The 115,343-nt window shown below is 54.5% G+C and carries 105 protein-coding genes, 2 pseudogenes and 1 riboswitch (2 of these 108 only partly in view); of the genes and pseudogenes, 55 read left to right on the top strand and 52 right to left on the bottom strand.

Annotated features, from left to right (window positions below):
- Positions 1-418 carry the end of a cytochrome P450 gene (locus JMJ16_RS47595; protein ID WP_201393071.1) on the top strand. Its footprint begins 803 nt before the window's first position, so the window shows 418 of its 1,221 coding nt (coding positions 804-1,221); its start codon lies beyond the left edge, outside the window; it ends in the stop codon at positions 416-418.
- 267 nt (positions 419-685) lie between these two features.
- Positions 686-2,251, top strand: coding sequence for a family 20 glycosylhydrolase (locus JMJ16_RS47590; protein ID WP_201393069.1), 1,566 nt, complete (start codon positions 686-688; stop codon positions 2,249-2,251).
- 49 nt (positions 2,252-2,300) lie between these two features.
- Here the strand turns inward: JMJ16_RS47590 and JMJ16_RS47585 are convergent, their stop codons facing one another.
- Positions 2,301-3,800, bottom strand: a complete 1,500-nt coding sequence (locus JMJ16_RS47585) for an alpha-N-arabinofuranosidase (RefSeq protein WP_201393067.1) — start codon at positions 3,798-3,800, stop codon at positions 2,301-2,303.
- Between the two features lie 238 nt (positions 3,801-4,038).
- On the opposite strand from JMJ16_RS47585, the gene JMJ16_RS47580 reads away from it, so the two are divergent.
- The 8 genes from JMJ16_RS47580 (at position 4,039) to JMJ16_RS47550 (ending at position 11,138) form a co-directional block, all read left to right on the top strand.
- Positions 4,039-4,548 carry a GtrA family protein gene (locus JMJ16_RS47580; RefSeq protein ID WP_201393065.1) on the top strand — a complete coding sequence of 170 codons (510 nt, stop codon included), beginning with the start codon at positions 4,039-4,041 and terminating at the stop codon, positions 4,546-4,548.
- Between the two features lie 166 nt (positions 4,549-4,714).
- Positions 4,715-5,203, top strand: coding sequence for a hypothetical protein (locus tag JMJ16_RS55300; RefSeq protein ID WP_236602041.1), 489 nt, complete (start codon positions 4,715-4,717; stop codon positions 5,201-5,203).
- Positions 5,095-6,879: a glycosyltransferase family 39 protein gene (locus tag JMJ16_RS47575; protein ID WP_236602084.1), complete on the top strand. Its 1,785-nt coding sequence runs from the start codon at positions 5,095-5,097 to the stop codon at positions 6,877-6,879. Before JMJ16_RS55300 ends, JMJ16_RS47575 begins: the two co-directional genes overlap by 109 nt.
- Positions 6,880-6,941: 62 nt before the next feature.
- Complete coding sequence (locus tag JMJ16_RS47570; protein WP_201393063.1) at positions 6,942-7,433, top strand: hypothetical protein; 492 nt, start codon at positions 6,942-6,944, stop codon at positions 7,431-7,433.
- Between the two features lie 124 nt (positions 7,434-7,557).
- Complete coding sequence (locus JMJ16_RS47565) at positions 7,558-8,139, top strand: ferric reductase-like transmembrane domain-containing protein (protein WP_201393061.1); 582 nt, start codon at positions 7,558-7,560, stop codon at positions 8,137-8,139.
- 90 nt (positions 8,140-8,229) lie between these two features.
- Complete coding sequence (locus JMJ16_RS47560) at positions 8,230-8,931, top strand: response regulator transcription factor (RefSeq protein WP_201375018.1); 702 nt, start codon at positions 8,230-8,232, stop codon at positions 8,929-8,931.
- On the top strand, positions 8,928-10,352 hold the full coding sequence (locus JMJ16_RS47555; RefSeq protein WP_201393059.1) for a cell wall metabolism sensor histidine kinase WalK: 1,425 nt from the start codon (positions 8,928-8,930) through the stop codon (positions 10,350-10,352). Before JMJ16_RS47560 ends, JMJ16_RS47555 begins: the two co-directional genes overlap by 4 nt.
- 216 nt (positions 10,353-10,568) lie before the next feature.
- Complete coding sequence (locus JMJ16_RS47550; RefSeq protein ID WP_201393057.1) at positions 10,569-11,138, top strand: alpha/beta hydrolase; 570 nt, start codon at positions 10,569-10,571, stop codon at positions 11,136-11,138.
- Positions 11,139-11,151: 13 nt separating this feature from the next.
- Here the strand turns inward: JMJ16_RS47550 and JMJ16_RS47545 are convergent, their stop codons facing one another.
- Complete coding sequence (locus JMJ16_RS47545; protein ID WP_201393055.1) at positions 11,152-11,439, bottom strand: DUF1330 domain-containing protein; 288 nt, start codon at positions 11,437-11,439, stop codon at positions 11,152-11,154.
- 338 nt (positions 11,440-11,777) lie between these two features.
- On the opposite strand from JMJ16_RS47545, the gene JMJ16_RS47540 reads away from it, so the two are divergent.
- From JMJ16_RS47540 to JMJ16_RS47525, 4 genes are all read left to right on the top strand, one after another.
- The gene (locus tag JMJ16_RS47540) at positions 11,778-12,047 is read left to right on the top strand and encodes a hypothetical protein (RefSeq protein ID WP_201393053.1); all 270 of its coding nucleotides are present in this window, start codon (positions 11,778-11,780) and stop codon (positions 12,045-12,047) included.
- Positions 12,044-12,490: a hypothetical protein gene (locus JMJ16_RS47535; protein WP_201393051.1), complete on the top strand. Its 447-nt coding sequence runs from the start codon at positions 12,044-12,046 to the stop codon at positions 12,488-12,490. Before JMJ16_RS47540 ends, JMJ16_RS47535 begins: the two co-directional genes overlap by 4 nt.
- A 95-nt stretch (positions 12,491-12,585) precedes the next feature.
- Positions 12,586-17,454, top strand: coding sequence for an HAD-IC family P-type ATPase (locus tag JMJ16_RS47530; protein ID WP_236602040.1), 4,869 nt, complete (start codon positions 12,586-12,588; stop codon positions 17,452-17,454).
- 192 nt (positions 17,455-17,646) lie between these two features.
- Positions 17,647-18,603, top strand: coding sequence for an alkaline phosphatase family protein (locus JMJ16_RS47525; RefSeq protein WP_201393047.1), 957 nt, complete (start codon positions 17,647-17,649; stop codon positions 18,601-18,603).
- 73 nt (positions 18,604-18,676) lie between these two features.
- On the opposite strand, the gene JMJ16_RS47520 is transcribed toward JMJ16_RS47525, so the two are convergent.
- From JMJ16_RS47520 to JMJ16_RS47510, 3 genes are all read right to left on the bottom strand, one after another.
- Complete coding sequence (locus tag JMJ16_RS47520; RefSeq protein ID WP_201393045.1) at positions 18,677-19,210, bottom strand: SRPBCC family protein; 534 nt, start codon at positions 19,208-19,210, stop codon at positions 18,677-18,679.
- Between the two features lie 236 nt (positions 19,211-19,446).
- A complete protein-coding gene (locus JMJ16_RS47515) occupies positions 19,447-21,198 on the bottom strand; it encodes an ABC transporter substrate-binding protein (RefSeq protein ID WP_201393044.1) in 1,752 nt (583 codons plus the stop codon).
- Positions 21,199-21,756: 558 nt separating this feature from the next.
- Positions 21,757-25,209 carry a hypothetical protein gene (locus JMJ16_RS47510; protein ID WP_201393043.1) on the bottom strand — a complete coding sequence of 1,151 codons (3,453 nt, stop codon included), beginning with the start codon at positions 25,207-25,209 and terminating at the stop codon, positions 21,757-21,759.
- Positions 25,210-25,563: 354 nt separating this feature from the next.
- Between JMJ16_RS47510 and JMJ16_RS47505 the strand changes: the two genes are divergently transcribed.
- Together JMJ16_RS47505 and JMJ16_RS47500 are read left to right on the top strand one after the other, a co-directional pair.
- On the top strand, positions 25,564-26,052 hold the full coding sequence (locus tag JMJ16_RS47505) for a nuclear transport factor 2 family protein (protein WP_201393042.1): 489 nt from the start codon (positions 25,564-25,566) through the stop codon (positions 26,050-26,052).
- Between the two features lie 136 nt (positions 26,053-26,188).
- Entirely contained in the window at positions 26,189-26,734 is a 546-nt protein-coding gene (locus tag JMJ16_RS47500; RefSeq protein WP_201393041.1) for a hypothetical protein, read from the top strand.
- 27 nt (positions 26,735-26,761) lie between these two features.
- On the opposite strand, the gene JMJ16_RS47495 is transcribed toward JMJ16_RS47500, so the two are convergent.
- The 9 genes from JMJ16_RS47495 to JMJ16_RS47455 form a co-directional block, all read right to left on the bottom strand.
- Positions 26,762-27,172, bottom strand: coding sequence for a response regulator (locus JMJ16_RS47495; protein ID WP_201392260.1), 411 nt, complete (start codon positions 27,170-27,172; stop codon positions 26,762-26,764).
- Positions 27,173-27,392: 220 nt separating this feature from the next.
- Positions 27,393-28,679: a hybrid sensor histidine kinase/response regulator gene (locus tag JMJ16_RS47490; RefSeq protein WP_201393040.1), complete on the bottom strand. Its 1,287-nt coding sequence runs from the start codon at positions 28,677-28,679 to the stop codon at positions 27,393-27,395.
- Between the two features lie 121 nt (positions 28,680-28,800).
- A complete protein-coding gene (locus tag JMJ16_RS47485; RefSeq protein WP_201393039.1) occupies positions 28,801-29,532 on the bottom strand; it encodes a 3-keto-5-aminohexanoate cleavage protein in 732 nt (243 codons plus the stop codon).
- Between the two features lie 217 nt (positions 29,533-29,749).
- Complete coding sequence (locus tag JMJ16_RS47480; protein ID WP_201393038.1) at positions 29,750-30,502, bottom strand: ABC transporter permease; 753 nt, start codon at positions 30,500-30,502, stop codon at positions 29,750-29,752.
- 37 nt (positions 30,503-30,539) lie between these two features.
- Positions 30,540-31,454: an ABC transporter permease subunit gene (locus JMJ16_RS47475; protein ID WP_201393037.1), complete on the bottom strand. Its 915-nt coding sequence runs from the start codon at positions 31,452-31,454 to the stop codon at positions 30,540-30,542.
- A gap of 4 nt (positions 31,455-31,458) precedes the next feature.
- Positions 31,459-32,352, bottom strand: a complete 894-nt coding sequence (locus JMJ16_RS47470) for an ABC transporter ATP-binding protein (RefSeq protein ID WP_201393036.1) — start codon at positions 32,350-32,352, stop codon at positions 31,459-31,461.
- A gap of 98 nt (positions 32,353-32,450) precedes the next feature.
- The gene (locus JMJ16_RS47465) at positions 32,451-32,840 is read right to left on the bottom strand and encodes a GntR family transcriptional regulator (RefSeq protein ID WP_201393035.1); all 390 of its coding nucleotides are present in this window, start codon (positions 32,838-32,840) and stop codon (positions 32,451-32,453) included.
- Between the two features lie 159 nt (positions 32,841-32,999).
- Positions 33,000-33,272: a hypothetical protein gene (locus JMJ16_RS47460; RefSeq protein WP_201375038.1), complete on the bottom strand. Its 273-nt coding sequence runs from the start codon at positions 33,270-33,272 to the stop codon at positions 33,000-33,002.
- 189 nt (positions 33,273-33,461) lie between these two features.
- Positions 33,462-35,426 (bottom strand): protein kinase, encoded by a 1,965-nt coding sequence (locus JMJ16_RS47455; RefSeq protein ID WP_201393034.1) that lies wholly within the window; start codon positions 35,424-35,426, stop codon positions 33,462-33,464.
- Positions 35,427-35,713: 287 nt separating this feature from the next.
- Between JMJ16_RS47455 and JMJ16_RS47450 the strand changes: the two genes are divergently transcribed.
- Entirely contained in the window at positions 35,714-36,853 is a 1,140-nt protein-coding gene (locus JMJ16_RS47450) for a phosphotransferase (protein WP_201393033.1), read from the top strand.
- 75 nt (positions 36,854-36,928) lie between these two features.
- On the opposite strand, the gene JMJ16_RS47445 is transcribed toward JMJ16_RS47450, so the two are convergent.
- From JMJ16_RS47445 to cobU, 6 genes are all read right to left on the bottom strand, one after another.
- The gene (locus tag JMJ16_RS47445) at positions 36,929-38,455 is read right to left on the bottom strand and encodes a cobyric acid synthase (protein ID WP_201393032.1); all 1,527 of its coding nucleotides are present in this window, start codon (positions 38,453-38,455) and stop codon (positions 36,929-36,931) included.
- Complete coding sequence (locus tag JMJ16_RS47440) at positions 38,443-39,588, bottom strand: histidinol-phosphate transaminase (protein ID WP_201393031.1); 1,146 nt, start codon at positions 39,586-39,588, stop codon at positions 38,443-38,445. Before JMJ16_RS47440 ends, JMJ16_RS47445 begins: the two co-directional genes overlap by 13 nt.
- Positions 39,589-40,578 carry an adenosylcobinamide-phosphate synthase CbiB gene (gene cbiB / locus JMJ16_RS47435; protein WP_201393030.1) on the bottom strand — a complete coding sequence of 330 codons (990 nt, stop codon included), beginning with the start codon at positions 40,576-40,578 and terminating at the stop codon, positions 39,589-39,591. It lies immediately after the preceding gene.
- A 3-nt stretch (positions 40,579-40,581) separates the two neighbouring features.
- Positions 40,582-41,241, bottom strand: coding sequence for a cob(I)yrinic acid a,c-diamide adenosyltransferase (cobO, locus tag JMJ16_RS47430; protein WP_201393029.1), 660 nt, complete (start codon positions 41,239-41,241; stop codon positions 40,582-40,584).
- Positions 41,242-41,342: 101 nt separating this feature from the next.
- Complete coding sequence (locus JMJ16_RS47425) at positions 41,343-42,332, bottom strand: ABC transporter substrate-binding protein (RefSeq protein WP_201393028.1); 990 nt, start codon at positions 42,330-42,332, stop codon at positions 41,343-41,345.
- Between the two features lie 178 nt (positions 42,333-42,510).
- Positions 42,511-42,730, bottom strand: a riboswitch (cobalamin riboswitch).
- An 18-nt stretch (positions 42,731-42,748) separates the two neighbouring features.
- Positions 42,749-43,360: a bifunctional adenosylcobinamide kinase/adenosylcobinamide-phosphate guanylyltransferase gene (gene cobU / locus JMJ16_RS47420; RefSeq protein WP_201393027.1), complete on the bottom strand. Its 612-nt coding sequence runs from the start codon at positions 43,358-43,360 to the stop codon at positions 42,749-42,751.
- A 165-nt stretch (positions 43,361-43,525) separates the two neighbouring features.
- Between cobU and JMJ16_RS47415 the strand changes: the two genes are divergently transcribed.
- On the top strand, positions 43,526-44,167 hold the full coding sequence (locus tag JMJ16_RS47415) for a metal-dependent hydrolase (RefSeq protein WP_201393026.1): 642 nt from the start codon (positions 43,526-43,528) through the stop codon (positions 44,165-44,167).
- Between the two features lie 126 nt (positions 44,168-44,293).
- Positions 44,294-46,804: a glycoside hydrolase family 2 protein gene (locus tag JMJ16_RS47410; RefSeq protein ID WP_236602039.1), complete on the top strand. Its 2,511-nt coding sequence runs from the start codon at positions 44,294-44,296 to the stop codon at positions 46,802-46,804.
- A 193-nt stretch (positions 46,805-46,997) separates the two neighbouring features.
- Here the strand turns inward: JMJ16_RS47410 and JMJ16_RS47405 are convergent, their stop codons facing one another.
- Complete coding sequence (locus JMJ16_RS47405) at positions 46,998-47,468, bottom strand: SgcJ/EcaC family oxidoreductase (protein ID WP_201393025.1); 471 nt, start codon at positions 47,466-47,468, stop codon at positions 46,998-47,000.
- Positions 47,469-47,644: 176 nt separating this feature from the next.
- Here JMJ16_RS47405 and JMJ16_RS47400 point away from each other — a divergent pair, with 176 nt between their 5' ends.
- The 4 genes from JMJ16_RS47400 (at position 47,645) to JMJ16_RS47385 (ending at position 50,559) form a co-directional block, all read left to right on the top strand.
- On the top strand, positions 47,645-48,130 hold the full coding sequence (locus tag JMJ16_RS47400) for a MarR family winged helix-turn-helix transcriptional regulator (RefSeq protein WP_201393024.1): 486 nt from the start codon (positions 47,645-47,647) through the stop codon (positions 48,128-48,130).
- A gap of 245 nt (positions 48,131-48,375) precedes the next feature.
- Positions 48,376-48,963 (top strand): TetR/AcrR family transcriptional regulator, encoded by a 588-nt coding sequence (locus JMJ16_RS47395; RefSeq protein WP_201393023.1) that lies wholly within the window; start codon positions 48,376-48,378, stop codon positions 48,961-48,963.
- 116 nt (positions 48,964-49,079) lie between these two features.
- The gene (locus JMJ16_RS47390) at positions 49,080-49,799 is read left to right on the top strand and encodes an MBL fold metallo-hydrolase (RefSeq protein ID WP_201393022.1); all 720 of its coding nucleotides are present in this window, start codon (positions 49,080-49,082) and stop codon (positions 49,797-49,799) included.
- A gap of 142 nt (positions 49,800-49,941) precedes the next feature.
- Positions 49,942-50,559 (top strand): class I SAM-dependent methyltransferase, encoded by a 618-nt coding sequence (locus JMJ16_RS47385; protein WP_201393020.1) that lies wholly within the window; start codon positions 49,942-49,944, stop codon positions 50,557-50,559.
- 79 nt (positions 50,560-50,638) lie between these two features.
- Here JMJ16_RS47385 and cobS read toward each other — a convergent pair whose 3' ends face one another.
- From cobS to JMJ16_RS47370, 3 genes are all read right to left on the bottom strand, one after another.
- Positions 50,639-51,601, bottom strand: a complete 963-nt coding sequence (gene cobS, locus JMJ16_RS47380; protein ID WP_201393018.1) for an adenosylcobinamide-GDP ribazoletransferase — start codon at positions 51,599-51,601, stop codon at positions 50,639-50,641.
- Between the two features lie 54 nt (positions 51,602-51,655).
- Entirely contained in the window at positions 51,656-52,351 is a 696-nt protein-coding gene (locus JMJ16_RS47375) for a histidine phosphatase family protein (RefSeq protein WP_201393016.1), read from the bottom strand.
- A gap of 158 nt (positions 52,352-52,509) precedes the next feature.
- Positions 52,510-52,983, bottom strand: a complete 474-nt coding sequence (locus JMJ16_RS47370) for an MGMT family protein (protein ID WP_201393014.1) — start codon at positions 52,981-52,983, stop codon at positions 52,510-52,512.
- A gap of 518 nt (positions 52,984-53,501) precedes the next feature.
- Here JMJ16_RS47370 and JMJ16_RS47360 point away from each other — a divergent pair.
- The 8 genes from JMJ16_RS47360 to JMJ16_RS47330 all read left to right on the top strand — a co-directional run bounded on the left by JMJ16_RS47360 (position 53,502) and on the right by JMJ16_RS47330 (position 60,732).
- Positions 53,502-54,215 (top strand): urease accessory protein UreF, encoded by a 714-nt coding sequence (locus tag JMJ16_RS47360; RefSeq protein WP_201393010.1) that lies wholly within the window; start codon positions 53,502-53,504, stop codon positions 54,213-54,215.
- Positions 54,216-54,357: 142 nt separating this feature from the next.
- A complete protein-coding gene (locus JMJ16_RS47355) occupies positions 54,358-55,263 on the top strand; it encodes an urease accessory protein UreD (RefSeq protein ID WP_201393007.1) in 906 nt (301 codons plus the stop codon).
- A gap of 18 nt (positions 55,264-55,281) precedes the next feature.
- Positions 55,282-55,608 carry an urease subunit gamma gene (locus JMJ16_RS47350; protein ID WP_201392376.1) on the top strand — a complete coding sequence of 109 codons (327 nt, stop codon included), beginning with the start codon at positions 55,282-55,284 and terminating at the stop codon, positions 55,606-55,608.
- Complete coding sequence (locus JMJ16_RS47345) at positions 55,595-55,945, top strand: urease subunit beta (protein ID WP_201393005.1); 351 nt, start codon at positions 55,595-55,597, stop codon at positions 55,943-55,945. Before JMJ16_RS47350 ends, JMJ16_RS47345 begins: the two co-directional genes overlap by 14 nt.
- The gene (gene ureC / locus JMJ16_RS47340) at positions 55,942-57,666 is read left to right on the top strand and encodes an urease subunit alpha (protein WP_201393003.1); all 1,725 of its coding nucleotides are present in this window, start codon (positions 55,942-55,944) and stop codon (positions 57,664-57,666) included. The genes JMJ16_RS47345 and ureC overlap by 4 nt, the downstream gene beginning before the upstream one ends.
- Before the next feature lie 65 nt (positions 57,667-57,731).
- Positions 57,732-58,442 (top strand): urease accessory protein UreG, encoded by a 711-nt coding sequence (gene ureG, locus JMJ16_RS47335; RefSeq protein WP_201393001.1) that lies wholly within the window; start codon positions 57,732-57,734, stop codon positions 58,440-58,442.
- Positions 58,443-58,718: 276 nt separating this feature from the next.
- Complete coding sequence (locus tag JMJ16_RS56300; protein ID WP_255553319.1) at positions 58,719-58,850, top strand: hypothetical protein; 132 nt, start codon at positions 58,719-58,721, stop codon at positions 58,848-58,850.
- On the top strand, positions 58,840-60,732 hold the full coding sequence (locus JMJ16_RS47330) for an ABC transporter ATP-binding protein (protein ID WP_201392999.1): 1,893 nt from the start codon (positions 58,840-58,842) through the stop codon (positions 60,730-60,732). The genes JMJ16_RS56300 and JMJ16_RS47330 overlap by 11 nt, the downstream gene beginning before the upstream one ends.
- Before the next feature lie 167 nt (positions 60,733-60,899).
- Here JMJ16_RS47330 and mshB read toward each other — a convergent pair whose 3' ends face one another.
- From mshB to JMJ16_RS47315, 3 genes are all read right to left on the bottom strand, one after another.
- On the bottom strand, positions 60,900-61,775 hold the full coding sequence (gene mshB / locus JMJ16_RS47325) for an N-acetyl-1-D-myo-inositol-2-amino-2-deoxy-alpha-D-glucopyranoside deacetylase (protein WP_201392997.1): 876 nt from the start codon (positions 61,773-61,775) through the stop codon (positions 60,900-60,902).
- A gap of 61 nt (positions 61,776-61,836) precedes the next feature.
- On the bottom strand, positions 61,837-62,529 hold the full coding sequence (locus JMJ16_RS47320) for a dienelactone hydrolase family protein (protein ID WP_201392995.1): 693 nt from the start codon (positions 62,527-62,529) through the stop codon (positions 61,837-61,839).
- An 87-nt stretch (positions 62,530-62,616) separates the two neighbouring features.
- Positions 62,617-63,177: a DinB family protein gene (locus JMJ16_RS47315; protein ID WP_201392993.1), complete on the bottom strand. Its 561-nt coding sequence runs from the start codon at positions 63,175-63,177 to the stop codon at positions 62,617-62,619.
- Positions 63,178-63,890: 713 nt separating this feature from the next.
- On the opposite strand from JMJ16_RS47315, the gene JMJ16_RS47310 reads away from it, so the two are divergent.
- Positions 63,891-65,291, top strand: a complete 1,401-nt coding sequence (locus JMJ16_RS47310) for an amino acid permease (RefSeq protein WP_201392991.1) — start codon at positions 63,891-63,893, stop codon at positions 65,289-65,291.
- Between the two features lie 122 nt (positions 65,292-65,413).
- On the opposite strand, the gene JMJ16_RS47305 is transcribed toward JMJ16_RS47310, so the two are convergent.
- Positions 65,414-65,905 carry an HIT family protein gene (locus JMJ16_RS47305; RefSeq protein WP_201392989.1) on the bottom strand — a complete coding sequence of 164 codons (492 nt, stop codon included), beginning with the start codon at positions 65,903-65,905 and terminating at the stop codon, positions 65,414-65,416.
- Positions 65,906-66,335: 430 nt separating this feature from the next.
- Here JMJ16_RS47305 and JMJ16_RS55295 point away from each other — a divergent pair, with 430 nt between their 5' ends.
- On the top strand, positions 66,336-66,533 hold the full coding sequence (locus tag JMJ16_RS55295; protein ID WP_236602038.1) for a hypothetical protein: 198 nt from the start codon (positions 66,336-66,338) through the stop codon (positions 66,531-66,533).
- A 161-nt stretch (positions 66,534-66,694) separates the two neighbouring features.
- On the opposite strand, the gene JMJ16_RS47295 is transcribed toward JMJ16_RS55295, so the two are convergent.
- Complete coding sequence (locus JMJ16_RS47295; protein ID WP_201375075.1) at positions 66,695-67,015, bottom strand: zinc-ribbon domain containing protein; 321 nt, start codon at positions 67,013-67,015, stop codon at positions 66,695-66,697.
- Positions 67,016-67,427: 412 nt separating this feature from the next.
- Between JMJ16_RS47295 and JMJ16_RS47290 the strand changes: the two genes are divergently transcribed.
- From JMJ16_RS47290 to JMJ16_RS47265, 6 genes are all read left to right on the top strand, one after another.
- Positions 67,428-68,099: a TMEM175 family protein gene (locus tag JMJ16_RS47290; RefSeq protein ID WP_201392987.1), complete on the top strand. Its 672-nt coding sequence runs from the start codon at positions 67,428-67,430 to the stop codon at positions 68,097-68,099.
- A gap of 405 nt (positions 68,100-68,504) precedes the next feature.
- The gene (locus JMJ16_RS47285; RefSeq protein ID WP_201392985.1) at positions 68,505-69,269 is read left to right on the top strand and encodes a DUF4388 domain-containing protein; all 765 of its coding nucleotides are present in this window, start codon (positions 68,505-68,507) and stop codon (positions 69,267-69,269) included.
- 150 nt (positions 69,270-69,419) lie between these two features.
- On the top strand, positions 69,420-70,511 hold the full coding sequence (locus JMJ16_RS47280) for a Gfo/Idh/MocA family oxidoreductase (RefSeq protein ID WP_201392983.1): 1,092 nt from the start codon (positions 69,420-69,422) through the stop codon (positions 70,509-70,511).
- A gap of 13 nt (positions 70,512-70,524) precedes the next feature.
- Positions 70,525-71,007 (top strand): heme-degrading domain-containing protein, encoded by a 483-nt coding sequence (locus tag JMJ16_RS47275; RefSeq protein WP_201392981.1) that lies wholly within the window; start codon positions 70,525-70,527, stop codon positions 71,005-71,007.
- A 212-nt stretch (positions 71,008-71,219) separates the two neighbouring features.
- Positions 71,220-71,819, top strand: a complete 600-nt coding sequence (locus JMJ16_RS47270) for a PadR family transcriptional regulator (protein ID WP_201392979.1) — start codon at positions 71,220-71,222, stop codon at positions 71,817-71,819.
- A gap of 73 nt (positions 71,820-71,892) precedes the next feature.
- The gene (locus JMJ16_RS47265) at positions 71,893-73,644 is read left to right on the top strand and encodes an MFS transporter (RefSeq protein WP_201392977.1); all 1,752 of its coding nucleotides are present in this window, start codon (positions 71,893-71,895) and stop codon (positions 73,642-73,644) included.
- Positions 73,645-73,719: 75 nt separating this feature from the next.
- On the opposite strand, the gene JMJ16_RS47260 is transcribed toward JMJ16_RS47265, so the two are convergent.
- Positions 73,720-74,676 carry a YafY family protein gene (locus JMJ16_RS47260; RefSeq protein ID WP_201392975.1) on the bottom strand — a complete coding sequence of 319 codons (957 nt, stop codon included), beginning with the start codon at positions 74,674-74,676 and terminating at the stop codon, positions 73,720-73,722.
- 392 nt (positions 74,677-75,068) lie between these two features.
- Here JMJ16_RS47260 and uvrA point away from each other — a divergent pair, with 392 nt between their 5' ends.
- Positions 75,069-78,122 (top strand): excinuclease ABC subunit UvrA, encoded by a 3,054-nt coding sequence (uvrA, locus tag JMJ16_RS47255; RefSeq protein ID WP_201392973.1) that lies wholly within the window; start codon positions 75,069-75,071, stop codon positions 78,120-78,122.
- Positions 78,123-78,402: 280 nt separating this feature from the next.
- Positions 78,403-79,017 carry a superoxide dismutase gene (locus tag JMJ16_RS47250; protein ID WP_201392971.1) on the top strand — a complete coding sequence of 205 codons (615 nt, stop codon included), beginning with the start codon at positions 78,403-78,405 and terminating at the stop codon, positions 79,015-79,017.
- Positions 79,018-79,090: 73 nt separating this feature from the next.
- On the opposite strand, the gene JMJ16_RS47245 is transcribed toward JMJ16_RS47250, so the two are convergent.
- The 4 genes from JMJ16_RS47245 to JMJ16_RS47230 form a co-directional block, all read right to left on the bottom strand.
- Entirely contained in the window at positions 79,091-79,309 is a 219-nt protein-coding gene (locus JMJ16_RS47245; protein WP_201392488.1) for a hypothetical protein, read from the bottom strand.
- 25 nt (positions 79,310-79,334) lie between these two features.
- A complete protein-coding gene (locus tag JMJ16_RS47240; protein ID WP_201392969.1) occupies positions 79,335-80,681 on the bottom strand; it encodes a phenylacetate--CoA ligase family protein in 1,347 nt (448 codons plus the stop codon).
- Between the two features lie 61 nt (positions 80,682-80,742).
- Positions 80,743-81,894, bottom strand: coding sequence for an acyl-CoA dehydrogenase family protein (locus JMJ16_RS47235; RefSeq protein ID WP_201392967.1), 1,152 nt, complete (start codon positions 81,892-81,894; stop codon positions 80,743-80,745).
- 48 nt (positions 81,895-81,942) lie between these two features.
- A complete protein-coding gene (locus JMJ16_RS47230) occupies positions 81,943-82,347 on the bottom strand; it encodes a RidA family protein (protein ID WP_201375088.1) in 405 nt (134 codons plus the stop codon).
- A 277-nt stretch (positions 82,348-82,624) separates the two neighbouring features.
- Between JMJ16_RS47230 and JMJ16_RS47225 the strand changes: the two genes are divergently transcribed.
- Positions 82,625-83,476 (top strand): pentapeptide repeat-containing protein, encoded by an 852-nt coding sequence (locus JMJ16_RS47225; RefSeq protein ID WP_201392965.1) that lies wholly within the window; start codon positions 82,625-82,627, stop codon positions 83,474-83,476.
- Between the two features lie 97 nt (positions 83,477-83,573).
- Here the strand turns inward: JMJ16_RS47225 and JMJ16_RS47220 are convergent, their stop codons facing one another.
- Entirely contained in the window at positions 83,574-84,710 is a 1,137-nt protein-coding gene (locus JMJ16_RS47220) for an ISAs1 family transposase (RefSeq protein ID WP_201380589.1), read from the bottom strand.
- A gap of 413 nt (positions 84,711-85,123) precedes the next feature.
- Here JMJ16_RS47220 and JMJ16_RS47215 point away from each other — a divergent pair, with 413 nt between their 5' ends.
- From JMJ16_RS47215 to JMJ16_RS47200, 4 genes are all read left to right on the top strand, one after another.
- On the top strand, positions 85,124-86,110 hold the full coding sequence (locus tag JMJ16_RS47215) for a carbon-nitrogen hydrolase family protein (RefSeq protein WP_201392963.1): 987 nt from the start codon (positions 85,124-85,126) through the stop codon (positions 86,108-86,110).
- 311 nt (positions 86,111-86,421) lie between these two features.
- A complete protein-coding gene (locus JMJ16_RS47210; RefSeq protein WP_201392961.1) occupies positions 86,422-87,198 on the top strand; it encodes an SDR family oxidoreductase in 777 nt (258 codons plus the stop codon).
- Between the two features lie 30 nt (positions 87,199-87,228).
- Entirely contained in the window at positions 87,229-88,179 is a 951-nt protein-coding gene (locus JMJ16_RS47205) for a S9 family peptidase (RefSeq protein ID WP_201392959.1), read from the top strand.
- A gap of 23 nt (positions 88,180-88,202) precedes the next feature.
- Positions 88,203-88,346: a hypothetical protein gene (locus JMJ16_RS47200; RefSeq protein WP_201392957.1), complete on the top strand. Its 144-nt coding sequence runs from the start codon at positions 88,203-88,205 to the stop codon at positions 88,344-88,346.
- A 109-nt stretch (positions 88,347-88,455) separates the two neighbouring features.
- Here JMJ16_RS47200 and fes read toward each other — a convergent pair whose 3' ends face one another.
- Positions 88,456-89,730: an enterochelin esterase gene (gene fes / locus JMJ16_RS47195; protein WP_201392955.1), complete on the bottom strand. Its 1,275-nt coding sequence runs from the start codon at positions 89,728-89,730 to the stop codon at positions 88,456-88,458.
- Positions 89,731-90,021: 291 nt separating this feature from the next.
- On the opposite strand from fes, the gene JMJ16_RS47190 reads away from it, so the two are divergent.
- The 3 genes from JMJ16_RS47190 to JMJ16_RS47180 all read left to right on the top strand — a co-directional run bounded on the left by JMJ16_RS47190 (position 90,022) and on the right by JMJ16_RS47180 (position 94,241).
- Positions 90,022-90,474, top strand: a complete 453-nt coding sequence (locus JMJ16_RS47190; RefSeq protein WP_201392954.1) for a hypothetical protein — start codon at positions 90,022-90,024, stop codon at positions 90,472-90,474.
- 222 nt (positions 90,475-90,696) lie between these two features.
- Positions 90,697-92,445: an ABC transporter ATP-binding protein gene (locus tag JMJ16_RS47185; protein ID WP_236602036.1), complete on the top strand. Its 1,749-nt coding sequence runs from the start codon at positions 90,697-90,699 to the stop codon at positions 92,443-92,445.
- Entirely contained in the window at positions 92,442-94,241 is a 1,800-nt protein-coding gene (locus JMJ16_RS47180) for an ABC transporter ATP-binding protein (RefSeq protein WP_201392953.1), read from the top strand. Before JMJ16_RS47185 ends, JMJ16_RS47180 begins: the two co-directional genes overlap by 4 nt.
- Positions 94,242-94,313: 72 nt before the next feature.
- On the opposite strand, the gene JMJ16_RS47175 is transcribed toward JMJ16_RS47180, so the two are convergent.
- From JMJ16_RS47175 to JMJ16_RS47135, 9 genes and pseudogenes are all read right to left on the bottom strand, one after another.
- Positions 94,314-94,649 carry a hypothetical protein gene (locus JMJ16_RS47175; RefSeq protein ID WP_201392951.1) on the bottom strand — a complete coding sequence of 112 codons (336 nt, stop codon included), beginning with the start codon at positions 94,647-94,649 and terminating at the stop codon, positions 94,314-94,316.
- Between the two features lie 149 nt (positions 94,650-94,798).
- Positions 94,799-96,670: a glycoside hydrolase family 15 protein gene (locus JMJ16_RS47170; protein ID WP_201393636.1), complete on the bottom strand. Its 1,872-nt coding sequence runs from the start codon at positions 96,668-96,670 to the stop codon at positions 94,799-94,801.
- Positions 96,671-96,675: 5 nt separating this feature from the next.
- Positions 96,676-97,686, bottom strand: coding sequence for an SDR family oxidoreductase (locus JMJ16_RS47165; RefSeq protein WP_201392949.1), 1,011 nt, complete (start codon positions 97,684-97,686; stop codon positions 96,676-96,678).
- 12 nt (positions 97,687-97,698) lie between these two features.
- Positions 97,699-99,438 carry a GMC family oxidoreductase gene (locus JMJ16_RS47160; RefSeq protein ID WP_374229175.1) on the bottom strand — a complete coding sequence of 580 codons (1,740 nt, stop codon included), beginning with the start codon at positions 99,436-99,438 and terminating at the stop codon, positions 97,699-97,701.
- 18 nt (positions 99,439-99,456) lie between these two features.
- Positions 99,457-100,022, bottom strand: a pseudogene (locus tag JMJ16_RS47155) (gluconate 2-dehydrogenase subunit 3 family protein).
- Between the two features lie 260 nt (positions 100,023-100,282).
- On the bottom strand, positions 100,283-101,302 hold the full coding sequence (locus JMJ16_RS47150) for a hypothetical protein (protein ID WP_201392943.1): 1,020 nt from the start codon (positions 101,300-101,302) through the stop codon (positions 100,283-100,285).
- 276 nt (positions 101,303-101,578) lie between these two features.
- Positions 101,579-102,694 carry an enolase C-terminal domain-like protein gene (locus JMJ16_RS47145; RefSeq protein WP_201392941.1) on the bottom strand — a complete coding sequence of 372 codons (1,116 nt, stop codon included), beginning with the start codon at positions 102,692-102,694 and terminating at the stop codon, positions 101,579-101,581.
- A 2-nt stretch (positions 102,695-102,696) separates the two neighbouring features.
- The gene (locus tag JMJ16_RS47140) at positions 102,697-104,499 is read right to left on the bottom strand and encodes a thiamine pyrophosphate-requiring protein (RefSeq protein ID WP_201392939.1); all 1,803 of its coding nucleotides are present in this window, start codon (positions 104,497-104,499) and stop codon (positions 102,697-102,699) included.
- Between the two features lie 24 nt (positions 104,500-104,523).
- Positions 104,524-106,038, bottom strand: a complete 1,515-nt coding sequence (locus JMJ16_RS47135) for a molybdopterin-dependent oxidoreductase (RefSeq protein WP_201392937.1) — start codon at positions 106,036-106,038, stop codon at positions 104,524-104,526.
- A gap of 482 nt (positions 106,039-106,520) precedes the next feature.
- Between JMJ16_RS47135 and JMJ16_RS47130 the strand changes: the two genes are divergently transcribed.
- From JMJ16_RS47130 to JMJ16_RS47120, 3 genes are all read left to right on the top strand, one after another.
- A complete protein-coding gene (locus JMJ16_RS47130) occupies positions 106,521-107,570 on the top strand; it encodes a S66 peptidase family protein (RefSeq protein WP_201392935.1) in 1,050 nt (349 codons plus the stop codon).
- Between the two features lie 263 nt (positions 107,571-107,833).
- Positions 107,834-108,247, top strand: coding sequence for an ester cyclase (locus JMJ16_RS47125; protein WP_201392933.1), 414 nt, complete (start codon positions 107,834-107,836; stop codon positions 108,245-108,247).
- A gap of 173 nt (positions 108,248-108,420) precedes the next feature.
- On the top strand, positions 108,421-110,175 hold the full coding sequence (locus JMJ16_RS47120; protein WP_201392931.1) for a serine/threonine-protein kinase: 1,755 nt from the start codon (positions 108,421-108,423) through the stop codon (positions 110,173-110,175).
- 46 nt (positions 110,176-110,221) lie between these two features.
- Here the strand turns inward: JMJ16_RS47120 and JMJ16_RS47115 are convergent, their stop codons facing one another.
- The 7 genes and pseudogenes from JMJ16_RS47115 to JMJ16_RS47090 all read right to left on the bottom strand — a co-directional run bounded on the left by JMJ16_RS47115 (position 110,222) and on the right by JMJ16_RS47090 (position 113,265).
- The gene (locus JMJ16_RS47115; RefSeq protein ID WP_201392929.1) at positions 110,222-110,575 is read right to left on the bottom strand and encodes a hypothetical protein; all 354 of its coding nucleotides are present in this window, start codon (positions 110,573-110,575) and stop codon (positions 110,222-110,224) included.
- Between the two features lie 140 nt (positions 110,576-110,715).
- On the bottom strand, positions 110,716-110,967 hold the full coding sequence (locus JMJ16_RS47110; protein WP_201392927.1) for a hypothetical protein: 252 nt from the start codon (positions 110,965-110,967) through the stop codon (positions 110,716-110,718).
- Positions 110,968-111,068: 101 nt separating this feature from the next.
- Entirely contained in the window at positions 111,069-111,338 is a 270-nt protein-coding gene (locus JMJ16_RS47105; protein WP_201392926.1) for a gas vesicle protein, read from the bottom strand.
- A 96-nt stretch (positions 111,339-111,434) separates the two neighbouring features.
- Entirely contained in the window at positions 111,435-111,716 is a 282-nt protein-coding gene (locus JMJ16_RS57655) for a gas vesicle protein K (protein WP_374229182.1), read from the bottom strand.
- 291 nt (positions 111,717-112,007) lie between these two features.
- Positions 112,008-112,163: pseudogene (gene gvpJ, locus JMJ16_RS57650) on the bottom strand (gas vesicle protein GvpJ); the annotation flags it as partial.
- A gap of 9 nt (positions 112,164-112,172) precedes the next feature.
- Positions 112,173-112,982, bottom strand: coding sequence for a GvpL/GvpF family gas vesicle protein (locus JMJ16_RS47095; protein ID WP_201392924.1), 810 nt, complete (start codon positions 112,980-112,982; stop codon positions 112,173-112,175).
- 13 nt (positions 112,983-112,995) lie between these two features.
- The gene (locus JMJ16_RS47090; protein ID WP_201392922.1) at positions 112,996-113,265 is read right to left on the bottom strand and encodes a gas vesicle protein GvpO; all 270 of its coding nucleotides are present in this window, start codon (positions 113,263-113,265) and stop codon (positions 112,996-112,998) included.
- A gap of 378 nt (positions 113,266-113,643) precedes the next feature.
- Here JMJ16_RS47090 and gvpA point away from each other — a divergent pair, with 378 nt between their 5' ends.
- The 3 genes from gvpA to JMJ16_RS47075 all read left to right on the top strand — a co-directional run.
- Positions 113,644-113,859: a gas vesicle structural protein GvpA gene (gene gvpA, locus JMJ16_RS47085; RefSeq protein ID WP_201375104.1), complete on the top strand. Its 216-nt coding sequence runs from the start codon at positions 113,644-113,646 to the stop codon at positions 113,857-113,859.
- 183 nt (positions 113,860-114,042) lie between these two features.
- Positions 114,043-114,849, top strand: a complete 807-nt coding sequence (locus tag JMJ16_RS47080; protein WP_201392920.1) for an Hsp20/alpha crystallin family protein — start codon at positions 114,043-114,045, stop codon at positions 114,847-114,849.
- Between the two features lies 1 nt (position 114,850).
- Positions 114,851-115,343, top strand: partial view of a CDC48 family AAA ATPase gene (locus JMJ16_RS47075; protein ID WP_201392918.1) — the start only. The gene runs 1,625 nt beyond the window's last position; only the first 493 of its 2,118 coding nucleotides appear in the window; it begins with the start codon at positions 114,851-114,853; the stop codon falls past the right edge of the window.

Genomic DNA, 115,343 nt, shown 5'->3' with positions numbered 1-115,343 from the left:
GTTACTCCAGGAAAAGCCTGAGCTGATTAGAACAGCGGTCGAGGAATTTCTGCGCTATCGTGGTCCCTTGCTGCTCGCAACCCAGCGCTGGGTTCGTGAAGATCTCGAATTTGGTGGTAAACACATGAAACGCGGCGATCACATCCTTGTCGCGCTCTCTGCTAATAATCGCGATGAAGAAGAGTTTGCCAGTCCTGACAAGCTCGATATTACGCGCAAGGAGAATCGGCACCTTGCCTTTGGCAAGGGCATTCACTACTGCCTGGGTGCTCCCCTGGCACGCCTCGAAGGTCAAATTGCTATTGGCACGCTGGTGCGCCGCCTCCCTCACCTGCGCCTGAGCGTCGCGCCCGAAGAACTTACCTGGCGTCCAGGCTCACTCATCATGGGCCTGAACACTCTCCCCGTCACCTTCTAGAGCATTATATTCTTGCTCATGTGAAGAAGCATCCTGGCTGCCCGTGGCAGCCAGGATGCTTCTTCACATGAGCAAGAAGACGGCATTAGCAATAAACTCTCATTCATCCTTCATAGAAAATCTTTTTCTTGACAAGCAAGCATAAAAACGCTACTCTTGTGAGAACCCATCCATACAATAAAGCGCAGCTCCCTCTTTTGCTATCTTGACTTGATGTCAGGTAGACAAAAAGAGCATTCGTTAGGAATCTGAAACAGGAAGTGTCATATGGATCGCCTGACTGGTACAACGTCGCTACTACCATTAACACTCAATGATGAGCAGGTTGCTGGACGTCCTCTGACTATCCCGGCCCTCAAAGCATGGACTGCGGACACAACCCCCTATCACTTCAGCGCGCAAACGCGCATTATTCTTGATGGTCGTATGACTTCGCAGCTCTATGCTACCGCCAGTGTATTTGTAGATGACCTCCTGGCCCTCACCGAGTTACGTCCGGCGATTACCATTGGCGGGACTTTGCAGCCCGGCGATATCTTCCTGACCCTTGAGACAGGTGATACCACTTCCCAACCAGAGGGCTATGTACTTGAAATCACGCCTATCCTGACGATACGTGCTCAGACGGCGACTGGCATCTTCTATGGCACCCGCACAGTACTTCAACTCCTCAAGCACAACCTTGTCATCCCCGGTGGGACAGCTAGCGATTGGCCTGCATACCCCGAACGCAGCCTCATGGTTGATATGGGACGCAAGCACTTCTCCGTCGAGTGGCTAGAGCAGCATATTCGTGAACTGGCCTACCTGAAATATAACTATTTCCACTTCCACCTCTCCGATAACTATGGCTTTCGCCTGGAAAGCGAGCGCCATCCCGAAATTGTCTCTCCACAACACTATACAAAAGCTGAGATACGCTCCCTCATTGAGCTTGCGCACAAGTACCACATCACGGTAGTGCCCGAAATCGATATGCCAGGTCATATGGACACCATTCTCGCCGCTCATCCTGAGTTACAGCTTACCGGCCTGGGCGGCAAGAGACGCGGTGGCGATATTGACCTGGCTAAAGAAGAGTCCTATCAACTCATGCGTGATATTCTGGAAGAGTATATTCCGCTCTTTCCCAGCCCCTTCTGGCACATCGGGGCAGACGAGTATATCATGCAGGACGATTACGAGCGCTATCCCCAGTTACTCGCCTTCGCGCGTGAGCACTATGGCCCTGACGCCGTGATCAAAGACACCTACCTGGGCTTTGTCAACTGGGCAAATGAGATCGTGAAAGCCCATGGTAAGATCACCCGCGCCTGGAATGATGGACTACATGGCGGCTCCGCAGTCAAGCTGGCCGACGATATTATCTATGAGCACTGGTATCGCTCGGGGCTAGACCCTCAGGCAATCGTCGATCGCAACCTCTATATTATGAATAGCAACGCCGATTATCTGTATTATGTCCTGGGCAATGATAACTGGCGCGCCAGGCCCGATGGCATCTATGAGTCCTTTGAACTCCATGTCTTTCACGGTCCTCTCGCCATTGAGGCTTTCCATCCGCGCAATCTGGGCGCAAAACTGCACGTCTGGTGTGATAACCCGGTGCTGGAGACGGAAGAGGAGGTGGCTCGAGGCATCGCGGCCCCCCTACGCTCGCTAGCCCAGAAAAGCTGGGGGTCACTTCCACTCGCGACTAGCTATGCCGACTTTGCCGGGATCATAGCACGCATCGGCCATGCTCCCGGCGTTACCAGTCCACAGCCTGTCAGCGAGCAGACAAGTGTCCTCCACCAGGCTGAAAGCGCCCTCGCCGAAACCGAGCTTGTTTAGAAGCAGGCGCTACTGACGTACGCGTAGGCGCGTACGTCAGTACGCATCACTACCTCTTACTGACCCGGGCGCGCACAACTGCGAAGCCAGGGGCTGGCACGGTCACGATCAGCTCGCCTACCTCGTTGACATGCGCCTCTGCGCTACGCGGCGTTACCCGCTTCGGCTCCTCCCAGGTATTAGCAGCTTTGGCATCGCCACCACCCAAAACTTCGACGCTCAGTACCTCGCCAAAGCGCTGATCGCCCAAGCTCAGCACCACCCGCATCTCCTGCCGCTGCTCACGGTTGACCAGGAAGGCCGCGACCGTCCCTGAGGCTTCGTCGTAGCTCATGGCGGCATCCAGAGCTGCTACATCACCACGCTCGCCTGCTTTGTAGGTAGGACTCTCAAGCGCCGGAACGAGAGAGAGGCCACGCGCATGTTGGGCGAAAGAGACGATGGGATAGTAAATCGACTGAACGAGCAAGCCATCACGTTTTGTCAGGAGCGGTGCGATAACATTCACAATCTGCGCCAGGCAAGCCACCTTGACGACGTCGGCGTGACGCACAAAGCTGCTAAGATACTGCGCGCAGACCAGGGCGTCTTCCAGGTTATATACCTCTTCGAGCAAATGAGGCGCACTCTCTCCCTTGCCATCCATCTCCATGTTCTTATACCAGACGTTCCACTCATCAAAGGAGAGATGCACACGTTTCTCGCTGCGTTTGACGCCACGTACGTAATTCAGGAGCGCGGCATAATCATCAACGACGCGATCAATCTCTACGCCCTCGGCCAGGAACCAGGCTGAGTCACCTCGCCTGTTCTCGCTATAGCGATGGGCAGAAATATAGTCGATGTTCTCCCAACAATGCTCCAGCACGGTGCGATCCCAGTGCAAGTAGGTTGACATACCGCGACCAGAAGAGCCACACGCCACAGTCTCGATACTTGCGTCAAGACCCTTCATAATAATCGCCGCCGCCTTCGCCCGCTGGGCATACACCTCGGCGGGAACATGTCCTGCCTGCCAATCGCCATCCATTTCATTGCCCAGGCACCACAGGCGCACATCGTAGGGCTGCTCATGCCCATTCTGAATGCGACGATCTGCCCAATATGTTCCTCCTGGCAGATTGCAATACTCCAGCAGGGCGGATGCCTCTTTGGGCGTCCCCGTCCCCAGATTCACTGCCATCATGGGTGCGATCCCAGTCTCTTGACACCATGCCATAAACTCATCTGTGCCAAACTGATTCGTCTCGCGACTCTTCCAGGCATAATCGACTCTGACCGGGCGCTGCTCACGTGGACCAATTCCATCCGTCCAGTCGTAGCAGCTTACAAAATTCCCCCCGGGATAACGCACAAGGGGCATACGCATCGCCCGTAAGGCCTCAAGCACATCTCTCCTGAAACCCTGTTCATCGCTCAAAGGACTCTCTGGATCATATACACCCTCATATACTGCGCGTCCCAGATGCTCTAAGAAGCCACTGAAGATGCGCTGGTCAATCACCCCAACATGGTGATGAGTGTCAAAATAAGCCTTCGCTTGTAGCATTACTGCTTCCTCTCTTAACTCATTACGGATAGGTTGCCTTCCATGCAACGTTGCAATGCAGTGTATGAGCAAATCTAGAGGCATGTCAAGGATGAGAATCTCTTCATATTTCTCCAATCTTTCTCCCATCCTCGCTTGTTATGCTACCGCAAGAACTCATCTTGATATTGATAGTCCTATTGATCGTACTCGTAGGTCGTTCATCATGGATGACTGATCCTTTGGAGAGTAAACAATCGTGCCAGAAACATCAACCCTCTCCCCCAGGGAGACTTCCGACACGTACACTTTTTCTTCGGTAACGCGCCCTGAACCTGAACATGATATGCGAGCACATAGAGGTTGGGTACAGCTTCTCCGCTTTAGCGCGGTCGGTGGGCTTAATACTGTATTGGACCTGTTCGTCTTAAATGCCCTGCTCTTGCTGGGCCCAACTGGTAGCTCCTGGCTGATTGCCCTCTATACCGCCATTGCCTACTGTGTGGGGGCAACGAATAGCTTTCTGCTCAATAAAAACTGGACTTTTACCCATCGCCAGCCTACAACCTGGCGCGAGCTAAAGCGGTTTGGCCTGGCTACGCTCCTGGGCCTTAGCTGGAATAGCCTCTTCACCTGGCTCGCCAGCATGGTCACGCATCCCTTTGTGACCAATACGCTCGTCTGGACAGACCTCTCGAAGGGCCTCGCCATCGCAAGCGGAACCATTCTCTCCTTCCTGGCCATGCGCCTCTGGGTCTTTATTCACTAAACGCTGGTCATTTATGGGAAAATTCTCATGATATTCCAATAAATGACCAATAAATGAGGCGTACACTGATACAGTAGAGCATTAACTCGTACTGCTGCCGCGAGCGGCAAACTTTTCATTAAAAACAAAGCACTCCATCCATAAAAGATAAGTGAAGGGAACACCTATGGCTGATACAACAGAAATTGTAGCTCGACCACCAGCGGAGGACGATGCGGCACATAAAATACAGCCGCAATCCTTGACCTGGAGCCGCATTGCTCTAGGTATCATTATGCTCATCTCGATCTTTATGAACTTCTTCCAGTTAGGAGCAAATGGCTTCGGCAACCTCTACTATGCAGCCGGAGTCAAGAGCATGGGCGATAGTCTACATAACTTTTTCTTTGTCTCCTTCGATCCAGGCGGCTTCGTCATGATTGATAAACCCCCGCTTGGTTTCTGGTTGCAGGTCATCAGCACCAAGCTCTTTGGCTTTACGAGCTTTGCCCTGCTCTTCCCCAGGCCCTGGCGGGTGTCCTCTCGGTGGCTATCCTTTACTGGCTGGTGCGCCGCCACTTCGGCGTGGTCGCTGGCCTGCTCGCGGCCCTGGCCCTGGCTATCAGCCCCATCAGTGTCGTCACTAACCGCAATAATACGATTGATAGCACGCTGACGCTGGTGATGCTGCTTGGTGCCTGGGCGGTGCTTCGCGCGGCCGAGACCGGGCGCCTGCGCTGGCTCCTTCTGAGCGCTTTGGCCGTTGGCCTGGGCTTTAATATCAAGATGCTGGAGAGCTACCTGGTCGTGCCGGCCTTCGGCCTGCTCTACCTGCTTGCGGCACCTCACAGCATCGGCAAGCGTATCCTGCATCTGTTGCTCGCGGGCGTGGTAATGGCGGTTCTTACGCTCTCCTGGCTCGTGGCTGTCGATCTAACGCCTGCCTCTCAGCGTCCCTATGTCGGCTCCAGCCAGACCAATTCCGAAATCGAACTGGCCTTTGGCTATAACGGTGCCAGTCGCCTGCTGGGCCGCTTTGGCGGAGCTGGTGGTTTCGGTGGTAATGGGAACCGCACAAGGACGGGCACAGATGGCCAGGGCACAGGAAACCAAAATGGCTCCCAAAATGGCTTCCCAGGCAACGGCCAGGGTGGCTTCCCAGGTGGAACCAATGGTTCAGGCACGCCTGATCTTCCTCCAAACGTGGGACGGGACGGGCAATTTGGTGGCAATGGCGGTGGTATGTTTGGTACGGGTAACCCTGGTCCCCTCCGCCTCTTTGAATCGGCCCTGGGTAGCCAGATTGCCTGGCTTTTACCCGCCGCGATTCTGGGCACTCTCGCCCTCGCCTTCCAGCGTCGTCTGCGCTTCCAGGGTGATCGCCAGCAACAGGCACTAGTCCTGTGGGGCATGTGGTTGCTCACCGAGGGCATCTTCTTCAGTGTCGCAGGCTTCTTCCACCAGTACTATATGACAACGATGGCCCCGGCCATCTGTGCCCTCTTCGGCATTGGCCTGGTCGTTATGTGGAAAGATTTTCGCACCTCTGGCTGGCGTGGCTGGCTCCTGCCCCTGGCCCTGGCCCTTACGGCAGTCGAGCAGATCTATATCCTCCAGAGCTACCCATCCTGGAGCCAGTTCTTGACACCGCTGATTGCAGTCCTCTCTATCTTCACGCTGGGCGTCCTGCTGGCCTATCGCCTCGCGTCCAGAATTCGCGTTCAGGCTCCCAACGTCCGTGTCCTCTCGCTGGCGTTGGCACTTGGGGTCCTGGTTCTGCTGATCACTCCAACCATCTGGGCGGCGATACCCGTTATTCAGAATACCGCCTCTCAGCTTCCGGTGGCTGGACCCTCCCAGGGCAATGACTTCGCGCGCAATGCTGGCGGCCCAGCCGGCGGCGATGGCGCCAGTACAAGCGATCAGGCCTTGATCAGCTACCTGGTGGCCCATCAGGGAAACGCCAAATACCTGGTCGCGACACCCAGCTCCAATACCGCCGATAGCATTATTCTCTCGACCAACAAGGCCGTAATGGCAATGGGCGGCTTCAGTGGTAGCGATCCCATTCTTACTACCAGCCAGTTGTCCTCGCTGGTAAAAAATGGCACGGTTCGCTTCTTCCTGCTTGACTCAGGTGGTGGCGGCTCCCTACCCAAGCAGATCCTCGAAGATCTCCCATCGCAGTTGCGAGAGCGCCTGGAGAGTGGCGGCTTTGGTGGCTTCGGTGGCGCTCGCTCCGGCGGTGCAACAACCTGGGTCACCCAGCACTGCACCCTGGTACCCAGCAGCGCCTGGTCAACCAACTCTAGCGCCCGCAGCCAGCTCTACGACTGCGCAACAACCCACTAATCACATTACCTTGTGGAGGCTCACCACCTCCACAGGGTGCAACCACACCAGGAGCAGAATTTATGGACTCTTCCAATCTCTACGAGAGGTATGGCGAGCGGTTCGCCTTCCCCCCGCCTGAGCAAGCCAGGCCGCGACAGGATATCCCTCCTTTCTTCGGCCAGGAAAACACACAACCACCAGCGCCACCCTATCCCTATGCCCAGCCTACCAGGCCATATGCGCCAGTTCAGCCTACCACGCTACGGCCACAGCCTGGTACAGCGAAGCCGACAGCTCGCCTTCCCAAAAGAGAGGTCCTGGCCCTGGCACGTCGCTGGAAGCGCGGGATCGTTATCGCGACACTCGCCTGCTTTGCCGCGCTCAGTGGCCTGGTGATGAGCCATAGTGTGGGGGATGCAGCACGTCAGGCGACGCCCGCCAATTCATCCAACCAGGTCACGCCAGGCCAGAATCAGTCCGATCCATCTCAGTCCTGGCCAGGTAATGGCGGTGACAATTTCGGCACCGACAATTCCAATCAGCCACCCGTCTCTGGCTCTCACGTCTCTTAAGTGCCTATTCGGAAACCTGAGCGCGCTTGCCGTGCCACCGCTCGCCCCGAATGGGGGAAGCACTAATCGCGAGAGCGACGTTGGTTTCCGCATAAGAAGTAGGTGGAGAGGTTGAATAACATCTATGTGGAATGCGCTAACCTGGAACGTCGCCCGCGCTGGTGGGCTGACCGCCTATGTCCTACTAACCTTCGCGGTCGCGGTCGGGCTCGCGCTCACCTTGCGCTGGCAATCTTCACGCTGGCCACGCCTCATCAACAGCGAATTGCACAATTTCCTGAGTTTGCTCGGGCTGGTCTTTACACTTGTACACGTGCTCGCTATCTGGATCGATCCCTTTACGCATTTTGCCTGGAGCGAGGTGCTCATTCCCTTTGCCAGCACCTATCGCACTTTCTGGATGACCCTGGGCATTCTCGCGCTCTACCTGGGACTCGCCATCGGCCTCAGCACCTGGCTGCGCCCGCGCATTGGCTATCAATGGTGGCGCCGCTTCCATATCCTGACCCTGCTCTTGTATGTCCTGGTCACACTCCATGGCGTGTTTATTGGCAGCGATAGCGATACCTGGTGGGCAACGGCGCTCTATATCGGCAGCATCCTCCTGGTGGGAACACTCCTCGTCCTGCGCCTCTTGAAGAGCGCTCAGGAGCCTGAACGCACCCTGCCCGCACCCGTCATGCAGAAAAATAAGCGTTTCTTTTAATTTAGATCTTTTCACCATTTTTCAAGCCGGGCTATTCCTGGTAGAATACGTTGAGAGAGTGGTTCTGTTAGAGAAAGAAGGTAGGCAACTATGCATATCCTGGTGGTAGAAGATGAAAAAAAACTTGCCCACCTCTTGCGCCGCGTCTTGCAAGAAGAGAGTCACACCGTTAATCTCGCGTATGATGGACTGAGCGGCCTTGAACTAGCCGAAAGCGGAACCTATGACGCGGTCATTCTTGATGTCATGCTGCCCGAACTCGACGGATTTGAGATTTGTCGCCGTATGCGCGCCGATAATGTCATGTCTCCCGTCCTGATGCTCACGGCACGCGGCTCGGTCGAGGATCGCGTGGCTGGCCTCAATGTGGGTGCGGATGACTATCTCCCCAAGCCCTTCGCGATGGAGGAATTGCTCGCACGCGTCAACGCCCTCTTGCGCCGCCGCGACCGTACCTTTGAGGTGGCGACCCAGTTGCGCGCCGATGACTTGATCCTCGACCTGGTGCGGCATGAGGCCCGGCGTGGGGAGCGCGTCATCGAGCTGACCGCGAAAGAGTTCGCCCTCCTTGAATATCTAATGCGCCATCCTGGACAGGCCCTTACACGCACCCAGATTACCGATGCCGTGTGGCGCTATGATCTGGAGGCGCTCTCTAACGTAGTCGATATATACATTCACTACCTGCGCGATAAGATCGATCAAGGCTTCACACGCCCACTCATTAAGACTGTGCGTGGCATCGGGTACAAGCTCGAAGCCTATCCTCCCCGCAAGGAGAAGGCTGTATGAAGAACGAACCATCACTCTTCTGGCGATTCCGCCGCTACCTGCACCGTCAATCCAGGGAACCTGGCGCGGCCCTCTTCTCTGGCCTGCGCCTGCGCTTAACCCTCTGGTATAGCAGCGTCCTGGCAATCGCGCTCATCTTCTTTGGTGTTACGCTCTATTTTGGCGTGCAACAACTCTTGCTCTCGCCTGTCAGTGATGACCTGATAAGCCGTGCCCAACATGGGGCACAGGAGTGGCTCACTATCTCGCCAGATCATCCCTGCTCAATGCCTTCTCTTCCTCTCTCTGGCTACGTTCCACATGATCCTATCTTGATCGCCTGCTTTGATCAAAGTGCCAATTTACTCCAGGAGGAGGATACGCCACAGCTGCCCACGGCCTTTCTCGATACCTCACTGGCCTTGAAGGCGATGCAAAATGGAAGCGCGAGCGGCATTATTGATACAGGCGGGCCTCTAGGGCAGGTCGACTGCTATGCGTTAGGTATTCCCGGCCCGGACGGGAAAAGCTACCTGGGCGCTATTGTCGTAGGAAAATCCGTGCAGCCGCAGGAGACGGCCCTCTCCATCATCCTGACACTGTTATTCGCGGTAGGTGGAGTGACGATGCTTGGCGCGGTTATCGGTGGGCTCTTTCTCTCGCACCGGGCGCTGGTCCCCGCCCGCCTGGCCTGGAATAATCAGCAACGCTTTATTGCCGACGCTTCGCACGAGTTGCGGACGCCTCTGACGCTGCTACGCGCCGATGCCGAAGTCCTGCTCCGTTCTCGCAAAGGCATGGACCCTGAAGATGCCGAGCTGCTAGAAGATATCGTGACCGAAGCCAGCCATATGACGACGCTGGCCAATAATATGCTGACCCTGGCACGCCTGGACGCAGGCTCCCAGCACCGCGAGCACGAGGTTGTCTCCCTCGACACCATTGTCCAGGCTGGTCTACGCCGTGTCACGGCCTTCGCCGATCAGAAGGGTATTACCCTCCAGGCCGAAGTCAGAGACGACCTGCGCGTTATTGGAGATCCCCTGCTGCTCGAACAGGCCCTCCTGGTGCTACTCGATAACGCCATCAAATACAATCATGCTGGTGGCAGTGTAACCATACATACCTCGCTCGTCGACCAGCAGGCCCAGATCGCGATAAGCGATAACGGCATTGGTATTCCGGCAGAGCACCTACCCAACCTGGGCGAGCGTTTCTATCGCGTAGATAAAGCCCGCTCACGTGCCGCGGGCGGCACGGGCCTGGGCCTCTCCATCGCCCGCAGCATCGCGACCTCTCACGACGGCTCGCTGCGCCTGGAAAGTACCCCTCATGAGGGAACACGCGCCCTGCTCACACTACCTGCCGCCTCCAGTACACTCGGACAAGCCGATAGCGAAATTGAAATCTTACCACCACCCATACAAAGCCAGGCAAAATAATCTTCGATCATGCTCTCAGCATGAAGCGTTCTCTTCTCGTCTTATTCAAACGTGACAAGGGAAAGGAGGTTAAACACAGTGAGAGACACACAACAGACACAAGCAAGTCACAACTGGGGACGGCTACATGCACAACCGGGCAGACACATATATAGCATCAGCTCACCAGGAATCCATTCTCTGGACATAGAGAAAACGGGAGACTGTCTCCTGTATGTGCCCCGTACATATATGCCGGATTATCCAGCACCACTCGTCGTCATGCTCCATGGAGCGGGCGGTAACGCGACAGGAGGACTCTTACCTTTTCAGTCGCACGCCGAGGAATCTGGTTTGCTCCTGCTCGCGCCTTCCTCCCACTCACAAAGCTGGGACATCATTACAGACGGGCACTATGGCCCCGATGTTGCACTCATCGATAAGGCACTGGAACAGATATTCAGCCGCTATATAATTGATCCAGAGCGTATAGCAGTCGAAGGTTTCTCTGATGGTGCTTCCTACGCGCTCTCGCTTGGGCTCATAAATGGCGATATGTTCAAACATATCATCGCCTTTTCTCCCGGCTTTATGAAGCCAACGGAATATCAGGGTTTACCTCGCGTCTATATCTCCCATGGGCAACGTGATCCTGTGCTCCCCATTGATTATTGTAGCCGGCGCATTGTCAATCAATTGCGACAGACTAAGTACGCCGTTGAATATCATGAATTTCCAGGCGGGCATCATGTGCCAGAGAACATTGCGCGCGAAGCATTAAGCTGGTTTCTGCTCTCTGGCTCCTGATGCCTAACTCGTTTTATATTCCCTGAAGCAAGACCGCCCGCGCGCTAGACGCCTTGAAGCGAATACCCCTGGCCTCGCTATATTCGGGCGAGTAGTACCAGCGCTTAAACTGGTCCGCGTCCTCAAACTCTAGTATAACCAGGCGCTTCGGTCGCCAATCGCCCTCAATGGTCTCTGTCGCGCCTCCACGCGCCAGGAACTTCCCACCATAGCGCTCCAGCGTGGGCCCCACCAGTTTGCGGTACTCCTCATACATCTGAGGATCGTTCACTTCTATATCCACAATGAAATATGCGGCCATAACTCTTTCCTTTCATTTCTATCTCAAGTAGGGGCAGAGCAAGCTCTATCCCCTACCCCAAACGCTTCTTAGTCCATGCAAGCATGGGCCCTACATTATATGAGATGTGGTGGAAAAATGCAGCAGGCATTTTTCCACCACATCTCATACCCCGATTGAGGCTTGGCGTGGCAAACAGTTCTACATAATTACAGAAGACTTAGTATCTTTGGGCTTTCGTCATACGTGTATTCTATATTATATTTTATTTCTCCTTGCTTACTTATCCATTAGGATATGTCTACTCCCCGATGAGGGGTATGGATTTGTTGCTATATGCAGCGAAAGGTGGCACAAAAATGGAGCTCGAAGACTATCTAGAACCTGAGGTAGCCGTAACCGCTGTCGTCGCCGCGACCGTTTTTTCGCCGCGCGCACGCAAACTTGTACGCCAGGGTGCCGTCTATGGCACAGCCGGTGTCCTGGCAGCAGGCGAAGCAGTCAACTCATTCTTCAAGGGATTTGGACATGGCCTGAAAGAGGCCGATCAAGATGAAGTATCAACAAATGGAGCACATCCTTCTCCAGAGATGCAACCTCCTGGGGTTGCGGGAGGTCAGGAACGATGAAGCCAGAACATCAACAGCAGCCAGGTTCAGACCGCTCTGAGAGCGATGAGGGTCCGGCTGAACACTTAGGGCATCAACTTGGTTACGCCTTTGGCCGTTTTAATCATGCTATGCATCACCTGGGAAGCAGGCAGCATCCAGAAAGAGCGCAACATACCCCAGAAGGCATGGAGCAGTCTCAACAGGCCGAACAGGCCACGGCTAGTAGCAGCAACCCTCATATGAGTAGAGCCGAGGAGATAGTGGATGATGTAGGGCATCGCCTGAATACGACCCTCTCGCGTACCAGCGCGCAATTCCAGAAAGCGAGCTCGCGCATACGCGAAGAGGCGGAAGATATTCTAGCTGAAGCACATCACGTCCGCACTCCACATACAGAAGGGGCACCGCAAGCTTCAGCCCCACCTAAACACAGACCTCATAAGGCACGTGAGAGCAGGTAGTCATGACACCGGGAGTGTGATGGACAATATATCCATCGCACTCCCGGTACAGGCCGGTGTCTGTCACTTCTAGGAAGCACCTGAGAAGAAATATTATGAGCATAGCCACTGCTGAAGAGCTACACATTGTTCACGCCCTACCTGGACGTATACGCCTTAATATCCCCTGGTGGAATGGGCGCAATCGTTTTGCGTTAGAAGAGCGGATACGCCAGTTACCCGGCATCCAGAAGGTACAGGCAAACGAGTTCACTCACAATGTGCTCATAGGTTATGATTCTCAAAAAACCGACCAGCAAGCTATTCTCACCACATTAGAGACGCTTGACCCCTCCTCTCTTGAGACAAAACAGGAGCAAAAAACTACTCACACTCTTTCCCCTATCCATCAGGAGAAAAATGCTAACCTGGTACGAGCCTCTATTCCTGTACGTGGCCTGGAACGCGATCCAACCGTAGCCCAACGGGTGGTCATGGCCCTTGAGAAACGCCAGAATGTCCATGCTCATATACGCTGGTCTACCGGGCATGTACTTGTCGAGTTTACAGAACACGAACAAGAGCTGGATGATCTTGTCTCTATGGTGGCTGGAGTCGACCTCCCTGACCTGCCGGGGGAGGACCAGCCAACCCACCCCCTCGATCCAAGGCCACTCGTGCAAGGTAGCATACGCACCCTGGGAGCCACACTGGGCTTGGGTTTTCTTTCTATACGCCGCCTCCTTGGTATGACCGAGCCACTCCCTGGCGCAACAGAAGCCATTCAGATCGCGAGCATCATTGGCATCCTTCAGGGTATTCCTCCACTTCGACATGGCCTGCGCCGACTGGTGGGGAAAGCCGCAAGCGATCTGCTGTTTAATATCCCTGGAATTATTACGCTCACACTGGGTGGCAGCGTGCTGGGCCTGCTCACCATCGGCAGCGAATCACTCCGTCTGCTGACCGAGGTGCGAGCACGCCGCGCCTCCTGGCAGCGTTACGAGGAACAGGAAGCCAATGAACCTCATCTGCGCCCCGGAACTGTTCTACACCTGGAAAGTGGGAGGAAAGTTCCCATGGGCGCCCGCGTCCTGGAGGGTGCTGGCACAGGCATCACCCGCGAAGGAGTACCTGTGGCGGTTACGCCAGGCCTGGAACTTCCCGCTGGCTACCAACTCTACGGTGGGCCATTTACCGTTCAGCTACAAACGCAGCCTTCTTTCACGGGTTTCACTACCACACCGCGCCCAGCCCCAGTCGCGCCCACCCTCTATGATCGCTATATCCAGCTCCTCAGCCCACTCTCGCTGCTCTACGCCGCTGGCACCGCCCTGTTAACACGCTCATTCACCCAGACCCTCGCCTCGCTGATCCTTGTGAATCCCCGACCAGCCATGGTCGGCGCCGAAAGCTCGGACCTGGGGGCTTCGATGTACGCGCTCAAGGCAGGGGCCATCGTCGTTGGCACGCGTAAGGATCGTGTGATTCGCCAACCCCAGGTCGTACTTCTCGATGGCACACGACTCCTCCTGGAGGGTCTAGAAATGGTCGATGCCCTCTCGTTATCGCCACAGATCGAGACAAACGAGCTGCTAGAACTGGCCACAAATATTTCGACGGCCGCTGGTTCCCCCTGGGGACCCATCTTTAAGACGCGTGGTCCTCTCCATATTTCGCTGGCTCATTTTGACGGTAAAAGCATTCGTGCCATCACCGAGGAGGAACATTATATCCTCGGTCCCCTGGAAGACGCTGACTCGTCTCTCTCGCCATCCTTTCTCCAACGCCATCGCGACTGCCTGCTCCTTTCACTACGTCGCGCCAACTCGCCACAAGCCCCCGAAGAGATCCTTGGTGTACTGGCCATACGCCCACGCCTCGCTCCTGATGTTCCTCGCCTGGTACAAACATGTCAAAGACTGGGCATAGAATTGCACATTCTTACCAGCGAAAACCAGGAGGGGACCCAGGCCCTGGCACGACGTGCTGGAATCTCGCTACTACAAAGCGACGATGCGTCTACTCTCATCCAAGAGAAACAAAAGGCGGGGAAGCGTGTCGCTTATGTTTCAGATCACGTGGGCGCGGCGGCGGCCTTCGCGGCCTGTGACCTGGCCATTGGTTTGCTCAATGGCGAGAAACGACTGCCGGCGCGGGCGGACCTCCTCGCGCCTGACCTCTTTGCCCTGACGGCTATTATCATCGCAGGTAAGAAGCGTGAGAGCGCTACGCGTGATTCAGTCCTGCTCTCGCTTCTTTCGAATATCGCGGGCCTGATCTGGGGTTGGCGTGGTGCACCCGGAATAGCTCTGGCCTCGCGCGTCCTCTACCTGGCTGCGCTGGGCGCTCTAGCCGATAGCTGGCTACACCTGCGTGGTCAGAGGCGTCCTGCCTCCTCGCTCTCTCAATTGGCTGATCCCCATCCCGAGCGCTGGGGCCAGATGAGCAGCGAGCGCGTATTGCAGAACTTGCATAGCCGTATCATGGGACTTTCAAGCCAGGAGTCAAGACAACGCCTGCATCATGCACAGCCTCACACTCAACGAAACCGTATGCTCCTGGCTTTGCTTGAGCAACTACGCTCCCCGCTCAATACTATTCTCGCCGGTGGCGCGATACTCTCGCTTATCTTTGGTGCCAGTGCCGATGTCGGCATTATCGCTACAACCATTCTTATCAACATGGCTGTGAGCGCCTGGCAGGAGCAGAAGGCCAATAAAATAGCCAAGACGTTGCAACGCCTGGGCAGCACCACCGCTCATGTCCTACGCGACAACCACATCATTTGTGTCTCTGCTAACGATGTCGTACCCGGAGATATCCTCTTCCTTTCACCAGGAGAACGTGTCGCGGCGGATGCTCGCCTGATCGAGACCCAGGGGCTGGAGGTTGACGAAGCCTCCCTTACAGGCGAATCGCTTCCCGTTGCAAAAGACCCGTCCGAGGGAAGCGATAACACGCATATCGTGCTGGCGGGTAGCGACGTGACGACAGGCACGGGCAAAGCCGTCGTGGTCGCGGTCGGCAACCAGACACGCATCGGAGCTACAGCCGCCGCTCTGGAAACCGCCGAGACAGAACAGAGTCCGCTCGGCTCCAGGCTAGCACGTATGCTGCGTGTCCTGATCCCCGTTTCTCTCCTGGGCGGTGGTGTTGTCATTGTCACCGGCCTCCTTCAGGGACGCGCACTGGATACCCTGCTAGCAACAGGGGCATCAATTGCCTTGGCCAGCGTTCCCGAAGGGTTACCGCTGCTCACGAAAGTTGGAGAGGCGGGAGTAGCGCGCCGCCTGGCGACTCATAACGCACTTGTACGCCGTCTCTCGGCGGTTGAGGCGCTGGGTCGTGTCGATGTGGCCTGCACAGATAAGACTGGAACCTTGACCCGAGGCCATCTGGAACTAAGCCTCGTCGCCGACGCCGAAAGAGAGGCGCACCTTCCGGCTCGACTAACCAAATCCCTACATCACGTGCTTGTAACGGCAGCTCTGGCCAGTCCGCATCCAAACGCGCCTGAGGCCAGCGCGCATCCAACTGATGATGCGATTATCCAGGGCGCAATCCACCTGGGCCTGGCTGAAGAGATCTGCGTCCCCCACGAGGACGAGGTCGCCTTCGATCCCACACGCGCTTTTCACGCGACCCTGGCCTCTCACAGGCTAAATCTCAAAGGAGCGCCCGAGGTGCTTCTCGCTCGCTGTAACTGGCTCTATCTGAAGGGGAAGAAGCGTGCCTTAGATGAGACCCAACGCAACGCACTTCTGGACAGAGCGCAAGAGCTGGCCCGGCGTGGCCTGCGCATTCTCATGGTCGCCGAGGGAGCAACAACAACAAACATTGATGACCCACAGGATCTCACCTTCCTGGGCTTTATTGCCATCAGCGATCCTCTACGCTCGACCGTACGCACCGCTGTCGAACGCTGCCAGGAGGCGGGCGTACGTGTCATGATGATCACAGGCGACCACCCGGAGACCGCCCGCGCCATCGCCAGGGAGGCTGGCCTCCTGGACGGCCCGGAACTCCTCATAGGAGCAGACATTACCAACCTGGACGAGGAAGAACTGGCCACGCGCCTCGAACATACCTCCATCATCGCCAGGGCCACCCCTTTACACAAACTACGCATCGTCGAATGCTTGCGTGCCAGGGGTCATACCGTGGCCATGACCGGCGATGGCGTAAATGATGCTCCGGCTCTGCGCTTCGCCGATATTGGTATCGCTATGGGACATACAGGAACTGAGGTCGCACGCCAGACAGCCGATGTCGTCATTATGAACGATGAAATCTCTACACTCGTCGAGTCCTTAATCGAGGGGCGCAGCTTCTGGCGCAATATTCGGCGTTCGCTTGGTCTCTTGCTGGGTGGAAATCTGGGCGAGCTGGCGCTGATGGTAGGTACCAGCTTACTTGGGTTAGAACTACCACTCACACCCCGGCAGATCCTCGCCATGAACGCCATTACCGATATATTGCCCGCACTGGCCGTCACACTCCAAAAACCAGAGCACCGCCACCTGGCAACCCTTAAACGTGAGGGTACCGCCGCGCTTGATCGACCTCTGCGCAACGATATTCTTCGGCGCGCGCTTATCAGCGCCTTGCCCGCGCTGGGCGCGTACCTGTTGACCCTGCCCTCGGGTCTCGCTCATGCTCGCACCATTGCCTTCGCTAGTATCGTCGCTACCCAGCTTGCCCAGACCCTCGACATCGGGCGTGCCGAAGGCACTCTGACTCGTCCTGTCCTGACCGCTGTCGTCGGCTCAAGCGCTGTGCTTATCGCTGCTCTAACGCTCCCCTTACTGCGTGACCTGCTCCAGTTTGTCACGCCCACTCCCACCGGCTGGGCTATCCTGGGTGCCAGCGCGCTCCTCGCCTTCGCGCTAAATCGCCTCTTTGAGCTTCTGCGCAACGACCAGGCGAAGCTTCCCGCTGGCATACCACACATTGGCATGCAGCAAAACGTGGCGCTGGCCTGAAAAAACGCTATACTGGTACTGTTCGCCAACCACCAAATGCCCCACATAATTTTGAGGTTGTAGCAGAGCACGTCATAAATCACCAAATATCCGTTTATTTTTCCATAAGCTCCTTTGAGAGAGGCAGACCTGCCAGCTCACCAGCTCTCAATGTATTTCACCATATCCATCTTATTTCGTAGGAGGTTCTTTATGCAGACGCGCCACGAGTCGCGCTTTTCTCTCTACCGTGCTCTTAGCTCACCCCTCTGGCGCTATACGGCTGTATTTCTGCTACTGCTGCTCAGCATCGCCACCGGCTTCCTCATCTACTCAAGCGCCTACGCGCAACACACTACACAACCTATCTCTCGCCGTGTAGTACACCAGCGCTCTGGAGCCAATCTCCCCATGCCTGATCACGTCGTGGTCGTTGTTGAGGAGAACCATAGCTACTCTCAGGTCATTGGTAATGAGGACGCGCCTTATATCAATGCCCTGGCCGCACGTGGCGCCTCCCTCACCAATATGCATGGCATCACGCATCCCAGCCAGCCAAACTACCTGGCGCTCTTCGCAGGCTCGACCTTCAATCTCTCCAGCGATGACTGCCCTCAGAGCTTCCAGAGCGCGAACCTGGGCCAGGAACTACTACAGGCGGGATACAGCTTCAGCGGCTACTCCGAGGATATGCCCCATACTGGCTTTAGCGATTGCTACGCTCCCTGGTGGTTCTTCCAGATGTACGCGCGCAAGCATAATCCCTGGAGCGACTTTGGCAATGTGCCTGCCAGCGCCAACCAGCCTTTCTCCAGCTTTCCCAGCGATTACAATTCGCTGCCAACCGTCTCCTTCGTGGTCCCCAATCAGAACAACGATATGCATTCCGCTTCAGTCGAGCAGGCCGACAGCTGGCTGAAGCAACACCTCGATAGCTATGTCCAGTGGGCGCAAAAGCATAATAGCCTGCTGATCGTCACCTGGGATGAGGATAATGATACCTCGGTCAATCAGATTCCAACCCTCTTCGTTGGCCCCATGGTCAAGGCTGGACACTATGGCGAGAATCTTAACCACTATAATACCCTGCGCACGCTCGAAGACATGTATGGCCTGCCCTATGCCAACAATAGCGCGCACACCCAACCCATCAGCGATACCTGGCGCTAGCCTTGTGTGAGATACAAAAAGCACCGCCCCGCTGTTTATGACAGGGGCGGTGCTTTTTGGGTATAAGACTACCTTACATTGTTCTGTTCTGGCGCTGAGTTGTGCTACCTTTTGCTGCGGCGCTGTCACCATGGAAAAGGTAATTGGAAGAGTTGGGATCCAGGGCGCCCGCAGGGGCATCTTGCACCATCCGCGCGAAATGATCCAGGTCATGCTGGAGGGCATTATCAAAGCGACTACCCACGCCCAGTTTCTCGCCAGCATCGCCAAGGGGACCGGCAGGCGGATTATAGTTCAGGAAGACATCGACCCTGGTCTGGTTACTGCCAGTTGGCTCAAACGTCACCTTGCCAAAGTTCTCCAGGCCATTGGTCGAGCGCCAGCCAATCTGCTGATTCTCAATCCAGTTCTCATTGGTAGCATCCCACTCGTGGCGCCCGGCGACATCCGCCACCCAGTGACTATTCTGGTTGTCGTAGTAGGTGACTTCTTTCACAAAGCTCATAAACTTCGGGAAGTCGTTAAAGTGAGAGAACAAGGCATACACCTGGTTCACAGGCGCATTTACAACTACAGAAGCATGATGTTCCGCATAGTTCTTAGCCATTTACTTACTCCTTTGACTATAACGAAAGTAAGATTCTTGATCGCCACCCTCCAGCGCCTCCCTTTTCCCCTCCATCAAATTCGGGTGGTTTTTCCTTCCGTACACTACACTGATTTGCTCCGCACTTTGTTACATTGTTTAACCCACCTTTCAGAAAACTGTCAATTAATACATACAATGAGGCGGCCAGGCATTGCCTGGCCGCCTCATTGTATGTATTATAATTCTACGCGCGCTTACTCGTATTTGCTGGTGCTCGCACAGGTCGAGTCGCCTGTCTTGTAGATGTTGGCCCAGTCAGCCGGAGGGGTGATCTGCTGCGCGTTATCTACAACGCCATGGACACACGACTTGAGCGCGTAGGTCGCGGTGCGCTGGTCGATGGGTACCCAGGCGGCATCGTCAATCATCTGCTGCTCAACTTTGTTGTACTGTGAGATGCGCTCAGCAGTATTCTGGTTGGCATCAGCCTTAAGCATAAGATCCTGGATCTGCTGCTGTGTGTTAACATCCTTCGACTGTCCCATGCCGTAGTTGGTCTGGTTATAGCTCGAACCCTTACCAAACAGGAGCGTGGTCCAGTCCTCGGGATCGGGATAGTCCGCGATCCAGTCGATGACCCACATCTGCAGGGATTTGGTATTGCCCGTCGAGTTCGCGGTATCGTCCAGCAGTTTGTTCCATTCCTCGTCGTTAATGATCACATTCACGCCGAGATTGTCTTTCCACTGCTGCTGCAAGAACTGGTACTCGTTCTTGGTCGCCTGGTCGCCACGGGTGGCTACGGTGAGGGTGATCTGGGGGAAGTTCGCGCTGGTATAGCCCTCTTCCTGCATACCCTCCTGCAACAATTTCTTCGCCTGGGTCACATCACCCTTGGTCTCCTTGACGCCTGCAGGCCCCACCAGGTTCGCATTGTAACCAGGCATGCCGCTGGGGATGATATGGTTGGAGGCTATACGTGCGCCCTTCCAGATGCGCTGAGCGATCAGGTCTTTATCAATCGAGAGCGCAAACGCCTGGCGAATCTTCACGTTGTTGAAGGGCTTCACCAGGTAGTTCATAGTAAAGTAGTCGATGGTCAGCTCAGGAACCTGGCGGAACTGATTGTTGGCAAAGCCACGCGCCTCATCCAGATTGCTGGTTGGTACGGTCGCGTAGTCGACCTGATTGGCCTTGTAGGCTTTGTAGGTCGTCTGGGGATCTTTGTAGAAGGGGAAGACCAGTTTCTTCAACTGTGGCTTGGCACCCCAATAGTTCGCATTGGGTACGAAGCTAATATACTGACCCGAGAGGCGCTGGTCCAGCCTGAAGGGACCGGAGCAACCGCCCTCGCTCAGGTGCTTAAAGTAGTCGGTGTCGCCATACTTCTGCACCATGCTCTTCTCTACCACATAGGAGGTAGGATAGGTCAGGGCGTCCAGGAAATACTGCGCTTTCTGCGTGGTCACAATCTTGACGGTCGTGGCATCGGGCGCGAAGAGGCTATCATTGATCAAGGTTGGAACCTTGCCCGTGTTACGCTTATCCGAATCTTTGATCAGCGCCAGGTAGGCAGGGGCAACCGTTGATTTGAGTTCTGGCTTGAGCGCACGATCAATGCTAAAGACCACATCGTCTGAAGTCAGAGGCTTACCATCACTGAACTTCAGACCGGGACGCAACTTAAAGGTCCAGGTCAGGCCATCCTTGGAGGTAGCCCAGGACTGCGCTAGCTCTCCATACACCTCAAGCTTATCGTTGAGCTGTACCAGGCCGGTAAACATCGTTTCGAGTGAATTGACCGAGGCTGAGTCGGTAGACAGGGCGGGATCAAGTGTTGCCACATCAGAGATACCGCTAAGGGGCTGCACATAAATTTGCTTATTATCAGGCAATTTACTACCTGTGCTACTTCCTGAATTGCTGCCACACGCCGAAATCAGCATGGAAAGCAAACAGAGAAGAGCAGGCAGAAAAGTTATGGCAATGCGTCTGCCACGTTTCATGCAAATACTCCTTACTTCCTATCGAAAACCTGAGCGCGCGTGTCCCCAAATGGGGGAAGCGCTAGACACGAGAGTAACGCTGCGCCCCCGAATGGGGATTGGTTTTCGTATAAGAATTTACTCTAAACTTGAACAGCGGGGTGTTCCAATACAATGTAGGCTCGAAAAATGCGTGAGGATAGCGATCATTCGTGTTTAGGTCTTTTCCTCTTGCTTAAAAACAACAGGGGCGAAACTAAGTATGCTTCAGCAATCGCCCGGCAGGCTAAATGTTTAGCCTTTTCATGAAGCGGTAATTCTATCTTATGTGTATACTACGTATACATGTCTTAATAATCTCACACAATTTCGCAAAATTTCAAAAAAGATTTATTTTGCTAGTACCATGTCTATCAAAAAATAAAACATGAGTCGCTATTAATAGTCTCGCATTCACAAATTAAGATGCAATAAAACCGGGGTGAGTGAAAACATATAGCTTATGTTTTCACTCACCCCGGTTTTATCTGGACTGATTAATTGTATAGGCCATGTATGGCCGAGCAGCCCTTGTAGAGGCTAGCGTGTCGCGACACTAAAGACATGAATGCGGCCACCGCCCGTCGTCGCCGTTGGGAGCGTTACACTCAATACGGTCTTTTTCGGATTAATTGGAATGTCAGTGTAGAACACATAAGTGTTTACACTCTGCTTTCCATTGGGACCATTGCGATAGGTCGTCTTTGACACCGTCAGGTTACCAAAGGATGGTGCCACCCGACCAGCATTCAATGTCCAGTCGCTGAAGCCCAGCGTCCCTGTGTCTGTTGTACCATCGGTATAGGTAATTGTCACAGTCCCACTGGTCGCGCCATTGGTCGAGGAGCCCAGGAAGGTCAGGTAGTTTGACCCGAAGCTGCCGTTGACCGGGATGGTCTGTCCATTGGCAACGTAGTTGTTTACCGCCCCTGCGGGAACCGCAGGCCAGATGAAGCTTGCCCCATTGGCGAAGACAGAGCCACCCTGCTTAATACCATTCCCCTGGAGCGCCTGGGCCGAGTAGCTATATCCGCCACCATCGTAGTTACCAGCGCGGGTATTGTTATCGTTGCTGGTGCCTACCATAGAGTAGGGATTTGTGGCATAAGGCGCGTTTGCCTTGGTTGCGACAGCAAAGACATGGGTTTGACCACCTTTGACACTGCTTGGCAGCGTCACGCTTGCGATGGTTTTGCCTGCCTGCAAACCAACCTCGGTGTAAAACACATAGACGCTAACATTTTCTTTCCCAGTGGGCGTATTACGATAGGGAGCTGAAGTCACCACCAGGTTGTTGAATGAGGGCGCAGCTGCATTCGCGCCCAGCGTCCAATCACTAAAGCCCAGGATAAAGGTTTGGGTTGTAGTATCGGTATAAGTAATCGTGGCCTGCCCACTTGAAGGTCCATTTGTCGCGGCCCCCAGGAAGGCCAGCGTGCTCGCGTTATCCACAGGTGTGATAGCTAACTTCTGTCCCTGGGCAATATAGTTATTCTGCGTTCCAGGATCCGAAGCCGGCCAGACAAAGGTTGTCCCGTACGCCGTCAGCGAACTTCCCGGCACAAGACCAGCGGACTGCATCGCCTGAGCAGAATAACTTCTCAAGCCATCAAAGCTACCAGATTTTGGCTGCCCATCATCGCTGGTGCCAACATTGTTATAAGGAACGTTTGGCGAGACTGGAGTCGAGACAGTCCCAACCTTCGTTGCAATAGAGAAGACGTGCAACTGTCCACCAACAACGGTTGAAGGCAACGTCACGCTCTGCACCGTTTTGCCATCCTGAAGAGCCACGTCCGCGTAGAAGACATATGTGTTTACTCCCTCCAGACCATTGGGCGTATTGCGATATGCCATGATCGCCTTTTTGCCATTGCCAAAGGAGACCGGGCTCTTACCACCACCAAGCGTCCAATCGCTAAAGCCAAGCGTGAAGCCCTGAGAAGTGCCATCCGTATAGTGAACGACAGCTCTACCAGATGTGGGTCCGTTGGCGGAGGCACCCAGGAAACCCAGCACATTCGCGTTCGCGATGGGAGCTACTGGCACTGTCTGTCCCTGCGCCAGGTAATCATCCGGCGTTCCCGCGACCGCGTTCGGCCAGGTGAAAACCATATTGTTAAAGAAGACATTATCACCGGTGACGAGCCCACTATTTTGCAAAGCCTGCAAGGAGTAGCTGCGCTTCCCTCCATCGAAGTTACCCACGCCAGGATTCGTATCATCGGTAATACCTACATTGTTAAATGTTGTCTGTGGGTTTGGAGTTGGTGTCGGCGTTGATGTCGACGTGCCACTCGGAGTTGGTGTCGGCGTATTGGCTGATTTTAAGCCATAGATGAGCAGGCTACTCTTCGTACCTACAAAGACCTCGCCGTTGGCCACAGCGGGTACAGTAAATTTCGCGAAAATGCTTTGACCAAAGCTATCACTATAGAGTTCATTCCCCAGGTTTGTCGCGTCATAGGCACGTAGGAGGCCATTGGGGTCAAGAGCCCAAACAATCGCTGTCGAAACGTCCGTGCCATTGCTGGACGTGACCGAGCCACCACCAGTAAAAGCAAAGCTCTCAGGCGTCTTTGAACTATAGCTTGTCGAGAGCAGGCCAGTCGCTGGATTGAAGGAGAAGGCCTTAATGCTATCGCTCGCACCAGTAAAATAGACGTTGTTGTTCCAATAGGTCGGCGTACTGTAGACGCCTCCTACCAGGTGCGGCGGCAGTTCCTGCTTTACCTGGTCGATATTGGTCGCGCTAACGTTGTTACAATCCAGGGTACCCGACACAGGTGTGTATTTACCCATGTTATTGTTGTCTACAACGTAGATCCGGCCCTCTTTCCCTACACCAATATGTTCATTAGTGCCAGGAATCTGTAAAGGGCCCCCCGAACCTAGATCGGCGTCCGCGTTCTGTAAACACTTCTGGTTGAAGGGGGCAAAATAGTCTTCCTGTTGCAACTGAGGCGAGAGTTTGACGAAGGAATCTGCATTATTCTTGCCACCGGTATTAATATCGAAGTCGCCATTGCCCGAAATAGTATAGATGTTACCAGTACTATCAGAGGCCAGGGCATTGCCCGCACCCCAGATGCCACCACCAGAGCCATTTGGCGTATTATTGTAAATGGCCGTTTGCTGTAAACTAGTGCTGTAGGACATAATCCAGCCGTGGTAAGGCTGATTATCACAAAACGAGGCAAAGGCAATATAGATCTGCCCATTTGCTAGCAAAAGCGCCGAGCGATTCCGCTCGCGGTCCGCGCGGAAGGCTACCTGCCCGCCAGTGCTGCCTGCGCCCGTTCCTGCTACCGAGCCTTGAATGGGGAGGCTAGGTGCTATCTTATCCTGTCCCGTGCTGATGTCCAGGGCATGCAAGCGATAGATGGGAACACCGTTCTCCTTAGTGTAGGACATCACATACATGATGTTGTTCGTGCTATCAATCACCGGCGTCCCAGTAATGCCAATCTCGGGCACCATATCGTTACAGGCCACATCGCTCGATGGCACAGAGGTCACACCAGACTTCAGAAAGCTGGTGTACCACAGCGGCTGCGTAGGCGTGGTCTGATCCGCATCGAAGGCATACACACCATCGTGCTCTGTCTCAACGAAGACCACGTTGTGCGTCGCGCCTCCAATTGTCAGGTTGGGAACGAAGAGCGGTTGCGCATAGACTTGGCCATCTACTGGATAGCTTACACGCCTGCCAAACTGAGAGGCATTAACATTGCTCTTGTTAAGGGTCGTTTCATTTGCATAAGCACCAGTGCGATTATTGTCACCCTTATAGGTCAAAATAGCACTATCTGCTGCTGCATGGGCCTTCAAGTTAGGCAAAATCTCATCGAGAGTCAGAAACGTTCCTCCCACAATACACACGAGGAGCACCAGGCTTATAATGAGGAACGTTGAATACCTCTTTCTCCCCGGATGAATGGATAGGTGCGCATATAAGGATGCGCGGCGGGGAGGTTGGGGGCTGGACATCATCCATGTTCTCCTTACGTAGCATACATACAAATGTGGTTATTTATTGCGGCAAAACAAGCAAAAAAGATGGCATATAGAAAGATAGTTTCCCCTATCCCTTCGCCCCGAGAGAATGATAAAACTTTTCTACTATAATAGACATAATTTGAGATGTTTCTGTAGTATAATACAGCAAACATTAATTTGGAATATTTACCTCTACCTATAGACAAAAGTCCTGATCAAAAATTCCAGATACTGGAACTAACCAGCATAATAGACGTTAGTTACATTAGATAACGCGTATTTTATCAGTCACAAGAAAAGAACAGAAGGAGTATCGCCTTTTCGGTGTAAAAGGCTGAAAGTATTCGTATGAAACGTTCATTTTTTATTGTCATGCTCTTCACTTGCCTGGCTATTCTACTCGTTGCCTGTAATGATCAAAACCAGGGCACAGGTTCATCTAAGCAATCATCAGGCCAGGAACAACAGACGAACGCGATCACTACGCCCGTCCCGGCTCCAACCTTTTCCAAATCCGCTGTAAGTAGCATTCCCACTGCTATTACCTATTATCAGGCCCTCAAGGATCGCGACTATGCGAAAGCATACGCCTATCTTGATGCCAACGCCACAACCACCGATGGCAAGAAACTGACCCAGGAGAGCTTTACCCAGATGGCCCAGAATGCCTTTACCCAAAGTGGAGCTATCACCGATATTACGATGGTTCCTGGTAGCAGCGATGGAACGCAAATTGTGACTACTATTGATCGCAATGCCAGCGTGCACTATCACTCCCATCTGACCATGAAGAAAGAGGGATCAACCTGGAAAATTCTCTCCTTAGATAGAATTTAGGTAAAAGATGGCAAAAGAGGGTGGCCTTTGTCTGTAGGCCACCCTCGTTGCTATAATAGGGAACATAATAACAGCTTCATGCTATTATCTCTACCAGTATTATCAATACAGAGTTCGAAAGGATACCGCAAATACCGTGCTTGGGCCAATAGTGCGAGCGGCAAGAAGCCTGGCGCTTCCCCTCCTGCTCCTACAACTGATGCTGATTGTGAGTGCCTGTGGCCTGACCGAGGCACCTACACATAAAACCTATACCTATTCCACCATGGCCAGTCTGCCAAAGGATCGCGTAACCAATCCTCAGGAGGTAGCCTATACCTATCAAACAGGCGAAAACGTTGTTCTCTCCTGGGCTACACAATCTGGACAGGATACCCTCGATAATAAACCCCAGCCTGTAAAGATTGAGGCCGGCCTGGTAGGTCCCTTTACTAGCATAGAGAGCCTTAAGAAGGCCATTAGCTTCGATGGCAATAATATCGCAGGCCATGTGCAGGCAACAATTACACCTATTCAGACCAATAACTGGTCTGACAAGGCCGTCGATGCTAATCTGCAACTGTCTTCATCCATGCCTGCGGGCTACTATATGCTGGTCCAGCGCATCCAGGTCGGACAGGGCTATCAGCCTCCCGTACCAACCGGGCGCATCATTAAAGTCATCGCGACACCTGGCTCCTAGCCAGGCTCACCTCTGGGTGCCCCTCCCCTATGCAGGGGTCGAACGCTCCAACAGGTCCGTGACATGCTGTAGGAGGGCATCCAGCTCAAATGGCTTTTTGAGATACATGACGTTCCTGCGCTTGGGCAAGCGCTCAGGAAGATTGCCGCTAATGAGAATTACTGGAATATGCTCACTCTCGGTTGAGGCGCGTAGATGGTCGATAAGCTCTAAACCATCCATATGGGGCAGATGGTAATCCAATAAAATAAGGTCTGGCAGCACAGTACGAATCATTCTGAGCGCCTGCAAGCCATCTGTAGCAAAAATGACTTTATAGGAAACCTCTTCTTTAAGCGCTTGCGCTAAAAAGTATCCTACATGGATATCATCTTCGACAACGAGAATCGTCTTCCTTGACTGCTTTGTAAGATCCTCGGGGCCATACACATTTGGCATCCTCTGATTCCTCTAACTTAACTAGGTGCTACCTATCGGAAACCTGAGCACGCTTGTCCCCGAATGGGGGAGCGCTAGCCACGAGAGTGGCGCCGCCGTGCCACCTTTAGGTGGTGCCCCCCGAATGGGGATTGGTTTCCGTATAAGAAGATAGTGATTTCAATACTCTTCAACATATACCATGATACAGTTTTTTCCCAGGGGAAAGCAATCCATTCTACTACATATTTACGGATGAGAGAGGATCAAGTTGAGGGTCCTGCCACTCAATTTTCCACAGCAGAGACCATGTTCCCATTTCAAAAGCCTCTTTCGCTGCGTTGACCGCTAATTCGGACGTTGGCAAGTTAATGGAAAAAGTACTGCCCTGCCCCAACCTGCTCTGTACCTCTAGCCGTCCTCCATGCTCCTCAACAATAGCACGGGCAATATAGAGTCCCAACCCCAGTCCCTTCACAGAACCATGTTGCCCTTCTACTCCCCCAACTCGGTAAAATTGTTCAAAGATGTGCTGTAGAGCATCAGGGGCGACACCCGCGCCCTCATCCTGGACGGCAATGCATATCTCTTGCTCGCCTACCTGAAAGGTGACGGTTATCGGTCTCTCAACTGGAGAGTATTTGCGCGCGTTATTAAGCAGATTGAGTAGCACCTGGCTGAGCCGCTGAGCATCCACCACCCCTATGCACTGATTCTCCGTAGAGGCAGTCGGCGCCACACGCTCACAGGCGAACTCATCTATGGCCTGCTGACAGAGCGCGACCAGGTCGGTCTGCTCACGCTGCACATGAAATTGCTGCATCTGGATATGGGCGGCATCATGCAGGTCAGCTATAAGTCGTTCCATGCGTTTAATAGCACCCTCGACAGTGTCAAAATTCTGCACGAGCCGCTCCCCCGATTGTTCCCGCCGTGCCTGGCGCTTCATCAATTGCATCAAGCCTTTAACGCTGGTAAGGGGGCCCGCCATTTCGTGCACCACCATGCGCAACATCTGTTCTCTAGATTCATTGACGGATGCAAGCGCTACATTCGCCTGCTGCAATTCCTCAGTACGCTGGTATACCTGCTGCTCAAGCGAGGCCGCATACTGCTCAAGCTCCTGCTGCTGATGTTTCACCTGCTGGCGGAGTTGGACTGTATCGATGGCTCTGCGTACCGCAGCGGCGAAATCATCACGATCTATCGGCTTAAGTATGTAATCATACGCGCCACCACGGAGCGCGCGAATAGCCAGGTCATGCTCACCATGGCCCGTAATTAACAACACAGGAGTCTCTGGCTGTAAGCCCTGCAAAGCAGTTAGCAGGTCAAAACCATCCATACCGGGCATTTTTATATCGCTGACAATGACGTCATAGCTCTGCACTCGAACAAGCTCAAGCGCGAGCTGCGCCGATTCCGCAGTGTCCACATGTAGGTTCTGTAAGCGCAACCTCAGCATATGGGGAAGCGCTTGCAATAAAGCGGGATCGTCATCCACTACCAGTAGTCGTGCATCCGCCATTGAAGGCAACACTTTTCTTCTCTCCATACTATGGATTGTAAAAGACGAGATTGCCCTATGTCAACTTCGAAATCTCTTCCCTGCTCAGAAAAGTCTGTGAGCCATCTCCAAATTAAGCCGCCTATGAGTAATGGTATAGATCAGCCTTCTCTACAGCGGCACTTACGAGTTGCGCGTTACTTGTCGCCCGGCTGCCATCTGGCAGGGTCAGGGTATCCTCGAAGCCTATACGTGTGTCGTAACCATGAGCCAGCGCGGCGTCCAGTAGGGGCCAGGCTGTCTGCTCAAAGCCATGCAATAGGAGCGGGCGCCACACACGCGCCGTGTGCAGGCGCGCCACGATAGACTCAACCGTGCGCAAGGCCGCGCACACCTCCACCTCTTCCGGCTCCAATAGGATCCGCAGGCAGCGCGGCGCATATCCTGATGCCAGGAACGCCTCCGCGTCCTCAAGCGTGCTGAGTCCAGCCTCGATGCCTACGCCACGCGTTTGTAGGAGCGCGCAAAGCTCAGGCGCGCCTGGCTCCGAGAAGTTGACCGAGGCGAAATCTGGCAACACTCGCCACGCACGCACACTCTCCAGGCGCCACTCCACAGTGGACTCGATCCAGAGGCCAGTGCTTACACCCACGGGTATGCCCGGACAACTCTTGCGTACAGCCCGTAGCGCCTCTCCAATGACCTGGGGAGCCAGCGATTGAGCTCCCTGACTGTTCCGTGGATGAATATGCAAGGCTCCCGCGCCAACCTCTATCGTCACACGCGCCTCGCGCGCCAGTTCTTCAGGCATCAAGGGCAATCCAGGATGTTCATCTCGCTCGCGACTCCCATTTAAACATGCTTTGATCAGCACGCTCCTCTCCTCTCCTATCCTATCCTGCTAGTCTTAGCTACCATAAAACAAATGCGCCTTATAGATAATAACGAAGAGAAGGCGCATCGCGATGCGCCTTCTCTTCGTTATTATCTATATTTCCTCAATCTCGAATGGTTCGCATACGTATAATGGCTAGAATGCCAAAGAGCAGCGAGAGCACAAGCAAGAGCGCACTCCCCGCGTATTGCAGCGGCTAGTAGTTATCTTCCGTCTGGTAGACCGTCTTCCACTGTAGGTTAAGGTCCCGGATGCATTTATTTACATTGCCATTAGAGGCTGAGTCATGCCAGTCGCAATAGCTATGAATATCCCCCGTCTCCTGCCCCTGCCGATCAGCAAATCCCGCGTATGTCACCAGTTCTCCCTGCTGACCCCAATACCCATTTCCATGATACTCCATATATTCCACATGAGGAGGCACCAGATATTGATATTCGTTACTAAATACAATAATGCATGTCGTACAAAGCACAAAAGTCAACGCCATGGCTAGAATACTGCGCCGGGTAAGGCTACCAACAAGCACACCCAGCATCAAGCCAAAGAGCATCAGCCCAACAACGACCGGCCCCGTGACAAGGTAGCGCGACCAGATCTCAAACGGGCCATCCCCCACAATCATATCCTGTAAAACATTCTCGATAAAGGCTAGAGCCGTTGCGAGCACCAGCACGCCTGCTACAAGCAGCGCCAGTTTGATCACCAGCCAGCGCGTGCGCGAAGTTCCCTGTAGCCAGGCCACATAATGCGTCTTCTGCCCACGCTCGCGGGACACCAACGGCGCGCCCACAAAGACAGCTACCAGCAGCGGCAGCAACATGACAACTTCATACTGAAACGAATAGGCGTCATAGTTGCGCCCCAGCAGGATAAACGCATAGAAGGCCAGCAAGAGCACACCTATGAGCAGGGCGACACGGTGCTGCCGCCAGGTAAGCCAGACCATATATCTATACCTCTTCTTCTTAACAGTCACTTCTCATTCAATCGACCGAGGAACGCACCCGCAGGAATATCACCGTACCCAGCCCTAGCGAGAGCACCAATAGGATTCCGCTCACGATCCATTGCAGCGGCCAGTAGTTCTCTGCTGGCTGATAGGTGATTTTTATAGGCGTGCTATTTATACATTCACTCATATCTTGGGAGTCCGGCGAGGAAAGATGGCAATATGCGCTTATATTCTTAATCTCATTTCCTTGTTGATCAATATTCACCATCTTTACAATTGCAGCTTCCTGTAACAGATCTTGAGGATAGTCATGTTGTTGATCCCAGATATAGGTCTGGGGTGGAAGGAGGTAGGTATACCAATTGGTCAGGGCCAAAAAGACGACGAGAAAGAGGGTAAACGCTATCGTCATAGCAGGAATATTACGACGCACAAAGCAGCCAACTGCCACCCCAAGCATAAGCGCGAAGACGACAAGCACCACAGACACGATATTGGTAGAGAAACCGCCGCGCCAGGAACCTACTACTCGTACACCAAGCACAGTAATCATAGAATGATTTGCAGCAGTATTGGTCTCAAACTCAAAACGCTTATTCGCAAGCAACGCAAAACATATACTTAAGATCACAAGTACCAAAACAAGCAGCCCAAGCTTTACCGCCAACCAGCGTGTTCGAGCAATACCTTGCGTCCAGGCAAAGTGGTGCGTCCCCTGCTCACGCTCGCGCGCGAGCAGTGGCGCGCCTATAAAGGTCGCCACAACCAGCCCGATCAACTGAGGCCAGAGATTACCAAAGCCTAGAACCATCGATTTAAACATGTACCACGGTCCTGGTTGAACATTTGCATTAAGCACCATCACTACCGCCAGTGCATAGAGCAAAATCGCCACAACGGCGCAGAGTAGCACCACTCTGTACTGTCGCCAGGTAAGCCAGGTCATCGTGCTACCTCCTGCTGTGAGTGGTTGTTTGGCGTGGGCAAGGACGGCTGCGTGTCAAGATAGGCCAGCACAATATCCTCCAGCGAGAGGTCCTGCACGACCCAGCGTGGATCGGAGAAGGGGCAGAGAGGCGCGCGAAGACATTGCTCTGCCGCCCTGTATGCCCGGCCTGTATGACGCTTACCTCGGCGGCGATGCGCTCAAAGTCATCGTGGGGACCAATCAGCAGCTTGTGCGAGGTGACAAACGTCTCCAGATCTTCCTCGACCTTGACCTGCCCCTGAGAGAGCAGCACCAGGCGGTCGCAGATATTCTCCAGGTCTGCGATATGGTGCGATGAGATCACGACGCTGGCCCCATCGCTGGCCACAGCATCCATAAACAGGCGCACCAGCTCTCGTCGAGCCAGGGGATCAACGTTGGCAAACGGCTCGTCCAGTAGCAACAGACGCGGGCGCTTGGCCAGAGCCATTACCAGGGCCAGCAGGGCGCGCTGCCCACCCGAGAGTTTGCCGACCATCGTTTTGAGGGTAATATCCAGGCGCGCCAATGTACGCTCCGCGAGATCATTATCCCAGGTCGTGTTTAGCTTGCGCCCCAGCGTCAGGGTATCCTTGACGGAGAATGAGCGATAAAGCGGGCGCTCCTGGGTCACAAAGCCGATGCGCGCGATGAGCGCGGTGGCGTTTGGTGCGGGCGTCTCGCCCAGGACGCGAATGCTGCCCGCGCTGGGAGCCAGCAGGCCCACCCCCAGGTGCAACAGCGTGGTCTTGCCCGCGCCATTCAGGCCCACCAGGCCAGTTACTCCCCCCTCGGGGATGTGTAGATCACAGTTCTGTAAAGCCCAGCGCTTACCATATTTCTTGCCGAGCTGGTTTGCTTCCAATGCCAGTGTCATATACAGTTTCTCCTCTTGAGACTGTTTGATCATATATAGGGTCCATGCTTGCACGGGCTCAGGTCGAGCAAGCTCTGCCCCTACAAGTTTTTTCTCCCCTATGAAAGGGCTGCGCGCCGTTTCTGTAGCGTATCCATCAATAGGTCCACGACGCTCTCGTCGTCCAGGCCAACCCCGGCGGCTTGCTCAAGCCACTGCTGTAAGCTCACACGCAGCCGCTCCAGGCTCTCGCGGTCCGGTACGCGCAATTGTGTGCGCACAAAGGTACCCAGACCGGGCCGGCTCTCCACCAACCCATCACGCTCCAGCTCTCGATAGGCCTTGAACACCGTATTGGGATTAATGGCAATCATGGTCACGACCTCGCGTACTGTAGGTAACTGGTCGCCCGGCCGCAACAAACCCAGGCGCAGCGCGCGCTTGACCTGCTGCACTAGTTGCATATATGGAGCCACGCCGGTACGTTGCTCCAGGTGAAACTCAATCATCGCATATTCTCGTCTCACTCACTGCTATTCTACCAATCTACTAAATAACTATGGACATAGTACAAGTATAGGGTGGAACATGCACAAATGTCAAGGATAGGAAGGATGGGTAGGTAGCGCGGACGAATGCCCGCGCTACCTACCCATCCTTCCTATCTTTTATTTCCTTACCTGTCTCCTCGCGAATACGAGGGCTGCAATAGCGCCACACACACAGGTCAGATAAGTCCAGAAATTGCCCTTATCACCTATGCCTATAAGACCTGGAAACAAGCCTCCAATCACTCCGCCGCCAATCCCAATCACAACCGTAACAGCCGTACCCAGCCGCTCTTCCCGCATCACATAATCACCAATTGCCCCAGCTACGCCCCCAATGGCGATCCAGACGATACCAGCCCATAGTGCATCCAGCAGGCTTGCTAGCACCATACCTCGACCATCCTTTCTGCCAATGCTCCTCTTTCCTGCATCTATTCATTGTATAGCTGATGCAAGCAATACACAAAAATAGAACGCCATATCCCTCTCACCAAAAATGAGGAGGGTGCAATGCATACGCTGAGCGTATGCATTGCACCCTCCCTGTTAGCAAGCACTCACGGCACAAGAAAGAGTATTCTAGCCAATAGTAACCGTTCCATCGGGGTTGACATGGAGCTGAATCTGCTTGCGTGGCGTCGTGGCAGGGCCGCTGACGACGTTGCCACTATTGGCGGGATCAAAAATCGAACCATCAGGTGGGCAAACCAGCTTGTTGCTATTCGCGTCATAGGTGAGCATTCCGCCATCTGTGGTGCAACCGATCTCGTAGGCGACGAAGTTGCCATCGGGCATGCGGATCAACAGGCTATCTCGCCCATCCTCGGGATTGGTGAACGTCTGCGCGGTCCCAAACCCCTGGTTGGTATTACCAATGACCCGTCCCGTGTGGACAACCGGCGTCCCCTGCAAGGACGGAGGAGGCGTAGCAACCTGCTTTGGCGAGGCAGCCTGCTTTGGCGTACGCGCCGGCGCGCTTGTGCTCGCCTTCTGGCTGCTCGCCTGCTGCCCACTCCCCTGCGAGGCGAAGGCCAGGCTCATACCACCTATCATCAGGACCAGGATGCCAACAATAAGCACAGCCAGCATATGCTTACGGCTCTTCGGCACGCGCTCAATCTGCGCCTTCAATAGGGCAACCAGCCGAGCCGTCAGGGTCTCGATGCGCTCCTCTTTCGCCGCTTTCGCTGAGACTGGAGCCACTTTAGGCACTATGGGAGGCCGTTGTACCTCACTCGCCTTCGCACTTACAGGTTCCATCGCAACCGTCGCATAGTTCGCGGACATAGGTCGCAGCGGCTGTGATAGCGGCTGTGTACTACGTGCCATAACAGGCTTCATGACCTGTTGCTGCGCCTGCAAGCTCTGCCTGGTCAATGCCTCGGGCGTCAGCGGCACCGTCTCTAGTTTGGAGGTCACGATAGGAGGCAAGAGCTGCCAGTGAATCTTACGTGGCAGCACGGGCATCGACATAGATGTTGAAGACATACCACCGACGGGCGTACGTGGAGGTATCCCACCCAGCGAAATAGGACCTGTTATGCCCTGACGAGGTATTCCACTCAAAGAAATGGGGCCTGTTATATTTGCCGTACCCTGACCGGGAATAGACACTGGTGCCAGCCTGCCCGACTGCTGCATCCCCTGTGGGGCATTAAGCAACTGCACAACCCGCGTAAAGGCGGCCGCGAAGTCACCCGCAGAGCTATAGCGTTCCGCGGGGTTACGCTCCAGCGCACGCTGCAAGACCAGGTCCAGGCCATTGGGCACATCCGCCTTGAACTCTGTTATCAGAGGGGCGGATTGCTGTACATGCATGTTGGCAAGCTCAAATGGATCGCTGCCCTTGAAGGGGGGACGCCCACAGAGCATCTCGAAGGTGATGGCGCCCAGGGCGTAGACATCGGCGCGCGAACCCAACACCTGCCCCTTGACCACCTCAGGTGCGATATACTCGGGTGCTCCCAGGAAGGACCCTGAAATACTTAATAGGTGAGGATAGGCGTGTTCTACTGGAGCAAGACCCTCTAGTGCCAGCATCGGCACCAGACCAAAGCCCACCACCTGGAGACTCCTGGCATCCACCCAGATGTTCAGCGGTCGTAAAGCTCCATGTGCAAATCCGTGATTATGCGCGTAATCCAGGGCCTCTGCCAGGCGGCACAAGATCCGTGAAGCTTGCAAAGGCGTCAGTTGTCCGCGCTCACGTACAAGGTCGGCCAACGTATTGCCAGAGACCAGCGGCGAAACCATGTAGGGCATTCCCAGGTGCTCGCCAAAATCTTCCAGCGGCTGAACGCAGGGATGCCGCAATTGCATCAGACCCGAAGCAATCGTGGTAAAGCGAGCGCTAAAGCGCGCCCGTGCCTCAGAAGAGAGGGTAGAGGGTAAAAAGTAGGTCGTGAGCATAACCGGGCGCACTGATCCCTCCTGACGAGCCTGGTAGACTGCGTTCAGGTTCCCTCGCCCCAACAACTGCTCAACCTGGTATGTCCCCAGCGTTTGACCCACTAACTCATCAACAGATAGCGAAGACGTAGACATACGAAGATAGCTCCCTGAAAAAATTACGCCCCGGACTACAACACTACTGATCCGAAATCCTGAGCGCGGAGCGCTCGTCACGAGAGTGACGTTGGGTTTCGGAATAAGAACATAATGAAGACAATCAAGAAAACTCTTTGACACACTATGAATATTTATGGTAAATGAAGTGTATACATTGAACAAGATACTCGTCAACTGCTATGAGCTGGCACTAGGACTTGTGGGGGGAGCTAAAAAGCGTTACCATGAGGGGACACCATAAGGGAGGAAGACACACACATTTTATGAGCGAAGTTATTTCTCGTCTCGCTGATGCGACACCTGCCTGGTTAAGTACCATCCTACGCGAGGCTGGCTATCTTTCTCAGGGCAGCGTTGTCTCTGTGGATCAGCGGATCTCTGATGCCTTTAACTCAAGTACCGCCCATCTACGCCTGGTCTATAGCGAAGATGCAACTGCTACACCGCCACAAGATCTCGTGCTCAAGCTCCAGAAGAATCACGATGGAGAGAACGAGGTCCAATTCTATCGCCTGGTCGCTCAGCTAGGCGCAAACCTGCCGATGCTCGCCCCCTGCTTCGCCCTGAACTATGATGCGCAGAGTGGGAACTCCTATCTCCTCTTCGAGGATCTCTCGCCCACACATGTAGCGCCTGTGACGCGCCAGCAGCTTCTTGAGGGGCAGGGGGTTCCGCGCGCCGATCAGCTCGATGGCATCGCGGATGCTCTCGCTGGCTTCCACGCCTACTGGTGGGAGCATCCCGATCTGGGTAAATACGAGGCGACGGCCATTCGCCCCTGGTGGCGCGATAAAGAGAGCTACCAGCAGCATATCGAGCGCCGCATCCGCGAGTGGGATTCCTTTAAACAGAGCGCAGCCAGCGAGATCTCACCTCAGATCCGTGCGACCTATGAATATGTGCTTGGACGTATGCCAGCTCTCTGGGAGGAATATCTGGAGGAGCGGATCACCAACCGTCACCAGCTTACCCTTTCGCAGGGCGATTGTTACCTGAGCAACCTGCTCTGCCCACGTGAGGTCGCGGGCGAGGCCGAAGAACCCAAGGGGCAGACCTATATTCTCGACCTGGAGGCCGTTAGCGCCAATTTCCCAACCTATGACCTGGCCTACCTGATGCCCACCTTCTGGTCACCTGAGCAGCGCAAGGTCCATCGCCCCGAGGAACTTTTCCTGATTCGCTACCTCCAACGCCTACGCAAGTTTGGCGTTGAGAATTACAACTGGGCCATGCTCTGGCGCGATTACCAGATGATGGTTGTCTTTATGCTCTTTGATCCCATCTGGGACCAGACGGCGGGCGCGTCGCGCGCTTACTGGTATCCCAAGCTTCACTGCCTGGTACGCAACTTCTGGGACATGGGCTGCGGCCTCACCCTACGCAAACTCGCAGAGAAGAAATAGTGTTGAGAGTCAATCCTATTGCGGGCAGATGCCCGCAATAGGATTGACTCTCAACACCTAGCACATAATGAGAAATTAAATAAATGAGGAAAGGTCGAGGTATTTTTCCAGGATGTCTGCCAGCCTGTCGTAGGCCTGCATACGCTCAAAGGGCCGCATCTCTGGCACCGGGGCTGCGCTCCGCTCTCCCAACGCTCTTAAAATCGCATGGCGAAAGAAGTCATTCTCAAACAAGCCATGCAGGTAGCAGCCCGCGACCCAACCCTCTTCGCTAAGAAAACCATCCGCCACGCCGTTTACCTCTAGCAGCGGCATAAGGGAGGTCGAATTCGCATCCGCCGTGCGACCGAGATGAATTTGATAGGCTCGCAACGGCTGCTCAGGCACAAAGGCAAACAGGCCCCGACAAGCAGTTCTCGTCAAGTTGGCCACACTCTGAGAAGTCACCTTCTCTTCCAGAGAGGCGAAAATCGTCTCCACCGGTAGAAGACTCAGGCCAGCCTCAACCGCTCCTGCGCAACCCTCCACACCTGTTGGATCACATAGACGCTCACCAAGCATCTGGTAGCCACCACAAATGCCCAGGATCGCTACCCCCTCCCGCACCAGGCGACGAATTTGCATACCCAGTCCAGTGCGCCAGAGCCAGGCTAGGTCAGCAAAGGTATTCTTTGTGCCAGGAAGGATGATCAAGTCAGGTCGTTCAGGAAGCTCCTCGGGCGAGCTTACCAGGTGCAGGCGCACCCCTGGCTCCGCCGCTAAGGCATCAAACTCGTCGTAGTTGCTCATATACGGCAGGCGTGGTATCACAATCTGTAGTTGTTGAGTGGCTTCTCCCTGCTGTTTCTGCGTCAGGAGCGCTGTTCCCTCTTCCAGCGCGACACTGTCTTCCTCGGCAATTCCCAGATCCCTCACAAAAGGCACCGTTCCCAGCACGGGTATCCCCGCTCGCGCCTCCAGCATCCGCTCACCCTCCCGCCATAGCTCCAGGTCGCCACGAAACTTATTCACAATCAGGCCCTTGACGCGCTCACGCTCCTCGGGTTGAAGCAACATTAAGGTTCCAAGCAGCGAGGCGAAGATGCCGCCCCGGTCGATATCCCCCACCAGCAGCACCGAGGCATCTGCCCAGCGTGCGACGCGCATATTAACCAGGTCATAGCGCGCCAGATTGATCTCGACCGGGCTGCCCGCGCCCTCAATTATTACCAGGTCATAGGCACGACGCAGGCTCTCCAGGGCTTGCTTTACCACCGCTTCAAAGCCTGTACGCTGGCGATAATACTCAAGCGCCTCCATCGTGCTTAGAGGCCGCCCCAGCATAATAACCTGGCTACGCGAGTCTCCCTCGGGCTTGAGTAGAATAGGATTCATCTCGACTGTTGGCTCAATGCCTGCCGCCTCGGCCTGGACTGCCTGGGCGCGCCCAATCTCGCCTCCAGCGGGCGTGACAAATGAGTTAAGGGCCATATTCTGAGCCTTAAATGGTGCCACGCGCCAGCCCTGGCGAGCGAAGAGGCGACACAGGCCTGTGACCAGCGTACTCTTGCCAACGGTCGAGGCTGTTCCCTGTACCATGATGGTACGTGCTAATTCTCCCATAGCTCCTTCTCCTCACTCTGTAATACCCCTAACACTCCCACCAACCTGGACCATTCATATGCCTGCCGCGTAGCGACCCGTATATACCGTGGTAGGCCAAACGAGGTACAGTCGCGCACCAGGAGACCTCCCTGCAATAAAGCTGCTCGCAACCTCGTGGCCTTTCCCACGCGTACCAGCGCATAGTGCGTGCGCGTTGGCACCACCCTACATCCCAGGCCTTGCAAGGCTCCAAAGAAGGCCTCTCGCTCTCGCGCTAATCCTTGCAGACTATATGCCAGGTGCTCCCTGTCCGCGAGGACTGCTGTAGCCACTACCTGCGCGGCTCCATTGACATTCCAGGCTGGCAGGTTAGTTGCCAGCTTTGCTGCCAGTTCGGGAGGCGCCACAGCATAGCCGATCCTCAGCGCCGCCAGGGCGAAATCCTTAGTCAGGGAGCGCAACACAATCACCCGTCCCTCCTCCTGCACCAGCTCCAGTGCCGTCTCCTCTTCAGCGGGAAAGAGAAAATGGCGATACGACTCATCAATGACCAGCAGCGTTCCTAGCTCCGCACACACTCGAGCCAGCTCACGCAACTTCATCAGAGGTAGCCACTCCCCGGTTGGATTATTGGGATTACAGAGCCAGAATAATGCCGGGCGCAGCCTCCTCAACCACTGTATAACTTCGGGTATATCTACCTGAAAGTCATCCTCTTCCCGTAGTATACAATCGCTCACACTGGCCCCCACAGCCTGTGACGCCGCCCGATACTCGCCAAATGTCGGCATCAATTGCGCGACCGCAGCTCCTGGACAGAGAAAGGTACGCGCGATACTCCAGATAAGTTCGCTTGCACCATTGCCACATACTAACCACTCTATCCCTACCTGTTGAGCATCAATCTCATAACGCAATAGCGCACGTTTCAATGCGAGACAGGTACGATCTGGATAGCGCTCAAGCGCCAGGCCAGCTAAAGCCTGGCGGGCCACCGGTGAGGGGCCATAGGGGTTGGCATTGACGCTGAAATCGTGTATCTCCTCTGGGCACAAGCCCAGGCGCTCCAATTCTCCGTAATCCAAAGCGCCATGCACCGGCAGTTCGCGCCCGTCTAATTGCTCCTTTGTAGGTGGTGGATGTTGCTGCATCTAGCCTCTTCCTGCTTGCCTCCATATACGCACGACCAGCGCGAGCAGGAAGGCACAGGTTCCAACCCAGCAGGTCATACGCTCCGCCTGGACGATAACGGCGGGCGTTATGTTCCGCCTCTCCTCCCCAAGGATGTAATGCTCGACCTTCTCTAGACGCACGCCCAGCGCTCCCGCTGCCGCCGACATGGGATGCCCGGCGTTTGGACTCTCCGTCTTGCCTGCGTCACGGCGCCACACGCGCCATGCCTCTTTTCGCGATCCTCCATAGAGAGGCGCACAGGCGATGATGAGCAGCGCACTGAGGCGGGCCGGAAGCAGGTTGAGTAAATCATCTAGCCGCGCGGCAGCCTTCCCCAGATATTCATACTTACCATGATAGCCTATCAGCGAGTCAAAGGTGTTGACCAGACGGTAGAGCGCCGCACCTGGCAGGCCAAAGAGGGCATAGTACCAGAGAGGCGCGACAACCGAATCGCTCACATTCTCTGCCAGCGATTCAATTGCCGCCGCCGCGACCAGCTCGGGACTTAAGTGTGAGCGATCCCGGCTTACCAAGCTTCTTAACGCCTCACGAGCCTCCTCCAAGTCCCCCTGCTCGAGTGACATGCGTACCTGCACCCCCGCCTCTACCAGCATCCGCAAGGCAAAAAAAGGCTTCAGAGCCATTCCTATGAATACTGCCGAAGCGAGCAAGCCTACTCGCGCTCCTCCATAGTCTTTGGCCTTCTTCTCTATGCTTCCTATTAGACCTTGAAACAACTTCACCGGCACAAGAACCAGTGGAAAAGCTACCAACAACATGATGACGCCATACCTTAGCTGTGCCCCTTGGCCGCGAGGGGCACGACTCTCAAGCGCTCGAATAAGCCTACCATACCAGACGACGGGATGCACGCTGGCGGCTGGCTCGCCTATGAGGTCAAAGGCAGCCGCCAGCAAGAGCACCAGCGCTTCATGCACACTTCGTTGCCCTTTTGTCTCTGGCATGGGCTAAAACTCGATGCCCTTCTGGGCCTTGACTCCGGCGTCGTAGTGATGCTTTATATCCGTGATCTCCGAGACTGTATCGGCATACTCGATCAGTTCAGGGATGGCGTAGCGGCCTGTGATAACGATGTGCATCCCCTCTGGGCGCTGCTCCAGCACCTGGTGCACCTCTTCCCAGGCCAGCCAGCCGTATTTAAGGACATAGGTCATCTCGTCCAGCACTATCAGGTCATAGTCGCCCGAGAGGATCTTCAGTTTGCAGATCTCCCAGCCCTGGCGCGCCAGCTCTTTATCCTTCTCGATGTCCTTGGAGAGCCAGGTAAAACCATCGCCCAAAGGGTGAATCTCGATGCCTGCCTTGCGCGCCGCTTTCTCCTCGCCCCAGTTGGCTGTGCGCGCCTTGATAAATTGCAGCATGCAGACACGTAGGCCCTGGCCCCAGGCGCGGAAGAGCAGGCCCAGCGCCGCTGTGGTCTTCCCTTTGCCCTTCCCGGTGTTGAGAATGACCAATCCCTTCTTCTTCGCGCTCTTTGCGCGTTCGCGCCGGGCCGCATGGCTGGCGCGCTGGCGCTTCAGCCGCTCCTCTTCGCTTAGTTCTACGTCCTCCTCTGGATCGTACCCCTCCTCTATTTCCTCGTTGTGTTCCAGTTCTTCTTCTGTCATGACCACCACTCCTCGCGCCTGCGGCGCGTATTAGGGTGATGGGGGAGTGACTGGAGGGGCCGTTGGTCCCTCCAGTCACTCCCCCATCACTGACTCTTTATTTAGACTGTACCGGTACAGTAATCGGGGAGCGCACCGGGGAATTTGTCGGGGTGAATGATCTGGGCAACGCATTGTAAACCCTGCACGAGGCGCGGGCCAGGGCGCTGCATGATGTCAGCGTTGACACGGTAGACTTTGCGGTCCTTAAAGGCCTGGATGGTGCTCCAGTTGGCGCGCTTATAGACGCTATCAGGGGTGCCACCATAGGCGGGGTCTTCCGTAAGAATCACGATCTGGGGGTTGGCGCTCAAAACCGCCTCGTCGGTAACCTGGGGGTACCCTTCGTTGGCGGTATTGCTATGAAAGATGTTGGTGGCACTGGCATCTTGCAATAGTTCGTCACCAAACGAGCCGCCACCAAAGACATAGGGCTTACCAGGCGTGCTATCATCAACCTCGAGCAAGACCCTTGGCGCGGGGGTACCCGCAACCTTCTGCTCGATATCATCGCGCTCCTTCTTCAATTGCGCGACCAGGTCATTAGCCTTGGCTTCACTATAGGTCAGGCGCCCCACCAGCTGAATCTGGTCAAAGGTCTGGCTGAAATTTGTCAGGGAGAGGTCAACGATGTTGACGCCAGAGTCCTTAAGTTTGCTATCATATTGCTTGGTCAGCCCGCCAGAGGAGAGAACCAGGTCAGGCTTGAGCGCGATAATCTGCTCAACGTTGTAGCCCTGAGTGCTAGAGACCTTGGGGAGCTTCGCCAGGTCAGTGGGATAGTTTGTAAAGGCATCCACCCCAATAACCCTGCTTTGCAGGCCCAGTGCGCCCAGGATCTCGCTGGTGCTGGCTGTGAGCGATATAATGCGCTGGGGGGCCGCTTTAGGCATATTAATGGGTTTGCCGTAGTAATCGTTCGCCGGGGCCTGCGTCGCCGTGGGTGTGGCGGATGAACCTGTCTGTGTAGAGCCACTACAGGCCGCCAGCAGCGCGCAGAGCGCCACTAACATCAGGGGCAACAGACGATGGGAGATGACACAGGTAGACATGAGTCGTACTCCTCCAAATATATCAAGATAGACAACGACACTGCCCGTCGTCACCTCGCGCCCTTTGGAGGTATTGCAGAAGACATGGGGAAAAGGTTTCCAGCGTACGGCAGGAATCGCCTCGCAACCCTTCAAAGCCTCAACGCTGTTCCATGTACTCGCTCCTTTGACGCGAAGGATGAGATCGGCACTATTGGGCAGGTCTCCTGGCTTCTGGCTGCAAACGCTTCTCACCGACCTTCCCGCGCGCAACAGAACGCAGTGGTATGTTTATGCACCCCTTCTCGGGGCTGGTGAGTCGCTCGCCAGTTACAGTAGCGCGACTGCGCCGGACTCGCACCGGCTTCCCTATTCTGCCCGCTATAGCTCTGCGGGCCACCCAATGTGTTTGATGTGTATCAACAACAGGCTCTATTCTACCACCACGGGGGCGTGGCACGCAAATGCTTCAGTTCCAAAGGCAGACCAGCCACGAGCAAGTACACGCGCTCCGCGGCCTCCGCCAGGTGCTGATTGACCCTTCCTAACCCATCGCGATACACGCGCCCCAGAGGGGTATCTGGCACCAACCCCAGGCCCACCTCATTCGAGACCACCAGCAATGTTTTCCCTGAAGGAAGCTCTCGCACCGCCTCCAATAGCCGCTCTACCTCGCCCAACAACTCCTGGTCAAAGAGCGTGCCAGGTTGTGCGATCTCACCCTCGCAGACTACCCCGCTCTCACGAAAGAGCCAGTTGGAGAGCCAGAGTGTCATACAATCTAACACAAGCACATCGGCCACCTGCGCCCCCTCGCGCACCGCCCTCGCCAGGTCCAGCGGCTCCTCAATCGTCACCCACTGCTCCGAGCGGTCGGCGCGATGCCGGGCGATGCGCTCGCGCATCTCCTCATCGCTCGCCATGGCCGTGGCGATAAATGCCACTTCTCGCCCGCTCGCCTCGGCTATACGCTCGGCGAAGGCGCTCTTCCCACTACGCGCCCCACCCAGCACCAGTACCAACCGCGGACGCTTCTCATCGCTACTCATCAAATTTCTTCCCTCCTAAATCCCTATGCTTACTTTCATGATATACTGAAGCATATCACCATTTCCATATTCCAACATCTCAAAAAGAATAGATCTACTATCAAAGCAACCATCCCGATTGCATAGGTGCACCACACCTCAAGCGCTAGAGAGGATTTCCCAGGCATGAAAGGGCATAACCATATCGCCTTTAGCCTTGCCGCAGCCGCTGTCGTCAACACGCTCATCTTCGACGTTACGCACCTCTCAATGGCTGGTAGCCCGGTCAACCTGGCCCTCACAGAGCAGCTTCTCCCCCTGGCCTCACAATCGCTCACCTTCACCGATCTCCTCTATAAAAGCGCCTTCTATGGCGGGATCGTGCTTGGCTCGGTCGCGCCCGATATCGATCATCCCAAGAGTCTTATCAGCCATCTCTTCCCCTGGGCCAGCCGCATCGTGACCAGTTTCTGCAAGCATCGCACACTTACCCACAGCCTGCCTGGTATTGTTGCAGCGACCATCTTCTGGGGCATCCTGCTCGCGCTGGGACTCGGTCTCTTCAATGCCGCTATTTTCTCCCTCTCTGCCGAGATGATGCATGCCGCCTTCCTCTTCTACCTCGCAACCACCCTTGGTTGCCTCCTACACAGCTTTGAAGATACCATGACCTTCGCTGGCATCCCCTGGCTCTATCCCCTCTCCAGGCGTAGTCAGCGCTTCCCCTTCATCCACTTTCGTTCCGGTAGCCTCACTGAGTACGCCGTCGTACTCTTCTTTATTGTGCTCGTAGGCCTCGGCCTACTCTACCACCTCTTCTTTGTCTAGTTCAAACACGGGCTGAGAATCTATCAACCATCTGGACATTGACCCAGGTCAATATGATACTATTATCAACATTGACGTTCTCGTCCATAACCTGCTCTACGATGAGCTAAGAAGAGATGGTTTATCTTGAAAAAACTGAGTCTGCCTTTGGCAACGAACTGGTTGGTAAAAGAACGGAATATGTCCCTCTCTGTCGAGAAGGATGGCAAGAGCGAGGAGGGCTGGATTCCCGCGTCAGTACCTGGTACAGTCCACCAGGCCCTGCTTGATGCTAAGCGCATTCCCGATCCGTTCCAGGGTACTAATGAGAATGATATTCAGTGGATCGGCGAGCGTGACTGGCTCTATCGCTGCTCCTTTACGCTTATAGATGATGTCCAGGCCGCTGAACATGTTGTGTTACACTTTGAAGGCCTGGACACCTATGCAACGGTCTGGCTCAATGGCGTGGAGATCGCGCGCAGCACCAATATGTTTGTGCCCCTACACGTCGAAGTCACTAACCTGCTCCGCCCCGGTCAGAATGAGCTCTTGATTAATTTTGAGTCCGCGCTCAGACTGGGTCAAACCCTGGAAGCCCAACATGGCAAGCACACATCCTGGAACGGCGATAGTAGCCGCTTATATGTCAGAAAAGCGCAATATCACTATGGCTGGGACTGGGGTCCAATCTTACTTACCGCAGGCCCCTGGCGCGCTATCTCGCTGCTCGCCTATAAGAGCCGCATCGTCGATGTGTTGTCTCAGACTGAGGTCAGCCCCGATCTAGAAAGCGCGCTGCTCTCTGTCACCACAGATATTGAGCTTGGTGGCACAGATCCTGCTAATGTCTCATGCAGTGTCAGTATCTATGATTCACAGAATACGCTCGTTGGCGAGCAGGAACTTCCTGGCACGACCCTGGAACTTCTGCCTGACCATGGACAATATCGTCTACAAGCCAGACTACAGATTGTCCAGCCACAGCTCTGGTGGCCACGTGGATATGGCGCGCAGCCTCTTTACCGCCTGGTGGTAACGCTTCACGATGAGCAAGGCAGTACCCTGGACCAGCGCGAGATACGCACAGGACTACGCCGCCTGGAGCTGAGCCAGCATGCTTTCTCCGATCAACCAGGGAGCTCGTTTTACTTTACCATCAACAATACGCCTATCTTCTGTGGGGGCGCAAACTGGATACCCGCTGATTCACTGACGCCGCGCATCTCGCCCGAGCGCTATCGTGCCTGGGTGCAACTGGCGGCGGATGCTAATATGGCCATGCTGCGCGTCTGGGGAGGTGGTATCTATGAAGAGGATGTCTTCTATGATGCCTGCGATGAACTTGGTATCCTGGTCTGGCAGGATTTCATGTTTGCCTGTGGCATGTATCCCGCGCTAGACTGGTTCCAGGCCAGTGTCAGGGCGGAGGCCGAGGCTGCTGTTCGGCGCTTACATCATCACCCCAGTATCGCACTCTGGTGCGGCAATAACGAAGATTACCTGATCGCATCTTCTCAGGGACACTATGATGCCACGTTCGAGGGTGACTTTACCGCCATTCAATTCTCCGCCCGTGAACTCTACGAGCGCGTACTCCCCGAGGTGTGTGCCCGCCTCGATCCCTCACGCCCCTACTGGCGCGGCAGTCCCTATGGTGGCACCAATGGCAATAATCCCGAAGTAGGTGATCAACACGTCTGGGATGTCTGGCATGGTTTTATGAGGAAGTACCAGGACTACTCCAGCCTTGGAGGCCGTTTCATCAGCGAATTCGGTATGCAAGCCACACCAGTTCGCGCAACGATTGAAGCCTTTACCTCAGCAGAGGAGCGCTATCCACTCAGTCGCACCCTGGAGCACCATAATAAGGCTTCTGACGGATCACGCCGCCTGGCTGTTTACCTCTCCGATACGGTGCGCAATCCGGCCGATCTTGATAGCTACATCTACGCCACCCAACTTGTCCAATCGGAAGCACTCTGCTCAGGCATCCAAGGTTGGCGCCGCCAGTGGCAGGGACCGGGCAAAGAGTATATCGGAGGCGCCCTGGTCTGGCAGATCAATGACTGCTGGCCCGTCACAAGCTGGGCCATGGTCGATTACTACCTGCGCCCGAAGCCTGCCTACTACAGTGTGCGCCGCGAGCTGGCTCCTATCGTCGTCGGTCTCGCCACACAGGATAAGCAACAGGCCGCCGTCTGGGCCGTCAACGCCACGCAGCAGCCGCTCGATGTCCACCTGGCCCTCCAGTGGTGGACCCTCGAAGGCGAGCTGGTCGACGAACAGGACCACGCCTACACGCTCGCGCCCAATCAGGCGACCGAGCTGCAAACGGCCCCCTTTGCGACCACTACAGGCCACATCCTGGGCGCACGTCTGCTTCAGGGAGACCAGGTTCTGGCACAAGCCACCCTCTGGCCTGAACCTTTCAAATATCTCACCCTGCCCGAACCCGGCATCCATGTGGAACGACTGGGTCCGGACACACTCTCGCTGCAAACGCAGCGCCCCGCCAAGGGCGTCTGGCTCACAGCCGAGGACGGGGTCAAATGGAGCGACAACATGCTCGATCTCCTGCCAGGCGAGAGCTATATCCTTAAGGTCGAGGGCCTGAAGCACGACAGCGTCATTCACATCGATTGGCTCCGCTCGTAGTGATGACACATAACCCAGGAGAAAGGAGTGCCAGCGATCGCTGGCACTCCTTTCTCCTGGGCTGAAACTCTGCCCTCCCTTCCTCGCTTTTGCAAATTTGGCATGCTTTCCTCTCTTCTCTTCTGAAAAAGAGCCCCTGGGAAGGTGGTTACCCTGCCTGAGACGCTCCACTGCGGTTGTGTAGTACGCTTGCTCACTGTTCGCCTCGCTGTGTAGGTCCTCCCGACTGGAAGGCATGGGACATCACGCGGTTATTCTGAAAGGCACGGATCTTCCATTGTCCATCGCGCTTGATGAGAACAGTTGTATTCACCGATTGGCGGTCAGCGGGAACCTCTGACTGGCCCTCCAGGCGCGATGTGCCACCTCCAATGATCAACGCAACCGTGGGAGCCAGGAACTTCACTATTGGCCGTACATTCCCGTAGCCTTCCAGTTGAGAGCCTTTTAGAGGACCATCGAAGAGAAGCTGGTGTAGGCGGGCAATGACTTCTCTACTATGACTATGCGTTCCCATGACATCGATATAGTCGGCATCCTCGGTAAAACATTCGCCATAGCTCTGCCCATCGCCCCGGTTCCAGCAGAGCACAAGCTGTTGCAACACGTTTTGGATCGCCTCCACGTCAGTAGAAAAGGTTGTGTTATCATCTGTATGAGTCATTTTTTCTGCTCCTTTATTTATCGCATTTTGGGCGGAGCAAGTTCTGCCCCTACAGTTTTGCCCCCAACATAGCATGTACACATCATACAAATCTATGGTAGAATAAGCCGCGCCAACCTAATATCTAGTTCAATCTAGATATTAGGCATATCTAATAATATACACGGAGGACCGGTTTGTCAAGTAGTAATTCAACACCTCGCTTGGAGCGAGAGAAACTCATTGAGGCCGTTATAAACGCGAGCCGTGAGAGCAGCACGATGGCGGTCTTTTTCCATAGCATTATCGCCGAGCGTTCAGGACTGGGAGCAACCGAGGAGAAGACACTTTCGCTCCTTGAGAGATTGGGACCGTTGACCGCGGGCGAGATCGCGCACCACACTGGGCTGACCACACCCTCTGTGACCAGCCTGGTTGATCGCCTCGAAAGCAAAGGCTTCGTGAGTCGGATACGGGATACCCAGGATCGACGGCGCGTCATCGTGGAACTGAACAAGACACAGCTCGCGGAAATGAATAATGTATTCAACACATTGCGGGAGAACTTCCACGACTTTCTTGATGTTTATAGCGACGAGCAACTGGCAACCATCGCGGACTTTCTCACACGTTCAGTCCAGCGTTCTCACGCATTCATGGCAAACTTGGCACACAAAGACTAGGCCGACACTACTAATACAGAAGCGTTGGAGACCATTACAACTCAGGACGCCCATGGTTAGTTTACTCACTGTGGATACCTTGTGATGGGAGCTGAACCCGTTTTGTCAGAGGAACAGCTCTTTATAGCTCAAGCCTTCTGATCATTGCTCTGGCGCGTAAGATCCTCTAAACGTAGCATAAATATACATCATTCCAATTTACTGGTCCTTGACATTCTCATGACTAGTACTGTATAGTACTAGTCATGAGAAGCACATCGAATCGTGATCAGGTCATCAAGGTAGGGGCCGAGCTATTTCTTGCTCATGGCTTTACTACCACAAGTATGGATGACGTGGTCAAACAGAGTGGCGTTGCCAAATCGAATATCTACTATCATTTTCAGAGCAAGGACGAGCTGGCCCTGGCTGTGCTAGAGAAGCATATCGCTTCGCTGCAACTGCTCTTCCGCCAGTGCGTGCTTGAAAACAAGGACGACACACTTTTACAGAAGCTACGAACGTATACCGATGGGTTGATCGCTGAACTTGTAGAGCGCGAATGCATCGGCGGTTGCCCCCTTATGTCGCTCATGGTGGAGGCTGGCAAGACCAACGAACGTCTGCGCGAACGTCTGCGCCAGTTCTTCAGCCAGCAAAACCAGGGGCTTGAAAGGCTCCTGAACGAGGGAAAGCGCCTGGGAGAAATTCGTTCTGACCTGCCAACATCAGCCCTTGCTTCTCTGTTCATTTCATGGCTTGAAGGGAGCCTGATGGTGGCTAGCATCGAGAAGAGCGCCACAGCGCTCCGGCAAGAACGCGATGCCCTGCTTCACCTGTTCCAATCCTCCTGATCACTGAAACTAGAGTGGCCCTCTTTTTTAAATGACGGTCTGTCAAATAGAAAGAAGCGTGCTCTTTTTTTGCGCACATATTAGTACTGACTAGTACTAAATAAAGGAGAATAGCTATGCAACACATTCAACATAGTATTTCTAGTATCGAGGGTCTGCGCCTCGCCCACAGCTATGTCATCGAGGCCACCGATGGCCTGACGCTTGTCGATACGGGGGTTCCCGGCTCTCTTCCTCAGATGGAGAAGGAGCTCAAGAACGCAGGATATCAGCTCAATCAGGTCAAACGCATCCTTATCACGCACGCCCACTGGGATCACTATGGCAGCCTGGCCGCACTCAAGGAGGTAACTGACGCCCAGGTCTACGCCCACCATCGCTATGAGAGCGCAGTCATTCGTGGCGAGAAGAGACCCCTGCATCCTTCAAAGGCGGAGCTAGGCGCCTTTGACCGCATCATCTATGATGCCTGGGTGATACCCAAGCTACGCCATACCGTAGCTGTTCCGGTCGATTATGAACTCAAGGAGGGAGATCGACTCGATGAGGTACTTCCCGGCCTGGAGGTTGTGGACCTGGGGGGACATAGCCCGGGCCAGTGTGGCTTCTGGCACGCGGAGCGCGGTATTCTCTTTGGAGGGGATGTTATGGTGCGCTCTCCCCTAGGCCGTTTCCTCCTACCTATGGTTGCAGCGACTCCCGATATAGCCGAGGCCAAACGCTCAATTCACAAAGTTGCTGAACTAAATATCGCAACCATCTGCCTCGGCCACGGTCAACCACTCATCGGCAACGCTGCCAACACCATTAAAGCCTTTGCCAATAAGCTCTCTTAAGCCTGGACGAATCAGGCTAAACCGCCGAAAATCAGGTGAAGGTTTGACACAGAGGTTCTTGACCCAGCACTTTTGGTCGAACCTTCAGCCAAGTTAGCACGAGAACTTGCGAGGAGATGAGCGAACGCTTATACTACAGACCATGACAAAGCATCTCGCCGAACAGATCCCTGAGATATATGAGCGATACGCTCTTGAATGGGATGCTGATCGCAATAGCAGACAATGGAATGACAAGGGTTGGCATGATCGGTTCGTCAAATGCCTGACCGAAGGTGCAACCGTTCTCGACCTTGGATGTGGGTCAGGAATGCCTGTCGCTCACAATCTCGTACAGCATGGACTTCGTGTCACTGGTGTCGATACCTCTTCGACGCTCATCGCCCTCTGTCGCAAGCGCATGCCGGAGCAGGAGTGGATTGTGTCGGATATGCGGGCAGTCGCGCTTCACCGGCGATTTGACGGCATTCTCGGTTGGGACAGCTTTTTCTTCCTCAAGACCGATGATCAGCGAAAAATGTTCAAGGTGTTCGCCGCCCACGCAGCCCCTTCCGCTTTCCTTCTGTTCAATACGGGTCCACGGCACGGCGAGGCGATTGGTGAGTATCGGGGAGAACCACTCTACCATGCCAGCCTCGATCCAGCGGAATACCAGATGTTGCTTGATCAATTCGGTTTCGACGTTGTGGCACATGCTGTCGAAGACCCTACTGCTGGTGGACGAACAGTCTGGCTTGCTCAATCTCGAAGGCAATCGTGATCGTACACAGCCCAGATTCAGAAGTGTACCAGCTCCACTCTTCGCCTCGTTTACCAATAGATCCATTAACATGTGCCGCTTAGAGCAGCGCCAGTACAAGGAGCAACACAACCTCAGTGAGTTCTTCAATCGCACCATAGCTGTCGCCTGTCAGGCCGCCTATCTGCGCGTTTATCCAGTTGCCAAACAGGAGGGCACAGATACCCGCGCACACCCAGATCAGCAGGCCTATGAGCAGACCCAACCCCGAAGCCAGCCAGGCACCCGCTATCAGTGCGATCACCAGCGAGATAATGCCTGCCTGCAATACCTGTCCGCGTGTGACCATCTGCCTGTAGCTGACACCCAGGCCACTCGTGCGCGCATTGGGGAAAACATACAACGCGAGCAGCATGGCCCAACGTCCCAGAACCAGTGTCAGCATGAGCGAGGGCACCAGGTGCGCGCCCGAGATGCTCCCCAGAAAGGCCCACTTGAGCAGCAGTGCGCAGATACCCCCCAGGACACCAAAGCTACCTACGCGACTATCGCACATGATCTCCAGTTTGCGCTCACGCGTTCTTCCTCCCAGCAACCCATCACACGAGTCCATTAAGCCATCCAGGTGTAGCCCACCTGTCAGGATCACCAGCCCGACGACACACAGCGCGGCCAACGCCAAGTGTGGCAGACGAAAGCCCAATATCCAGGTGACCAGCCATAAGAGCAAGCCAAAGACCAAGCCAACTATAGGAAAATAGGCGGCGCCGATCCTTGTCTGACTGCTTGTGCTAGCGTCCTGCGTGCTCTGCGGCGCTCGTCCCGACCTCGAAGGTACTGGCAATACGGAGAGGAACTGTACTGCCGCGACGAACTCAGCATACTGCTCGCCCAATGAAGTATTTGTTGGGGATAGCGATGGTCGCCACTTTGGTCCGCGCGGGGGCTGTGATCCCGACGCTTGCCGCCCCCTGCTCACGCTACCATAGCTCGTTCCTCCCGGTCGCCAGGATCCCGAGTCTCGCTCGGTTGGCATACTGTGTGGTGTTGGCTCGTTCTCCATACTTTAACTGCGCTCCTTCTCCCGCGATACCAGTTTTATCATCTACTCAATATATTACCTCTGCTCATTCAGAAGAGCCAGTATGGCTGCTAGCGGCTCACCCTCTTTCTGACCGGGAAAGAGGTCAATAGCGCTCAGCGAACCAGGGTCCAGGCGAAACTGCCACTGGCGCTCCACAGGAGACGCCAGTAAGAGACATAGCAACACACGCAATGGACCACCATGACTTACAAGCACATAATGAGCCTGTTCCTCACTACGCACCCTAACCCCAACATTCACATCCATAAATACTCTGTGTAAGCCCTTACGCACGCGCGTAATCAGTTGCTCAAAGCTCTCTCCACCTGGCGACGCCTCGCCTATCGGATCACGGAAAAAGCCTGGTTGCTCTGAAGTATTGGCCATAATCTCTTCATAGGTCAGGCCTTCCCAGGCACCAAAATGCATCTCTCGCCACTCCAGCGCCTGTTCTATGGTCACCGATCCAGGTACGCCCTGGCTGATGATTTCGGCTGTCTGTACAGCACGCCGGGTATCGCTACTATAAATTTTTGCAATGGCCTGTCCCTTGAAGCGCCGCGCCAGCCAGCGAGCCTGTTCCTCCCCTTCTGATACGAGCGGTGGGTCACTCCAGCCACAATAGCGCTTCTCGACGCTCCACTGCGTCATCCCATGCCGCGCCAACCACAGCCTCAACGGCCTGCGTAATATCCTCAAGTCTTCCAGGCTCACATCATCAACCACCATCTCACCCCCTTAATATACGCAATCATTAGAGCATCTACCAAATTGTAGGGACCAAGCTGGCTTGAACTTTTTCTGAGGGCAGCAATGATCAGCTCCCATGGCAAGGCTATGCTAGCATGGTTCCTCCATAATCAGTAGCCGCGTACGCCAGTAGCGGGCTACTCTCCACGTAGCTCCTCGCGCAAAGGCGAGGCCGGATCGTTTTGCAGGAGAAAGAGCAGGCGCTTGCTAGAGCCGCCGCTGTCAGGGGTGGCGGCGCTCACAATCTGCTGCAGCTCTTCCGCATCCAGGTCGCGCGAGGGATCCCAGCCGTAGCGTTTGATGTCCACGCGATCCTCCCCGGAGAACTCAATGCCTTCAGCCTCTAACAGCTCGCGCATGCGCCCCTTCTGTCCAAAGGCCCAGCTTCCGCTCAGCTCGCCCTTGCTATTCACCACGCGCTGCGCGGGCACTCCTTCATGGGCTTCATTCATAAACCAGCCAATCATGCGTGCCCCGCGTGGATAGCCCAGCGCCTTGCCAATCCAGCCATAGGTTGTCACCCGCCCCACCGGACATGCCTCCACCAAGGCAAAGACCCGCGCCTTCAACAGCCCCACTGGCTCTGGCGTCGTAGAAGAATTCTGTATCATGTCACCCTTCCTTTTACGTAATTCCTGTAAGCTCAAAACGCATAGTACCGCAATCCCCCCTGCCGATGCAAGAGTAAGTGCTATTTACGTATACACAGATCCATACCAGCCCATCATACCAGCAATGCACCTTCTCTTCTAACTATTTTCAGTCTTACTTGATGACATTTGCGCATCACACATTTTTCTTAAAGCATACTCATGTTGATCAATATATTTCATGCAAAGGAGCAGCTTATGAATCAGCAACGGCAGGCGGAATCGGGCTTTGATCGAGTAGACCAGGCTGGCTACGCCCCAGGAGTATGGATGTGTCACACCAGAAGAGGCCGATAAATGAATTGAGTACATTGGAGAGGCCAATCACTCTGGGCGCTTCTTTCACACGCTGACCTCGTTCATCACTCTGGGGCAGAAGCCAGGGTAATTAGTCGCTAGTACTCTTTCCTTGCATTTAGGCTTTTTAGACAGTACACTCTCTTTAACCCCTGATAACTAAGAAAGAAAGTAGGTCGCGCTTGGTACATAGCCAGGATCTTCAGCTCCTACAACTACTGCAACTGGCAGATAGCGCCCTTCCCATCGGCAGTACCGCGCACTCCTATGGCCTGGAGACGCTCGCCGACGATGGACATCTCACCAGCGAGCAGCTCTTCGCTTTCTTCTCTGACTATATGCAAGAGAACGGGCTACTAGAGGGTATCTTCTGCCGCGAAGCTTGCCGCCTTAGCAAGCTCTCGCCTGCTGATTTCGCACCTTCCTGGCAAGTGCTCAATACGCGTCTAAGTGCTTTCAAGAGCGCGCGCGAGTCACGTATGGCAAGCATCACACTGGGAAGGCGCTTCCTCCAGTTCGTCCAGTTACTGGCTCAGGAAAGCGATTGGAGCGAACTCCTGGCGCAGGCGCTACGCCTAGCAAAGTCAGCTCAGAGCGAGGCCCACTATTGCGCAACCTTTGGCCTGGTCGGTGGTATGTTGGAGATAGAGGAATCAACCCTGGTGCTGGCCTATCTCCAACAAACCCTGACCAGCCTGGTCTATGCCTGTCAGCGCCTGCTACCTGTAGGCCAGAACCAGGCCAGTAGCATTATCTGGCATCTCAAGCCAATTCTAATTGAGGTTGGAAAGCGTATCGATCACACCTCCCTGGATGAGGTCACTAGCTTTATCTTCCTGCCGGACCTGGCAAGCATGCGCCACCCAACCCTTACCACCCGGCTCTTTATCAGCTAAAAAAGCTATCGATCACACTTGCTGCGAAAGTGTGATCGATTCAAAAGCTCAGTGTTGAGCCCGGCGCTACTTGCGTACGCGCCTACTGCCGACAGTAGGCGCGTACGCAAGTAGCGCCGGGCCATTAGATTGCCTGTTTACTATGCTTCATACAGAGTCTGAAAATCAAATCAATCACACTCAACTTGAACCTGCTCAGTTCAGACCAGACATCCGGGGAGCGCTTCATCTGCGCTTCGTGCACTCCGAGGCCCACACAACAACGCGCCTGCGCGTGGAGCAACAGCGCCCGCCGCTACGCGTGATTCGCTCCTTTCCTCTGCCAGAGGGTGGCGCGCTGGTCCACCTGCACAATCTCTCGGGTGGGGTCCTGGGCGGCGATCAATTGGAGCTACATGCAACCCTGGAGGCAGGCGCCTATGCGCAGCTTACCTCGACGAGCGCCACGCGCCTCTATCGCAGTTGTCCTGGTGATTCCCTGGCTCGCCAGAACACTCTGCTCCGCGTCGGCGAGCATGCCCTGCTCGAATACCTGCCCGATCCCCTGATACCTTTTGCTGGCTCTCGTTATCAACAGGTGACACGCATCGAGCTGGCCCAGGACGCGGGCCTCTTCTACTGGGAGATCGTGGCGCCAGGACGCAGCGAGGAGCGCTTCGCCTACCAACAGCTCTTCCTGGACCTGGACATATACACACCCGAACGCCTGATCGCCTGTGAGCGCGCCCACCTGGAACCATCTCTGCGGCCCCTTACCTCGTCCACACGCCTGGGACCCTACACCCATTTCTGTACCTTTTATATCTGCCGCGTAGGCCTTGACACCAGTCGCTGGACACAACTGGAGCGCGAACTGGCAGAAATGGCCCAGGAGATCAGCTCTCAGGAGACACTCTGGGGCGTAAGCACGCTCTCCGCGCATGGCCTGGTCATCCGCGCGCTCAGCAAGCAGGGCCGCAGTCTCCAACAGCAGCTACCAAACTTCTGGCACAAGGCACGCACAGCCCTCTACGGCCGGAGCGCCACCATGCCACGCAAAATCTATTAAGTAGAAAAGGAGCTTATCTTGCAACTAACGCAACGCGAACAGGAGAAACTCTTGATTTTTGTGGCCGCCGAGCTGGCGCGCAAACGCCAGCAGCGCGGCCTCAAGCTAAACTATCCCGAGGCTATGGCCATTCTGACAGCTGAGATTATGGAGGCGGCCCGTGATGGGCGCAGCGTCTCTGAGATTATGACGTTTGGAACAACCATCCTGAGCCGTGAAGATGTGATGGATGGCATCGCGGAGATGATTACGGAGGTCCAGGTCGAAGCCACCTTCCCCGACGGCACCAAATTGGTGACTCTTCACGACCCCATTCAGGAGGAGAGCAGATATGAAACCAGGTGAATATTTTCTTGACGACGAGGCAGGCGATATTCTGGCTAATGCCGGGCGCACTATCACCGACCTCCAGGTAACGCATACAGGCGACCGCCCCGTCCAGGTTGGTAGCCACTTCCATTTCTACGAGGTCAACTCCGCCCTCCAGTTTGAGCGCGCCACGGCCTATGGCATGCGCCTGAACATTCCCGCAGGCACAGCGGTACGCTTCGAGCCTGGCGACGAAAAGGTCGTTACGCTTGTGCCCTTCGCCGGGGCGCGCATTGTATATGGGCACGCCGGGCGTGTCAATGGTCCCCTGGCCCCAGAAGCGCCTACAGAGAAAGGTGAGAGCGCCCTATGAGTCTGCACATTCCACGCCAGACCTATGCCGACCTCTATGGCCCAACCGTGGGCGACCGCGTGCGCCTGGCCGATACCGACCTGATTATCGAGGTGGAGCAAGATTTTACCACCTATGGCGACGAGATCACCTTCGGTGGCGGCAAGGTTATCCGCGATGGCATGGGCCAGAGTAGTCGCGCCACGCGTGAAGGAGTCAATGGCGCGCTGGACCTGGTCATCACTAACGCCCTAATCATCGACCACTGGGGCATCGTCAAAGGTGATATCGGCGTCAAAGATGGGCGCATTGTCAAGGTTGGCAAGGCTGGAAATCCCGATACCATGGCCGGGATCGATCCTGAGCTGGTCGTTGGCTCCTCAACCGAGGTTATCGCGGGCGAGAATATGCTCGTCACAGCGGGTGGTATCGATAGCCATATCCACTTTATCGCGCCCCAGCAGATCTATGAGGCCATCTCCAGCGGCATCACGACCATGCTTGGTGGCGGCACTGGTCCCGCGACTGGCACGAACGCTACAACTTGTACACCTGGGGCCTGGAATCTAGCGCGCATGCTCCAGGCGGCAGAGGCCTGGCCGGTCAACCTGGGCTTTCTCGGCAAGGGCAATACCTCGACCACGGAGCCGCTCAGCGAGCAGATCTGGGCTGGGGCCTGTGGCCTTAAGCTTCACGAGGACTGGGGCACAACGCCCGCTGCCATCGATACTTGCCTATACATCGCCGATCAGTACGATGTGCAGGTCGCGATCCATACCGATACCATCAACGAGGCTGGCTTCGTCGAGAATACCATCGCCGCTATTGCCGGGCGCACCATCCATACCTATCATACCGAGGGCGCGGGCGGTGGACATGCCCCTGATATCATCCGCATCGCCTCGTATCCCTATATTCTGCCCTCTTCCACAAATCCGACGCGCCCCTACACAGTTAATACTATCGCGGAACACCTGGATATGCTCATGGTCTGCCACCACTTGAATCCCCAGGTTCCCGAGGATGTGGCCTTCGCCGAGAGCCGCATCCGGCCCGAGACCATCGCCGCGGAGGACATTCTGCATGACCTGGGAGTCTTCAGCATGATCTCTAGCGACTCCCAGGCCATGGGGCGCGTGGGCGAAGTTATCTTGCGTACCTGGCAGACGGCACATAAGATGAAGCAGCAGCGCGGACACCTGCTAGAGGACTCGGAGCGCAACGACAACTTCCGTGTCAAGCGCTATGTCGCCAAGTACACCATCAACCCGGCCATCACTCATGGTATAGCCAAACATGTCGGCTCCATCGAGGCGGGTAAGCTGGCAGACCTCGTACTCTGGAAGCCTGCCTTCTTTGGCGTCAAACCTGAACTGATCATCAAGGGCGGCTTTATCGCCTGGGGCGCGATGGGCGACGCCAATGCCTCGATTCCGACGCCGCAGCCAGTCATGTATCGACCCATGTTCGGCTCCTTCGGCGGAGCCACCGCCGCTACCAGCCTGACCTTTACCTCTCAGGCCGCCATCGAGGCAGACCTGCCTCGCAAGCTCGGCCTGCGCAAACAAGCTGTCGCGGTCCAAAACTGCCGGACCATCGGCAAGACCGACATGCTCCACAACGCATCCATGCCCACCATCGAGGTCGATCCCGAAACCTACGAAGTACGCGCCGACGGAGAACTCCTCACCTGCGAGCCCGCGACCGAGCTCCCCATGGCCCAGCGCTACTTCCTGTTTTAATTCCTATAACACCAGGATTACAATGGAAATAGATAACCTGAAGCGTTATGAAAGGAAGTGGCACCATGTCACAAACCACAAACCCTCGCGCCTTTCGCGTCGGTATTGCCGGGCCAGTTGGCTGCGGCAAAACAGCGCTCATCGACCGCCTCAGCAAAATGCTCTGGCCGCGTCACAACCTGGCTGTCGTCACCAATGATATCTACACCAAAGAGGATGCCGAGTTCCTTCTGCGCCAGGGCACACTGCCACCCGAGCGCGTGCGCGGTGTCGAGACCGGGGGTTGCCCCCATGCCGCCATCCGTGAGGATGCCTCGATGAATCTGGAGGCCATTGAAGAGCTAGAAGAGACCCTGCCAGGGCTGGAACTGATCTTCGTCGAGAGCGGTGGCGATAACCTGGCCGCGGCCTTCAGCCCCGAACTGGTCGATGTCTCCATCTATGTCATCGATGTCTCAGGCGGCGACAAGATTCCGCGCAAGGGCGGACCCGGCATCTGCCGCTCGGATCTCCTTGTTATCAATAAAATAGACCTTGCTCCCTTTGTCGGGGCCTCACTTGAGGTCATGCGCCGCGACGCCACCAAACAGCGTGGAGAACGCCCCTTTATCTTCACCAACATGCAAGTCGGAACTGGTCTATCTGAACTCATCGCCTGGCTTGAGCAACAGATGAGCGCGCCATTGGAGCAGCGCCGCACCCTGCTCACCACTGGTTCAGCCCCTTCGGGTATGGCCCATAGCCACAGTCACTCACACGAACACATGCACGCCTAAATAAAAAAGTTGTGTCTGGTTTCTATGAGTATGGTTGGCGAGCGTACGCTCGCCAACCATACTCATAGAAACCAACCCATTTCCAATATTTCAGTCCCTCAGCCTGCAAAGCTCCTAGATCCATAACGTGTGTCATCGTTCACCATTCTCCAATTAACTTCTAATCAACTCATCAGCTAAAAAGTTGCGATATGCTCCAGTCTACCGTATGCTTAGACAGAAGGTAAGAGCTTTCAAGAGAGATGAGTCAGAGTAGATCTACAAAGGATGCAACCTATGCAGAATACCGATGCTACACAACTGCCCTTTTCGCTTTCCCACTTCATTCGTACTCAAACCCCATTAATAGGAGAGCAATGCATTGTGATTGCCTTCAGCGAGAAAGGGACCCTTGTCCATGTCGAGTAATGGGAACGGGCGGCCTCCCCAAACACCAAAAGGGAAGCAACCCAAAGAGGAAAACGACGATACATTTCAGTTAAGCAGAGTTTTTCTAGCCTTTACGCAATTGCCGAGAGTGATTCGTCTGGTCTGGTCTACCAGCCCTTTGCTCACGATCACTATGGCGCTCATCAGCTTTGCCAGTGGCTTTTTGCCCGTGCTGAGCGTCTGGATTACGCGGGGCGTGGTCGATAGTGTGATCACTGCCGCGTTCAGTCGCACGCACACGCTGGGCATGGTCTGGTTTTTTGTGGGGGCGCAGTTGGTCGTGGGTTTGGGGCAGAACCTTTTGAGTACCTTGAGCAATATTGCGCAACAGCTTTTGCAGGAGCGCGTGAGCAATCGCGTGCAGGCGATGATCCTGGAGAAAGCCAATACACTTGACCTGGCCTTTTTTGAGGATGCGGAATTTTATGATAAGCTGCGCAACGCCTCCGACGAATCGAGCTATAAGCCGATGTCGATTATTTCGCAACTCTTCGATTTCGCCAAGACGCTGGTGACGCTCTTCTCCATGCTCTTCCTGCTGCTCAACCTAACCTGGTGGCTGGCGGTGATTGCCCTGCTTATGCCGATTCCCTCGTTTATTTCCAGCACGCGCTATGGTTGGCGGGGCTATAAAAAGATGCGTCGTCAGTCACCAGAGCGGCGGCGCATGATGTACTTGAACCGCCTGATGACTACTGACACCTTTAATAAAGAGATCAAGCTCTTCAGCCTGGGACACTTTTTCATTAATCAATTTAAAGATCTGGCTGAGGCATTGTACCAAGAAGATAAACGCATCATTGTGCGGCGCTATCTGGCTAGTTTTGCCTGGAGCAGCCTCTCGGCCGTGGCAAATTCGGCCATCTATATCTATGTGGCCTTGCGGGCAGTGATCGGCGCGATCAGCATTGGTAGCCTGACCATGTATACACAAGCGATCATACAGGTTGGTTCAAGCTTCCAGGGGATTCTCGGCAATCTCTCAGGGATCTACGAGAACAATCTTTTTGTGGACACCCTCTACCAATTCTTGGAATATCAGCCGCGCATTGTCTCGCCTGCCCGGCCAAATGCCTTGCAGCGCGATTCCAACTCGCCCGGACTGGCTGTAGAGTTCCGCAATGTCAGCTTCACCTATCCTGGCAAAGATCCTGAGACCGAGGCTGCCTTAAAAAATGTCAGCTTTGTCATCAAAGCTGGCGAAGCTATCGCGCTAGTGGGGCGAAACGGAGCTGGCAAGACCACGCTTGTGAAGCTGCTGACGCGCCTCTACGATCCGGACGCGGGTCAAATCTTGATTGGCGGGCGTGATATCCGCGAGTACGATATTGAAGAGTTGCGGAGCGTGGTGGGTGTGATCTTCCAGGATTATGTAACATATTATATGAGCGCACGCGAGAATATCGGCGTGGGCCAGATCGATGAAATTGAGAATTTGGAACTGGTGGAGCGGGCCGCGGGCAAGAGTGGGGCTAATGCGGTCATTACAAAATTGCACGATGGCTACGCGACCATGTTGGGTCGCTGGTTTAAGGATGGTACTCAGCTCAGCGGGGGCGAATGGCAGAAGGTGGCTCTGGCGCGTGCCTTTATGCGCAATGCGCCGATTCTTGTCCTCGACGAGCCAACCAGCTCACTCGACGCCCAGGCCGAGTATGAGATCTTCACCAAGTTCCGCCTGCTGACCGAGGGAAAGACAGCCATTTTCATCAGCCACCGTTTCAGCACCGTGCGCCTGGCCGATCGTATCTTTGTGATCGAGGAGGGCGTGCTCAAAGAAAGCGGCTCACACGCTGAACTGCTCGTGCTTGATGGCCGCTACGCCGAGCTGTTCAATTTGCAGGCGGAGGCATATCGGTAAGAGCAAAAGATAGATCATTCCGGTTGGATATTTCTCCACCAGCGCCACTGCTAGTGGTGCTGGTGGAGAAATATCATCACTGTTTCTCCCGTAAAACAGCTCATCTTCCTAATGCGTCATCACGAGGAAAAGGTATTGCTTTTCAGAAGGAGTAAGCATGGATAAAGTTAGAGAATGCCTGTGAACATATCCTGCTCATAGAGACCAGGACGGCGATCCGTTAGATCACGCGCCAGGGTGAAGTACTCATATCCCAGAGCAAGTTCGCGCTGCTCTGGAGGCAGGGTAAAGAAGAAGTTATCGGGCGCGATCTGCGTTCTATGCGCACGTAAAGCCTGAATCTTCTGTTCGATATGTGGGCGCACATCAACACAGGTAGAGATGAGTTCATCTGGGGTGCCCATACGGTCCATATTCATCTCTGGATTATTCCAGGGACCATCGGCGCCACTCTCGCGCATCTGCTTCACCGCCTGCTGGATCATCGAGCGCGACATCGCCGTGTAGTAGAGCTTCAAGGGCTGCCAGGCACCAGGGATATCGGGATAACAACGAGGATCGGCCGCGGCATCGAAGGCCGCCAGGGTCACGCGATGCGCCTGCAAGTGATCAGGATGACCATAACCACCAAAAGCATCGTAGGTCGCGATCACCTGCGGCTTCAGCTCACGAATAATCGCCACTAAGCGCCCGACGGCCTCGTCAAACACAGCTCGATGGAAACAATCAGGATGATTATTAGAAGGACGGCCAGCCATGCCCGAATCGCGATAGCCGAGCAGGCGCAGTTCATGAATACCAAGGGTCTCAACAGAGGCCTGAAGCTCCTGCCGACGTACCTCAGCCAGGCGCGGGAACATCACCTGCTTCGCGGCCTCATCCAGTTCGGGATCAACGATCTCGCCTTCTTCGCCCAGGTTTGACGTTACCAGGGCGGTGCGCACACCCCGCGCCGCGAGCATAGCCAATGTGCCGCCCGTGCCAAATACCTCATCATCGGGATGAGCATGAACAGCCATAAAAGTCGGAGGTGTCTGTGTCATAAGGATCTCTTTCTCAACTAGCAGTGAAACTTCAATATCGAAAATTTATATCAATCAATATCTATACGGAGACCGGTCCAATCTGCGCTTCAAAGAACGTCATCACCCTCTGCCAGGCATCCTCGGACGCCTCGGCGTGATACATGCGTCCCTGATCATTAAAGAAGGAATGCTTTGCCTCGGGATAGATTTTGATATCATGAGGAATGGTATACTGCTCCAGGGCTTGCTCAAGCTTGTGTCCCTGAGAAGCTGTAAAGTCCTTTTCGGGATAGGAGCCCACCACTGGACAGGCACGCTTGACCGCGTCCAGGGGCCTGGGATTGGCGGCATAAAAAGGAGCAACGACCTTGAGGCGCTCATCGGTGCAGGCCCAGGCAATCGCAAAACCACCACCCATGCAGAAACCAATCGCGCCCACGCGTGAGTCATCTATCCCCTGCTGCTCCGTCAGGTAGGTAAGCGAGCCCTTTAAATCGTTCAGGCTCTCATTGTTGAGCGACTTGAGAAACATCTGTCCCATAAAGCGGAACATACACACCGTGCGATTGCGCCCGGAGAACAGATCCACGGCCAGGGCGGCATATCCCCCATCCGCGAAGCGGCGCGCAATGTCCCGAATGTTCTCATTCATGCCAAAGATCTCATGGATCACAATCACGCCGGGAAAAGGGCCCTCGCCCTCCGGTCGCGCCAGGTAACCCTGTACCTGTCGCTTCCCCGAGGAGAAAGACACATCTTGCGTCTGTACCATAACTGTTACGCTCCTTATAACATGTGCTTTATGGGATTATAGTAGATGGTGTGAAATGCCTGCGCATTTCACACCATCTACTATAACTTATGCATTCGCGCTTTCGGCAGCCTGTCTCAGCGTTTCACGCAGTTGCTCATAGTGCATCTGTGCGTGGAAGAAGCCAAGCATACCAACACCAATGGCATTCATTGGGCCAAAGGCAGGAATACGCGTGATGGTCGTTGTCAGATTGGGCTGGTCAGGCCAGGCGGAGAGGTAAGCCAGGCTCATGCGACGGCTCTCATTGAGGCGGGCGCGCACCTGGTCCGCGGTCTTCAGGGTCTCCCAGGGGGTCTCAGCGTGCAGGCGTGCCTCAAGAGCCAGGCCGCGCGCAAGAATAGAAGAGACGGAAGCATTCTCTTCAAAGCCAGCAGTCAAATGCGCCACGATGTGACTGATGGTCCAGCCACGTTCACCGTCCTCAGTCGCCTTGGGATCATTAGGAACAAAATTCACCGCGGCATCCGTCGCGTCCTTGAGGATGGTCTCAACGGTCTCAAAGGCCTGCTCGATATAATTTTGCAGATCCTTATAGCTAACTTCGGCAACCATGTCCGCGTAGGTGGTCTTGCCCTCGCGGAGCGCAGTAAAATCAAACTGTGGCATTACAAATCCTCCCGCGGCCTACAATGCCGCGTTCTATATCATTATTGGTCAGCACTTTCCATAAGCGCTCTCTTGCGACCTTACAATTTGTAAGTATATCACCCTTTCCCCCCCCACTCAACCCTGCCTTTGAGCTCAGATTACCCGTCGAAATTGTCCAGTTTTGCCCAACAAAAGCCGCCTTTGTACAGCAACTTGGCTGTCAACTTGGCTGTCAAAATTTACCCTCTCAAAGCCTCATTACAAGCGGCTTTATAAGTATAATTAAAGCGAAATTTTGAGCTCAAACGGGTTCAAACGCACTTTTGATGATTGGGGAGGATGGATACTTCTGGGTTGGTTTGGAAAGAATCATTCCCCTGTCAGTATCATGTACTTGTGGGAATAGTTATTGGTACAGCACGGCTCTTGCCTTTTTGTCGAGCTTCACCTGGTTCCCCCTTGGACATCAAGAGCCAACCATGGTCAGCTTTTCTTTGACTGTATGTGCCAATAGAGAAAGAAGAGCCTACTTCTTGTTCAGCCGAGGTTCACTGGAGAGATCTATGACCTTGCATGCACGACATCATGACTTACCACATTCTGGAGCAGCCTGCCCAGAGGGGAAGCCTCCCCAGGCGTCTGGTGCGTTGCCGACGATCTGGCGCAAACGTTTGGTCTGACCGTGTTAAACCTGTTTGGACTCAATGGCCCGGTTACTGCTGGATGGAGAAATGCGGGGACCGCAGCGTTTTCTCCGGCGTTCTACCAGCTATCTCTGGTGGGGGGGAGGGCTCGGCACTTTTCTGCTCTTCTTCCTCATGACCGTAGCCTGGATCATTCTGAATCCGACGCGGCAGGTGCTACCACTTCCTGGCTCTCAGTTATTAGGCCCTCTTCGGGGACCCCGAAGCATGGCCCTCTTCTGGCTGCTGACGTTCCTGGGGGGATTTACCTGTGTGCTGGCGTATCTGCTCATCTTTTCCCGCGTGTTTCTGCTGGCAACCCGCCAGGGCTATCTGCCTCGCGCGCTAGCCGAACTGAATCAGGCTGGCACGCCGAGACGGGCGATCCTGACCCAATCCGCGATGATCGCCTGCGCGGCAGTGCTCTTGTTCGTCATCGTGCCAACGCTGCTCAGGCTCTTTCTGTCAGCCGATCTGGTGGACGCATTGTTCTCTGGTGATCAATATGGATTAGTAACCTCACTGCCGGGTTCGCTCTGGTGTGGGTTCCTCGCTCTACTGTTTGGGTTTGCTCTCTGGCTCTGCTGGAAAAAGCGCCGCCGGACCCAGCTCACTCATCTCCAACGCCTGCTTCTGTCTCTCTTGTGCGTGGCTAGTGGTCTGAGTTCGCTTGTCTGCATGGTGGCACCACTGCTGCCGGGCTGGCCTGTGCTGTTCTTTTCCCACAATCGCTGGTTTGCACTGGTTTTGCTGAGCATCGTCGGTTCCTTAGTGCTCGCCTGGGGAAGCAGCGAGCTTCCTCGCCGCTCCGCGCTGGTGCGGGAGAAAGCCAGGAGTCTGGCGCGGGAGAAGGAACTGCGCGAGGAACTACAACGCGCCTACGAGGAGCTCGATCGGCTCTACCAGGAGCAAGCACAAGCTGCGCTGACCGATACCGTGACCGGCTTGCTCAATCACTGGGCCTTTATGCAGCGGTTAGATGAGGCGATCGCGCGTGGGCAAACAGAGAGGAGCGGTTTTCTGTTGGTGTTTCTCGATGTGGATCATTTCAAAGCCATCAACGATACCTGGGGCCATCTGGCGGGCGACGCGGTCTTGCGCCAGGTCGCCGAACGCCTGCGTACTGCTCTGCATGCTGGGGATGTAGCGTCGCGCTATGGTGGGGATGAGTTCGCACTGATTCTGGACAACGTCCCGATCACGCGAGCTCATGAGGAAGGGGAGCGCCTGCGAAGGATCATTCAGTCGCCTCCCTATAGCGGGCCGGGCCTGGGAGAACCAACGACTGAGGTCAGCGTCACTACGAGTATCGGTGTGGCTGCGTATGGCATCCATGGGACCCAAGCGAATCGCTTAATTGACCAGGCGGATCAGGCGATATATCAAGCCAAGTTGGCCGGGCGCGATTGTGTCCGCGTGACCGGCCAGCGGACAACCTTTCCCGATTAAATAGTCTGACGGCCATTTCGTCTCCTCTCTCGCCATTCTAAAGGAGAGATCAGAGATCGCTCTCCTTTAGAATGGCGAGAGATCTAAAATGGAGTTTGTTTACGCAACAAACTCCATGAACATCAATCAGGGAAGTTGAAAGAAGGGCCTTCTTCTTCAGTGATGAGATAGTCACGTACTCGTTCACACAGCAGTACAACGTGTTGAGCATCACCTTGAGGTGCATCAGGCCACTCGGGGACCCGCACTCCCCAGTAGTCACGAGGAGTGCCAGGATAACGAGGTAGAAGATGAATATGCAGATGAGGAACGTGATGTCCTAAGACAAAGGAATAGATATGTTCTGCCTCTGTGCACACTTTTAAGGCGCGGCTCAGTCGAGCGATAAGCAAACCAGAGGCTTTGGCTTCTTCCTCTGTCTGTTCTGCAAGCCCTGGAAAATGCCGTTTGGGTTCAACAATGAGCCATCCAAGATACGAAGTCGGCCCATCTTCAGGAATATGATGGCTTGCAAAGATCAGTTCATCTTCATAAATAATCCCGCCAGGAAGAGCAAGTTGGCCTTTGTGTTTCTGACAAACAAAACATGCTTCCTGCTGTTCTGAAATACTCATTGGTTCCTTCTCCTTATGAGAATTCTTCTAGCTACTCTATCAGGAAGGGAATGCAAACACAAGCATACTAATACAGATACAATATGACCGAACCTTCAAGGAAATACTCACTTTTCGGAGATAAACACACCGAACCTTGCGGTGCACTACCATCCCTACGAATGTGCAGAGCGTATCACATTCTCAGGGAAATGAGCAACTTTTCAGGGAAAATGGCACCTTTTCGGGAAAGTACCACCCAGGAAGGGCGAACAATTGCTGCCTGTTCCACTACGAATTTACAAGAGATGTGTGCATAACAGCTCTTCTGGTGCGGATTTGTCTCTTGATAGACGGTCGATTCCTACAATTCGCGTTGATTTTCATAGGACATATTCTCACCGCTTTTCGTGCTATATTGTGAAAAAAGAAGGAAAAAGGAGGATACGTTATGGCTGAACAAACGATAGAGATGACGTTCCGCACCATTTTGTGGCAGCAGTTCGGCGCGGCCATCGATATGCTTGAAAATGCCTTGCTGGCCTGCCCTGCCTCGCTGTGGAGAGAGTGCCTCTGGAGCGCACCCTCGGACCACTTGTTTGTGGCGCGACATTCCAGAACGCGAGAGATGCCAAGCAGGCATATATAAGGAGAAACTAAAAGAACAAAGATTTTCTGCCGGTTGAATAATATGGCTACATCCTAAAAAGAGGGTGTGCTTCTCTAGTAGAAGCACACCCTCTTTTTAGGATGTAGCCATATTATTCAACCGGCTAGTGGCTAGAAGCGTGATTGCTTCTGCCTTTGGCATTACCAGCTTGATCGGTTGTTGGAATACGACGTCTCACGGGGCTGATAACAATCCCGGCAATAGACGGGGCGATCATCTCGTGGCTGAAAAGGAACAGTCGCTTCATTTCCACAACTCGCGCAAGTAGCCGTGTACATTTGGCGTGCCTCGCGCTGGTAGCCACCACGTGAGCCTCCATTTGCCTGCTTACGGGCAGCACGGCACTCGGGGCAACGACTTGGGGCATTCGTCAGTCCACGACTCGCATAAAATTCTTGCTCACCAACAGTGAAGGTAAATTCCTGGTTACAGTCGCGACAATACAGTGTCTGGTCAGTCAAAGGAAACTCTCTTTCTCATTATCCGCTATACGGATCTAATAGTTGAACTTCTGTATTGCGCACCATCACCTCAGTCAGTTTACTTAGAGCAACAAAGCACCATACAGTGTTCGTTTAGTATAACACATTCTTTTCGTTTCTGCTAGAGTTCTCACCCTTTCTGGCAAGAGTTTCCGATTCTCTTTTGCACTGCTTCGGCTTGCTACGCCTGCCTCAAGGGTAAGGGATGTGCGTGGAAAACGGCTTTGCCGTTTTCCACGCACATCCCTTACCCTTGAGGCAGGCGCGAAGGCTCTCCTGAGAAAGCAGCGCACGGCTACGCGCCCTCTTCGATTTCACACTTGTATCAGGAAAGGCAAACGACTTATCATTAGGAAAGAGATTACCTAATATGCTCAGGAAGGAACCATCCATGAAAATATTTTATAATCGTATCGCCGGCCAACAATTGGAACGGCTTGCCGCACTCTCCGATGGCATCTTTGCCGTTGCGATGACCCTGCTCGTTCTCGACCTGCACACTCCTCTGAATAATACCAGCTCCAGGTTTTCTACGCCACTCCTCTGGACGAGTGAGGGATTTGGGAGAGAATTGCCCTTATTGCATGCGTTAGTCGATCTTGTGCCACACTTTCTCCCCTATGCCATGAGTTTTCTCACCCTGGGTATTTTCTGGGTTGGCCAGCAAACACAGCTTAATTATTTTGTGACGAGTAATCGCCACCTCACCTGGATCCATCTAGCCTTCTTATTTATTGTCTCGCTCATGCCCTTCTCAACGGGACTCTTAGCCGCATTTATCACCTATCGTGTCGCCCTGGGCATATACTGGCTTCACCTGCTCTTGCTGGGAAGCATCCTGTTCGCCAGCTGGCGCTATGCCCGCCGTGCAGGATTACTGAAAGACGAGGTGACCACCGAAATACGCTCCGCCACCGAGCGACGCATAGTCTTCTACCAGGTGCTCTACGCCGTCACCATGCTCTTTAGCATCATCAATACATATATCAGCATTGTGCTACTGATCCTCCTACAACTCAACTCTGCTATTGCCCCGCGGATTGGTCGACTGGATCACATTTGATGACTGTTGTAGGGTTCAAGCCAGCTTGGACCCTACAATTTATTGACTGCTCCAGTTAGGACGAGTATTCGCGAACCTTTCATCAGAGTGACCGCACACGCGTCGAAGTGGGTTTCGCTTCCGTCCAGGACGAGTGATAACTTCAAACCAACAAGTGCTTTTTTAATAGAAAAAACATTGACAAACATTGTACCTTCACCTTATATTTACTATGCTGGTGATAATTGTCTAGTTGCTACAACTACTTTTTTCCCATAAAAAGATTAGCAAAACATAATTTACACTACTATTTTTTCCTCCAAAGACCGCATTGTCTCGTAATTCGGCAGAGGGCAGAGTCGCCGTGCTTATTTACAAGATAATTGGAGGAATGTCAATTACGGGTAAGAAACAGTGAGGTACAGCATGCCCGAACAAGAACCGCAACAAGGATGGGCAACAAACTTAGAGACTTTTTTACAAAATCTCGCTGACGAGCAGCGCAGTGGCGTCCTTGATTTACAGCGCAGCAAAGCCGGGGTGAAAGAAAAAGGGCGCGTCATTTTGCTCCACGGAGGAATAGTCGAGGCAAGCGTAGGAACACGCACCGGCGAAGAGGCTTTAAACTGGCTGCTTGCATGGGGCCAGTGCAGGTATACATTTGCCCTCACCTCGCCTATGGAAATGGAGGGCACCTTTCCTCAAAGAAGTCAGCCAACCTCAGATTCTATGGTTATGCCTCCCCAGACACCCATACCTCCAGCCAGCATACAGCCACGATCAAATATCCTCCCACCAGGACCCTATACACCAAATATCCCTCCTGCACGCACAAATAAAGGGCCATTTGCGCCCAATACGCTGCTCCCTTTCCAGAATGAGTCTGTGCTAAACTCTCCGCCGACCAACGCCCCAAAAGCGTCAGCCTATAATTCATGGGGTGCTCAGCAGACGTCTACCCAGCAGGAAACAACGCTTGTTCCCTACCGTCTCCTGCAAGGTCCAGACGCTATCTCGCTCATTGGTCACTATCCCCTGACCCGCTCTCAGCGCCACCTCTACTTTTTGCTCGACGGCCAACGCACCATCGTCGATTTAGCGCGCCTGACCGGTAGCTCCATCCTCAGCGTGCGCCAGTTGTTGATAGAGCTAGAACAGATGGGCCTCGTTAGATTTAAAATCACTTATTAAGAGGAGGAAGCAGAAATATGGGATAGTGGCGGGGCAATGCCTGCGGCATTGCCCCGCCACTATCCCATAGGTATTACTCTTGCAAGTCGCTTGCCGAATGCGGATAATGAGAGAGAGCCTGACTAGCAAGCAATAACAAGGAGTATAGATATGCCTTCGTCTTCCTCTCAGTCAGCCAAGCCTGTACGCGTCGCCGTCGTTGGTTTCGGCCTGGCTGGCTCTATCTTTCACGCGCCCCTGATCGCCAGTACGCCTGGTATGCGCCTCACAGCCATAGTCACCAGTAATCCTGATCGCCAGCAGCAGGCCAGGGAAAAGTATCTCCAGGCCCAGATCTACTCCCACGTCCAGGATTTATGGAGCGATGCCAGCGAGTATGATCTGGTCGTTATCGCCACAGCCAATCGCGCCCATGTTCCTCTGGGACTTGAGGCCCTGCGCGCCGGGCTGAATGTGGTCATCGATAAACCCATGGCGGCCACGGTCGCCGACGCCGAACAGTTGATCGCAACCAGTAAAGAGACAGGCAAGCTGCTTACCGTCTTCCAGAACCGGCGCTGGGATAATGACTTTCTCACAATCCGCAAACTGCTCAAAGCCAACATCCTGGGGCCTGTGACACGCTTTGAATCGCGCTTCGAGCGCTATCGCCTGCAACCCAAAGTTGGCAACTGGAAAGAATCGGCTGATCCGGCGGATGCGGGTGGCCAGCTCTTCGACCTGGGAAGTCACCTCATAGACCAGGCGCTCTTCCTCTTCGGCAAGCCTGAGAGTGTCTATGCCGAGATGTTCAAACGCCGCGAGCATGCCCAGGCCGACGATGATAGCTTCGTCGCGCTCCGCTTCTCCACTGGCGTCATCGCCCATCTATGGGTCAGCCAGGTCGCACGCCTCTCTGGCCCACGCTTTCTGGTGCGCGGCCTGCTGGGAACCTTTGAGAAATGGGGCCTTGATCCACAGGAAGACGATTTGAAAGCTGGCAAAACACCCACCAATACGCCTGTATGGGGCCAGGAACCTCGCGAGCGCTGGGGCCACATCGTTAGCGAGATCAACGGTGTAAGCCTCGATGGCCAGGTCGAGAGCGAGCCTGGTAGCTATCCCCTCTTCTACGCCCGCCTGCGCGATGCCTTACGCGAAGGCACACAGCCACCAGTCAACCCACGCGAGGTCGTAGAAGTGCTACGCGTCATCGAAGCCGCCCAGAAAAGTGCCCACCAGGGCCGTGTCATCACCCTCTAACAAGGAAAGAAACATGACAGAACAAAACTATGAAGCCCTGCTGCGCGAGCTACGCCAGCAGGAAGAGGAACTCCAGTTTACCAGCTTCACGAATGAGACCGCGCTTAAACTTGGCCTGGCCCTCTACGAGGCTGCAAAGCATAAAGGGAAGCCCGTCGCCATCGATATCGTGCGCAACGGCCAGCAACTTTTTCATCTCTCGATGGAGGGGACAGCCAACGACAACAACGAGTGGATTCTGCGCAAGAATCGCGTTGTGACGCGCTTCGGACATAGCTCTTTCTATGTCGGGACGTACCTGCGTAGCCAGGGCAAGCGTATCGAGGAGAAATATCTGATCTCAGAGAGCGAGTATGCCGCACATGGTGGAGCCTTCCCCCTGATCATCAAACATGTGGGCATCATCGGCACAATTACCGTCTCCGGGCTGCCCCAGGCCGAGGATCATGAACTGGTGACAAGCACCATCCGCAGCTTCCTCTCGGCGCATGCATAAGCGAGGACAATGTCTGTAGGCTGCGCTGCGCGATCCCCGAAGTAGGCGCGTATGCCAGGAGCGGGCCTGCTCCTGGCATACGCGCCTACTTCCTCATTGACTTCTTTCATTTTAGTGAGTACAATAGGTCATAGAGACATGTCTCTATGACGGGTTATATAGACAGCTCTCTCTAAACAAAGCACTTGAAAAATCTAGGAAAGGGGAGCGCTATGTACGAACTGCTCATTCTGGCCCATCTGCTCTATCAGCCCGCGCATGGCTACCTGATCGCAAAAATTATTAACGACATGATTGGTCCCTATGCCAAGTTCAGCAATGGGCGCCTCTATCCTCTCCTGGCCAGGCTGGAAGAAAATGGCTTGCTTGTAGCAGAAGAGCAAGAGAATGAGCACGGCAATCGGCCTTATCGCTCCTACCGAATCACAGATAAAGGGCGGGAGCGCTTTCGCCTCTTAATGCTGGACACAACCTCTAATCCTGGCGAGTACCAGAAGGTTTTTCAGCAAAAGATGCCATTTCTCTCGTTCCTGGCTCCCTCAGAACGTCTCTACCTGATCGATCACTATCTCAATTACTGCCAGGCGCACATCTTGCACCTACAAAATGAGCGTGAAGATCTCCATCAACATAGCTCTGGTGATGCGAGCTATGGATGGAGCCAATCCTTGCGCGACGATATCTTCGAAGGCGTCGATCATCTCATCGCACACTGGCAACTTGAGTATACCTGGGCACAACACCTGCGCGAACGAGAACTAGCGCGCACGCAAGATGCAACCAACCTACCAGAGCAGACAACGCGCTCATAACCCGGTAATCGCTATAGATACATGCCATAACACCCAAAAAAGACTTTAACCAATTTGTTAAGGAGTAACATTTATGTCAGCGGCAGAGAACTCCTCAAGCCCAAATGCGACACATGGGCAGTGGGAACAACCAATCTTTACGCTGCGCAATGGCAAGGTAGCCAATCCCTGGCTCGCCTTGACGGCGCTCATGTTTGGCTTTTTCATGTCCCTCCTGGACGTAACCATCGTTAATATCGCGCTCTCGGACATTGTGACCAAGCTCAATACCGACCTGACGACGGCGACCTGGGTGTTGAACGCCTATAGCCTGGTGTTTGCCGTGCTGCTGGTCAGTATTGGTCGCTTCGCCGATCAGTTTGGGCGTAAATTGACCTTTATGATCGGTATGGTGGTCTTCAGTCTGGGCTCGCTGCTCTGCGCGATTGCGCCCTCGATTGAGGTGCTTATCGCGGCACGCGCCTTCCAGGCCATAGGCGCGGCAGCCCTCAATCCGATTAGCCTGGCGATTATCATCTCCATCTTCCCGCCCCAGAAGCGTGGTGCGGCCATTGGTGTATGGGGTGCCTCGTCGGGTATCGCCTCAGCCATCGGCCCGGTTCTAGGCGGCTTCCTGGTACAGAACTTTGACTGGCGCGCCATCTTCTATGTCAATCTCCCGTTCTGTATTATCGGCCTGATCATGGTCGCGCTCTTCGTACCTGAGACGCGCCAGCCAAGTGCGAGCAAGGGCATCGATCTCCCTGGCCTGCTGACCCTGAGTATCTCCATGTTCTGCCTGGTCCTGGCGATTATGCAGGGCAACACCTGGGGTTGGAACTCGCCCACGATTCTGGGTCTCTTCGCCACAATGGTCGTCTGCCTGGTCCTCTTCGCCTTCATTGAAACAAGACAGAAGGACCCGATTGTCGACTTCAGCCTCTTCAAGATTCGCAGCTTTACCGCCTCGAACATTTCGATGTTCCTCTTCGGTATCGCCATCCAGGGCGCATTCCTGATGACCGTGCTCTACTACATCAACGCCCAGGGCTATGATCAGCTCAATGCGGCCTATGCCATCCTGCCCATTCCTCTGACCGCCTTTGTAGTCTCGGCGCTCTCAGGCGCCTTCAGTCGCTTCCTCAATCCCCGTATCATGGGTACAATAGGCCTGGCGGTGCTGGCAATCGGCTTTACGCTTACCTTCTTCACCAGTGTGGATACCTCCTACCCTGATATGGCCTGGCGCCTGGCGATCCTGGGCATAGGCATGGGCCTCTGCTTTCAGAATTTCCCCGCCTTCGCTCTCTCAGATGTTCCACGCGCCAAGCTAGGTGTGGGCAGTGGTATCTTCAATACCTTCCGCCAGATCGGCTTCGCGCTGGGTATCGCCATCCTGATCGCCGTCTTCACTAATCAGATCACACCCAACATTAACCAGGCGCAACAGAACTCCATTCAGATTGTGAACCAGGATAACAAGCTCCCTCCACAGTTGCGCGACGGTATCGTCACAGGTCTGAAGAAGAGCACCGCCAACAGTACCGCCTCTGGCGAGGCCGCGGCCTCCTCGTCGGCTAATCAAAACTCATTCGACCTGACAAAGCTGGCCGACCAGGTTCCCGGTCCCGCGGGCCAGGCCCTCAAGCCTGAACTGAAGTCGCTCAACGACAGCATTGCCCGCGAGTTCAAGGCAGGCGCGATCGATACCTTCCGCCTGACCTGGCTCATCTCCGCCATCTTTGCCGCCATCGGAACCATCGTCTCGCTCCTGACCGCCATCGAGCGCCGTAAACCCTCCGAGGTCACCAACGGCGAGCCACCCGTCGTCATGGCCACCCACTAACCCTAAAAAACTTTGTAGGGGCCATGGTCGAGTAGCCGCGTATGCCAGTAGCGGGCCCGCTACTGGCATACGCGGCTACTTGTGTTGTTCCACGTAGCTTCTTGCTAGCTCATAAACCTGTTCACGTAGCTCTAGTGGCTCCAGGATTTCTACACGTGGACCGAAGCTGAGCACATAACCACAGGCATCCTCGCGCATCTCAAAATACAGCAGCAATTCCAGGCATCCCTGCTCATCGGCCTCGCCCATCTGCTCAATCTTCATGGCCCGGCTGGCATGATACAGCCCGTGGACTAACTCCTCTGGCACGCGCACACGCACAGTATAACGCGGCAGATTAGCTTTAAAGGAGCGCATTGATTGTCGCCAGTAGCTCGCCAGGTCGAAATCAATGGGACGCTGGCATGGCTCCTCCAGCAGCTCGGCACTGGCAATACGTGAGATACGATAACTGCGCAACTGCTCATCAACGGCGGCGATGAGGTACCAGATATTCCCCTTGGCGACCAGTCCCAGCGGATCAAGCACGCGCTCAACCACCTCTTCATTGCGCAGATAACCAATACGCAGCCGCCGCTCCTGCCAGACCGCAGCCTGCACGACCGCGAGATGCGGCAGGCTCTCGCCCTCGCTCGTATTCCACCCGGCGGTATCCACATAAATACGCTGGCGCGCATACTCCGCGTCACGCCTCTGCGCGGAGGGTACGGCCGCCAGCAGCTTGATCAAAGCCGCCTCTGAGGCCTTCCGCAACCCCAGGTCATTTAACAGATGGTCAGGCTTAATAAAGAAGAGGGCCTGGATCTCGGCCTCATTCAAGCCAGTCAGATTAGTGCGATACTCCTCCAGCAGCCCCCAGCCACCCCCATTGCCGCGCTCCGCCACCACGGGAATACCCGCCACACCCAGGGCCTCCATATCGCGATGAATCGTCCGCTCCGAAACCTCCAGGCGCCGGGCCAGCTCCCTCGAGGTCAAACGGCTATGCACCTGCAAGAGCAACAAAATAGAGAGCAAGCGGTCAGCACGCATAGCTTCTCATCCCTCCTTCCCATACATTCATATTCTTGCCCTCTATTGTAACAGAGAAATATGCCAGCCTATGTCTTATTTGAGATCATAAACATTCTGGCGCGCCTATAGATATAAGACGCACCCTTCAGAATCACTACTTCTTTCTCTGGCATGAGCATGGGGAACAGGCAACCATCCCTTCACTTCATATGTATCTCTGGCCACATTGCCCCCTTCCTGACAGAAGATGTCAGGTTACCCCTTGTATACTTCTCACTGTTGCTGTGGTTCTCACAACCATGCGCTTCCCCTAATCCTACGCTATCATCTTACGCTTAGCTATACACCTGACAATATAGACCCTGGGGACGCGTTGTCTCCGCCAGAACACTAAGGAGGTAGCCCGACATATGCACGACGTTCAACAATTAGATACTGATATGAAGTTGGAAGATATGTCCAGAGACAAAGATTCAAGACAATGTAAAGAACAAGCTGGAGGAGTACAGCTCCACCCTCATATCGAGATGCTTATGGGTTTGAATCCCAGTCTCAAGGGAGAAGCCAGTCAGAAACGCCAGGCTTATGTTGAGGAGAGCCTGGAAGTACATGTTGAGCCGGAGCAAATCTTCGTACGGGGTGCGCAACAGCACAATCTCAAGAACATTGATGTGGCAATTCCGCGCAACAAGTTCGTCGTGCTGACAGGTGTAAGCGGGAGCGGTAAGTCTTCGCTGGCCTTCGATACCATTTACGCCGAGGGGCAGCGCCGCTATGTGGAGAGCCTTTCGCCCTTTGTACGCCACTACCTGGATAAGGTCGAGAAGCCGAAAGTCGACTTCATCTATGGTCTCAGTCCAGCCGTGGCTATCGAGCAGAAGACGGTGAGCAAGAATCCACGCTCAAACGTTGGAACCATTACCGAGGTCATTAACTACCTGCGCCTGCTCTACTCGCGCATCGGCATCGCACACTGTACGAAGTGCGGCACAGTCGTTCAATCACACCTGCCCAACGAGATCGCACGCCGCATCGCTGCGCTCCCAGCGGGGGCACCCTTTCGTCTGCTCGCTCCTCTAGTACAACAGGGCCAGGACAGCCACAACATCCTCATTCAGCAAGCCATACGTGATGGCTATACGCAGGCACGCGTCGATGGAGTGTCCACAATCGCTCTCAACGATATCAAGTTTGAGGAGCAGGAGCCGCATACTATCGAGTTACTGATCGCGTGCGAGAGTGTACCGGCTTCCAGGGATGATACCTGGCATGAGCACCTGCTGGCCGCCGTTAAGCGCGCTATGCAACTGGGTGGGAGCTCACTGATTGTCGATCTGTATGACGGCAATGAGGCGATCTTGAGCGAGCAGCAGCGCTGTGGTCACTGCGGCATGCCCTTCCCTGAGCTGCTCTCCTCTAGCTTTAGCCCGAACTCGCCCTTTGGCATGTGCCAGGCCTGCAATGGCCTGGGGACAAGCCTGGAGGTCGATCCCACCTTGCTGATTGACGACCCCAACCTCTCGCTGCTGGACGGCGCGCTGCGCTGGTTCGGCAACGTACGCAAGAAGGGCGTCAACTATACGACCTCCACCTTGATGTCGCTAGCGGAGCACTATCAGATCAATCTAGAGCTTCCCTGGCGAGAGCTGCCTCAGCACTTTCGCGATGTGCTCATCTATGGATCGGGCGATGAGGAGATCGAGTTCAATCTCTCCTTCTCGCAGGCTAATAACAATGGGAGCTGGACCCATAACCGCGTTGAGAGCTACCCCGGCATCATTGAGGAACTCAATCGCCGCTTCCATCAGACCAGCTCGGAAAACATGAAGAACTGGTATACCAGCTATATGAGCCAGCAGGCCTGCCCAGTTTGCCAGGGAACACGCCTCTCACCCGAAGTGCGAGGTGTCACCCTTGCCGGGCGCAACATCAGCGAGATAGGTGATATGACCATCGACCAGCTGCTATCCTGGCTTAATGAGCTCTATGAGACCCTCGACGAAGAGCCGCTACTGATCGCGAGCGAGATCCTTAAGGAAACCCGCCAGCGCGTTCAGTTTATGCTCAATGTGGGCCTGCACTACCTGACGCTCAACCGCTCCGCGCCCACGCTCTCCGGCGGCGAGGGACAACGTATTCGCCTGGCGAGCCAGCTAAGCTGTGGCCTGGTCGGCGTCCTCTATGTCCTGGATGAGCCATCCATCGGACTCCACGCCCGCGATCAGCATACCCTGCTCAACACCCTGCTCCAGCTACGCGATATGGGCAACACCGTCCTGGTTGTCGAGCATGACGAGGAGACCATGCGTAGCGCGGATTGGCTGATTGACATAGGTCCCGGCGCCGGTATCCTGGGCGGCGAGGTCGTGGTTGCCGATACCCCTGAACGCGTCGCCGCTCACGAGACCTCGCTCACCGGGCGCTACCTGAGCAACCGGCTGCGTATTACCTCGCCTCGGGGAAAGAACCGGCGCGCTCCCGCACAGGGCTGGCTTACGATCAAGAACACCACTTTGCATAACCTGAAGAACGTGGATGGACGCTTCCCACTTGGCCTGCTGACCTGCGTCACGGGTGTCAGCGGCAGTGGCAAGAGTAGCCTGGTCAATGGCACGCTCTATCCCGCGCTAGTGCAGGCACTACACGATACGCGAGAGCCTGCGGGATCCTTTGCCTCGCTGGAGGGCATCGAGCGCCTGAACAAGGTCATCAACATCACGCAGGAGCCTATCGGGCGCACGCCGCGCTCCAATCCCGCCACCTATGTCGGCATCTTCGACGATATCCGCGCCCTCTTCGCCAGGACAGAGCTTGCGCGAGAACGCGGCTATAAGTCCGACCGCTTCAGCTTCAATGTCGAGGGTGGACGCTGCGAGAGCTGCAAGGGTCATGGTCAACACGTGGTGGAGATGCACTTCCTGGCCGATGTCTGGGTGCCCTGCAAAGAGTGCAATGGAAAACGCTTCAACAGCGAGACGCTGGCAGTACGCTACCAGGGCAAGAACATTCACGAGGTCCTTAACCTGGATGTTCAGGAGGCACTAGCCTTCTTCGCCAATGTTCCCAAGATCGCACGTGTGCTCCAGACGCTGCACGATGTGGGCCTGGACTACATCAAACTGGGTCAGAGCGCTACGACCTTCAGTGGCGGGGAGGCCCAGCGCATCAAACTCGCCAAAGAGCTCAGCCGCGTCTCCACCGGACGCACACTCTATATCCTGGACGAGCCCACCACTGGCCTGCACTTCGCCGACGTGCAACGCCTGCTCGATGTCCTGCATCGCCTGGTCGAGCTCGGCAACACCATCATCGTCATTGAGCACAACATGGATATCATCAGGAATGCCGACTGGCTCATCGACATGGGTCCCGAGGGCGGCCACAACGGCGGCTACATCATCGCCGAAGGCACCCCCGAACAAGTCGCCCAGGTAACAGCAAGCCACACTGGACACTTCCTGTAATAATCACGGGGCATAAATACAATGGCCAAAAGAACAGGCTCTCCTGTTCTTTCAGCCATAGCAATGTACATGCAAAACGCGATATAATGTCACCAGTTGATCGCGTTCTTCGTGAAGAATGTGGACGTTTAGGGTAGGTGTGAGGTCGACGGGCCAGCGCTGGCGACCCCTCGGCCTCACACCTACCCCGACTCGACATGCACTTTCGTTTCGCGAGAAGTGTCGATAAACCGTGTTTTCGTTTAAAAATACATGGATAGAGAACAAAGGAGAAAATGTTATGGCATTTCAACTTCCACCTCTCCCCTACGATTACCAGGCTCTGGAGCCATACATCGATACCCAGACGATGCATATCCACCATGATAAGCATCATGCCACCTACGTCAGCAACCTGAACGCGGCCCTCGAAGGGCACGAGTTCGCCAGCCTAGCCGTTGAGCAGGTTCTCACCCGCCTCAACGAGGTTCCCGAGGCCAAGCGCACCGCCGTCCGTAACAACGGTGGCGGTCACGCGAACCACACCCTCTTCTGGGAGACCATGACCCCTGGTGGCAGCAAGGAGCCTACTGGCGCCCTGGCTCAGGCCATCACCAGCACCTTTGGCTCATTTGATGCCTTCAAGGCGGCTTTTAATGATGCCGGTGCCAAACGCTTCGGCTCTGGCTGGGCCTGGCTCGTGCTGAACAAGAATGGTCAGCTCGAAGTTACCAGCACCCCCAACCAGGATAGCCCCCTTCTGGACGGCAACGTTCCCCTGCTCGGCAACGACGTGTGGGAGCATGCCTACTACCTGAAGTACCAGAACCGCCGCCCCGAGTATCTGAGCGCGTGGTGGAACGTGGTCAACTGGGATATCGTTGGTCGCCGCTTCGAGCAGGTCACCAACCGCTAAATTTAAAAGTATATTCAATGAAAGAAGAGGTTGAACCTTCGGTTCAACCTCTTCTTTCATTGAATATACTTTATTACACCCCTAGATCATAGAGCTGCTCATATTGCAGGTTGAGGTCGTTGGTGGCTTGCCAGAGGGCGGCGAGGGCTTTACGGATATTGCTGTTGGCGCAAGGCGGGAGATCGTCCCGGCTGGCGAGCTGCTTGAGGGTTTCGTAGGCGCCAAGAAGTTCTTGCTCCGCCGGGCTGAGGGGCTGCCCCAGCAGGTCTTCAGATGCTGTGGATGTGGTCATGCTTCTTCTCCTCTGCTGCTAGCAGCTAGCTGTACTGTGCGACAGGGCGGCTATCGATGAGACGCCGGGCCTTGAGTTCAAAGTGGGGGAGCTGGCCGTACTCCATACGCTCCAGGTTGAAGCGTAGCCCCTCGTGGGCGTTGGAGAGGTCACGCGCCAGGCTCGGCTGCAAGCGCTCCCACTCGCCCTCGCGCCCAGGCTTGATCTCCAGCCTGATGGTGATTTCGTCCTGAATCTCGTCCTTGCGCCAGATGTAGATCTGGAACTCGTCGATGGCGTCGTATTCGCGTACAATCGCTTCCACGGCGCGGGGATAGACATTGGTGCCGCGAATAAGCTTCATATCGTCCCAGCGTCCACGAATGCCGCCCTCGTAGATATCATAGGTACGCCCACAGCCACACAGGCTGGCGGGAACCTTCATCACCATGTCTTTGGTACGATAGCGAATGGCGGGGATGAAGCCGCGCCCAAAGGAGGTGACGACACGCTCGCCCAGTTCGCCATAGCCTACAGGCTCGCCCGTATGGGGATCAAGCACCTCTTCGATGAAATGATCCTCAATGATATGCGTCCCGCCAGGCTGGTGCGCGCACTCAAAGATCATGATAGTTCCCACCTCAGTCATGCCCGCCGTATCGCCACATTTGGCGCCCCAGGCCGTCTCCAACTGCTGCTTGACCGCTGGAATTGAGCCTGCGGGTTCGCCAGAGAGGATCAGTTTGTCGACCTTGCTCTCTTGGACGAGATCGATGCCCATCTCGCTGGCCTTCTGCCACATGTGCAGGGCATAGGTTGGCGTGGAGCAGACGGTGGTAGCTCCCATCTCAACGATCTGCTTGATGCGTGCCTCAGTCGTCTGCGCGCCCCCCGGAATGACCAACGCGCCGATCTTCTCACAGGCATAGTGCGCACCCCAGAAGCCGATAAAAGAGCCATAACCAAAGGCGAAATACACCGTATCCTCCGGGCGCACACCGAAGCCCCACAGGCCATAGCACCACATCTCACCGATCCAGTCCCAGTCTTTCATACTATCCAGCACACGTAGTGGCACGCGGCCCGAAGTACCAGAGGTCAGATGATAACGAATGGCGTTGCGCTGTTCGCTCGCCAGCATATCACCAAAGAGAGGGCGTTCAACCTGCGAGGCCATCCACTCCTCGCGCGTCATCATGGGGATGCGTCGGATGTCATCGAGCGTCTTGAGCTGTTCGGGATGAAAGTTCGCGGCCTCGAAGCGCCGTTTGTGAAAGGGGGCCTTGGTGTAAGCCCACTCACAGAGGCGGCGCAGCTTTACAAGCTGGAGCGCCTGCAGTTCCTCATGTGGGCGAGTCTCGTTCTTGGGATTCCAGTAGTCCGCGTAGGCCATGTAGATGTCCCTCCTTTTGCCCGAGAGAGCGAAATACCAGGAGCACCCTCCCGGATGACGGCTAACGCTCGCGTCCAACCAGGTCACGGGCGATAATCACGCGCTGAATATGGCTGGTTCCCTCATAGATTTGTAGACCCTTGATATCGCGGTAGTGACGTTCAACGGGGTATTCATTGGAGTAGCCACGATTGCCATGTAGGAGCACGGCCTCAGAGGCGGCGCGCATCGCGGCCTCGGTGGCGAAGAGCTTGGCGATGGAGGTCGCGCGCGTCGCGGGCAGACCACAGTCCTTGGTCCAGGCCGCGCGGTAGGTTAGCAGGCGGGCCGCGTCGACATCCGCCGCCATGTCGGCCAGTGTCCCCTGGAGCATCTGGAAGTCGGCGAGGCGCTGCCCAAACTGGCGGCGCTGCCTGGTATAATCGACGCAGGCATCGAGGCAGGCCTGAGCGATGCCAACCGCGCCCGAAGCCACCCCTATGCGTCCACACTCCAGGGCCGACATAGCGATGGCGAAGCCCTGACCACGTTCACCCAGCAGCGCCAACCTGGGGACGCGGCACTCCTTAAAGGTGATGCGGGCGTGTTCAGAGGCACGGTGACCTAGCTCTTTGTTTGGCATGGGATCACGCTGGCAACCTGGGGGATTACCCTCTAACAGAAAGGCGCAGATGCCCTTGTGGCGCAGTCCGCGATCCAGCGTGGCAAAGACAATCGTGGTGGTGGCGCTCAGACCATTAGTGATCCAGATCTTCTCGCCATTAAGGACGTAGCTATCCTCCTCCTCGCGTGCCGTGGTCTCCATGCTCACGGCATCTGACCCCGCGTTGACCTCGGTCAGGGCATAGCAGCCAATCGACTCACCACTGGCGAGACGTGGCAGGATGTGCCGCTTCTGCTCTTCGCTGCCCCAGTTCTGAATACAGAGCGCGACCAATCCGGTATGGACCGTCAGAAAGCCGCGCACCGAGGCGTCCACGCGCCCCAGTTCTTCACAGAGGAGCGCGTAGCTCACAAAATCCAGGTCCGCGCCGCCATACTCTCGCCCCACCGGTCCCGCCAGAAAACCCAGTTCCCCCATGCGTTTTACAAGATGCATAGGAAACTCACCCGTCTCATCGGCGGTCCGTGCCAGGGGTGCCACCTCTTCCTGGGCGAAGCGACGAGCCGCCTCCTGTACCCGCTGTTGCTCCTGATTTAATGCAAAATCCATGATAGGTGCTCCTTTGCCCGCTACTTGCGTACGCGGCTACTGATGGTGCTATGCTTCAAGGACAGCGATGCCTTCGATCTCGATCAGGGCTTCGTCTTGAAAGAAGCGCGAGATTTCTAGCAGGGCGGTCGCGGGATAGTAGCGGCCAAAGAAGGAGCGATGGACCCGGCCCAGGGTCTTGAGGTGCAAACGGTAGAGATCGCGGTCGCGTACAAAAATAGTCATCTTTACAATTTGCTGCATACTTCCACCTGCTGATTCCACCACTGTCTTGAGGTTACGCAAGACCTGCTCATACTGGGCCACGATATCGCCTGGAGCGACGATCTGACCCTCTGGATCGCTGGCCGTTTGCCCGGCCAGAAAGAGGAGCTTCCCACCCGAGGAGATGACGCCATGACTAAACCCGCTTGGCTGCGCCAGCTCAGGCGGATTCACAAGTTCTTTGTGCATAGAGGCCTCTCTGACTCTAATTCACAACGTTCATTAATGAATGTATTATAACTTCCTTTTATGCACTGCTTCAAGTGAGGCTTTTTAATACAGGGCTTTTCAGTTCTTGCCTCGGCTCGTACGCCCACTTCATGGGAAGGGTGTGTGGGTGAAAAACGGCTTCGCCGTTTTTCACCCACACACCCTTCCTATGAGGCCCCGCAGGCGCGAAGATTCTGTTACAATAACACATGAAAAAAGCTATAATTCTCAATGAATACATAGACATAATGACAGGATGACGCGCACATTGACTAAAAAACGTGAACAGAGAGAACTTACTGTTGCAGGAAAGCGCCTCGACCTGCGAGCTGACTGTGAGCGCTGTTTCGCGCTATGCTGTGTCGCACCTGCCTTCTCAGCCTCGGTAGATTTCGCAATCAATAAAAACGCTGGGCAGGCCTGTCCCAATCTGCAGGCGAACTTTCGCTGCGGCATCCATACGCGCCTCAGACAGCAGGGCTTCCGGGGTTGCACCGTCTATGACTGCTTCGGCGCCGGGCAAAAGGTCTCCCAGGTTACCTTCGGTGGCCAGGATTGGCGACAGGCTCCCCAAAGTGCCCGGCAGATGTTCGCGGTCTTCCCTATCATGCGAGACCTGCATGAGCTACTCTGGTATCTAAGCGAAGCCCTGACGCTGCAACCAGCCCGCCCGCTCCACCAGGAACTTAACCTCGCGCTGGAAAAAACCGAACGCCTCACACATAACAGCCCTGAGGCTCTTATAAGTCTGGACATGGCGGCCCATCGGCAAGAGATCAATAACCTGCTGCTGTGCACAAGCGAACTGGTGCGGGCCGAATTCAAGCATAAGAAGAAAGAACTCAGAGGGGCTGACCTGATCGGGGCCAAACTTAGAGGCGCCGATTTCAGGGGCGCCAACTTGCGCGGAGCATATCTTATTGGGGCTGACCTCAGAGACGCCGACCTGCGCCTGGCCGACCTGATCGGGGCCGATTTCAGAGACGCTAATCTCAGGGGCGCCGATCTCACTGGGAGCCTCTTTCTCATTCAGTCCCAACTCGACTCAGCCAGGGGCAACAGCGAAACAAAGTTGCCGCCATCCCTCACACACCCAACATATTGGTAAACCGTAAAAACTACACACGTATACTTTGACTCTTGAGCAACAGAGGCGCAAAAGCAAACTTTGAGAAACCTTGCGAAAGACTACAGGGCAATCGCATCTAGTTAACCCCATCCAGAACGCGCAAAAGATACTGATTGTCCCATCCGGATTTGAGACGTTTGGCATGGATGCCAACACGGGAAGAGCGTTCCTGACGCAACAAATTCAAGCTGATATGGCGGAGTACCGCGAGATTTTCGTCGGCATGACCGAGCCTGACGCGCGATTCATCTTCCCGAAAGGCGATATCGAGGACCCAATGCAGGCTGTTTTCAATGCCCCAGTGGCTTCTGACCGCAGTGGCAAAGGTGTTGACTGACGAAAAACTGAGCAAGAAGTAGCGCGTTTCTTTTGTGGTCTTCTGTTCCATGCGCCGTTGCGCCCGAACGACCCCAATGCCTCGCAAGCCTTTCCACTGGTGTTGCGGGTCGAGATACGCCAGGATTTCCGGATCACTCAGGGTCCACTGTTCGCGAATTTCCAATCGACCGTGACCTTTCTCCACCTGTCGATCCAACTCCCAGTACGGGCTGGCAAAGCCGTCTTTTTCCGCGAGAGCAAACGTCGCTTTCACCTCGTCAAAGAGGTTCCCGTGATTGTCTTTGAGAGCCAGGGCGTAGTCACCGTCTTGCTCAATAATCCGCTCGGCAATCTTCGTTTGCGTCCCCATCGCATCAATGGTCACAATGCAGCCTTTGAGCGCCAGTTGCTCTAAGAGCAGCGGGATGGCGGTAATCTCGTTGGACTTCCCTTCCGTCGCGAGTTGAGCCAACACCAGACGATTTTCGACCGCCCAGGCACTGACCAGATGCAGCGCTTTTTTGCCTCCTGCCTGATCATGCGAGCGGCGCAGCGTTTTGCCATCAATCGCGATCACTCCGTTGACTGTTTGGCTGATCCCTTGCACCCATCGGATGAAGCTGGCTTCAAACTGTTTGGGATCAATGAGCGCAAACACACGCCCGAACGTATCGTGAGACGGGATCCCATTGGGCAAGTCGAGCAAATCCGTAAAAAAGGCCTTTTTGGCGTTCCCAAATTCCTCGATCTCAACCCAGCCTTCTGCTCCACATAAGACTCCACAGATCGCCAGGATGATGATATCCCGTAATCGATGCAGTTTGGTTCGCTCCACCCGAGGGTCTTCTACTTGCGCAAACAGACGTTCAAGATCTCGTCGGCCATTCTCCTCCATCTCATAGCCTCCCGCTTTTTTGGCTTATTTTATCACCTCCTCTTCCTTTCCTTTATTGTTGCTGAGCTTATTTAGATGCGATTGCCCTGCGAAAGACTAGCATTTGCTTGACAGTATCATGAACATGATGCTACTCTAAGCTCACAGACAAATTTCACTACAGACAGAGGCTGCAATGATTGCACACTATTGACGCTGACACGCGCTAGCCAGCACATCTTCTAGCATTCTCCTCCAGGCAGATAGAGCATATTTCGCAATCTGTCGCATATATCATTGTGTCTTTTACTTCTTCAAAGTCTACCTCCCTCGTGGACCACCCATTCTCACCTCTATCAACACCCCCCATTCACAATTCACATTAACAATTTCCATTAATTAATTGACTACAAGAAGGGTAAATATATTATATAATGCAACAACTTCATATCGCCCTGCTCCAGATGAATTCATGCGACAGAGACCAGGTAGCCAATCTTGTAAAAGGTGAGCTATTTTGTCGCCGAGCACAAGCCATGGGCGCAGATATCGCGCTCTTCCCCGAGATGTGGAATGTAGGCTATTCACCCGCCCAGCCTCTTCCTGAGGGAGCGGACACACCTGAAGATAATCTGTGGAAAGCGCCCGAGAAATGGCAGAACCATGAAGAGTTGGCCGCTCGTGGCATGCCCGACCCGGACATCGTCTGGCAGGGGCAGGCCATTGCTCGCGATAGCTCCTTTATTCGCCACTTTCAACAGCTCGCGCGTGAACTCCAGATGGCTATTGCCCTTACCTACCTGGAGGCCTGGCCTGGCGCTCCACGCAACAGCGTCTCCCTAATCGATCGCCATGGCGAGATCGTTCTGACCTATGCCAAAATGCATACCTGTGCCTTTAGCTGGAACGAAGCGGCTCTGACACCCGGCAATACCGTTGAAGTCTGCTCGCTGGACACAGCTCAAGGCCCCATTCAAGTGGGAGCCATGATCTGCTATGATCGCGAATTCCCTGAAACCGCACGCCTGCTTATGTTACAAGGGGCCGAGATTATCCTGGTACCCAACGCCTGTGAACTGGAGATTAACCGGCTGACACAATTTCGCACTCGGGCCTACGAAAATATGGTTGGTGTCGCAATGGCTAACTATGCCGCGCCCCAGCAGAACGGCCACTCAATCGCCTTCGATGGGATCGCTTATGGCCCACAGGGATCGCGAGATATGCTCTTGATCGAGGCTGGTGAGGGCGAAGGCATCTACATAGCAAGTTTTGACCTGGAAGCCCTGCGCGACTTCCGTCTACGCGAGGCCCTGGGCAATACCTTCCGTCGCCCTCACCTTTATGGCGCTCTCACTGAGACACAAACTCAATATCCATTCATTCGCGTCAATGCCCAGGGCAAACACTTCAAAGTGTGAGGGATAAAAAATATGGTGGTTGGCGTGCGCATGCGCACGCCAACCACCATATTTTTTATCCCTGAGCATCGCGAATTTGAAGAGAGTGTGCCATAGTGGCACTGGATATCGTATGATAGATTCAGCACAAACAATATAGTCAGCACCATGCATGGCTTACTTTTGCCTGGGTAGGGAGTGTGGCGCTGGTTTGCAGCCCTAGGGCTGCAAACCAGCGCCACACTCCCTACCCAGGCGAGCGCCGCAGGCGCGAGTAATCTAGCCAACCCTCAGCGTTGAGAAGAGAATACATTAAGAACGGAGACGTTACCATGAGTGTATTAGATCTATTTCGCCTGGATGGAAAGACAGCCATCATTACCGGCGGCGGTCGGGGACTGGGAGAATATTTCGCGGAGGCGCTCTCAGAGGTAGGAGCCAACGTCGTGCTCTGCTCGCGCAAGCTTGCAGCCTGCGAAGAGGTTGCACGCGAGATTACGGCTAAAGGCGGCAAGGCCCTGGCCCTCGAATGTGATATCACCAAACCAGAGGATGTCGAGCGCGTCGTCGTCGCCACCCAGGAACACTTTGGCGCCATCGACATCCTGGTCAATAACAGCGGTGCCACCTGGGGCGCGCCCGCCGAGGAAATGCCCCTGGACAAGTTCCAGCACGTGATTGATGTCAATATCAAGGGCACCTTTCTGATGAGCCAGCTCGTAGGAAAAAGCATGATCGCGCGTGGCAAGGGTGGCACCATCATTAACATCGCCTCCGTGGCTGGACTGACCGGTGGACACCCCAAGTATATGCGCGCAGCAGGCTACCACGCCAGCAAGGCCGCCATCATCAATATGACACGCGACCTGGCCACGAGCTGGGCGCAATATGGCATCACCGTCAACGGTATCGCACCTGGCTGGTTCCCCACACGTATGTCGCAAGGCCTGCTCGCCAAGTTCGGCGAACAGATGCAGGAGGGTATCCCCCTGGCCCGCTTCGGCACACCCGATGACATCAAAGGTGTGATCGTTCTGCTTGCCTCGCCCGCCGCAGCCTATATGACGGGCCAGACCATCGTCGTCGACGGTGGCTCCACGGCCTGGTAAACAAACAGAGATATTGAGAGGAGAGAAGCCATGTCCAGTATCGAGTTACGCCAGGCCCTACTAACACGGTTGGGACACTTTCCAGAGCATGTCCCCCTCGAGCCAGTCTTTAGTAGTTCCATAGACGAGGGCGACTACACACGCGTAGCCCTGACCTACATGGTAGAACCCAGCGAGCGTATACCTGCATGGCTTCTCATACCCAAAGGAGATGCTCCTCAGGGTAGTTGGCCCGCAATCCTGGCTATTCATCAGCACGCAGGCCAGTTCGAGCTAGGGAAATCCGAACCTGCTGGAGTAGCTGGTGATCCCATGTATTTCTACGGCCAGGAACTCTGCCGCCGTGGCTATATCGTACTCTGCCCTGATCAATTGTGCTTCGAGGATCGTCGGCCCTCAGAGGAAGAGCGCCAGGCGCACTACGCGCTCAACGGCATGAATTATGAACGCTTCGAGTTCACCAAACGCCTCCTCTCCGGCTCAAACTTACAGGCAAAGTATCTTCATGATCTCTCCTGCGGCCTCGATCTCCTCTCTTCCCTACCAGACGTAAATCGCTCACGCCTGGGTGCTATCGGCCACTCGCTCGGTGGACAGGAGACACTCTGGCTTACCTGGTACGACGAACGGGTACGCGCCGCCGTCTCCTCCTGTGGCTTTGGCCTGCTGCGCACCATCCTGCGCGACAATATCAATCATAATTTCGCTGCCTACATCCCCGGCATGCTCGAAATAGGCGACGTGGACGCCCTTGTAGCCTCCCTGGCCCCGCGCCCCTTCATGCTTACAGCAGGCGAGCACGATCCCCTTTTCCCTATAGATGGAGTACGAGCCCTGGCCAAACACGCCCAGCAAGCCTACTCTCAGGCAGGTGTGTCCGACCACTTCCAGGCCCTCATCTTCCCTGCTGGGCACAGTTTCCCCTCTAATGTCAAAGCCGAAGCCTACGCCTTCCTTGATCGCTGGTTACAAGATACTTAACCTGAAAAAGAGAGCAACAACAGATGATGTCACTCAATGATCCGCTGCTTGAACCTTTCTATACGCTCCAACCGAGCCGTTTTACCTGCCTTGAGCAGATTCGCGTCTATCTAGGTGAGGAGGCTGAAGAGAGCTTGCTGACAGATCGCAACCGGCTGGGCCGCTGATTTTAACTATCAGCAGCCCATACTCCAGGCACCAGCCTACAAGGCATTCCACGAGTTACGCGACGTAGCGAGCCAGGCCATAAGCAGAGAATTGCCCATCGTCATGTATCTATTCGGTTCTCCGCGGTTTTGATATAAACTTGCCCGCCAGCGTGACCAGGCCGTTGGCGAGGGAGCCACGCCAGCAGAGGTAGTCATGTCCACCGTTGAACTCGGTATAGTGAACCTCGTAGCCCTTCAGACGCAGGATGTCGCGCAAGTGGCGATTGGTGATGACCATGCTTGTATCAGAGGCGTTCCTCTCTTGCAGGCCAACCTCCATGTAAAAGCGCACAGGGAGGCGTGGGCTCGCGATAAATTGCTGCGTGAGCGATTCCTGTGGAATACCATCTTCAGAATCCGGCTCCCACCAATAGGAGCCAGATTGAGAAAGGACATTGCCAAAATGCTCCGAGGCACGCAATCCCACGAAGGACGAGGCCAGGCCACCGTAGCTGGAGCCACCGACGATGCTGTGTGCCGGATCGTCCGTAATATGATAGTGCTCGCGCACCCAGGGTAGAAGCTCCTGCGTCAGGAAATCGACAAAGGGCTGGTGGCAGGGTAGCTCACGACTACGCGTCTCTCCATCCAGGCTATCGGGGAGCACAGCAACCATGGGCGGAATCTTGCCCTCGTAGATGAGATTATCAAGAATGGTTGGCGTGGGTACCATCTCAATATAGGCCGGGCCGTCGAAGAGCAGAAGCAGAGCATATGGCTTATGCTCAGGACCATAATCGGGCGGCGTATAGACATACACGCGGCGCTCGTTATTGAGGATCTCGCTACGTAGGTGATGCTTCTCCACTCGACCTCTAGGAATATCGGAGCGTGGCTTAATATAGGGCTGAGGGGGTGCGTCTGGCAGTTCTAGCACAGAGACCGTAAAACCATAACTGTCAGAATCATCCTCATCTTTGGGAAAGACAAAGGGCTTCGGATTAAGAGGGTCGGCTACGAGGCGTGTGCCAAGGTCAGCCTTCCAGTCAAGATCAGTCAAGGGATCGTTGTGTGAGAGCATATAGGTTTGACGCAGATTCGAGCGCACGCGGTAGGTTCGATACCACAGGTCGCTTTCCAGCAAGCGCTGCATCTGGTTTTTGGCTGGATCGGTAAAGCCCGCTGGTCCGGAGAAGACCACGACATTCTGTGTATCACCCTGGTCGCGCCAGAGAAATGTCACCAGGTAATGCTCAGGATCATCCTCAATAAGCTCCATCAGCGGCGCACCATGCTCGACAATCTCTTGCCAGAAGATTTCTAGAGCGGCGTTATCCTCAGAGGAGAGCACCTCTTTCAGCGAAGCTATACGAGGGCTGGTATATTCTTTCTTGTCTGTCATACGGAGTTCCTTCCCAAAATATACAGCAAAGAGGATTGTTACAGCGTCGGCTTCAACCACTCAGTTTACTGTTCAAGTATAACAAGAATCTAAGCACAATAATAGCTTTCAGAAACCTCAAAACACAGTGTTGTAGGTTCACACGTTGAAGAGACTCATCGCACAGGCAAAAAATGCAGGCAAGCAACGTTATGCATATGAAAAACAAAAGTAATCTAAAGCTAAAACAGTACTCTGACTGGAGAAAGATCCATGGTTTTGGTGAAGAAGAGGCAGACAGCAAATATTCTTTTGCCTAGAAGCATCCATTTATTCCTTACAGCAGGTTGCATACTTATACTCCTCATCTTGCTTGGCCTGGCAGCCTGGCTAGGCGTCCCACCGTGGTTGGTACGAATTGGCGGCGTAGAGACAGGCGCCGTCGCAAAAGAAGTGGCCTCGTGCGGTGCTGATGACTACGCTACTCAAGGCGACAACGCCACAACGGCCATTTTTGCCTTCCAGTTTTCAGATCAGCAGGGAAAAGCCGTGCGTGAGACGCGTGAAGGTGTCTGCAATAACCTCTATACTAATGGCGAGCACATCTCACTCTGGTATATGCCGCAAAATCCCCAGAGCTTCCTTACTGATCAGGAGGCGCTCTGGCTCTACGTTTTTAGTGGCATCTGGCTCTGTATAACAGCCTTGATGTCGCGTTTCCTCTGGCTCTTGCTCCGTCCACTCCTTATCATCCCGGCTCGCTAGCTCGCTGAGGATTAGAAGGGTGTGGGTATGGTCCAGCCGGGCGAATACCCAAACTGGACCACACCCACACTCTTCTAATCATCCACACACCAACTCATGCATATGTTATAATAGCCTTCGCGCGTTTTTTTCGCGTTCCTCATGGTTTGAACTTTGTACTTTCCTTCTTTGGAGTTAAGTCCCGTGGGACCTCGTTGCCTCTTTTTGCTGTGAAAGGAGCTGATGGTGCGCTTCCCTGTCCGGCGCTACTTGGCGCTACTCTCTGTCTATCTCAGGCCACAGGGGCCAAAAATCTTCGCTCTGACATGTATCTTACTGGTAGATATCGGGCTGCAATTAAGCAGCCCTAAGATCATTGAATATTTCATCAATACCTTTATCACGGGCGGCGATATCACGGTGCTGCTCTTCACTGGCTGCGCCTATATCGTCATTGCACTCCTTACGCAGGGCGTAGCCATATCGAGCGCTTACCTGAGTGGCACTATCGCCTGGACGGCTACTAACCGTCTAAGGACCGATCTGGTGCGCCACTGCCTCGCGCTTGACCTCTCGTTTCATAAGACGCGTAGCTCCGGTGAGCTAATCGAGCGCATCGATGGTGATGTGGACGCGCTCTCCAATTTCTTCTCGCAATTCTTCGTCGAGCTACTCATCAACCTGCTGTTGCTGGCAGGCATTCTCGGCATATTCTTCACTATTCACTGGCTGCTTGGTATCGTAATGGTGGCCTTCTCGGCGACGATGCTCGTAGTAATCACACTTATAAGGCGTCGCGTGCTACCCTTGTGGAAAGAGAATCGCCAGCAGAGCGCGCTCTTCTTCGGCTTCTTGAGCGAGCACCTCTCGGGCAGCGAGGACCTACGTGGCAACGGCGCCGTACCTTATGTGATGCTGCGCTTCTACCAGGTTATTCGCGCCTGGTTTCCCATCCAGCGGCGAACGCTTATTATGACAAACAACCTGGATGTGACTGTGCTCTTCCTCTTCGTCTGCGGCACCAGCCTCTCGCTCTTTATCGGCGTCTACCTGTGGAGCATGAAGTTGATTGCTGTAGGCACGATCTACGCTATCTTTCGCTACACCGACCTGCTGTCTCAACCACTTGACACTATCCAAATGCATATGCAGGATCTACAGCAGGCAGAGGCCTGCATCCAGCGTATTGAGGGGCTGCTACAGACTCGAACCCTCCTTTCAGATGGACAAGGAACGCCTCTGCCAGAAGGAGCACTCGCCATCGACTTTGAGCAGGTCTCATTCGGCTATACACCTGGGCAGAAGGTGCTGCATGACATTAGCTTTCATATGAAGCCGGGAAGAGTCGTTGGCCTGCTGGGTCGCACCGGTAGTGGCAAGACCACCCTGGCGCGCCTCCTCGCCCGGCTCTATGATCCGCAGGAGGGGAGCATCTGCCTAGGCGGAGTTTCACTGCGGGAGCCTTATCTGCGCGACTTGCGTCGCCATGTTGGGCTTGTGACACAGGATGTACAGCTCTTTCACGCCTCGGTACGCGATAACCTGACCTTCTTTGATCGCGCTCTTAGCGACACATATATCCTGGCACAGATCGAGCAGGTTGGCCTGAAGAGCTGGTACGACTCGCTCTCAGCGGGCCTGGATACAATTATTGGCCAGGATGGAAGCGGACTCTCGGCTGGCGAGGCACAATTGCTAGCCCTGACGCGTATCTTCCTGCATAAACCGGGGCTGATCATTCTCGACGAGGCATCGGCGCGCCTGGACCCGGCAACCGAGCGCCTGATGGAGCGCGCCCTGAACCATCTCCTCAGCGGGCGCACCGCCTTAATCATCGCGCACCGCCTCTCGACGGTCCAGCGCGCCGATGAGATCTTGATTCTTGAGCAAGGGCGTATTGTGGAACATGGCAAACGCACAGAGCTTGCGCATGATCCCGACTCACGCTTCGCGCAACTCCTGCATCTAGGTCTGGAGGAGGCTCTGGTATGACTACAACACAGACAGCGACAAGACAGACCCTTAGCCTGCCACACATGCTCTGGCTCCTACTACGCCAGCAGCCGTGGCGCTATGCCGCTGGCGAGCTGCTTCCACTCTCCTTCTTTCTGGCAGGACGCCTGGCCTTTAGCCTGCTACTCCAGGTCTTCTTCAACAGATTGCAACAGCAAAGCGGGCCAGACCTGGCGCTCTGGCTCCTCCCATTCTCATTTATCCTGGCGGCCCTGACGCGAGCAATTCTGGGTTCCCTTGGCAACCGCGCCCTGGTTACTGCGCTCTTTAAAACCACACAAACCCTGCGCCATAATATACTCAAGCGCATCCTGGAGCGACCCGGTGCCAGGCCTCTTCCAGGCTCTACAGGCGAGGCCATCAGCGGCTTCCGCGACGATATCGAGATCTTTGCCCAGCTATTTAGCAGGCTACTAAATGTTTTCGCGTTGACTTGCTTTACCAGCATCGCCCTGGTCATCATGCTCCATACCAGCGTGCGCATCACACTCTTTGTCTTCCTGCCATTGCTCTGCGTCGTCATCATAGCTCAGAGCATGAAGAAACGCCTGGAGAAGTACCGGGTCGCCAGCCGAGCGGCCACGGCTGAGGTAACGGGAGCCATCGGTGAGATCTTCGGCTCGGTGCAGGCCATCCAGGTTGCGGGAGCTGAAGAGCGTGTAACCGAGCATTTCTCCCACCTCAATAAGCGCCGACATGGCGCGATGGTTCAGGATAGCGTGCTGAGCGCAGCCCTGAACTCGCTCTTTGGTAACACGGTTGGGATCGGCATCGGCGCCATCCTGATCCTGGCAGCCATCGCGCGTGGTAGCGAGCACCTCAGCGTGGGCGATATCGCGCTCTTCATTTCCTTCCTGGGCAATATTACAAACTTTGTACAAAGCATCGGCACTCTGCTGGCACAGGTCACGCAGACGCGCGTCTCGCTCACCCGCCTGCGGGCGCTGCTCCAGGGCGCACCCGACACAGCGTTGGTCGCGCCTGCCGAACTCTACCTTCAGCATGCCTTGCCTCAAATTACCCTGCCAGCCAAGTACTTCGCCTCGGAACTCCACATCTTACAGGCGCACAATCTCTCCTATCACTATCCCGACACCGGGCGCGGCATTACTGGCATTAACCTGGAGATCAAAGGCAACACGCTTACCGTGATTACGGGCCGTATGGGCTCGGGCAAGACAACGCTGCTTCGTACGCTACTGGGACTCCTATCAGCAGAAGCAGGGGCAGAGATCACCTGGAACGGCGTCAAAGTCGCCGAGCCCGCCAGCTTCTTCGTCCCTCCACACTGCGCCTATACGCCACAAGTGCCGCACCTCTTCAGCGATACCCTGCGCGAGAATATCCTGCTTGGCCTACCCGCAAGCGAGGAACAGCTATATAGGGCTATACAAAATGCGGTTATGGAGGAGGATGTGATACAACTTGAGGCTGGCCTGGAGACGATTGTTGGCATTAAAGGTGTCAAGCTCTCTGGGGGTCAGGTCCAGCGGAGCGCGGCGGCACGCATGTTGGTACGCCCCGCTCAGCTACTCGTCTTCGACGACCTCTCCAGTGCTCTAGATGTCGCTACCGAAGCACGGCTCTGGGAGCGCCTCTTCAGCGAAGAGCAGCACACCTACCTGGTTGTCTCACATCGCCGGGCCATACTACAACGCGCCAACCAGGTCATCGTACTCAAGGAGGGTCACATCGAGGCCTGCGGGCGTCTCGAAGAGGTTCTGGACCAAAGCTCAGAAATGCGCTATCTCTGGCTAAAAGACGAGATAGAGTGAGGCTTCGGCCCTACTCTATCTCGTCCCATCTTGTAAGTAGCCGTGTACCCTGTACCCTTTAGGGTTTAGACCCTAGAAGGGAACCATCTTGACTAGCTGAGTACAGGCATTCTCACAGGCACGGCAGGCATTAGCACAATCGGTATCTCCAATCCGGTTCGCGACATCAGCGCAGTGTGCGCAGGCGGATGAGCACGCCTGGCAGGCATAACCAGCTAATGGAGAATCACGTAGCAACATATGAGCTGTGACCAGGGCCTGTTCTGAACAGTCAAGCATCACGTTGCCATGTGCGGCTTGCTTCTGCTTAGCAATCACTGCGGACTCCATACATGCTGTGTGACAGCGTAAACAATCACGAATAGTATCTTGCACTTGACCTGTTAATGGGGAACTACTCTCTGCCATACTATCATCTTCCTTTCTAACGTTGCTATGGCCCTACTCACTACACGTCACGCCATCCAGGAAATTGACTCCAGTATAGCCAGAAGGGCATCTCAACAATGTCGCAAAAACACACTGTTTACGCTTGTTTGTACAAAACAAACGTCTTCTTAATCATAGTAGTTTGTGTGGGTTTCCCAGGGATTGGCCTGGTGCTTGCTTAGCGCGTCGTCAAGCGTGGTGCAGGCGGTAATGAGCGCGAGATGGGTAAAGGCCTGGGGAAAGTTTCCCAGGGCCTCGCCTGTGGGACTGATCTCCTCCGCGTAGAGGCCGACATGGTTGCTGTATGAAAGTAGTTTCTCCAGCATCAAACGGGCCCTGTCCAGGCGGCCTGCGCTGGCCAGGTTCTCCACTAGCCAGAAACTACAGGCGCCAAAGGTCCCTTCCTGGCTGCCCAACCCATCATCGGCGGCCTCCTGCGGATTGTAGCGATGCACCAGCGCGCCACTGGCCAACTTCTTCTCAATGCGCTCAATGGTGGAAAGCGCGCGCGGCTCTCGGGAGCCTGTGAAGTTCATGATCATCATTAAGAGCGCGCTAGCATCGACGGCGTCGGACCCATAATATTGGATAAAGCTCTGCTTTTTCTCGCTCCAGCCCTGGGTCATGATTTGCTCATAGATCTCTGTCCGCGTTTTGCGCCACTCATCCGCCGATGCGGGCCAGCCACGCGTCCGTTCGATACGTAAAGCACGATCAAAGGCAACCCAGCTCATGAGGCGCGAATGCAAGAAACGTTTGGGACCACCACGCACCTCCCAGATACCCTCGTCTGGCTCCTGCCAATGAGCCAGGAGCCAGTCAAGCAAGCGGTGCAAGTTGCGCCATAGGTCGTAGGAAATGGTGTCATAGCGGTTATAAATGTAGGCCGCTTCCATGAACTCGCCGTAAATGTCGAGCTGTTTCTGCATGTAGGCTCCATTGCCGATGCGCACCGGCCCACTCTGGCGATAGCCCTCCAGGTGATCGAGGATGTGTTCTTGCAGGTCATGCTCGCCAGTAATACCATACATAGGCTGAAGCATACGCTTGTCCTTCAACTCGTGACAGCGCGTGTCAAGCCATTGCATAAAGGCTTCCGCCTCCTGAGTAAAACCAAGCGTCAACAGGCTGGAGAGCGAGAAAGAGGCATCGCGTAGCCATGTATAACGGTAATCCCAGTTGCGATTTCCACCAATCGTCTCGGGTAAGCTGGTGGTGGGCGCCGCGAGAACCGCGCCGGTTGGAGCATAGGTTAAGAGCTTCAAGACAAGCGCCGAGCGCTGCACCATTTCACGCCAGCGCCCCTGGTAGCGACACTGGGAGAGCCAGTGCCGCCAGTAGGCAAGCGTATCATGAAACGCCTCCTGGTAGTCGCTCTCTGAGAGCTTTTCCGGCACATGCCCGCTCTCTTTGCTACTCTCCAAGAGAAAGTGCAAGGACTGACCTGCGTGCAGCTCAAAGGTCGCCTGGACACCTCCCTGTTCATCCTGTTCAAGTGCGATTGGAGATGCCAGGCCAAGGTTCAGATGCTGACTCTGAAAGAGCGCTCCATCCTGCATTATAGACACGTGATGCTCATTACGAGCGTAGTTGAAGCCAGGCCGACACGTTAGTTTGAAGGTCAGCGAGCCATGGATGACGGCAACAGAGCGAATCATTTGATGATAGTGTTCCCCTGACCCTACCCGCTTAATCGGCATAAAGTCGGTTACCTCTCCCACTCCCCCCTCGCTGAGAAAGCGCGTCAGGAGAATGTTGGTCTCTGGCAGGTAGAGCTGTTTGCATCTGATAGGGGCCATATCGGCAGGCGAGATACGGAAAAAGCCACCCTTGCCCACGTCGAGGAGCGCGCCGAAGACGCTGGGAGAATCAAAGCGGGGCAGACAACACCAGTCAATAGAGCCATTTTTCCCCACCAGAGCGACGGTGTGCAGATCTCCGATAAGCGCGTAATCCTCAATAGGCTGGTAGCGCTCCGTCGTAGAGGATGATGACTGCATCTCTCTCATTGTTTCCTCCATAGAAGAGATGTTGCCGCTATGCCTGCCATGCCAATCCCTATAAGACCAAGCATTCCTCGATGAGTATCAGCCCACAGTTGCCAGCTCCGCTTTTTCGCCCGGTCATCAAAATCGCCATGCGCGCCATAATCGCGGTCCTCATCCACGGGCGCCCATAGATTATTTGGCCGACCAGGATCGGCTCGCTGATTAGTCTGTTGCGATTTATAGCCAGTCTTACCGAGATACCAGTCGCCAAAGGCAGCGGCAAGTTTATTGCCCTGGATCACGATCACTGTGGAGAGGCCGATATAGAGTTGGCGGCGGTAGTGGTCGGCGATCCAGGCCACCCCATCAGCGATGACCTCAGGTTGATAGATCGGCGGCACAGGCTGTGCCTTATTGGGCAAGCAGCTCTTGACCCAGCCAAATTGGGGCGTATTGACGGCAGGAAGCTGTACCATCGAGATTTTAACATTGCTCCGATCATGGATCAGCTCGCAACGGACCGACTCGGTAAAGCCCTGGATGCCGTGTTTAGCGCCGCAATAGGCTGATTGGAGCGGGATGCCGCGATAGGCCAGGGCGGACCCGACCTGGATAATGCGCCCCTTATGGCGTGGAAGCATCCGGCGCAGCGCGGCCATCGTGCCATAGACTTGTCCCAGGTAGGTTACCTCGGTGACGCGCTTGAACTCCTCAGGCTGCATCTCTTTAAAGGGCGAGAAAACTGAGGTCATGGCTACATTGATCCAGATGTCGATGGGGCCAAATGTGTCTTCCACCTGCGTGGCAGCCTCCTCGATCTGTTGCACGTCCGCGACATCTGTTGGCAGGACGAGGGCATTTCCTCCCAGTTGTTCAACATCTTTTTTTGCTCCCTCCAAACCTTCGCGTCCACGAGCCAGCAGGCCAATATGGGCGCCTCGCCGGGCAAAGGCGCGGACAATGGCTCGCCCAACGCCTGCCGAGGCCCCTGTGACAACTACGACTTCTGGAGTTGATGTACGACGCATTGTTTTTCTCCTCTATTTGATGCGTGGGACGCCTTTGTTGGCGGTTCCCGCTGGGGAAAGGTCCTGGCGCACAGGGGGATGTGCAACCAGTACTCTCTCGGGGTGAGCAGAGAGAATGCTGGCACCGTTGGAGGTGAGGTAGTCTGCAGTGCGGGCCGCCAGGGCCTGGATGGTTAGTCCAGGATTGGCCGAGCCCTGGGTCGGCAGGAGGCTCCCATCGCAGATGAAGAGGTTGGGAATATCATGCGTTCGACCAAAGCTATTGGTGACAGAGGTGCGAGGATCGTTTCCCATGCGCGCACCACCCACCAGGTGGGCATAGCGTGGCTCTTCAACGACCTCCTGCGCACCTGCGGCATAGAGGACTTCGCTTGTCTTTTCGACTCCAGCTTTGGCAACTTTCCTATCGTTGTCATGCAGGCCGAAGGTCACTTTGGCAACACGCAAGCCATAGTGATCTGTCTCATCCGCCAGTTCCACGCGGTTATCTTCCCAGGGGAGGATCTCTCCTAGCACTCCCAAGGCCGCCCAGTGGTTGTAGTCCATCATGACCCGGCGCATCCCCCAGCCCCAGGCACCCTTAGCAACCATCATCTGTTTAGCGAAAGCGATTGGCAGCGGGCCAACGGTCTGGATGGCGAAACCACGGATAAAGTCGTTGCGCGGGTATGTCTCATAGAACTCCTCGGTCAGGGCGTGTGCCGGGGGTGCCTTGTACATGCGGACAGGCTCCTCAAAGCGTCCCAGGACGATGTTGCCGATCTGGACCATGAGATACTTGCCGACTATGTCACTGGAGTTGGCAAGCCCATTCTCAAAACCAGGACAGGCCGAGTTCAAAAGCAAGCGTGGCGTCTCTATGGCATAACACGAGACAATCACAACTCTGGCCTTGAGCTCCCGTTCATTGCCATCGGGATCGAAGTAGGTCACACCAATCACACGCCCATCTTTGACATTGATGCGCGTGGCCATACAATTGGCGCGTATCTCGGCTCCATGACGGATGGCATCAGGTACATGGCTAATCAGGGTGCTCTGCTTGGCCCCGACCTTACAGCCCTGAATACAGAAGCCACGATAGATACAGTGCTGCCGGTCCCCATGCGAGCCCGCGAGGATCGCTACGGGTCCGCCCGCCACCACTGGAATGCCCAGCTTTGTGCATCCCTTGACAAGGACATCGCCTACTCCCCCCAGCGGATGAGGACCATAGATATAACCATGAGGATCACCCCAGGGATAATAGGCGGGGCCAGAAACGGGAATCTCTTTCTCCAGAAGCTCATAATAGGGCTTGAGATCCTCATAGGCGATAGGCCAGTCAGCACCCATACCATCTGAGGAGAGCACATGAAAATCTGAGGGGTGGAAACGCGGCGTAAATCCAGCCCAGTGAACCGAGCCGCCACCCACGCCACGCCCGCTGTTATTCGCGCCCAGCGTAATGGGCTCCTCTCCTCCAGTAATGCGAAGATCATTCCAGTATAACTTGGAAGATCCGGCCTCATCGCTAACCCAGTCGCGCTCCGTTTCCCAGAAGGGCCCCGCCTCTATGCCCACAACCCTGAAACCAGCACGCGCCAGGCGCTGCACTAATACTCCACCTGCCGAGCCGACCCCCACGATACAGAAATCTACCGCCTCACCAGGATGAAAGTGATGCATGGGAAAATCTATCTTTTGTACAGGCCCAAGCATGTGATGGCCGGGCTTTGGACCTGTGAATGCTCCTAAAATTGGTTGTTTCATTTTCTTTACCTATCTAATTTAATGCGTGCCTTCCTGGCCTGGTGTCTGATGTTTATGGCCACCTGGGCCCCCAAGGGCTTTGTAGGTATCGGAGAGCGCGTCCGTAGGAGCACACCATTCATAGCGCTGCTCCTCGATCTCCCAGGGCTCGGGCTTGCCCCCTTCCAGGCGCATATAGCCACGCGGATAGGCCGGTCCACCAAAACCAATCTCATCCCAGGCATAGGGGTGTGCATAGTAGGCATCAACCACGTCTTGCACCAGCAGGAGCCAGAAGCGCTTAACTGACATCTTCTGCCAGATATCCTGGGCCGCCGGTGGATTGCAGTCGTGAAGGGTCTGAAGCACCTGGTCCTGCTCTCGCGCCCCAGGGATATAAAGGGTTGGGCATACAGATGTTGCGCAATGGCGTCAATAGCCTGCAAGCCCAGGCGATGCGCTTCGTGATCTTCTGGCATATCCTCAAAACGATAGCCATCGATGCGCCTGTGATACAGTCGGTCATCGATATAGTTCACAACAGGAATTTTGTACGCCTCGTCCCGGTCATCCTGCGGCAGCAAACGATCACAAACCGCCTGCATCAAGCGCGCCTCCTCGGGCAAGAAGAAGCGAATGGGCGGAACCTGCTCAACGCGTGCTAGCACTACCTGGCGCGTGGCTTCATCCCAAAAGGCCTGCTGACTCAGAGTATGGTAACCTGGATAATAGCCAGGCTGGGCGCGCGGCGTGAGCGGTTGTCCGGTCACGGCATCCACGGGCCAGCGCCTTGTATCTCTCTGCTCGCGACTGACCTGCGGCTCCTTCTGCCCAGTCGAGGTGTGGTTCTTAAAGTTGATCTTCATTAATCGGCTCTCCTTAACAGACTGGCAAGCACGCCTAAAAAGCCCGAGGCGGCGAAAAGCAGCGGCGCGAAGATGGGGGGACCATAGAGCAGGTTATAGAACGGCTTTTTGAGGCCACCTGGACGACGGACCAGGCCCCGCATGTGGTAGAGAAAACCAATACCGCCATTCAAGAGCGCCAGAACAGAGGCAAATGGCAGGAGGGTGCGCGCAAGCATCCGACTCCACACCGTACCGATACCAGCGATCATCAGCAGCGGAGTCAACAGAATAGGGGTCCACTGGACACGATAGCTGAAGTTATTCTTGTAGTGAGAGTAGAGCGCCTCAATGCCGCTAAAGAGGGCGGAGACCGCCGTAGCCACGCCTAGAATGCGCTGGAAGCGTCCCTCGCGTACATCTTGCTCAATGACGATCCCCTCTTTCACGACCTTACGTGGTAACCAGCCCAACCAGGCTGAGCGCGGACGCGGTATGCCGGGTAGTGTCGTATGCTTGAGGTCATCCTCACGACGTAAGAGTGAAGCAATCACGCCGAGAAAGCCACTGATACCAAACAGGAGCGGTGCAAATACGGGCGGTCCCATAATCATGTTGAAGATGGGTATGCGCCATCCTCCCGGCTTGCGCGCAATGCCTCGTATATGGAAGTAGAGACCAACCAGACCATCAACCATCGTCACAAGCGAAATGAGAGGCAACACGGTTCGCGCCACGCGTCGGTTAAACGTTCCCCACACACCCGCAATCGTCAGCAAGGGGCTGATGATAATGGGCGTATACATGACCTGTTGTCCATAACTGCCGCGATAATGCTCGTAGGTAACCTCCAGGCCCGCCAGCAGGCTCGAGAAGGAGGTGATGAGCGAGAGGCTGCGCTGAAAACGCCCTTCGCGTATATGTTGTTCAAACACGATGCCCTCGTGCGTAAGGCGTCGTGGCAGGATGTCCAGGAGATGAGAACGCTGTCTCTTTCCATCAAAGAGATGCGCGAGAGAGCGCTCTTTTTCTGTCTTCATTTCTTCTCTCTCTTTCTACTCGTTACTTGTGTACACGGCTACTTTGTTTGTTTGACTGCTCGCGCCTGTGGCGCTCGCCGGGGTAGGAGGTGTGCATGCTGGCGGCTTTCAGCCGCCAGCATGCACACCTCCTACCCCGGGTGGGCTTGTTGGGGCTTTCACATCGCCTGCCCGGGGTGGGTTTGTTGGACTTTCATACCCCCTACCCGGGGTGGGTTTGTTGGACTTTCATACCCCCTACCCGGGGTGGCTTTCACACTGCCTGTCCTGGATAGGCTATAGAACGTATTTCGTGATATCTGAGCGTTTGAGCTCGAGGCCCAGGCCGGGGCGTGAGAGGTCGGGATGTAATGCTCCTTGAATGGGTGTGGGGACGCCAGCAAAAAACATATGCTCAATACGCACATGGTCATAGAAGTATTCCATGTGACGGAAGTTGTTGAGCGCACAGCAAGGATGGATATGCAGCGTTGGTCCACAGTGCGCTGAGAGTTGCATGGAACGCGCCTCAACCAGGGCACCAACGCGTAGGAAGCCAGTGATGCCACCACAACGTGTCGCATCAGCTTGTAGCACATCCACTGCTCCCGCCTCCAGCATCCGGTTGAAGTACCACAGGTCATAACCATACTCGCCTGCCGCAATCGCCATTCCAGCCGGGGCACGGTCACGCACCAGGCGCAGGCCCTCCAGGTCATCGGAAGAGACTGGTTCTTCAAACCATGTCACTCCAGACTCAGCTGCGAAAGTTTGGGCCAATGCCAGCGCCTGCTTACGGCTATATGCCCCATTGGCGTCGACAAACAGCTCACTATCCGGCCCAATGGCCTCTCGCGCCTCCCGCACGCGCTGGGGATCGGCGTCTGGATGCGTACCAATCTTCATCTTGACACGAGGAATACCCGCCTGCACCCAGTCGCCTAATTGACGCTGTAACTGCTCGCGCGAATACGAGGTAAACCCGCCGCTCCCATAGATGGGAGCAGCCTCGCGGACCGCGCCCAGCAGCGAGACCAGGGGCAGATCGAGGAGGCGCGCCTTCAAATCCCAGAGCGCGACATCTACGGCGGCTATCGCCATCGAGGCGATACCAGGCCGACCAAGATTGCGCACTGCCTCCACCATGGCTTTCCAGCAGGCAGGCACATTCAGCGCGTTCTCCCCCTGCACCACCTGGGCTAACATTGTCTTGACCAGCGTTGCGGTCGACACGTCGGCATAGGTATAGCCAAGACCGCGTTTATCACCAGCTTGCACCTCAACAAGCACAATCGTCGTCGCATCCCAGCTATAGGTGCCGTCCGACTCGGGTGAGTCGGTGGACACCTTGTAGGCCGAGACATCAATGTGCTCGATGGCGACGCCATTGTCGCCAAATTTCGTGCTTACCACGGCTATCTTCCTTTCTCTCCTATGCCTGGTACAATGCCTTCGACCACACTCTTCACAGACTCCTTGATAATACCAACTTCATCCGGGTCCATATGCAACAGGGCCGTGCTGTAGTTCTTCGCCTGCTCAAAAGTGATATGTGGCGGGATCGTAGGCACGTTCGGATCAGTCGGGACATCCATCACCACGGGGCGATTGGCGGAGAGCGCTTGATCGAGCGCGTGTCCCAGGCCTTCTGGCCCCTCAACGCGGATGCCTTGTAGCCCAAGTGCACGCGCAAAGGTCGCGTATGGCATATTAGGAATAGTCTGCGTCATCGGAAGCTTAGGATCGCCCGCCTCAATACGCTGCTCCCAGGTGACCTGGTTGAGGTCCTGGTTGTTGAAGACAATAACGATGAGGCGCGGATCAGCCCATTCTTGCCAGTATTTCTTAACCGTAAGCATCTCGTTGAGGCCATTCATCTGAAAGGCTCCGTCTCCCGTAAGGGCGATGACAACACGGTCAGGGTAGGCAAACTTGGCCGCGATGGCGTAGGGCACGGCAGCACCCAGCGAGGCAAGGCTGCCTGAAACCGAGCCCTTCATGCCCTCACGCATCTTGATGGTCCGACCATACCAGTTGGCTGTTGTGCCTGAGTCTGCGCTCAGAATCGCCTTGTCTGGCAGGCGTGGCGAGAGCTCCCAGGCCACATACTCTGGATTGATAGGATCGGCCTTCATTTTTGCCCGCACCTCCACCGTTTTCCACCAATCGCGGATATCGGACTCAATCTTTTCGTGCCAGGAGCGATCCCCCTTGCGCTTGAGCAACGGCAGTAGGGCTCGCAGCGACTGCACACTATCGCCGACCAGGTTAAGCTCCATGGGATAGCGAATGCCAAGCATACGCGGGTCAATATCAATCTGGATACCACGCGCCTGCCCCTCTTTGGGCAAGAACTCTGAGTAGGGGAAACCGGAGCCAACCATAAGCAGCGTATCACAGTTCATCATCATGTTCCAGCTCGGCGTGGTTCCCAGTAGACCAAGGCCACCCGTAACAAAGGGCAGGTCATCCGGCAGCGCCGCTTTGCCCAGCAGGGCCTTGGCGACTCCACAGCCAAGGAGATCAGCGACTTCAGTTACCTCTGGGCCCGCATCCATGGCACCAGCACCAATCAAGATCGCCACCTTTTTCCCTGCGTTGAGGATATCGGCTGCCTTTTGCAGATCTTCGGCACTGGGAATAGTGTAAGGATAGGAATAGCCGATACTGGTATGGACGGTGTTGTGCTTATGCGGGGGCTTCTCTATAGCCTCCAGGTCCTGGACATCTTTGGGCATAATAATACAGGTGACCGTGCGCTCGGCCAGGGCAATGCGGCAGGCGCGATCCACCAGCTGGCGCATTTGCGTCGCATCAGTACAGGTATGAACATACTCGCCCGCGACATCCTTGAAGAGATTCATAAGGTCAACTTCCTGCTGATAGTTGCCTCCCAGAGCCGTACGAGCCGATTGTCCTACGATAGCAAGGACGGGCTGGTGATCCATTTTGGCGTCATAGAGGCCATTGAGCAGGTGAATCGCGCCCGGCCCCGAGGTTGCCATACAGACTCCAAGCTCGCCCGTGAACTTCGCATGCCCCGAGGCCATAAAGGCCGCCATCTCCTCGTGACGCACCTGGACAAACTGAAAGAGATTAGGATGACGCCCCATAGCGCTCATGATTCCAAGAATGCCGTCGCCAGGATAGCCATAGATACGCTTGACCCCCCAGGCGGCAAGACGTTTGAGCAAGAAATCGCTCACTGTATCTGCCATCAGAGTTTCTCTTCCTTTCTCATCTTATATCTCTGCTCCCCTGCCATAAAACTGGACATCCTCGCGAAAGCCGCCCTGGCCTTCACCAATATGGCTGTAATCTGCGACAAACTCGATTGAACGTAGGTGCTTCACCATTTTGTAGCCAAGGAGGGTCTCGACGCGCAAGCGCAGGGGCGCGCCATGCTCAAGTGGTAAGCGCGCGCCGTTCATCTCGTAGGCGAGAATGGTCTGAGGATGCTGGGCCAGTCTCATATCGATTGTTTCGTAAAAATACTGCTGTTTCTCCTTCTCCGAAGCCTCAGGGTAGGACTGAGCGCCTCGCTGGTACGAGGTAAAGACGAGGTACCTGGCCTCGGGCTGCGCACCGCAGAGCTTGATAATCTCGCTCAAAGGCACTCCACCCCACTCAGCAATAGCCGACCAGCCCTGAATGCAGTTATGCTTGGTGATCTGCGTCTGTTTGGGCAGGCTACGCAAATCCTCAAGCGAGAGATGCACGGGGTTGAAGACCAGGCCGCCAACATGCAGGTGCCAATCGCGAAATTGATAAGCAGCGAGCGCGTTGAACTCATCGTCACAGGGCGGGCGACCATTCACCCAGAAGTAGGAGGCAATGTCGTCTCTGGTGTAGCGCTGCTTCGAGACCGAGCGGTGCAGCAGCATATGGCGTACAGGATCAACGAGTATGCCTAACGCGCGCTGCATAAAGCGTCGATGACACAGCGAATACCAGGAGCTCCAAATGTAGATAATCGCGACCACAAGCAAAGCGATCACAGCAATGATCAGCGCCGTCCCCAGGTCGGCTGACTCCGTTCCCAGGACAATATCGCGAATATTGCTCTGGAAATGGACGATGAGGACCAACAATGTATGCACAATGATGAAAAGCGTAAAGGCAACCAGGCTCAGAAAATGCAGGCTACGCGCGGACTGCTTTCCGCCCAGGAACTTGAGATACCAGGGGAAACGCGCCTCGATAGCGGGCGACATCGCGACCCCCGTCAGCAACATAAAGGGTCCAAGCAGAAACACGACAGCCGCATAGGTCAGTTGCTGCAACGGATCATAGGGATGAAAATCGCTCGCAGGCGGGATATGCAAGGTAATGTACGTCACAAATGTATGCCAAGCGGCAGAAACAATGCTCCAGGAGGTGGGGATCAGGCGGCTCCACTCGCCAGTCGCAAAGAGTAGGATCACATACACCAGGCCATTGAGCACCCAGAAGATAACTGAGAAGAAGTGCCAGTGGCGTCCCAGGCCCAGGTTTTTCTTCCCAGGCAGACCCAGCAGGGGAGAGACGCTTACCTCGTCATCCATCGAAGTATACAACTTCCCCTGGGGAATCTTCTTTTTTGTCAAACTCAGCCACGCTTTACGCGGATCGCTACTATCATGCCAGTACAACCTGGGGTGAGCACCCAGAATCTGCAGGCCACTGCGAATAAGCAGACCAATAAAGAGCAGGTTGATATAGTGGCTGATACGTAGCCACAAAGGAAAACCAAGCGAGGCAAGCATGATATGCATCATTTCTTTAACTCCTGTTGCCTACACAGCGCAACACGCTAAAGACTTGTGGTAAGTGACTCTTCCATCTCCGCTACCCACTCCCACAACTTACTAAGAAGCATGCTCTTTATCTGCCCCAGCCTCTCTCGCGCTATTCATGCGTCAGCAAACACACTGGTTAGTAGGCGCTATTCTCGGCATAAATGTCGTGAAACGATACAAACCACGGCGTGAAAACCCGACAACTTTGTACTTTATGAGGAAAGTCAGGTCAGGGAGACATAAGGCGGGGAGAAAACACTTCACCATTTACAACACGTATGACAGCCACCTGGTATGACGAATTTGCAAAGGGAATTGGTAACTACTCAGGTTTCCCTGTACAAGGTATTCTCAACGTCTGCGAGCCATAAAGTGGCGAGAAGTCCTGAGAAGATACCAAACGTTGCAAATAGATCACTTCGCACTTATAATTGGGATGCAAGGAGGTCCATCAATAAGATATGCAAAGCAAGCAATTTATTTATCCTCCAAAACTACAAGCTGGCGATAAGGTGGCTGTACTCTCACCCTCGGCGGGCCTGCCTGAGATCTTCCCCGAGGTCTTTGACCTGGGCCTACAACGTTTGCGCGGGAACTTTGGCCTGATACCCGTGGAATATCCCTGCACTCGCAAGATGAACACATCTCCAGAGGCGCGAGCACGCGATATCATGGTGGCCTTTGCAGATCCCGAGATCAAGGCTGTTATCTGCTCGATTGGTGGCGATGACCAGATTAAGGTGTTAAAACACCTGAACCCAGAGGTGTTACGCGCCCATCCCAAGCTCTTCCTGGGCTATAGCGACGCCACGAATCTGCACATCTATCTCTGGAACCTGGGCATCGTCTCCTACTATGGGGGCGCGATCATGACGCAGTTTGGTCGCCACTACATGATGGATGAGTATACCGTGAAGTCGCTGCGCCATGCTCTCTTCGAGGAAGGCGAGATTGAGATCACGCCCGCCCCTGAATGGTCCGATGAGCATTACAATTGGGGAGAACCTGAGAAGCTGCGCCTGCGCGTGCCCATGTTCAGCAATCTCGGCTGGAAATGGCATAACGCGGGCAGCGTCATTGAAGGCATAGCTTGGGGTGGCTGCCTGGAGATCATTGATTACCACTTGCGCGCTCACCGCTACCTCCAGCCGCTTGAAAGCTACAAAGATTGTGTGCTCTTCTTGGAAACCTCTGAGGAGATGCCTTCGGCGGAGTATGTCTATCGCGTTCTTATGGGCATGGGCGAGCGTGGGCTGCTACAACAGTTCTCCGCACTGCTTATGGGACGTCCCAAGGCCTGGAATTTTGATCGTCAGCTCTCTGCTGAGCAGAAAGAAGTCTACAAGCGGGAGCAGGAGGAAGCCATCCTGAAGGCATTGCAAGAGTATCATCCCTCTATGCCAGTCGTCTCCAACATGGACTTTGGCCATACCGATCCCCAGTTCATGGTGCCCAGCGGTGGTCACGTGCGTATCGATGGGATCAAGAAGCGCGTGTTTGTGCGGTATTAGTAGCTGCATACGCCAGTAGCGGGTCCCGCTACTGGCGTATGCAGCTACTGGGGGCCTTCTCTTTCCCGGGGTAGAAACTATTTGCTGTGGTTGGAAGTATAACAAGCAGTGGATAGAGTAACTACACTCATAACGATATGCAAAAGGCTGCTGACCGGCGCTACCAAATACCCATAAAAGGCACAGGGCACACGTCTACATCTGGTCCATGATATGTAGGCACGTGCTTTCGCAGCGTCGGGCGGAGAGAGAAGGAGACTCTGATGAGCATTGAAGCCAATAAAGCCGTTGTCCAGAGGTATCTGGAGATGTGGGATACGGGCAACCTGGATATCGCGGAAGAAGTCCTGGGGCCCGATTTTGTGGATCACACGCGCCCTCAGCAGGCGCCAGGTCCCGAGGGCGTCAAAGAGAACATCTCTACTTTTCGCAGTGGTTTTCCCGATGCCACGCATACAGTCATACATATGATCGGCGAGGGCGATATCGTCGCCTTCCGCTTCGCCAGGCGCGGCAGGCATAAGGGCATGTTCGCTGGTTTTCCTCCCACAGGTAAAGAGATTGTCCTGACGGGCGCGGACTTCCTGCGTATCGCCGATGGCAAGATCGTTGAGCTATGGAGTTCCCAGGACGGCCTAAACCTGGCTCAGCAGCTTGGCATGCCCATCGGTGGGTAATTAGATGATGTGGTACACCGTGGCAGCCATTAGGCTGCCACGGTGTACCACATCATCTAATTACGAATCTGAAAAACACGTTTTGAAGAACGGCATCCTTTCACGTCATACAATAGTAGGCATGTTATAGAATGGGCTATCAGATCTACATGGCGGGTATAAAGGATACGAGGATGCAACTGGAAGGCTCTACGCTTGGACACTACAGGCTGCTGCATATATTGAGGAATGGCGGCATGGGCGAGGTGTACCTGGCTGAAGATCCACGTGTGCCACGCTATGTCGCGATTAAGGTGCTTAAAATTGATACCTCTCTACAACAGGATGTGGAGAGGGATATCCAGCTCTTCAGACGCGAACTTCAAGCCATCGCACGCCTGAACCATCGCTATATTGTGCAGCTCTTCGATTCGGGGCAGCAGATGCAGAGGCGCATGCTATTGGCATACATGGTGATGCCATATTTTGAGGATGGAACCCTTGAGCAGTGGTGGCGCGAGCGGGGTACGGTGCCCAGACCACCACACGAGGTTTCCCATCTGGTAACACAAGCCGCGAGCGCACTACAACATGCTCATGACCGCGAGATTATTCACCGCGATGTGAAGCCCTCTAACTTTCTGATTCGAGTTCAAGATACGGAGACCGTGGGACTACCGGATATTTTTCTCTCGGATTTCGGCATCGCCAGGTTAGCAACGATGATGACGACCAGCACACAGATTCGAGGCACGCCACCTTATATGGCGCCAGAACTGCTTCAGGGTCATCCGGTCTACGCGAGCGACCAGTACGCGCTCGCCGTCATGGCCTATGAGCTACTCACGGGCCGCACACCCTTCCGTGGCGGCAAGGCTCAGCTCGCCTACCAGCATGCTCATGTCACGCCACCTCTACCCAGCACGCTTAACCCTAACCTGCCTCAGACAGCGGATAACGTATTACTACGTGCTTTGCGCAAAGAGCCGGGCGAACGCTATCCAGATGTGACTGACTTCGCGTGGGCCTTAAAGAGCGCCCTGGCGCACGCCCCTGATATAAATACCATCGACGCCATCGCGGTCCAGGCTCAAAGGTCCGTGAAGCTCTATCATACAGGCGAGCAAACTGTACCTATGTATAGGCACCAGCCTGCTGGGCCAGAAGAGAATGCCTGGCAAAATGTTGAGCCGCGCAGTCAGGTGAGCGCAGCCTTTCAGCCTGTCGCCCCAAAGCGCAAGCGTTCAGGCTCAGGCACACTTATGCCCCTCCTGCTGGGTTTCCTGATTGGACTAAGCATCATTGGCGTGCTGGGCTATTTTCTTGTATATAATCAGCCGAGCACACAGTCACCGAACGTCATTCAAGCAAATCCAGCGGCGACTTTCACAACTAACGTCAAACCCTCGCTTAGCAGTTCGCTTTCAGATAATGGAGCCGCCTTCAACTGGGAGATAAGCAAGGATGGGCTGGGTAAATGCGCCTTTCAACAACAGGCCTATCACGTCAGCCAGTCGATGCTGGGCGACTTCACGACTTGTACGGCTGGCGCGACAAACGAGGCCAATTTCAAGCTCCAAGTCGATATGCGCATGCTGAAGGGAAATATTGGTGGTGTGATTTTCGATGAGCAGCAAGGTGAGGGCGTGTGCTATGCTTTCCAGATTAACCTGGATGGTAGCTACCAGCTCATCGTTTATACCGATAATACACGCGTCCACGCCCGCATGCTTATAAACAATAGGTCCTCAGATATCAAAACGGGTGCAGGGGCGAGCAATAGCCTGGGACTCTACGCCCACAATGGTTCCTTTGACCTCTACATCAACGGGGCTCTCCAGACTACGGTGCAGGATGCAACCTATCGCAGCGGCCATATTGGCTTCCTAGCAGATGCGCAGAATGCGCCTGTGGAGGCCAGTTTCCAAAATCTTAAGGTCTGGTCATAATTGACAATATCTTTTCGCAACACGGCCCAAAAAAACTCAGAACCGATCAACTTTTGCGTGGAGAGAATGAGAGATAGATTTTATCTGATACAGTGGAGATATCATGGATAAATACCTTTTTTGAGCTTTCTTCAAGCGCTTTTTGAATTTTTGACACAATCCAGGGTTTAGACATATTAGCAAGCCAGAGCGCTCCCTCAACTTCTATGTCCTGGAGAATAAGTTTGCCGTTCTCCGCAAAGGGGCGAAATTTCATCGTTATCTCGACTCTCCCTAATGCCAGAGCTTTTATAACAATACGACCATCAAATACATCAAAGCGTATGAATTTTAATACTTTCCCTACGTCGATACAGATCTCCCTTAACGCAAATGCCGGTATTGCAATGTTGGTACGCATAAACTTCTCCCTCTACGGTCATCGCCGCTTCCCAGTAAAGCATATACAGAGCAGAGGACAGCAGCCCGAGGCGAGCGTGCGCCCTCTTCTCCTCCCTCTTTTCCTGCCACCACACATAGCGCATACATCAAATGAAACAGTTAGCGCTCTTTAAAGAAATCTCGGAGTCTTGACTCAATAACGGAATCAGCGACAACAATAGGTTTTTTGGTAATTGTCACATGAACCGTCTGGCCGCTTACTTCGTAGCGGCCCTCAACTCCTTTGCCTGAAAAGGCGCCGCTCTTTTCGTCCCCTCTCAGGGTTGCTCCCGCTTGGCCGGCAGCGTGTTTGGCATGCTCTAATATGGATGCTGCCTCACCAGAGAATGAAACATCGAAAGTTTTTGCCATGGTTTGTTTTTTCCTTTTCGTTGAGTGGATTCCTTCCTCGATCCTTCCTACATACACGAGAGTAGCAAAGATAGTGACCCGTCAGTCACATGCGAGTAACCTTACGTCCCTTCGGCTTCCTCTCCATTTTCTGCGGCAAGTTGCGCCTTCTTCTTACCAGAAGAGATAAATGGATCGTGCTCCCACCAATCAATGCCGATCGATTTTGCCTTATCCACTGAGGCGACCAGTAACCTGATTTTGATCGTCAAAAGCTCAACGTCTACCAAGTTAATCTTGATGTCTCCGACGATCACCAGTCCTTTGTCAAGAACTCGATCCAGGACATCAGCTAAATTCGCTGTTTGGACACGGCTCATTTGTTCTGGCATAGATAACCTCTTCTCACTCCTACTCTGGTTTGCTCTATCCGAAAAAATGTCCTCCTTTGTTCGCGAAATCGCGGTGTATTGAGCAGTTGAAAGGGCTCATAAAAGATCCCCCAGCGGACCTAAATCCAAGTTTAAATCCTCATCCGTTAAACCAAATGTCTCTTTAAGCTCTTCCATTTTCTCTTCTAAGAGTAAAAAAGCATTTCCTACTTTTTCGATTTCATCGCTGCTTAACTGATCATCCTCGACACGGCGGATTGCCTGTTTCTCCATCAATTGGCGTATGAGGTCAATCAGCGTTAATACGAGTTTGGCCAGGCCTTTTTCTACGTTTTTAGGGTCGATATTCGCTTTTGGCTTCGTTGTTTGGTTCGCAATGGGATCACTGACTGATGGTAAAGCTCTAACGATGGATTCTTCATCATTTTTACTTCGCCTCTCTTCTTTCTCCAAAGAAGTTGATGCTTCTTCTTTCCCCTCATGACTACTTCTCTGGTCCTTTTCTTCAGGCAAAGGTGCTGGTGGAACCTCCTTTTCCTCTTCTCTCAAGGGCCGCTCATTCAAAAACGCTTCCTGGGAAGAAGGTTGGCGAGCGAGCCAGCCTGCTTCTTCATGACTACCTCTTCTGGCAGCGTTCTCAACGGTTTTTACCGAGGAGAGTAAGAGTCCTAAGTTCAGGTAAACAAGATCGATATCAGCTACAGAGAGCAGGATCTCTCCTTTCACCATCGCTCCTTTATCGAGGAGCCTGTCCAAAAGTTCTAAAAGCGTAAAATGTTGACTCTTAAGTAATTGTTCGTTATTCAGGCTCTCCTGACTTTCCATAGATTATCCCTACGTAAAATTATAGGGAGGCCATGGTCCAGAAAATTCAAGCTCTAATTCTAAGGGACCATACTCCTCAACAAACTGTATCCCTTGTTGGCGAAAAAGAGCTTCTCTCCCCCTTTCAATTAAATAGGCCGCATTAAGTATCATCTCTTGCTTTTTTCCTGTCATTTTTTGTGGCAGTATATTATTCAGCTTTGCCTCAAACGCATTTCTCTCTAGCTCATGAAAAATTCTTTCAGTGATCTGGGCAAGTTGAGTTGCGACGGCATTCTTTACTTCTACTTCCATTTTTTTGTCAAAGAGATAGGCTGCTCCTCTTGATAGATTTGCTCGTTTCTCTTGCAGGCTGATGAATTTGGGTTCATTCTGCATAAGATGCTTCGTCAAGGCTTGTTTATTGACATAGACCTTCACTCCCCATTCCACCTTGCCCGTAAATTTAGCGAGAAGACTTTGAAAATTCTCCTTCTGATCCTGTAGCATCTGTGAGGCTGCTTTTTCATCTTTTAAAATAGTGCCGAACTTGAAGGGAATAACGGTGGCATCCTGCATAAGCGTATCGATTACTTGCTCGTGGGCTTGTAACAGCTCCGCAGCTCCCTGCTGGACAGCATCCTTGCCGCTCGTCAACTCAGAAACCAGGTTTTTGATTCGATTTTGAAATGCATCAATATCGACCTTACTCACCATTACACACATATCGTTTTCTGACACGGGGTAAACTTTGTTTTGATTATCTATCCCCAAAATATCAAGATGCTCAGTTTTTTTGCTTACCAATCCATAGGCATAGAGTCCATTGTGAGAAAGCATAATTTGAGCCTTTCTATTCTTCCTCCTCCTCATCTCCAATACTTTTCACCTGCTTATAGGAATAAACTTCAAGCTCACTATCCAGTTTGACAACGTAATACTTTTTTTCAAATATCGCGTGACCTGGCAGAGTAACATTTCTTTCTGACACTTCGGCTTGGGCAACCCAACCCTCTTCGGTCTTGTCAATGCCAATGATTTTTATCTCCTCGCCAAGTTCTTTCGTTTCTAAAGCTTCTCTCAAGAATTGCTTGGTTCTATCTCTAGCTGCGTTGATACTCAATTTGTATCTCTCCTTCCAAAGTCTTGAAGCTGTTACAAGCGAGAAAAATTTTCAGAACAGCCCCAACAGTGCATCGGACAACTGCTGCTATTTTAGTATAAGAAGATTTTCAAGTTCATCAATGTGTGTTTTCCTCATCTATACAAACACACAATTATCAATATAATCATATTTTTTGTTCTATTATCTCGTTGATTTTTGTAACTCATTACAAATAATGAACGTGTACACAACATAGATAAAGAATAGAATGGATGAGTATTTTGGGGATTTATGCAATTGCTTCTAAATGTTGAGTTTTTAGCAGTTGGGCTGACTAAGGCATTCATATGAAGCAAAAAGGAGTCCCTGTTACTGAACCTGAGGAGGTAAACAACCATGCCCGTAGAAAAGGCAGCACCAGCATCTGGTAGCATTGCTGAGGTAATTGACCGCATTCTTGATAAAGGGATCGTCATTGATGCCTGGATTAGAGTCTCTCTCGTAGGCATCGAGGTAATATCGATTGAAGCCAGAGCAGTCGTTGCTTCCGTGGAGACATATCTCAAGTATGCTGAAGCCATTGGACTCACTGCTACTGCCGCTTCCGCCTAAAGAGTAAGAAAGCATCTTGAAGGCATCCTGGTAATGTTCCACGATCATATCTCTAGCAACCGTGGCCATCCCCTGACTGAGAATGTACGCTCCTCTTGGGAGGGGATGCTCTGTTGATTCCCCGCTTCACGGTGGGAAGAAGAGAGATGTTCTTCTTCATTCATAGGAAGAGAAGGATGAATTATGAAGAGACCGAAAGGGATGAGTGATATCAAAAAAGCTCGTGGTCTCAAAGATCTTATTGAGGCTTTTTCAAGTCATGATAGTGGAACGGAGGAGACTTCGAAACAGCTTCAACTAGATGTTGAAAAAAGCGTCCTTGAAAAGCAGCTCCAGCAATTTACAGAGCAGGCAGCTCAGATAGAAGAGAGGCTCGCCGAAATCACTAAGGCGGTGAACCGCGAGATTCCCCAACTCAAAGAGGAGCAGGAGGGAAAACAAAAGGAGGAGAAGGGCAGCGCATCAGAGAAAGATGACGATCAAAAGAAGAAACTAGAAATTGATTTTGGTCTCGGCAAACTCTCGGTCAACGACATTTTTCAAGGGCTCGGAAGTCTGGTCGATTTTGTCGCCAAAATGGAGCAGGAAGGGAAGGGAGAAGAGAGACGCGAAGGAGAATTTACCAGTCCTTCAGGGCGCGTCAAAGGTGTCTATGGCTTCTCTGTCAAACAGGGTATTGGTGGAAAGCCGGTCGTGGAACCATTTGGCAATGTGAAAAAGACCGCTCATGGCCCGGTCGTTGAGGAGGAGATTCAGCCTTTAGCCGATGTTTTTGATGAGAAAGACCACGTTTTAATCATCATCGAATTGCCAGGAGTGGAGGGAAAGCAAATTCACACCGAGGTCAAAGGAGACATCCTCGTGCTCTCTGCTGCAGGCAAGGGGCGCAAGTATGCACGAGAGGTGGTCTTACCCGAAGGTATCGATACCAGCACCATGACCAGCAAATATAGAAACGGCGTTTTAGAGATAAGGATGAGTAAAGGGTAACATGTCCGAGACGACGGTTCAACTCAAGGTAGTCGAAGCAAATCCGCGGGATGTGGGGCGTGGCATTGCCCGAATAGATCCAGAAGTGATGGAGAAATTGGGCATTAGTGACGCGGGGGAGGTTGTGAGCCTCAAAGGCAAACGGGAAACAGTTGTTAAGATCATGCCAACCTTTCCAGAGCAACGGGGGCGCGGCATTGTCCAGGTAGATGGCATCATCAGGGAAAACGCGCAAATAGGGATTACCGAACAGGTGAAGCTTGCCACGACCACTATCGCGGAAGCAGAAAAAGTGACCCTCTCTCCCTTGACCTTAATTGATAGAACGACCACAGACGCGGCTTACCTTTCCAGGCAACTTACAGCTATTCCAGTGATCGCCGGAGATAGGGTTCAAACTACCTTTTTAGGCTCGAAGAAGCAGGACTTCCGCGTGCTGGATACCCGGCCCACCGGAGCAGTGATGATCACGCCACGAACCACCATCGCTATCA

It is taken from the genome of Ktedonobacter sp. SOSP1-52 (genome assembly GCF_016587395.1).
The sequence above is the reverse complement of the archived record's forward strand: the minus strand, read 5'-3'. Positions and strand labels throughout refer to the sequence as shown.

Coding starts and splice junctions, on each gene's coding strand:
- mshB (WP_201392997.1), bottom strand. CDS start 61,775: ATGACACAGACACCTCCGACTTTTATGGCTGTTCATGCTCATCCCGAT.
- JMJ16_RS47160 (WP_374229175.1), bottom strand. CDS start 99,438: ATGAAACAACCAATTTTAGGAGCATTCACAGGTCCAAAGCCCGGCCAT.
- JMJ16_RS47280 (WP_201392983.1), top strand. CDS start 69,420: ATGCCTTCGTCTTCCTCTCAGTCAGCCAAGCCTGTACGCGTCGCCGTC.
- JMJ16_RS47215 (WP_201392963.1), top strand. CDS start 85,124: ATGCAACAACTTCATATCGCCCTGCTCCAGATGAATTCATGCGACAGA.
- uvrA (WP_201392973.1), top strand. CDS start 75,069: ATGCACGACGTTCAACAATTAGATACTGATATGAAGTTGGAAGATATG.
- JMJ16_RS47390 (WP_201393022.1), top strand. CDS start 49,080: ATGCAACACATTCAACATAGTATTTCTAGTATCGAGGGTCTGCGCCTC.
- JMJ16_RS47285 (WP_201392985.1), top strand. CDS start 68,505: ATGCCCGAACAAGAACCGCAACAAGGATGGGCAACAAACTTAGAGACT.
- JMJ16_RS47310 (WP_201392991.1), top strand. CDS start 63,891: ATGCGGGGACCGCAGCGTTTTCTCCGGCGTTCTACCAGCTATCTCTGG.
- ureC (WP_201393003.1), top strand. CDS start 55,942: ATGAGTCTGCACATTCCACGCCAGACCTATGCCGACCTCTATGGCCCA.
- JMJ16_RS47115 (WP_201392929.1), bottom strand. CDS start 110,575: ATGCGTACCAACATTGCAATACCGGCATTTGCGTTAAGGGAGATCTGT.
- JMJ16_RS47230 (WP_201375088.1), bottom strand. CDS start 82,347: ATGCACAAAGAACTTGTGAATCCGCCTGAGCTGGCGCAGCCAAGCGGG.
- JMJ16_RS47535 (WP_201393051.1), top strand. CDS start 12,044: ATGAAGCCAGAACATCAACAGCAGCCAGGTTCAGACCGCTCTGAGAGC.
- JMJ16_RS47395 (WP_201393023.1), top strand. CDS start 48,376: ATGAGAAGCACATCGAATCGTGATCAGGTCATCAAGGTAGGGGCCGAG.
- JMJ16_RS47175 (WP_201392951.1), bottom strand. CDS start 94,649: ATGGCAGAGAGTAGTTCCCCATTAACAGGTCAAGTGCAAGATACTATT.
- JMJ16_RS47565 (WP_201393061.1), top strand. CDS start 7,558: ATGTGGAATGCGCTAACCTGGAACGTCGCCCGCGCTGGTGGGCTGACC.
- JMJ16_RS47375 (WP_201393016.1), bottom strand. CDS start 52,351: ATGGTGGTTGATGATGTGAGCCTGGAAGACTTGAGGATATTACGCAGG.
- JMJ16_RS47355 (WP_201393007.1), top strand. CDS start 54,358: ATGCTTCATACAGAGTCTGAAAATCAAATCAATCACACTCAACTTGAA.
- fes (WP_201392955.1), bottom strand. CDS start 89,730: ATGACAGACAAGAAAGAATATACCAGCCCTCGTATAGCTTCGCTGAAA.
- JMJ16_RS47140 (WP_201392939.1), bottom strand. CDS start 104,499: ATGGCAGATACAGTGAGCGATTTCTTGCTCAAACGTCTTGCCGCCTGG.
- JMJ16_RS47200 (WP_201392957.1), top strand. CDS start 88,203: ATGATGTCACTCAATGATCCGCTGCTTGAACCTTTCTATACGCTCCAA.
- JMJ16_RS47220 (WP_201380589.1), bottom strand. CDS start 84,710: ATGGAGGAGAATGGCCGACGAGATCTTGAACGTCTGTTTGCGCAAGTA.
- cobS (WP_201393018.1), bottom strand. CDS start 51,601: ATGGAGAACGAGCCAACACCACACAGTATGCCAACCGAGCGAGACTCG.
- ureG (WP_201393001.1), top strand. CDS start 57,732: ATGTCACAAACCACAAACCCTCGCGCCTTTCGCGTCGGTATTGCCGGG.
- JMJ16_RS47570 (WP_201393063.1), top strand. CDS start 6,942: ATGGACTCTTCCAATCTCTACGAGAGGTATGGCGAGCGGTTCGCCTTC.
- JMJ16_RS47465 (WP_201393035.1), bottom strand. CDS start 32,840: ATGATTGAGTTTCACCTGGAGCAACGTACCGGCGTGGCTCCATATATG.
- JMJ16_RS47080 (WP_201392920.1), top strand. CDS start 114,043: ATGAAGAGACCGAAAGGGATGAGTGATATCAAAAAAGCTCGTGGTCTC.
- JMJ16_RS47150 (WP_201392943.1), bottom strand. CDS start 101,302: ATGAAGACAGAAAAAGAGCGCTCTCTCGCGCATCTCTTTGATGGAAAG.
- JMJ16_RS47290 (WP_201392987.1), top strand. CDS start 67,428: ATGAAAATATTTTATAATCGTATCGCCGGCCAACAATTGGAACGGCTT.
- JMJ16_RS47585 (WP_201393067.1), bottom strand. CDS start 3,800: ATGCTACAAGCGAAGGCTTATTTTGACACTCATCACCATGTTGGGGTG.
- JMJ16_RS47555 (WP_201393059.1), top strand. CDS start 8,928: ATGAAGAACGAACCATCACTCTTCTGGCGATTCCGCCGCTACCTGCAC.
- JMJ16_RS47135 (WP_201392937.1), bottom strand. CDS start 106,038: ATGATGCATATCATGCTTGCCTCGCTTGGTTTTCCTTTGTGGCTACGT.
- JMJ16_RS47560 (WP_201375018.1), top strand. CDS start 8,230: ATGCATATCCTGGTGGTAGAAGATGAAAAAAAACTTGCCCACCTCTTG.
- JMJ16_RS47235 (WP_201392967.1), bottom strand. CDS start 81,894: ATGGATTTTGCATTAAATCAGGAGCAACAGCGGGTACAGGAGGCGGCT.
- JMJ16_RS47505 (WP_201393042.1), top strand. CDS start 25,564: ATGAAACGTTCATTTTTTATTGTCATGCTCTTCACTTGCCTGGCTATT.
- JMJ16_RS47590 (WP_201393069.1), top strand. CDS start 686: ATGGATCGCCTGACTGGTACAACGTCGCTACTACCATTAACACTCAAT.
- JMJ16_RS47315 (WP_201392993.1), bottom strand. CDS start 63,177: ATGCCACAGTTTGATTTTACTGCGCTCCGCGAGGGCAAGACCACCTAC.
- JMJ16_RS47225 (WP_201392965.1), top strand. CDS start 82,625: ATGACGCGCACATTGACTAAAAAACGTGAACAGAGAGAACTTACTGTT.
- JMJ16_RS47250 (WP_201392971.1), top strand. CDS start 78,403: ATGGCATTTCAACTTCCACCTCTCCCCTACGATTACCAGGCTCTGGAG.
- JMJ16_RS47475 (WP_201393037.1), bottom strand. CDS start 31,454: ATGACCTGGCTTACCTGGCGACAGTACAGAGTGGTGCTACTCTGCGCC.
- JMJ16_RS47470 (WP_201393036.1), bottom strand. CDS start 32,352: ATGACACTGGCATTGGAAGCAAACCAGCTCGGCAAGAAATATGGTAAG.
- JMJ16_RS47130 (WP_201392935.1), top strand. CDS start 106,521: ATGCAAAGCAAGCAATTTATTTATCCTCCAAAACTACAAGCTGGCGAT.
- cobU (WP_201393027.1), bottom strand. CDS start 43,360: ATGAGTAGCGATGAGAAGCGTCCGCGGTTGGTACTGGTGCTGGGTGGG.
- JMJ16_RS47165 (WP_201392949.1), bottom strand. CDS start 97,686: ATGCGTCGTACATCAACTCCAGAAGTCGTAGTTGTCACAGGGGCCTCG.
- JMJ16_RS47425 (WP_201393028.1), bottom strand. CDS start 42,332: ATGTCTACCTGTGTCATCTCCCATCGTCTGTTGCCCCTGATGTTAGTG.
- JMJ16_RS47415 (WP_201393026.1), top strand. CDS start 43,526: ATGAAAGGGCATAACCATATCGCCTTTAGCCTTGCCGCAGCCGCTGTC.
- gvpA (WP_201375104.1), top strand. CDS start 113,644: ATGCCCGTAGAAAAGGCAGCACCAGCATCTGGTAGCATTGCTGAGGTA.
- cobO (WP_201393029.1), bottom strand. CDS start 41,241: ATGACAGAAGAAGAACTGGAACACAACGAGGAAATAGAGGAGGGGTAC.
- JMJ16_RS47120 (WP_201392931.1), top strand. CDS start 108,421: ATGCAACTGGAAGGCTCTACGCTTGGACACTACAGGCTGCTGCATATA.
- JMJ16_RS47345 (WP_201393005.1), top strand. CDS start 55,595: ATGAAACCAGGTGAATATTTTCTTGACGACGAGGCAGGCGATATTCTG.
- JMJ16_RS47385 (WP_201393020.1), top strand. CDS start 49,942: ATGACAAAGCATCTCGCCGAACAGATCCCTGAGATATATGAGCGATAC.
- JMJ16_RS47460 (WP_201375038.1), bottom strand. CDS start 33,272: ATGGTGCTAGCAAGCCTGCTGGATGCACTATGGGCTGGTATCGTCTGG.
- JMJ16_RS47210 (WP_201392961.1), top strand. CDS start 86,422: ATGAGTGTATTAGATCTATTTCGCCTGGATGGAAAGACAGCCATCATT.
- JMJ16_RS47320 (WP_201392995.1), bottom strand. CDS start 62,529: ATGGTACAGACGCAAGATGTGTCTTTCTCCTCGGGGAAGCGACAGGTA.
- JMJ16_RS47110 (WP_201392927.1), bottom strand. CDS start 110,967: ATGGCAAAAACTTTCGATGTTTCATTCTCTGGTGAGGCAGCATCCATA.
- JMJ16_RS47405 (WP_201393025.1), bottom strand. CDS start 47,468: ATGACTCATACAGATGATAACACAACCTTTTCTACTGACGTGGAGGCG.
- JMJ16_RS47125 (WP_201392933.1), top strand. CDS start 107,834: ATGAGCATTGAAGCCAATAAAGCCGTTGTCCAGAGGTATCTGGAGATG.
- JMJ16_RS47275 (WP_201392981.1), top strand. CDS start 70,525: ATGACAGAACAAAACTATGAAGCCCTGCTGCGCGAGCTACGCCAGCAG.
- cbiB (WP_201393030.1), bottom strand. CDS start 40,578: ATGCCAGAGACAAAAGGGCAACGAAGTGTGCATGAAGCGCTGGTGCTC.
- JMJ16_RS47170 (WP_201393636.1), bottom strand. CDS start 96,670: ATGCAGTCATCATCCTCTACGACGGAGCGCTACCAGCCTATTGAGGAT.
- JMJ16_RS47095 (WP_201392924.1), bottom strand. CDS start 112,982: ATGCTTTCTCACAATGGACTCTATGCCTATGGATTGGTAAGCAAAAAA.
- JMJ16_RS47450 (WP_201393033.1), top strand. CDS start 35,714: ATGAGCGAAGTTATTTCTCGTCTCGCTGATGCGACACCTGCCTGGTTA.
- JMJ16_RS47530 (WP_236602040.1), top strand. CDS start 12,586: ATGAGCATAGCCACTGCTGAAGAGCTACACATTGTTCACGCCCTACCT.
- JMJ16_RS55300 (WP_236602041.1), top strand. CDS start 4,715: ATGGCTGATACAACAGAAATTGTAGCTCGACCACCAGCGGAGGACGAT.
- JMJ16_RS47265 (WP_201392977.1), top strand. CDS start 71,893: ATGTCAGCGGCAGAGAACTCCTCAAGCCCAAATGCGACACATGGGCAG.
- JMJ16_RS47480 (WP_201393038.1), bottom strand. CDS start 30,502: ATGGTCTGGCTTACCTGGCGGCAGCACCGTGTCGCCCTGCTCATAGGT.
- JMJ16_RS47515 (WP_201393044.1), bottom strand. CDS start 21,198: ATGAAACGTGGCAGACGCATTGCCATAACTTTTCTGCCTGCTCTTCTC.
- JMJ16_RS56300 (WP_255553319.1), top strand. CDS start 58,719: ATGCAGAATACCGATGCTACACAACTGCCCTTTTCGCTTTCCCACTTC.
- JMJ16_RS47525 (WP_201393047.1), top strand. CDS start 17,647: ATGCAGACGCGCCACGAGTCGCGCTTTTCTCTCTACCGTGCTCTTAGC.
- JMJ16_RS47205 (WP_201392959.1), top strand. CDS start 87,229: ATGTCCAGTATCGAGTTACGCCAGGCCCTACTAACACGGTTGGGACAC.
- JMJ16_RS47495 (WP_201392260.1), bottom strand. CDS start 27,172: ATGCCAAATGTGTATGGCCCCGAGGATCTTACAAAGCAGTCAAGGAAG.
- JMJ16_RS47240 (WP_201392969.1), bottom strand. CDS start 80,681: ATGGCCTACGCGGACTACTGGAATCCCAAGAACGAGACTCGCCCACAT.
- JMJ16_RS55295 (WP_236602038.1), top strand. CDS start 66,336: ATGGCTGAACAAACGATAGAGATGACGTTCCGCACCATTTTGTGGCAG.
- JMJ16_RS47490 (WP_201393040.1), bottom strand. CDS start 28,679: ATGGCGGATGCACGACTACTGGTAGTGGATGACGATCCCGCTTTATTG.
- JMJ16_RS47540 (WP_201393053.1), top strand. CDS start 11,778: ATGGAGCTCGAAGACTATCTAGAACCTGAGGTAGCCGTAACCGCTGTC.
- JMJ16_RS47105 (WP_201392926.1), bottom strand. CDS start 111,338: ATGCCAGAACAAATGAGCCGTGTCCAAACAGCGAATTTAGCTGATGTC.
- JMJ16_RS47545 (WP_201393055.1), bottom strand. CDS start 11,439: ATGGCCGCATATTTCATTGTGGATATAGAAGTGAACGATCCTCAGATG.
- JMJ16_RS47445 (WP_201393032.1), bottom strand. CDS start 38,455: ATGGGAGAATTAGCACGTACCATCATGGTACAGGGAACAGCCTCGACC.
- JMJ16_RS47270 (WP_201392979.1), top strand. CDS start 71,220: ATGTACGAACTGCTCATTCTGGCCCATCTGCTCTATCAGCCCGCGCAT.
- JMJ16_RS47510 (WP_201393043.1), bottom strand. CDS start 25,209: ATGATGTCCAGCCCCCAACCTCCCCGCCGCGCATCCTTATATGCGCAC.
- JMJ16_RS47245 (WP_201392488.1), bottom strand. CDS start 79,309: ATGACCACATCCACAGCATCTGAAGACCTGCTGGGGCAGCCCCTCAGC.
- JMJ16_RS47455 (WP_201393034.1), bottom strand. CDS start 35,426: ATGTCTACGTCTTCGCTATCTGTTGATGAGTTAGTGGGTCAAACGCTG.
- JMJ16_RS47520 (WP_201393045.1), bottom strand. CDS start 19,210: ATGGCTAAGAACTATGCGGAACATCATGCTTCTGTAGTTGTAAATGCG.
- JMJ16_RS47370 (WP_201393014.1), bottom strand. CDS start 52,983: ATGATACAGAATTCTTCTACGACGCCAGAGCCAGTGGGGCTGTTGAAG.
- JMJ16_RS47185 (WP_236602036.1), top strand. CDS start 90,697: ATGGTGCGCTTCCCTGTCCGGCGCTACTTGGCGCTACTCTCTGTCTAT.
- JMJ16_RS47330 (WP_201392999.1), top strand. CDS start 58,840: ATGTCGAGTAATGGGAACGGGCGGCCTCCCCAAACACCAAAAGGGAAG.
- JMJ16_RS47180 (WP_201392953.1), top strand. CDS start 92,442: ATGACTACAACACAGACAGCGACAAGACAGACCCTTAGCCTGCCACAC.
- JMJ16_RS47260 (WP_201392975.1), bottom strand. CDS start 74,676: ATGCGTGCTGACCGCTTGCTCTCTATTTTGTTGCTCTTGCAGGTGCAT.
- JMJ16_RS47440 (WP_201393031.1), bottom strand. CDS start 39,588: ATGCAGCAACATCCACCACCTACAAAGGAGCAATTAGACGGGCGCGAA.
- JMJ16_RS47305 (WP_201392989.1), bottom strand. CDS start 65,905: ATGAGTATTTCAGAACAGCAGGAAGCATGTTTTGTTTGTCAGAAACAC.